Below are 115,343 nucleotides of genomic sequence, written 5' to 3' on the forward strand. Positions count from 1 at the left end.
CTGACCGCACTGCTCGATCCCGAGGCGCGGGCGATCGTCGAACCGATCCTCGCCAAATACGGCGCACCAGGCATGTGCAACCCCGCCGACTGTGATCCGCGCACCTCGGGCACGCCGAGCCAGGAGCAGATCGACGCCGACGACCGCACCGTCGGACAACGCAACCACGACGCGCTCATCGCCATCGGACGATCTGCCCTGGCCTCCGGGGAATTAGGCCAGCACAACGGATTGCCCGTCACCGTCATCGTCACCACCACCCTGCAAGACCTCGAATCCGCCCGGGGGTCCGGTGTCACCGGTGGCGGATCGCTGCTCCCGATGGCCGATGTGATCCGGATGGCCTCCCACGCGCACCACTACTTGGCGGTGTTCGACAAGCACACCAACGAAGCCCTCTACCTGGGCCGCACCAAGCGCCTCGCCTCGGTCGGGCAGCGGATCATGCTGCACGCCCGCGACCGCGGGTGCACCAAACCCGGCTGCACCGTCCCCGGCTACGGCACCCAGGTCCACCACACCAACGGCTGGGCCAAGAAAAACGGCCAAACCAACATCGACGAAGTGACCTTCGCCTGCGGCGGAGACAACCGCCTAGCCGAACAAGGCTGGACGGTTCAGATCCGTAGCGGCGTCGTCGAATGGATACCCCCACCACCCATCGACGTCGGACAAGCCCGCGTCAACTACCTCCACCACCCCGAACGACTCCTCGCCGAACCAGGCCCCTGACTGACCACGCGGGTTTTGGATTGGCTGTCCGCCAACCACTTTCGAGCGCGGTAGACGCCGCGCGGGGTGGAACGCTGGCCGGCACCGGCATCAGCCCACCTGGTGGCCCGCCTCCCGGGCTTCCTCGAGCAGGATCGGAACGGCCATCGTGGCGGCGTGGATACCGATCACGCTCGCAATCTCCATCACTTCGAGAACCTCGCCGGCCGTCGCGCCGTACCCGATCGCGTTCTCGATGTGCAGCTTGAGGCCGGGCACATACAGATGAGTGGCCGCGGTGTCGAAGGCGATGTAGACGAGCTCCTTGACCTTCGGCGACAGCGTTCCCGACTTCCACGGCACGCTCGAGAAGGCGGTGTAGGACTCGAACAAGTCGGGGTCCAATTCGAGCATCTCATCCCAAAATGCGTGCCAGTAACCACGATTCGCAGTGAACTCGGCCTTGATGCGTTCCTGATTGGCATCCAGCGGTGCGGGTCCGGTGCGCAGGCCCTTCTCGACGAGCACCTGCACCAGGATCGGCACCCCGATGTTCATCGCGTGAATGCCGAGGGTGGAGGTCAGCTCGATGACCTCCATGATCTCGGCCGGCGTCGCGCCCGCGGCGAACGCCGCCTGGATGTGTTGGCGCACACCGGGGGCGTACATGTGCGTCGCGGCCGCGTCGACCGCGATGAACACGAGCTCCTTCGTCTTGTCGTCGAGGTGGTTGTGTCCGTCCCGCCACGGCACCGACGAGAACCCCGTGTAGGCCTCGAGGAAGTCCGCGTCGAGGAGAAGAATGCTCTCCCACAGGTCGCTCCACGTACCGCGGATGCGGACGAAGTCGTCCTTGACCTGCTGCTGGCGCGTCGTCAGTGACATATGTTGTCTCCTTGAGTCTTCGGGGGATTCTCAGTTGTCGGGAGTTGGAGAGGCCGAGGCAATCCACCTGGCGACCTCGGTGTGGTCGGCGGCCGGTTCCAGGTCCTCGGCGGCGCGGCTCCAGAGCTCGACGGCGCCGTCGCCGAGGGCTGGTTCGACGTTGACCGCTCGGGCCAGGTCGGTGGCGATCCTCATGTCCTTGAGCATGAGTCGCAGTCCAAAGCCGGAGTCGTAGCCACCGGGCAGGATGAAGTTTGGCCACTTGTTCTCAGTGGACCCGCTGCGCCCGCTCGACCCGTTGAACACCGACAGCATGACCTCGGGGTCCAGACCGAACCTCTCACCGGCGATCATCGCCTCGCTGGTCACCCATAGGTGGGTCGCCGACATGAGGTTGTTGAGAGCCTTCACGGCGTGACCGGCGCCGACGTCACCGCACCGGACGGGCCGCCCGAGAAGGGCGAGCACCGGCTCGACCCGGTCGACCGTCTCACCGTTGCCGCCGACCATGATCGTCAATTTGCCTGCCTCCGCTCCGCGCACGCCACCCGAAACGGGTGCGTCGACGAGACGGACGCCGCGTTCGGCCAGCTCGGCAGCCAGTTCGCGCGTGCGCAACGGCTCCGAGGAGCTCATGTCGACCACGATGCTGTCGGGTGCGAGCGCCGACACCACGTCGGCGTCACGCAGGACCGCGGTGACGACGTTCGAATCGGGCAGCATGAGGATGACGACGTCGGCGACCGCGGCCTCACCTGCCGAGTGCACCGCTGTGCCGCCCGCCTCGGCGAGTTGGGCGAGCGCCTCCTCGGACAGGTCGAATCCGAGCACGCGATGTCCAGCGGCGACCAGTAGTCGCGCCATCGGACTGCCCATCTTGCCGAGCCCGATGAAGCCGATCGTCGGAATCGGCTCTGGAGAGTCAGACGACGCGACGTCAGACATCGACGCCCATCTCCTTCAACACCCGCTCCGCGACTCGGAACGATTCGAGCGCCGCGGGCGCACCGACGTAGACCGCGGCCTGGATGAGCACCTCTTGAATCTGAGTCGGCGTGACACCGTTGTTCATCGCTCCACGGACGTGCACCCCGAGTTCGTGCGAGCGGTTCAGTGCGGTCAGCATGGCGAGGTTCAACATCGAACGAGTCTGTCGGTCAAGGCCTTCGCGTGACCAGACTTCGCCCCAGCAATACTCGGTCACCAATTCCTGTATCGGACGGGAGAACTCGCTGACCGCGTCGAGCGACCTCTGCACGTGCGCCTCGCCGAGTACCTCCTTGCGAATCGCGAGCCCGCGTTCGTAGCTCTCCTCGTGCGTGCCGCCGATGGTCATCGTTCGTTCTCCTCGGTAAGGGGTGCCGCTGCGTATTCGTCGTCGGTGACCGGTATTTCCCAGGCCGTCACGCCAAGTGAGATCGCGGTGTGCACCATGAAGCTGTCGGGTGCGGCGCCATGCCAGTGCCGCTCGCCGGGAGGCGCCCATACGGTGTCACCGGCACGCAGAACGTGCACTGGCCCACCCTCGGACTGAATGAGACCGCGTCCGGCCAGAACCTGGAGGATCTGACCGGATTCGTGTGAGTGCCAATGGGTCCGGGCTCCTGGCGTGAAGTCGACGGTGTTGATCGTCACGCCGTCAGTCGCCGGCATCGTCAGGTAGGGATAGGCCGTGCCGGTGAATTGGGAGCCTGACTTTCCCGCGGTCCCGGCTTGTGATCGCGCTGGTGTGATGATCATGAAGCGTCCCCCTTTGGGTCGTGCAGTCGAATTCCGCCCGAGACGTCGCCGATTGCGTCGACGACGGTGTTGCTGATCTCGTCGGCGTAGCCAAGCTGTCGGGCAAGACCGAAGGCGGCCACGGGCCCCGGTGCGCTGAGGCTCGCGACGCCGAGCGTTGCCACCAGTTCGAGATAGAGCGTGACGTCCTTGAGCATGAGGGTGTTGGTCAGGCCGCCCTTGAGGTAGTCGCCCTCGATGATCTTCGGGAAGCGGTTCGTGCTCGCGAAACTCGTACCCGAGCTGGCGTTGACGACGTCGAGCACGGTCTTGAGGTCCAGGCCGGCCTTCTTCGCCGCGACCATGACCTCCGCCGTCGCCGACAGCGTGACGGCGTTGAGGAAGTTGTTCAGCAGCTTCACCGTGTGTCCCGCGCCGCTCTCCCCGCAGTGAAAGACCTTGTCGGCGAAGTGGTCCAGCGCAGGACGGGCGACCTCCAACGCGGCGACGTCACCGCCGACCATGAGGGTGAGCGTGCCCTTCTCGGCAGCCGCAGCGCCACCGGAGATACCCGCGTCGAGGTAGCTTGCGCCCCGCGAGGCGACGTCCGCCGCGATGTTTCGGGTCGACTCGGGTGCCGACGTCGACAGGTCGACGATGACCTGCCCCGGTCGCACGTTCTGCAGGAACGCGGGATCGGAGTACACGACGGTCTCGACCACCTTGCTGTCGGGCAGCGAGAGAAGCACCACGTCGGTTTCGGCGACGACCGCGGCCGCGGTGGCCGCTGCGGTGGCTCCAAGCTCTGCGGCGGTGCCCTCGCGGGCGTCGAAACCCAGCACGTCGACTCCGGCGCGTACCAGACACGCCGTCATGCGGCCGCCCATGTTTCCCAGGCCGATGAACCCAATCCTCGGTGCCGTCATCGGTCCCACTCCTTCGAATACAGGGCGTCGTCCACCGCGCCCGCGTCCCAAGCTCCGGCACCGCCGGATGGCCGCACCGTGTTCACGATCGAAGCTCCGCCGTCGACCGAGATGACCTCCCCGGTCATGTACGCCGCGTCCTCGCTCAGGACGAACGACACGACACTGGCAATCTCGGCGGCCCTGCCCTCCCTGCGCAGCGGCGTCGTCGATGCGCGTTTCACCATGTCGTTCTTTCCGCCAGAGGTCGAGGCAGCCGCAGCGAACAGCTCGGTCGGAACGATCCCTGGCGCGACACCGTTGACGCGGATGCCGAGTGGTCCGCCGTAGACGGCGGCCGCATGAATGAGGCCCACGACGGCGTGCTTAGAGGTCTGATAGGGCAAGAGGTCAGCCGAACCAGTGTGTCCCGCAATGGATGCCGTCACCGCAATCGCTCCGCGGGTGTGGTGCTGGCGGAACAGGCGGAATGCGGCGCGAAGCCCAAGGAACTGTCCTCGGACGTTGACGGCCATCACGCGTTCGAAGTCGTCGAGCGTGAGGTCGGGCAGTTCGGCAAAACTGCCGAAGATGCCGGCGTTGAGGTGATGCAGGTCGATTCGTCCGAACGTCTCCATGCCCGCCGCGATGTACGCGTCGACGCCCGCTTCCTCGGAGACGTCCGCACGAACGAAGACGGAATCGGTTGGCAGCGAGGCAACCAGCGCTTCGGCGGCGTCGCCGTTGACGTCGACCGCGATGACGTGGGCCCCGTCGTCGGCCAAGCGTTCGGCCGAGGCGCGTCCGAGTCCAGATGCTGCGCCCGTGACGACGGCGACGCGACCGGCGAATCGCCCCGGCGTGGCACTCTGCGGCGTCACGCGAGTGATCCGATCGTGGCGGCGATTCCCGCGAGTTCGCCATCGGTGACGGGCGTGAATCGCGACAGCGTGCTCGGGTCGTGGCCGGACACCAGGTGAGCCACCCGGCCGGACGACACGAGCTCGGTGATCGTGTCGAATCCGGTGTACATCGCGGGAAGGTCGGCGACGAACGCGAAGGGCATGTCCGCCTCGAGCTCCTCGTAGTAGTGCATGGAGTCCGAGGCCAGGAGGACGGTGCCCTCGTCCGTGTCGACCAGCACGACGCTCAGTCCTGGTGTGTGCCCGCCTAACTCGAGCACGGTGACGCCCGGCGCCAACTCGAGTGAATCCTGGTAGGTGCGCACGCGGCCTTCCTCGTCTGCGGCGACGAGGGATGCGATCTCGTCGTCCTCGACCGAGTAGTGGAACTGTTTGCGAGTGGCGAGCGGGCCGGTCCAGAAGTCGAGCTCACGTTTGGCGATCACCAGCGTCGACGTGGGAAAGAGACCGAGGTTGCCGATGTGGTCGTAGTGCGCGTGCGTGACGATGACGTCCGGCGCAGCGTCAGGGCGCACCCCGAGCGCCGCGTAGGCGCGGGCGGGATCAATCCCGAAGGTGCGGTTGCGAACTTCTCCGCCATGCTTGGAGAAGCCGGTGTCCACGATGATCGTGCGATCGGCGTTCTGCAGCACCCAGAAGAAGTAGTCCATGCCGATCGGGTCGTCGCGTTCGCCGTAGACGTGGTGGTTCAGGTACACGTCCGACTTGCGGGTGGTCCGCTCGCCGTACTTGACGATCGTGACTCGGTAGTTGGCAGAGGTCATTGCACGTCTCCCTTCGATCCGATCAGGTTGGCGGGCAGTGTGTTTGCGCCGTCACCGGCAGTCTGATCGGCTGGCTGGTCGTCGGTCGAGATGTCCCGACCCGCCGTTTCGGGAAGCCATTTGAGGATGACGACCAGCGCGAGCGCCGCGACCAACACGAGATATCCGGCGGGTGCGACGGAACTGCCCGTGGCTCCGGCGATCCACGCGCCGATGAACGGGCCGGGTCCGGCGATGAAGGCCAACGCAAAGTTGAAACCCAGTGCGCTACTCGAGGCGCGGGTCGAGGCCGGGAACAGCTCGACGAGCATGACGACCGTCGTCACGCTGACGAGACACTGGGCGACGCTCAGGATGCTGATTCCGGCGACGACGGCGAGGCTCTGACCGCCCGACATCATCGCGAAGACAGGGAACGGCAGCACGACGTATCCGATCGTGCCGATGATGTTGAGCTTGCGGCGGCCGTATCGGTCCGAGAGCGCACCCGCAACGGGGCACAGGACCATGTAGATGGTCAGCCCGATCGCGGCGAGGCCCAGTGCCGCGCCTCGGTCGAGTTTCACGGTCGAGATCAGGTAGTTGACGACATATGTTGCGAGGTAATAGAACCCGAGCCCTTGCACCGCCGCGATGGCGAGGGTCAGGAGGATGGGCCTGAGATTCTGTCGAAAGCCACGGAATGCGGAGGGCCGATCTGTTACCCGAACGGCCTGTTGCGCCTTGACCTTTTCGAAGACCGGGGTCTCCGAGAGACGCGACCTGATGTACAGGCCGACGAGAGCCAGCGGCGCTGCCAAGAGGAACGGCACGCGCCATCCCCAGCTGAGAACCTGTTCTTCGGACAACACGCTGTTGAGAAGCAAGGCGAAGAGGCTGCCGACGATCGTCGCGAGCGCGGCGGTGCCCGACACGACGCTCGCGAAGATGCCGCGACGATTGGCAGGCGTCGACTCGACCAGGAACGCGGCGGAACCCGTCCACTCGCCTCCCGCCGACAATCCTTGGACGCATCGCAGCAGCACCAGGAGACACGGCGCGGCGATGCCGATGCTCGCGAAGTCGGGAAGTGCGCCGATCAGCGTCGTCGCGACACCCATCGCCACCACGGAGACGGACAGTTGCACGCGGCGGCCGTACTTGTCGCCGATCGGGCCGAGCACGAATCCGCCGAGCGGTCGCATGACGAAGCCGACCGCGAACACCGCCAGTGACGACAGCAGCGCGACGAACGGTGACGTGTCCGGTGGGAAGAACAGCGTGCCGATGATGGCGGCGAAGAACCCGTACACCGCGAAGTCGAACCACTCCATGAAGTTCCCGATGCCGACGGCGATCGCAATGCGGGTGCGACTCGACGGCGCCCCGGTCGTCGTTGCGTTCACTTCAGCGACCTCCTCGTGGCCCATCTCCAGTGATGAGCTGCGTCACCCAAACTACCCCAAGATTGTATGACAGTCATTCAATTCATTCGAAGATGCGGAAGGCCTGGAAGTGCCAGCCACGCGGGACCGGCCATTCGTCAGACGACGTTGTCCTTGAGGCTCGACAGTGCGGTACGAGCTGCCGTGCGAATGTGTGCGGCCATCAACTCGGAGGCTCGCGTCGCATCCCGGCCGGCGATGGCCGCGACGATCGCCCTCAGCTCAGCGATGACGTCATGGGCGCGGCCCGGCTCGGCGAGCGAGGTCGCGCGCAGTACCTGGACCCGCGCCTGGATGGCCTCGAGTAGCTGCTGCACGGCATTCGTGGCAGCTCCGGCGATGAGCACGACGTAGAACTCGTTCTTCGCCGCGAGTATCTCGCGTACCTCGGCACCGGATTCCACGACCGCGGCGAACTGCTCGACCGCCCGCGCGAGCTGCGCCACTTGGTCGTCGCCGGCCCGCTCGACGAACCGTTGCACGACGAGCGACTCGAGCGAAGCGCGCACCTCGTATAGATCCACCGCGTCGTCCAGCGACGGCACGGTCACGATCGCGCCTCGCTGGGGGACGACTGTCACCAGCCCTTCGGAGGCGAGTTCGCGCAGCGCTTCGCGGACGGTGGTGCGCGAAACACCGAGGCTTTCGATGAGCTCGCGCTCGACCAACCGCTGGCCTGGCACGAGATGAAAGTCGATGATCGCCTGCCGCAGCGTCGCTATGACCTGTTCGCGCAGGGGCGCGGCGGTGCGACCGATCGGGGTGGCCGACCAGGACGCGGCGAGCGAGTTGCCAGACATGGGGTTCAGACTATGCGCCGGTCGCGGTCCTGGTGACGTGTGAGCGACTCAGGCCAGCACGTTCGCGACGGCGGCGGCACGACCCGGAGCGGCCGGATATAGGTCCCTGACTCGGGCGTCGTGTCCAGGTATCACCGTGGCACCCGTCTCGGCGGCGAGGCGGTTGATGAAGGCAAGGCCCTGCTTCATCTCGTCGAGATCGGTGAAGGCGAAGAAGGGCCACTCGTTGTCGATCTGTTCGTAGAAGTGCGCGGCGTCGACGGCGAGGATCAGACCTCCGTCTGCCGTCTCGACGCGGACGAGCAGTTCCCCGGGACAATGCCCGCCTATCGGATAGACCGTGATGCCAGGAAAGGCCTCCGTCTCCTCGGAGATCAAGCGCAGCCTTCCCTCGTCGCGCGCCTTGCGCACGGGTTCGAGGTTCTCGGCAGTGGTGAACTCGCCTTCCAACGCGTCGGCGTCCCACTTACCGAACCAGTAGTCGTATTCGCGCTGACCCGAGACGACCTGAGCGTTCGGGAACAGACGAAGCTCGCCGATGTGGTCGTAGTGGAAGTGGGACGTGATGACCATGTCGACCGTCGCCGGATCGACGCCGACGAGATCGAGGCCGACGGCGGGCGGCGTCACGCTGATTTCGCCGAGCCAGTCCCGAGCCGGAATGTCATAGCCCGTGTCGACGAGGATCGTCTTGTCTCCAGCCCTGAGCACCCAGAAGTTGTAATCCATGTTCAGGTCGCCGTCGGGCTGGTCGTACTGGGCGTAGTCGTTGAAGACGTCGCTGCGGCGGACTACCCGCTCGCCGTACTTGACTTGCCAGACGCTGATCGGATCCGAGCCTACATTCACGAAAACTCCCTCGCCTCTTCTGGTTTCACCGAGCGGCACGCTCTCCAACGGGACGTCGCAACCCGACTATATGACCGTCATACAAAATGCTGCAAGGGATTGGGTGTTACCCAAATTGGCTGTTGACAAGACTGCCGACGACGAGTTTCAATCACTCATATTGTCATACGATCCGACAATCCAGGACGAGTGGATGAGGTTCCGCTCGCCTCACGAGCGTCGCTCTCGTCCCGCCGCGACCCTGATGTCACGACGCGCCCCTAGGCGACCAACCTCGAAAGGAACGCTCCATGGGACGACTCGACGACAAGGTTGCACTCATCACCGGCGCCTCGCGGGGGCAAGGCCGCGAGATGGCCGAACTCTTCGTCCGCGAAAACGCCACGGCCGTGTACTCGGCCGACGTCCTGGACGCCGCCGACGCGGACACCAGCGAGGTCACCTTCCTCACCATGGACGTGACCAAATCCGACCAGTGGAAGACGGTGGTCGGCCAAATCGTCGCCGAGCACGGCCGGATCGACATCCTGATCAACAACGCGGCGATCTGTCTGTACGAGCCGATCCTCGATACGACCGACGAGATCTACGACCGCGTCCTCGACGTCGACCTCAAGAGCATCTTCTACGGCATGAAGACTGTTCTGCCGCACATGGTTTCGGCGAAGAAGGGATCGATCGTCAACGTGTCGTCGATCTGGGGACTCGCCGGAGTCCCCAATTCGTACGCCTACCAGGCGGCCAAGGGCGCAATCCTGAACGTGAGCAAGAACGTTGCCGCGACGCACGGCCCGGACGGGGTGCGCTGCAACTCGCTGCACCCGGGCTACATCCTGTCCCCGATGAACGAGCACCAGGCACCCGAGATCAACGCCGCGCTGATCGCCGGCACCGTGTTGGGCCGCCCGGGCAATGCTATCGAAACCGCCTACGCCGCACTCTTTCTCGCCAGTGACGAAGCCAGCTACGTCACCGGCACGTCGCTGGTGGTCGACGGCGGCTACCTCGCCCCGTAGGGGGCGCTACTCAACGCCCGCGTCACGGTCTCGACCCAGACGTGCGGGTCGGTGGCCCACAGGTTGTGGTCGGCGCCCGAAAGTTCCTCGAACCTGCCGGCGGGCACCAGGGCCGCGAGTTGTCGCAACGGCCACGACGGGCGAATGTCGTTCTCCGCGGCGATGAACGACATGGGAACGATGGAATCGGCGAGGCGCCGAAACAGGTCGGGCTGGTGGATCCACTGCACGAACGAGTCGTTGAGTGCGGCGTGAACAGCTGGCACCCAGTCGATCACGATGTCGTCCTCGAGATGCCGCGCCGCTTCGTACACCTGCGACCACGTGCGGTCCTTGTGCAATCCATGGCCGGCGATCCCGACCACCAATTTCACCCGGTCGGGATGCTCCAGCGCATACCGCACCGCGAGGTCCGATCCCCAGGAGTGGCCGAGGACGCTCCAATCGTCAACTCCTGCATGCCTTCGCACCGCCTCGAGGTCGGCGACGGCCTGACCGAGGTCGTGTGGCCCACCCTCGGAGCGTCCTACTCCCCGTGGCTCCGGGTACCACGCCCGCATCCCCCGCGGCGCGAGATCGTCGTGCTCGAGGTAGTGGACACACCCGGGGCCACCGGAGAGCACAACGACGTCAGGACCGACCCCGGTGAGGCCAACGTGCAGCAAGGTTCCGTCGTCGGCCGGGACCGTCGTCGACCGCATGTCACGTGCCCCCACCCGCCGAGTCGCCTTGCCTAAGTCTCATCGATGGTAGCGAGAGTGGACGGATGCAGCGGGTGCGACTGCAGCGAGGCTCTTCGCGGGCCGGAGGCATTCGCCGACCCGAGGCGCCGCGAGGTGGCTAGTCGTAGATCACGTCGAGTCCGCGGCGCCTCAGATCGGCGAGGCCGTCTCGCATGGCTTGGAGTTGCTCCCCGGTGTGGCCCTGCCACTCGGTCAGTTCGCCAACGATCCGCACGGGTTCGCGGGTGCGGTAGGAGAGCGTCGGATTGCCCGGCAACTTCTTGTCGGTCACGTTCGGGTCGTCCTCGACGGCGCCTTCGGGTTCCACGAGGTAGATCCGACCCCTGCCGTCGCCCTTGGCGAACTCCGCTCCCCACACCGCGGCATCCAGCGTCTTGGTCACGTACACGTGGTTCATGACGCGCCCCTCCTCGTAGTTGGAGTAGCGCCCCGGCACCAGCAGATCACCGATCTCGAGGGCTGCCTTGGTGCCGTGCAGGAACGCACCAGACTCATGTCGTTCAAAGGGTTTTGGTGAACTCGGCATGACGACTCCCCGCTCTCGACGACGTTGCGGCGAGATTCTGCCGCCTCGTGGGGGTCTTGCCGCAAGCCCCCTACCCCGCCTTATAGTGAAAGGGGCAAGGCCAACGCACTACATGATGGTTGTGTTGCCGCCATTGCGTTTTGCATCGAACATCGCGCGGTCGGCGGACGCGATGCAGCCGTCGATCAGCGCGAGGCAATTCGCCCCTGGCTCGGCGAAAGTGGCCAGGCTGATGCTCGTCACCCCGACGCTGGCGGTGATCTCTTGCGGGGCAGGTGCGGCGATGGCTTCCCTGATCCGGTCGAAGTCCCACCGGTCCTCGACGCCAGGGTCGGCGAGGTCGACGACGACGAATTCTTCGCCACCCACGCGGGCGACCAGGGCGCTACCGGGGACCGCCGACTTGATTCGTCGCGCACTGCGAATCAGGACCTCGTCACCGACGAGGTGGCCAAAGGTGTCGTTGACGTCCTTGAAGCGGTCCAGGTCGACGACCACTACGACCACCTCGGTGCACGCCGGCGGGGTGTTGCGCAGCAGATCCTCGAGGTGAAGGGACAGCCCGCGCCGGTTGAGCAGACCGGTCAGCGGGTCGGTGACCGACTCGTGCGCGTCCTTCCGCATCGCCCAGATTCCCAGTTGGACGCCCAGCGGGCTGAAGACCACCGGCGTGATCGCGGCGACCGTACTCAAGGTGAACGACACGGTGGGGAAGGCGGTGTTTTCGCTGATCTGCATCGCGAACACCGCGGACGACAGGATGACCCAGAGCGCGTGCCCGGCAAGGACCTTTGGTCCGTCGAAGAACATCAGGTACACCGAGATCATCGCGAACGCGTTGAACCCGAACAGACCCGTCAGCCAGCTCGCGTCGACCTGCACCATCGCGGCTATCCCGATGTCCGCCGACACGGCAAATGCCAGCGAGGTCGCGCGCGACGGCCATGGTCGGAAGCACCAACACAGTCCCCAGCCAATTTGCAAGAGCCCGAACAACGCCACGACGATGTGAGAGGCGAGGGTCCCGACGAACGGCAGGATCACCGTCAGCGTGACGATGCCGTGCATGCCGGTGCCGAACCCGATCAGCGTCTGAATGGCACGCGCCATCGAACGCTTGCCGAAGTACTCGACCTGAGCGGTGTAGTCCACCGGCTCGCGCCACCATTGCCGGACGAAACCGTTGAATGCCTCGACGCTCTTCGAATACACCAGCAACCGCATACTCACCATGGCTACCCCCGCGTTGGCCGGTTTACGGCCGCCCGTCCAGCGGCGCAGCAGTCAGCAGGTAAAGGGTAGTCGGTCAACCCGATGCGCGCGGTGCCCCGGCGACGGCGATGGGTGCCACACTGCATGCCACCTCGTATCGGTCGTCGCGCCGCGGATATCTGCCCCGTTGCTCGACTGCTCTCGTGCCCGTGCGCAACTCGATTAGACGCCGAAGTGGACCGCACGGGAAGCGCTGGCCGGTCTTCTGGAAGGGGTTGCGCAGCGCGCGCACACCACCAGTCCGCCACTTCGGCGGCGCTCGGTCGTCGACCTCCTGCGTCGCGACTTCACAGACGGGTTGATCTCGTCGCGCCGACTGCCCTAGAGCCCAATCGAGATTGGTGACGGTGGTGCGCCGTCGCGCAAGAGCGGCCCCAAAAGATCCGGCAGGGCCCTCGGCGAGAACCTCACCCCGACGCCGCGCGCCGCCTCGATCTCACCCAGTGTCCACCACTGCAGGTGAACGATGCCCTCCCGTTCGGGATGACCCGCGGCTCCCGCGGCGACACCACTGGCCGGCTCGAAGTGGTTGACGCGGAGCAGGAAGTAGTGGTTGACCACACCCTGGTAGCCGTTGGCGCGCATCTCGGGGAACACGGCGGTCTGTACCCAAACCAGCTGCGGGACATGGCTATCGGTGACAACCAGCCCGGTCTCCTCGTGCAGCTCGCGCGCCAACGCCTCGAGGTGGCTCTCACCCGCCTCCACCCCTCCGCCCGGTCCGACCCACACGGTTGCCGTGGACCCAATCCGATGCTCGGCCAAGAGAATCCGTCCACCGGCCAGCACGAGGCCGCGGCAGGACTGACGAAACGGCAAGTCGGACATCGACGACGACGTTAGCGGGTCAGGATTCGTCCGACCCCGGGCCATGCACGCTACCGTCGGCCGCCGGCTTCGCCCTGGCCGAGGATCGCGGCGATGGCCGCCGAGCGCGGAGCGAAGACGTCGAGAAGCCCGACGGCGCGAAGTGCCGGTGCCAGGGCTCGAAGCTGACGTTCGAGTGGTTCGCGGTTGACGTCGTCAGGCTCGAGCAGCGCGAGCTTCTTGGCGTTGGCGACGAACGCGGCCACGGTGCCCTTGCGGACGTCGAGTCCGTCGACCGTCGTCACCTCCACACCGTCGGCGAGCACGTCCTCTGGACGGATGGGGGTGGTGTCACTCATGTCGCCTCCTCGTCATATGTGTGCATCTTGCACGCATACCAAGTTAGCGCTGATGCGTGCAGAAGTCACGTAAAATTCGGGTGGTGACCGCCGCTTCACCCGGGGACCGGGTTGCCGACCAGCTGGGCCGACTGTTGCTCCGCAGCACCCGGCAGCACCTCTACCAGCGCCTCGTCGACGGCGTCGACGGACTGGACGTGACGACGTACCCCGTGCTGTCCGGATTGGGGCGTCTCGGCCCGACGACCGCCACCCATCTCGCCTCCGTCATCGGGGTGGACCGCTCCGCCACCACCCGCTACGCCAGCAAGCTGGAAGCCAGTGGATTGGTTCATCGCACGGTCGACCCCGGCGACGCCCGCGCCACTCGACTTGCACTGACACGGGCCGGCACGACCGCCCTCGTGGCCACGCGACGTGCGCTGAGTTCGGCAATGGACGACGTCTTGTCCGGGTGGCCAGCCGCGGAGGCGGCGGCCTTCGCGGCAGCACTCGAGCGGTTCACCGAAGGCCTCGAAGACATGTCGGACGCCGCCGACCGTTAACCCACGCAACACCGGCCCGACACCACGCCCCCGACCGCAGTTGGCCGTCGCGTCGCCGAGACGCCGCATGCTGGCCCGCATGGCCCCTACCGAGCACCGACAGATTGGCCGTCGCTCCATCCTGCGCGCCTCGTTGGCCGGCGCACTGATAGTGCCCGCAACCGCGGCCCTGCAGGCCTGCGGCGCCGCGGGCACCGGCGGGCCCCCGACGAGCACCGGCCTGATCGCCAATCGTCCGCGACTCACCCACGGCGTCGCCAGCGGTGATCCACGTACCGACGGCGCACTGGTGTGGGCCCGCTCCGACTCCCCCGCCCGCATGATCGTCGAAACCTCTGCCACGGAGTCGTTTTCGAATCCGGTCCGCATCGACGGACCTCGGTTGACCCCGGCGTCCGACGGCACCGGGCGCATCCGCGTCACCGGCCTCGAGCCGGGGCAGACGGTGCACTATCGGGTGACCCTGGAGGGCGAGGACGGAGCTAGGTCGGAGCCCGCGGTCGGCGTCTTCACAACCGTTGCGACACAGCCACGAAACGTCAAATTCGTCTGGTCGGGCGACGTCGTCGGCCAGGGGTGGGGAATCAGCAGGCAGGGCGGCATGGCGATCTTCGGCGCCATGGCCGACCGGCAACCAGACTTCTTCGTCCACTCCGGTGACGCGATCTATGCCGACGGTCCGGTGCCGGAGACGCAGAAGCAGAACGACGGCGGCACGTACGCGAGCGTCACGGCGCCGGCCAAGGACCACGTGGCTCAGACGCTCGACGACTTCCGCGGCAACTACGCCTACAACCTCACCGACGACCACTACCGCCGATTCAACGCCTCAGTCCCCCAACTGATTCAGTGGGACGACCACGAAGTGCTCAACAACTGGTTCCCCGGCGAGTCGCTCGCCGGGCAGGACCGCAAGGGCTACACCACCGTCGACGTGAACGAGCTGGCCGGCTACGCGGCTCAGGCGTGGCGTGAGTGGCAGCCCGTCGAACCGTCGGAGGCCGTCGACGGTCGACTGCACCGCAAGATCGCCTACGGGCCCTTGCTCGACGTCTTCGTCCTGGACATGCGCTCCTACAAGGATCCGAATCCAAACGCGTGGGGGCAATCCGACGACGACGGAATCCTTGGGCGCGAACAGACTCGGTGGTTGATCGACGGCTTGAAGAACTCGACGGCAGTCTGGAAGGTCGTCGCCAACGACCTACCGATCAGCATCGTGGTACCGGATGCGGCGTCGAACCCGGTCGGCGGTCCGCCGTCCATGGAGGCGGTCGCGCAGGGTGAGAACGGGCGCCCGCTGGGCCGTGAGATCGCGTTCTCGCGGATTCTGTCCGAGACCAAAGAGGTCCGAAACATCGTGTATCTCACGGCCGACGTGCACTACACCGCAGCGATCTCGTATCACCCGGAGCACGCCGGCTTCACCGACTTCACGCCGTTCTGGGAGTTCGTCTCCGGGCCGCTGAACGCTGGCGCGTTTCCGGAGAGCCCGCTCGACGGCACCTTCGGCGCACGCTACGAGTTCGTCCATGCCCCCAAGGAGAAGAACGTCTCCCCTGCCGAGGGCTACCAACACTTCGGCGAAGTAAGCATCGCTTCGGACTCAAGGGCGCTGACGGTCACGCTGTGCGACGCGTCGGGAAAGTCGTTGTACGCCAAGACGTTGCCGCCTGCGTAGCGTCCGTCACGCCCGCGCGAGGCGGGTCCGCGTGGTGTCGTCCAACGGTGTGTAGATGACGAGTTGTAGGTCCGGATGGTCCGACGCGCGTAGTTGATGGTGCTCGAGATGCAGGGTTCCAACGGTCGGATGATGAAAGGTGCGCTCGCGCGAGACGAATCCGGCGACCGGATGTCCGTCCCATCCCGCACGGAATTCGGCGCTGGCCTCGCGCAGTCGCGTGACGACGTCTTGGATGTGGGAGTCGGTCAGTCGGGACGCCGTCTCGGCGCGGAACTCTGCGAGGAATCGTTGACTGGTGACCTCCCAGTCGTCGAGGAGGTCGCGCACCGCGGGATCGGTGAACACCAACCAGAGGAGGTTGCGCTGGCCGGGTTCGGTGCGCGCCACGTTGGGATACAGAGCGGCATATGCGGCGTTCCACCCGGCGATGGACCAGTCGGCGGAGAGCGCGTAGGCGGGCCGGTCACCGAGTTCGTCGAGCAACCGCTGAATGTGCGGCGGCGCTGGCGTGACGGCGATCGGCGCCGACGGTACGGGCGCGGCGTACCCGGCCAGTCCGAGCAGGTACTCGTGTTCGGCGCCGCTGAGGCGCAGTGTCTGGGCGACGGCGTCGAGCACCTGGCGGGATGGCGTGATCGCCCTGCCCTGTTCGAGCCACGTGTACCAGGTGACACTCACGCCGCAGAGGTACGACACCTCCTCGCGGCGGAGGCCGTTCACGCGGCCCCGAGGCAGCGGCGGCAGGTTGTGGGCGGCACGGGGCATTTGTTCACGTCGAGATCGCAGGAACGCGCCCATCTCGGACCGACGTTCGGGCTCGCCACTCACGGTGTCGATGCTAGTGCTCTCACTACTAGTAGTAGAGCCGTCTTCTCGAGGAGCCCGTGGTCGGGGAGGGTCGAGACATGCCAGAGCTTCGATCCAGAACCGTCACCCACGGCCGCAACGCCGCTGGCGCTCGCGCGCTGCTCATGGCCGCCGGGGTCGCCCGCGAAGACTTTGGAAAACCAATAGTCGCGATCGCCAACAGTTTCACCGAGTTCGTCCCCGGCCACACCCACCTGCAGCCGGTGGGGCGCATCGTCTCCGAGGCGGTTCGGGAGGCCGGCGGGATTCCACGCGAGTTCAACACGATCGCCGTCGACGACGGCATCGCCATGGGACACGCAGGAATGTTCTATTCGCTGCCGTCCCGAGAGCTCATCGCCGATTCGGTCGAGTACATGGTGGAGGCTCATTGCGCTGACGCGTTGGTGTGTATCTCCAACTGCGACAAGATCACTCCTGGCATGCTGATGGCGGCGCTGCGGCTCGACATTCCGACGGTATTCGTCTCGGGCGGACCGATGGAGGGCGGGCGGGCAACCCTGGTCGACGGCACGGTCCGGGCCGGACTCCACCTCATCGACTCCATGAGCGGCGCCGCGGACACCGCGGTGAGCGACGCCGATCTGGCACGAGTCGAAGACGCGGCCTGCCCGACCTGCGGATCGTGTTCCGGCATGTTCACCGCCAATTCGATGAATTGTCTGGTCGAAGCGCTAGGGCTTGCCCTGCCGGGGAACGGCTCGACGCTGGCCACTCACACTGCGCGGCGCGGTCTCTACGAGCGAACCGGCGCTCTGGTGGTCGAGATCGCGCACCGGTGGTACGACAACGACGACGAAGGGGTGCTACCCCGACGGGTGGCGAGCCGCGCCGCGTTCGCCAATGCGATGGCGACGGACGTCGCAATGGGTGGGTCCACCAACACGGTGCTCCATCTCCTCGCTGCGGCGCAGGAGGCCGAGCTCGACTTCACCCTCGACGACGTCGACGCGATTGCCCGCCGCGTGCCGTGCCTGTGCAAGGTCGCGCCGAACGGGGTCCACCTCATGGAGGACGTGCACCGCGCCGGCGGAATCCCCGCACTGCTCGGGGAATTGAGCCGCGGCGGCGTCCTCGACCAGAACGTCCACTCCGTGCATGCACCCAACCTCGTCGAATGGCTCGACCGCTGGGACATCCGCGGAGCCGAGCCGTCCGCCGACGCCGTCGAACTGTTCGGCGCCGCGCCGGGTGGTCAACGCTCGGCGACGGCGTTCTCACAGTCGAACCGATGGGAGTCGCCGGACCGCGACAGCAGCGGTGGCTGCATCCGCGACGTCGCTCACGCCTACTCGGTCGACGGCGGCCTTGCGGTGCTGCGCGGCAATCTCGCAGAAGACGGTTGCGTGCTCAAGACCGCGGGGATCGATCCGACCATGCAGCACTTCACGGGTCCTGCGGTCGTCGTCGAGTCACAGGAGGAAGCGGTCGACGCCATTCTGGGTGGCCGCATCACGGCCGGAGACGTCCTGGTGGTGCGCTTCGAGGGACCCCGAGGCGGCCCGGGAATGCAGGAGATGTTGCACCCGACGTCCTTTCTCAAGGGTCGTGGCCTTGGCCGGGTATGCGCACTGGTGACCGACGGTCGCTTCTCCGGCGGGAGCTCGGGGCTCGCGATCGGACACGTGTCACCCGAGGCGGCCGCCGGTGGCGTGATTGCCCTGGTCGAGGACGGCGATCTCATCGAGGTCGACGTGGTGGCTCGTCGCATCGAACTGCTAGTGCCGAAGGAGGTCTTGGACGCCCGCCACGAGCGGCGTCTCGACCATGGCGGTTATCGGCCGGCGTCGCGGAAGCGCAAGGTGTCCAGCGCTCTTCGGGCATATGCGGCCATGGCGACGTCCGCCGATCGTGGCGCAGTCAGGGACGTGTCGTCGTTCAGTTGACGCACGGGGCAGGCGCGCGCGGCGCCGGGACCCTCGCGAGGCCGGGCAGCGGACCGAACGCCCTGGCGACGAGCGGACTGACCGCGGACAGGACGGTCATGACGAGCGACACCGCGACCGCGCCGCGAGGGCCGTACGCGTCGGTGGCGACGCCTGCGACGGCAGTGCCGATGGAACCCCCGACGATCGCCGCGCTGCTGAGCCAGCCGAATGCCTCGGTGGCCATGTGCTGACCGACTTCTCGAGACACCATCAGGTACAGCGCAGACATCGCCGGAGCGAATCCGACGCCCGAGACGAACAGGGCCGCGAATTGCAGTGGCAGACCGTCGGCGACGCCGTAGAGGCCGACTCCGACGCCGACGGTCGACAGCGCCGCGACGACACCGGACAGGCCGAGGCGCCGATGCCCGAACACCAAGCCGCCCAGCAGCGAACCGACACTTGCCGAGGCGATCGCCGCTCCCGCGGTGACGCCGTCCTTGCCCAACGCGGCGATGATGCCGACCTCCAGCGCGGTGAAGGACCCCACCAGGACGAGGCTGGACACCATCGCCAGGATCACCGCCCTGTGCAGTAGGACGCGACCAAACCTGTTCTCGTTCACCGCCTTCTCCGGGTGCAGGCGGCGCGAGCCGAGGAGGAACCAGACGGTCCCGACCAGGGTGACGGCCGCGCACAGGATCAACGGGAACATCGTGGAGATCGACGACGCCAGCACGGTGGCCGCGACGGGGCCGATGACCCAGATCAGCTCCTGCGCCGTGGTGTCGAGCGCGAACAGAGTGCGGACTTCGTCCTCGGGAACCATCCGGGGATACAGGGCCCGCACGACCGGCATCAGCGGGGGAATGGAGGCGCCCGCAATCACGCCGAGCGCCGTCAACGTCCACGCGGACGAGCCGGCGAAGGCCAGCCACAGGGTGCTGATGGCGTTGACAACCGCCGCCGTCACGAGGGTGCGCGCCACCCCGACTCGGCCGGCGAGCCGCGAGGTCAGCGGCATCGCGGCGGACTCGCCAGCGCCGACCGCCGCGACCACGACGCCCGCCAGAGCGTAGGAGCCCGTCAGCCGGTGCACGTGCATGAGGATCGCCAGAGACAGGATGCCCAACGGCAGGCGCGCGAAGAGCTGCGAAGCCGTCACGTTCACCACGCCGGGCACCCGCAACAGGTTCCGGTAGGCGCCCATCGTCCCGTTCCTCCACTCCGTACCCATGCCAAGCCACGGGACTACACCGTCCAGACGGTACACTTCGGGGCGGTCGTCGTAAACTGAGTTCGTGACCTCTTCCCGGGACCGCATCCTGGACGCGTATGCGGACCTCCTCATCACCGAGGGTGAGCGTCAAGCCACGCTGGAAGCGGTGGCCGCCAAGGCCGACGTGTCCAAGGGCGGGTTGCTCTATCACTTTCCGTCCAAAGATCAACTCGCCGTGGGGCTTTGCGACCAATTGGCGATCCTCGCCGCGAAGGATGCCGAGGCAATGCGCGCCTCGGACGAGGGCCCGGCCCGCTACTACGTCCGCTCGTCGCAGTACGCGAACACCCCCCTGGACCGAACCCTGGTGGCGGTCTCCCGGTTGCGCCAGTCCGGCGACGGCCGGGCACGGGCGGCAATCGAAGAAGCCTCCGACAATTGGCTGGCCATCTTGCACGACGCGCTCGGCGACCTCGACGTCGCACGTGCGGTGAAGCTGATCGGTGACGGCCTCTACTACAACGCCCTCAACCGTGCCCTCGGCGGGCATCCCCCGACGTCGGAGGCGGACCAGGGCCTGCTCGACGTGGTCGACCGCATCACCAAGACGGCCAAGCCTGCTGGCCGCTGACCGGCGGTCAACTCACGCGCACGCCCGTCACCCGGTCGAACAGGTGAATCGCGGGTCCGTCGGCCGTGATGTGCACGGTGTCGCCCGTCCCGACCCGTTCGCGGTTGCCGATGCGGGCGATGACGTCGGCGTCGCCGCCCTCGACGCGCGCCGTGCCGTACAGGTATGCGTCGGCGCCCAGGGTCTCGACCACCCCGACGGTGACGGGGATGCCGTCGCCGGGGGTCGTCAGTCGCCAGCCCTCCGGACGCACTCCGACCACGACCGGGCCGTCGTGGCCACCGGAGGGCGCTAACGCCATCGCGTGTCCGCACACCGTCACGGAGGAACCGTCGACGTCCGCGTCGAAGAACTTCATCGCAGGCGAGCCGATGAAACCGGCGACGAAGACGTTCGCGGGACGATCGTAGAGTTCCATCGGGGCGCCAACCTGTTGCAGTACTCCGTCTTTCATGACACCGACGCGATCGCCCATCGTCATCGCCTCGGTCTGGTCGTGGGTGACGTAGACGGTGGTGACGCCGAGGTCGCGTTGCAGCTTGGCGACGTCGGTGCGGGTCTGCACGCGCATCTTGGCGTCCAGGTTGGACAACGGCTCGTCCATGCAGAAGACCTGCGGATTGCGAACGATGGCCCGACCCATCGCGACCCGCTGCCGTTGACCACCCGACAACGCCTTTGGCTTGCGGTCGAGGTAGTCGGTGAGCCCCAGCGTCTGTGCGGCCGCAGCCACCCGGCGCTTGCGTTCGTCGCGGGACATGCCGGCGTTCTTGAGGCAGAACTCCATGTTCCCGCCCACGGTCATGTGGGGGTACAGCGCGTAGTTCTGGAACACCATCGCAATGTCGCGGTCCTTGGGCGCCGTCGTCGAGATGTCCCGATCACCAAGGTAAATGGAGCCGGCGGTGAGCTCTTCGAGGCCGGCCAACATCCGCAGCGTCGTCGACTTGCCGCAGCCGGACGGGCCGACCAGCACCATGAACTCGCCATCGGCGATCTCCAGGTCCATGCCGGCCACCGCCGCCGCCGGCGCGTTGGGATACCAGTGCTGGGCCTTCTCGAATCGGATCGCGGCCATGGGTGCTCCTGTGAGTCGTGGTGGTGGGGACGCGGTCAGCGTGACGAGATGCCGCCGACCATGCCGTTGATGAAGCGCTTCTGCAGCGCGAAGAAGAGCACGGCGATGGGCAGTGCGACCATCACCCCGGCCGCGGCCAGCAGTGAGTAGTCGGTCAGGTGTTGCCCCTGGAACAGCGCCAATCCCAGTGGGGCGGTGCGCCGACTGTCCGAGACCACCATCACCAGGGGCAGCAGGAATTCGTTCCAGGTCCACATCGTGATGACGACGGCCATCGTCATCATGGGCGCCAGGGACGGTGGGACGACGACCCTCCACAGCACCCGCAGGTCACTGCAGCCGTCGAGGCGCGCGGCCTCGATGATCTCGCCGGGGAACCCCCGAAACTGGTTGCGCATCCAGAACACGGCGAAGGCCAGCGACTGCGCGGTCTGCGGCAGGATCAGCGCCCAGTAGGTGTCGGTGAGTCCGATCGTCCGCAGGTTGAAGTACAGCGGGATGATGAAGGCCTCCGTCGGCAGCGTCAGCCCGACGAGAAGCAGATAGAACAGCACCGAAGAGCCGCGAAAGTGCATGCGGGCGAACGCAAATCCGGCGAGTGTCGCCAGGACGACGCTCAAGATGACCACCGCGGCGGTGACGAGCACGCTCGACAGCAGGTAGCCGCTGAAGTTGCCGCGACTCCACGCAGCCCCGTAGTTGCCCAGGTCGACGGAGTCCGGGATCGAGAACCCGCCGGAGTTCTGGCTGGCCGGGGTCACCGACGACAACAGCACCCCCAGCAACGGAACCACCGCGAACAGTGCGAAGACGGCCAGGATCAGCTGGTTGACGACCCTCTCGGTGCGGGACGGGTTCATTCGGACTCCCGCGAGGCGATGCGACTGATCGACACCGTCAGCAGCACGATCACGACCGTCAGGACGACGGCGATCGCCGACGCCAGCCCGACCTGACCGGTGTTGAACGCACGGTTGTAGGCCTCGAAGGCCGGAACGGACGTGGCGTTGCCCGGCCCACCGCGCGTGGTGATGAAGACCAGGTCGAAGGTCTTCAGCGCGGACACCACCGTCAGCGTCAACGCGACGGCGATCTGACCACGCAGCGACGGCAGGGTGATCGCGATGAATTCCCTTGCCCGGCCGGCTCCGTCGAGGCGCGCGGCCTCGAAGAGCTCGGGGGCGATGTTGCCGATGCCGGACAGGAAGAGCACCAGGCACAGACCGATGTTGAGCCACGTGCCGACCAAGCCGATCGCGACGAGGGCGAAGGTGTGGTCGCCCAGCCACACGCGACTGAGCGAGTCGAGTCCGACCAGGCGCAGGGTCTGGTTGAGCAACCCGTCCTGGGAGTAGATCGAGATCCAGATGGTCGCGATCACCACGGTCGCGATGACCTGCGGCAGGAACAGCACCGTCCGAAAGAACGACATGGATCTCATCGCGTGCGCCCGAGAGATCAGCGCACTGAGGAACAGCCCGATCAAAACCGGTGCGGCAGCGTAGAACAGCATCAACACCCCGGCGTGCAGGAAGGAGTCCCGAAGGCGCTCGTCGGTGAACACCGCCACGTAGTTCGACAACCCGGCGGCGGTGGACCTGCCCATGCCGTCCCAGTCATAGAACGAGTACTGCACGGTCTGCACCACCGGAGCACCCAGGAAGGCCGCGAAGACCAGGAATGCGGGCGCCACGTACAGATACGCCTTCTTGGAGTGGCGGACCGGGCGCCTCCGAGTAGCGGCCACCGCCTCGCCCTCACTCGGCCCGGTGACCGCCCGCTGCTCGGGTTGATGCAGCGTCACGGGCTACTTCTTGCCCGCCAGGAAGGCCGCGTAGTCCTTCTGCAGGGTGTCGACGAACTGTTGCGGGTCGGACTGGCCGCCGATGAGTTCCTGCATCCCGGCGGTGATGGTGTCGTAGAAGGTGGGGGTGGAGTAATCCAGATACGGCACTTCGCCGTTGGCCTTTTGGACGTCGCGGTACTGGGTCGCGATGTCGGCGGCGACGGTGCCCGGCTGTGGCTGGTAGTCCGCAGGCAGCACGGTGGGCAGGTTGCCGGTGTCCAGGAGCGTCTGGGCGGCCTTGGCGTTGGTGATGAAGTCCACGTAGGCGGCGGCGACGTCGGGGTGTGCCGACTTCGACGTGATCGCCCACGCCAGTCCCTGACCACCGGTGGTCGCCGGCTGGCCGTCGGTTGAGGTCAGCGTCGTGAAGCCGGCGTTCGGACCGAGGTCGTCCTGCATCGTCTGCTGCAACCAGGTGCCGGTCAAGGTGAACAGGGCTCCACCCTTGCCGAATCCCGCGACGGCGTCGTCGCGGGACACCCCGTTGGTGCCAGGAGTGAGATACCCCTGCTTGCTCCAGTCGGCGACTTGTTGGGCTGCCTTCAACGACGGCTCGTCGGTCCATGCCCCGCCCTGGCCGCTGACCAGTTCGTTGACCGCGGGAGCGCCGGCCAGAGCGGCCTGGACCACGCCGAACATGTGGATTCCCGGGCTCTTGTCGAGGTTGCCGAAGGCCATCGGCAAAATGCCCTTGGCCTTGGCCGCCGCCATCGCAGAGTTCAAGTCCGAGAGGGTCTTTGGCGCCTGCAGCCCGAGCGAGGAGAGCAGCTGCCGGTTGTAGTAGATGCCGACCACCTCGCCGGTCTGGGACACCCCGAACAGCGTGTCGCCCTGCCACGTCTTGCCGTCGCTGGAGAAGCTGTTCTGCTTGAGCAGCGCCTCCGGGTAGTAGCCGTCCCAGCCGTAGAGCTTGGCGTAGTCGTTCATCGGGCGCAGCATCCCGGCGGCGACGAAGGCGCCCATGTCTGGGTACCCCTGGTTGGCCTGCACGACGTCGGGCGGGGTGTTGCTCGACAAGGCCAGCTTCAGGGTGGTCTTCAGATCGCTGAACGACTCCACGGTCCGCTTGATGGTGACGTTCGGATACTTCTCGTGGAATTGCGCGTTCAGCTGGTCTTGGGCCTTGGAGATGCCGCCGTCGGTGTTCTGGTCCCAGACGGTCAGCGTCACCGGACCCGCGGACGAGATGTCCTTGGACGCCTCGTTGGTCGGGGACGGAGCCGCCGTGTCGCCGGAAGGCCCTGGGGCGCAGGCAGACAACGACAACGCCACGCCGGCCGCGGCGACGGCGGCGCCGAGTCGGAACAGTCGGTTTCTCATCATGACGTCAGTGCTCCTGGGGTTGCGGGGACGGGGTTTTCAGAGCGTTGTTCGGCCCACTGCCGGACCGAGGCCCAGCCGGGGTCGGAATGGTGGTCGGCGAGCAGCTGCGCGATCTCGACGGGGTGGGGTGCGCTGCGTGCTCCGCCGGCGCTGCGCACCGAGCAGGTGGCGCAGACGCTGGCCAGCCTCAGCCGGTCATGCAGCTCCCACTCCCATGCCGTGGCAGCCATGAAGGCCGCGGCGAACGCGTCCCCGGCGCCCGTGGGGTCGACCGCGTCCACCGCGATCGCAGGCACGTGCAGCCGGGCAGATCCCCGCGCAGCCACCGCACCGCGTGGGCCGAGGGTCACGACGGCCGTGTCGACCACCCGGGCCAAGACGTCGAGAGCGGCGTCCACCGTGCCGGCTCGGGTGTACTGGACCGCTTCGTGATCGTTGACGATGAGGACGTCCACGCCTTCGAGATGGTCCAGGAGGGTCTCCGACCACTGCCCAGAGGGATCCCATCCGACCCCGCCGACGATCGTGGTTCCGTTGGCGCGCAGCCGTGTTGCCTGAGCGGGGACGGGACCGCGGCCGAGGCCGACATGGGCAACTCGCACCGGGGTGGACGCCGGCCACGGCGGTAGTTCCCCGGAGTGTTCGTAGGTGACGAACGAGCGCTCGTGGCCGTCGGTGATCGCCACGGAGATCGGGATCTGGTAGTCCGCCCGCTCTACGGCGAAGCGCAGATCCAGGTCGGGCTCGGCCTTCAGACTCCGCGCGACGATGCACCCGATGGGGTCGTCCCCCAGTTCGGCGACCAACGCGGTGCGAGCCCCGAGCCGCGCGGAAGCGACCGCGCGGTTGGCGGCACCTCCGGGTGAGATCGCGAATCCGTCGGCGTACACCTCGGCGCCCGGTTCGGGCGCGTGCACTCCGGTGAAGACCAGGTCGGCGAAGACCCGGCCCGCCACTAGGACGTCGATGTCACGATCGGTCACTCCCGGCTACCTCCACCGTCTGACGTAGTTTGACGTTCTGCGCGTGCTCATCTTGCATTCACTGCGTGACGATAGCGTTGCGGTGGTGAATGCGCCGGATATCCGAGATATTTGGACCAAAGTCCATCAGAGTCACGCATAGTCGGTCAGGTGGTGGGTACGATTCCCCGCATGTTCCTCGCCGAGCGCCATGAACGGATACTCGCTGCGCTCAGCAGCGGGGGGCAGTCGGTCGTGCAACTTGCCGGGGCACTGGGTGTCAGCGAATCCACCATCCGCCGCGATCTGGACGTGCTGGCCAAGGGCGGCCGGCTCGAACGCCTCTACGGCGGAGCGATGCTCACCCAGGGCAGCCGTGCCAACATCACCGACTCAGGCGGGGTCGAGGATCCCTTCGTCTCCGAGACCCGCGCCGACTACGAGCTGCGCCAGCGAATGGCGGTCGAGGCCGCCCGGCTCGTCGGTGACGGCGACGTCGTCGTGCTCGACATCGGGTCGAGCACTCCGCTGGTCGCACGGGAACTCCGAGGCCGCCCCGTCACCATCATCACGTCCAATCTGGCGGTGCTCGACGAGGTCCGCAGTGACGACGCGGTCGAGCTGGTGCTGCTGGGCGGTGTGCTGCGCCGCAACCAGCAGTCACTGGTGGGGCCACTGGCCGAACAGGTCCTCGGCCAGCTCAGCGCCGACGTGATGTTTCTGAGCTGCACCGGCGTTCGCGGCGGTCGTGTGTTGGACAACATGGCGGTCGAGGCCCCCATCAAACACGCGATGATCGCCGCTTCCCATCGCATCGTGCTGCTGGCAAGCGAACTGAAGTTCCCCGGCTCGGGGGCGCTACGGCTGTGCTCCCTCGACGAGGTCGACGTGCTCATCACCACCCCCGGCACCCCGGAGGAAGAAATCTCAAAGCGCCGCGAAGGCGGCGGAAAGGTCATCGTCGCATGAAGCTCGTGATCCTCGGTGGCGGCGGATTCCGCACCCCCTACGTCTGGCAAGCCCTCATCCGCGATCAGGGCTCGCCCCGCGTGACGGAGGTCGCCCTCTACGACGTCGACGAGTCGCGGCTGGCCACCATCACCGCCATCCTCGACCAGCTCGCCGACGGATTCGCCGACGTACCCACCCTGAGCACCCACACCAATCTCGAATCCGCCGTGGAGGGCGCCGACTTCGTGTTCGCCGCCGTCAGGGTCGGCGGGGTCGAGCAACGGTGCTGCGACGAGCACGTCGCACTCGACCTCAACGTGCTCGGCCAGGAGACCACGGGACCGGGCGGTGTCGCCTACGCCCTACGCACCCTGCCGGTGATGCTCGAGATCGCCGAGACCATCCGCCGGGTGGCCCCGAAGGCCTACTTCCTGAACTTCACCAATCCGGCGGGCATCATCACCGAAGCGCTGCAGAGCGTGCTGGGCGACCGGGCGCTCGGAATCTGCGACACCCCATCGGGTTTGGGGCGACGCGTGGCCGGCGTCCTCGGCTACGACCACACCCGCATCCAGATGGACTACGTGGGCCTCAACCACCTGGGGTGGATGCGGCGGGTCCTGGTCGACGGCGTCGACGTCCTGCCCGCGCTGCTTGCCGACGATCGGCGCCTGGCTCGGATGGAGGAGACCCAGGTGTTCGGCGCCGAGTGGCTCCGCACCCTCGGATTGATCCCCAACGAGTACCTGTATTACTACTACTTCAACCGCGACGCCGTGCGGCGCATTCTCGAATCTCCGCAGACGAGAGGCGATTTCCTGTTGGAGACTCAGGGCCGGTTCTTCGACGACGCCGCCGCCGAACCCCACCTCGCGGCCAAGCTGTGGACGGGTGCGGTCGACGAGCGTGGCGCCAGTTACATGGCGGAGGCCAAGGGCGGCGTGCAGGGCGCGCCCACCGTCGAGCGGGATCGCGAAACCGATCCCGCGCATCTGGGTTACGCCGGGGTGGCCCTTGGTGTGATGACGGCGATCAGCCGTGACGAGAGGCGCACGATGATCCTCAACGTGCGCAACCGCGGCACCATCGCCGGCCTGCCGGACGACGCGGTGGTCGAGGTGCCGACCATGGTCGACGCCAACGGCGTGCACCCCCTGACGCTGGAGACCCAGCCGGACCTCCATCAGCTGGGTTTGATGCAGCAAGTCAAAGCCGTTGAACGCCATGCCATCTCCGCGGCCACGACGGGGTCGGTCTCGGAAGCGCTTCAGGCGTTTGCACTGCACCCACTCGTCGACTCGGTCACCGTCGCGCGGGAACTGCTCGCCGGTTACCTCGCGGCCAATCCGGACCTGGCACGGACGTTGCCGGTGACATAGCGGCGCGGTGCAGTCCCTCGCGGCTCTCGGCGCCGGAGCCTAGCGCGGCCCAGTCAGGTTGTGGGGCTCCAGGATCGTCGCGAGCTCCGAGGCCGTCAGCAGGCCGCGGTCCAACACGAGTGATGCGATGTCGGAGCCGGAGCTCAGCGCGTCGGCCGCCAACCGGGACGCCGCCTCGTAGCCGATGTAGGGGTTCAGCGCGGTCACCAAACCGATCGAGTGGTCGACCATGGCGCGCATGTGCGCGACGTTGGCGGTGATGTCCACGATGCAGCGCGTCCGCAAGGTGTCGCACGCGGCCGTCAGATGTGCCAGCGATTCGAACAGACTGTGCGCGATGATCGGCTCGAAGGCGTTGAGCTGCAACTGACCGGCCTCGGCGGCCATGCTGACCGCGATGTCGTTCCCGATCACCTCGTACGCAACCTGATTCACGACCTCGGGGATCACCGGGTTGACCTTGCCCGGCATGATGCTCGAACCCGCTTGCACGGGCGGCAAATTGATCTCACCGAGGCCGGCGCGTGGGCCGGACGACAGCAGCCGCAGGTCGTTGCAAATCTTCGACAGCTTGACCGCGGTGCGCTTCAGCACGCCGGACAGCTGGACGAAGGAGCCGACGTCCTGGGTGGCCTCGACGAGGTTCGACGCCGTCACCAACGGCAGTTCGGTGATGGCGCGCAGCTCCTCGCACACCGCCTCGGCGTAACCCCGGTGCGAATTCAGCCCGGTGCCGATCGCGGTGCCCCCGAGGTTGATCTCGGAGATCAGGAGGACGGCTTCAGCCAACCGGTCGCCGTCCTCGCCGATCATGACGGCGTAGCTGCCAAACTCCTGACCCAGCGTCATCGGCACCGCGTCCTGCAACTGCGTGCGCCCCATCTTCAGGTGCCCACCGAACTCGATTGCCTTGTCCGCGAACGCCGAGACCAGCTCCGTCATCGCCAGTCGTAGCCTGTGCACGGCGAATTGGAGCCCGACCTTGAGCGCCGTCGGGTACACGTCGTTGGTGCTCTGACCCAGGTTGACGTGCTCGAGTGGGTGCAGATGCCGATAGTCGCCGCGCCGATGACCCAGAAGTTCCAAACCACGATTGGCGATGACTTCGTTGGCGTTCATGTTGGTCGACGTGCCGGCACCACCTTGGATCACGTCGACGACGAACTGGTCGTGTAGCTTACCGGACTTGATCTCGTGGCACGCCGCGACGATCGCGTCGGTACGCTCGGTGCTGAGCAGACCGAGCCGATGATTGGCTTGCGCAGCAGCCAGTTTCACACACGCCAGCGCAACGATCAGTTCGGAGTACCGCGAGATCGGCATACCGGTGATCGGGAAGTTGAGGAGCGCACGCGCGGTGTGCACGCCGTAGTAGGCGGCCTCCGGCACGTCGTAGTCGCCGAGCAGGTCGTGCTCCACCCGCGTTTCGACACTCGTCACGGTCGAACTCCCTCTTCGGCATCGAGAAGTCGCCGACGCGTCTGGGGATCGGACGCCGCGTCGAGTAGGGTCAGGGCCAACGCACGTGCCCCGTCGACCGCAGCCCGGTCGGCGGCCGGCGAGATCGCCGCGGCGGCGAACTCGGGCTGGTGGTTGACGGCGGGCAACGAGTCGATGCCGATGTACGGGTGGATCGCGGCGATGCGTTGGGAAACGTTGCCCATGTCGGTAGAGGCCCGGTTCATGAGCGAGTCGGCACCCGAGCTGAAGCGCCTGCCAAGCTGCTCTGCACGCCGCACGTAGGCGTCGAGCAACCCGTCGTCGTTGCGAAACTCCGCATACGGCTTGCTCTCCGGGGTCACCGTCAACTCGCAGCCGGTGGCCCATGCGCCTGCCTCGAAGCAGCGGGTGACCCGTTGTTCGAGGGCGGCCAGTTCGGCGAGCGACCCGGCCCGCACGTACCAGCGCCCCTCGGTGCGCTGCGGGATGGCGTTGGGCGCCTCGCCCCCGTTGGTCATGACGCCGTGCACCCGGACGTCGTGCGGAAACTGTTGACGCAACATCCCGATGGCGACCTGGGCGATGGTGAACGCGTCGGCGGCGTTGATCCCGCGATCCGGGTAGGCGGCGGCGTGCGCGGACTTGCCGTCGTACTGAATGTGACTGTGTGACACGGCATATGGCTCGGCACGTGCGACGTCGACTGGACCGGGATGCACCATGGCGGCCGCGTGGACGCCTGCGAACCCGCCGCGGTCGAGCATTTCGATCTTCCCGCCGCCGCCCTCCTCGGCGGGCGTGCCGAACACCGAGAGCGTGATCCCGAGATCGTCGACGTGCGGCGCAAGGGCCAGCGCAGCACCGGTCGAGATCGCGGAGATGACGTTGTGTCCGCACGCATGTCCCATGCCCGGCAACGCGTCGTACTCGGCACACACCGCCAGGTGCAGCGGGCCGGTGCCACGGCGTGCCAGGAAGGCGGTCTCCAAACCGGTGAACCGCTCCTGCACGTCGAACCCGGCGTCGGCCAGCTCACCGGCGACGCGGGCACACGATCGCACTTCCTCCCAGGCGATCTCGGGGTGGGCGTGCAAGTCGTGCGACAGCCCGAGCAGCCGGTCGATCACCCGGTCGGCCGCCGACCGGACGGCGTCTTCGAGTTCGAGGCTCATAGGTCCCCCGGAACCCCGTATGTCGGTGCGGCAGTGGGGTCCAGCCCTCGAGTGCGGTAGTCGGCCTTCTGCGGTTGCCACACCGTCCACAGCCGGTGCAGCTCACCGATCGGGTCGTCGTGCCAGTCGACCCGCAGATCCGTGACGGGCCACGGCACGTCGTCGACCACCTGCAGTCCTGCGGAGTGCACGGGTCCTGCCTCGCCTCCGGCGCTCAGCGCGGCGGCGAGACCGTCGAGCAGACGCTGTTCGGTGGTGTTCGCTTCGGACCGCAGGTAGCCGTCCAGAAGCGCGGTGACGACAGCCTCGTCGGCGAGCATGTTGCCTGCCGCTGCGGCGTTTTCGGTGCCGACTTCGTGACGGATGCCCAGCGCCTTGGTGCCGGTGTGGATCGCGGTCCGACCGGACCCGTCGACGACGATCAGCTGGCGGTAGTCGGCATGCGGCTCCCCGGCGACGGTCGCCTTCAGCGCCTCGTCGGCGGCCGCTCCGCCAGCGAGTGCGTCCAGTGCGACGGTGCCGAGGTGCGGGTTGGTCACGTTCTGGCTCGCGACGGCGCCCACCCCGGCACGCAGGTGCACGCAGCGCGACGCGACGGCCGGACTGGACGAGCAGACGACCATCCCAAACGCCGAACCGTCGCGCACGACCAACGAGAACGTCACGACGTTCCCTGGCTGAGCACCGCGGTGGCATCGATCTCGACCAGCCACTCGGGCCGCGCCAGCGCCTGGACGACGAGGCCCGTCGACACCGGATAGACGCCCTTCAGCCAGCGACCCATCACCCGGTAGACCGGTTCGCGGTATCGAATGTCGACCAGGTAGACGGTCACCTTGACGATGTCGGCGAGGCTGCTGCCCGCCTCCTCGAGCAGCATGGCGATGTTGGCCATGGCCTTCTCTGCCTGAGCCTCGACGTCACCGACTCCCACCGATTCGCGGGTGTCGAGATCCTGACCGATCTGCCCGCGCAGGTAGACGACGTCGCCGGCAACCACTGCTTGGCACAGGTCGTTGGCGAGATTCTGCTCCGGGTAGGTGTCCTTCGTGTTGAAGGGCCGGATTCTGCGATGGGTCGCGCCTGCGGGTGTCTCGTCGGTCATCGACGGAACTCCTCTCTGGTTTGGTGGTGCCGTCACCGCTCTGCCAGTGCGGGCGCCTGGTAGGCGAAATAGCTTCGTTGGATGGCGATTTGGTCGGCGAGGTACTTGGCGTCGTGCCAGACACCCCAGATGAAGCTCGATCCTCGACGGGACTGCCAGGGCAGGCCGAGGAAGTAGATTCCCGGCTCGGTCGAGACGCCACGTTGGTGCCGCGGTCTGCCGTTCTCGTCGAAGGCGTCGACCTGCAGCCACCCGTAGTCGAAGGCGAAACCGACGGCCCAGATGATCGACGTGATGCCGGCAGCGGCGAGGTCGACCGATCCGATGGGGTTGGTCATGCACTCCGGGTCTGGGCCGAAGACCCGCGCCTGCGGTTCCTCGGGGAGGTCGACGCCGTTGCGGACGATGTACGCATCCGCCTCGTCGAGCATCGAAAGGTAGTTGGCGTCACCGCGTTCGATGTTCTCGCACAGATCCGGCGCGAAGGCCATCACGCCATCCTCGTACGGGCCTGCCATGCCAAGCAGCGTGATCCCGCTGGCGGCCAGATCGCGGAAGTCGACGGTGTGTCCGCCGTGCGCACCGCTCACCGCGATGGTGACGTGCTCGGCACCACGCGGCGGCGCCGCCATGTCCCATTTGCCCAAAACGCCCAGCCACCAACAGAAGTCACGACCGCGGTAGCTGCGCGGTGGACGGTCGTGCGGTCCGACCGCCAGATGGACGTCACGGCCGGCTTGGCGCAGCTCGTCGGCGATCTGCACCCCCGACGATCCCGCCCCGATGACCAGTACGCCACCGTCGGGCAGCTGCTGCGGGTTGTGATAGTCGCTGGAGTGGATTTGATGCAGACCGGCGGTCTCGGGGACCAGGGGTGGGATGACCGGCTTCTGGAACGCTCCGGTGGCGGCGACGACGAATCGCGCGTCGACGCTCCCGTCGGAGGTCTCGACGCGAAAACCCGCTCGGCCATCCATCTTTCGTACCGAGTACACCTCGACGCCGGTACGGATCGGCGCATCCACCTTGTCGGCATACGCGACGAGGTAGTCGGCGACTTCCTCCTTGCCCGCGAAGGCGTCGGGCGCGACGTCGAACTCCAGCCCGGGGAAGCGGTCGTGCCACGCGGGGCCGTTGGCCACCAGCGAGTCCCAGCGCCACGACCGCCAGCGCTCGGCTACTCGATCACGCTCGACGACGAGGTGCGGAATGCCTTGCGCTCCGAGGTGTTCGCTCATTGCGATCCCCGCTTGTCCCGCCCCTACGACGAGAACCTCGACTTCTTGGCTCGACAACTTGACCTCCACGGATTCACTGATCGTGCTCGGCCTCCATGGTTCAGCCCACCGCCTACATCTGTACAGCGCGTAGATCCGATGTACGGCATCGGGGAAATCGATCCTCGCAGCTCACGACGCTAGACGCCGGGTGGTCCCGCGAAGAGGCTGCGGCAGAGTTCGGCGATGACGCTGGCGCGCCGGGTGGGCCGGGCAGCCACGGCGTCGAGCAGGACGACCGTGAGGCTCGGCGGGTCACCGCTGAGCGGGACCGCGGCGACGGCGTGGCCGTCGAGTGCCACCGGCACCGCGGCGTGCAGGTTGAGAACGCAGTAGGCCAAACCGCGGCCGACCAGCGCCCGACACGTCTCCACCGTCGTCGACCGGTAGCGGATGTTTGGCGTGACACCGGCTGCGGCGAACACACTTTGGAAGTAGTCGCGACTGTGCGGAAGGTCGAGCAGAACCATGGGATCGTCGGCCAGTTCGGCCAGGTCGACGCTCTCGCGCTTGGCGAAGCGATGGTCTCCGGCCACCAGCACGTACGGCGGCAGCATGAACAGCGGCCACCGCTTGAGGCGGGTGTCGGCGACAAGGTCGTAGCCGATGCCCAGCTCGAACGTGCCGTTGGCGACGCCCTCCGCGAGATCGGCGAGGTCGACTTCGGTGGTGTTCAGGTGGAGTTTCGGCAGCTTCTCGGCGGCCGCGGCCAAGAGTTCGGGCAGCAGATACGGGGCGACCACCTCGAAGCAACCGATCGACAGCGTTCCGCTGAGCGAGGTCCCCAAACCCTGTGCCACCGCCCGCAAATCGGCCGCGGAAGCCAGAAGTTGGCGACTGGCCACCAGCAGTTCCTTGCCGGCCGGCGTCAGGCTGATTCCCCTGGCGTGATGGCGTACGAGCAGTTGCACCGACAACGCGTTCTCCAGGTCGGCAAGAGCTGCGGACATCGCCGACTGCGACAGGTGTACCGATGCCGCTGCGCGGGTGACGCTGCCCGCCTCTGCGACGGCGACGAAGTATTCGAGTTGTCGCAGCGTGTAATCGGACACTTCGCGGCCTCCTGCATCAGGTAAACCGATCCTACGGTTCGGAAAGACCGGCTGTACAGCTGTACTGCTTCATTGCAGGGTGGAACCGACAACGCGGCCCTTCGGTCGCGGCGGCGAAGGAGACCACCAGATGACCACTGCAGCAGCCCAGCCCGCGACCCTGGCCGAGTGGACCCGCTCCGCCGCAGACGTGCGGCCACGCGACGGCATCTTCGTCGACGGCGAGTTTCGGCCCGCCGAGTCCGGCGCCACCTTCGACAGCGTCAACCCCGCCACGGGCACCGTGATCGCCGCCGTGGCGTCGGCTCAGGCCGCGGACGTCGACCTCGCGGTCACCTCGGCCCGCCACGCCTTCGACGACGGCGGGTGGTCGCGCAGTTCGATCAGTGAGCGCAAGGGAGTCCTGCTGCGCCTCGCGGCACTGATCGACGAGCACCGGGTTGAACTTGCGCTCCTCGATTCGATGGACATGGGCAAGCTGGTCTCCGAGGCCTTCACCGTCGACGTGCCATCGGCCGCAGGACTCTTCGCCTACTACGGCGAGGCCCTCGACAAGGTCAACGGCGAGATCGCACCCACCGAACCGGGGAATCTCGCGCTCGTCACCCGCGAGCCGCTCGGTGTCGTCGGCGCGGTGACCCCGTGGAACTTCCCGCTCGACCTCGCCGTGTGGAAGGTCGCGCCGGCGCTCGCCGCCGGAAACTCCGTGGTGCTCAAGCCTTCCGAACGCGCGCCGCTGTCCTCGCTGCGGCTGGCGGAACTGGCAGTCGAGGCCGGCCTTCCCAGCGGCGTGTTCAACGTCGTCCCCGGCCTTGGCCAGACCGCAGGCGCCGCGCTTGGCCTGCACCCCGACGTCGACGTCCTCGCGTTCACCGGATCGACCGCCACCGGCAAGCAGTTCCTGCGTTACGCCGCGGACTCCAACATGAAGCAGGTCTGGCTGGAATGCGGCGGCAAGAGTCCGAATCTGGTGTTCGCCGACGCCGACCTCGACGCAGCCGTCGAGAAGGCGCTCTTCGGCGCGTTCTACAACCAGGGCGCCGTGTGCTCGTCCAATTCCCGACTGCTGGTGCAGAAGTCGATCGCCGACGAGTTCGTCGCCGACCTCATCGCCCGCGCCGCCACGATGTCCCCGGGCAATCCGCTGGATCCGACGGCAGTGCAGGGCGCGATCGTGGACGCCGACCACACCGACCGCGTCCTCGGATTCGTCGACCGCGCCCGTGCCTACGCCGACGTCCGAGTTGGCGGGCAGCGGGTCGGCGACGGCTGCTTCGTCGAACCGACCGTCGTCACTGGCCTCGGCCCGACCGACGAACTGGTCACCGACGAAGTGTTCGGCCCGGTGCTCGCCGTGCAGACCTTCGACGACGAGGACCAGGCGATCCGGATGGCGAACGACAGCGCCTACGGCCTGGCCGCCTCGGTGTGGACCACCGACCTGCGCCGCGCACACACGGTCGCCGCCGCGCTGCGAGCCGGCACGGTGTCGGTCAACACCGTCGACGCGCTGAGCGCTCAGACGCCGTTCGGCGGCTTCAAGCAATCCGGGTTCGGCCGCGATCTGTCCCTGCACGCGCTGGACAAGTACACCGGACTCAAGACCACGTGGATCGCCTTCTAGGAGAGGGCGATCAGCCGGCCGGCGTCCTCGGCGATCAGGTCGCAGGCCCGCTCGGCGACGGTCATGATCGTTCCCACCGGGTTCACCGACGGGATGGTCGGGAAGATCGAGGCGTCGACGACCCGCAACCCCGCGACGCCACGCACGCGGAGTCGCGAATCCAGCACGGCCATCGGGTCGTCCGCAGCGCCCATCCGGCACGTCCCCGACACGTGGTAGACGGTCTGGTGCGTCGCACGCAGCGGTGCCGACAGTTCGTCGTCGGTGGTCAGGTGGGCGCCGGGGAAGACCTCCCGACCGATCCAGTCCGACATCGGCGACTGTGCGGCGATCCGCCGCGCCAGCCTGACGCCGGCGATCAGGGTCGCCTCGTCGACGCCGTCGGGATCGGTGAAGTAGCCGTAGTCGATGCTCGGCGCGGCAGCGGCGTCGTCGGTCGTGATCCAGACCCGCCCCCGGCTCTTGGGCTTCGCGACGTTGGGCGCGATCGACACGATGCGCTCCGGCAGTTCCGTCCCGTAGGTGACGGCATGGTCGGCGACGGCCTCGACGGGGAAGTGCATCAACACGTCGGGCCGTGCGGGGCCGTCGTCGTGCAGTCGAATGGCTGCCCCCGCGTCCCAGCCGGTGGCGCAGGTACTCGGGACCTCGCGCCGCGCCTCCCACACGATCAACCCCTCGGCGTGGTCCATCAGGTTCTCTCCGACACCCGGGCTGTCGACGACTACCTCGACGCCGGCATCGGCGAGAACCGTCGCCGGGCCAATACCGGACAACTGCAACAACTTCGGCGTGTCGACGGCTCCGCAGCACAGCACCGTCTCGCGGCCGGCCCGCAGCTCGGACTCCTCACCGTCGCCGTCACGCACCAGAACGCCGACCGCCCGTCCGTTCTCGACGAGCACCTTCACCGCCTGCAAGCCGTGCCGGACACGTAGGTTCGGGCGGGTGCGGATGGCGTCGTGCAGGTAGTGCACCGACGTCGAGGAACGCAGATGCGTCTCCGGGGTGTATCCGATCTCGAAGAAGCCGGCGCCCCTGCCGGTTTCGGCGAAGTCGGGATCGCTGTTCCAGGCGGTGCGCGCAGGCAGGTCGAGGGCCGCCCTCGCCGAGGTGACGACGTCGGCCACGTACGGGTTCTGGTCAACGGTCGACACCGGCGTGATGGGTGCCGCGATGCGCTCGTAGTACCGGTTCACCGTCGCCGCGTCCCAGCCGTCGGCGCCAAGGGCGGCCCATTCGTCGAGGTCGGCGGGCAACGGACGCCACGTGATCATGGTGTTCGCCGTCGAACAGCCGCCGAGAATGCGCATCCTGGCCTGCCTGATGTGCGAGTTGCCGCGCTGCTGGGCGATGCTGCGGTAGTCGAGGTCGTACTCACCCTCGAGCATCTCCGCCCACCGCCGAATGTCCAGTGCGCGTGGTTCGTCGGCGTCGGTGGGGCCCGGTTCGACGACGGTCACCGTCACGCCGGGATCCTCGGACAGCCGGGCGGCGACGATGCATCCGGCGGTGCCGCCGCCGACGATCAGGTAGTCCGCGTCCGTCACGCGACGGATTCCTGCTGGCGCACGAGGGGCGCCGTGGCGATGCGGGGCTTCATCAAGACGTAGTAGAGCGGGCAGATGACGGCCAAGCCGACGATCCAGGAGACGTCGACTCCGCCGATCGCGGAGGCGACGAAACCGGTGAACAGGGCCGTGGACAGGAAGGGGATCTGCACCAGGATTCCTGCGAAGTAGCAGCCGATGGCCACCCAGTTGAAGCGGCCGTACCGCCCGCCGTCGCGTTCGAACAACGCGTCGATGTCGTAGTCGCCGTGGCGCAGCAGGTAGTAGTCGACGAGGTTCACCGCAGTCCACGGGATGAGGACGCAAAGCAGCAGGGCCAAGAAGCTAGCGTAGTTGGCGAGGAAGTCGTCGGCACTGACCAGTGCGGGGATCAGGGCGATGACGAAGAGCACCACTGACACCACTGCGCGGCTTCCGGCTCCGGGGTGCCACTTCGGAAAGACGTTCTGGCCGACGGTGATCGTCGACAACGTGCCGCAGTAGAGGTTCATGGCGTTCGTCGCGGTGATGCCGATGGCGAAGATCGCGAAGACCCCCGTGCTGACACCGTGGGTCAACGCGGACAGGCCGTCCATGGTGTCGTCGTCCGGCAGCGCCGCGCCAACCAGCACACCGAGGAGCATGGGCAAGACCGAGCCGAGGACGCAGCCAGAGTAGGTGCCCCAGAACGCGGCCCGCTGGCCGGTGTCGCGCGGCATATACCTGGTGTAGTCGGAAACGTATGGTGCATAGGCGATCTGCCACAGGGCAGCCACCGACAAGGTCGCCATGAAGCCGGCCCACGAGAAGCCGTCGGTGTGCCACGTTCCGTCCGGCACGCCGTTGACTCCGACGATCCAGACGAACGCGACGAGTAGCGCGCCGCCAGCGACGATGGAAAGCACCGCGGTCACGCGGTGGATGAGCCGGTAGCCGACCATCGTTGCCACCACGCTGATCAGTCCGATGATGACGATGGACCAATTCGGCGGCAGCCCGGTGACCTTGGCCAGCGCCTGGCCGCCGAGCACGGCGTTGGACGCGAAGAAGCCCAGGTACATGAACACGACCAGCACGACGACGAGAAGGCTTCCGTAGGAGCCGAACTGGGCGCGGGTCTGCAGCATTTGCGGCACCCCCATTTGCGGACCCTGGGCGGCGTGCAGGGCCATCACGACGGCGCCGATCACGTTGCCGAGCACCACCGACAACGCGCCGGCCCACAGCGGCAGCCCGAACACGGTGGTGGCGAGCGCTCCGGTGATGATCGTCAACAACATGATGTTGGATCCGAACCACACGGTGAAGAGGTCGCGGGCTCGACCGTGACGTTCGTCTACCGGAATGTGCTCGATTGTCCTGCGCTCGACGGCGTCGGGGCTGGGGACGGGTGCAGTCATGGGTTCCGACTTTCGACGACGGCGGTTTTCGCGAGGTGGTGACCTCGATCACCCGAGTATTGATGGCCTGCTAGGACAGGTAAATCACAAAGAACCGGGCAATTGCATCGGTTTTTGAGATCTAGCAGGTCAGATGCCTGCTCGCCCCTGTTCGACGACCAGCGCGGACGGTTCCCGCGCCAACGGGCTCCGATCACTGCGCCGGACCTCCACCCGCAGCGGCTTGGCCGTCAGGTAGCCCACGATCCCCAACGCCGCCAGGGCTGCAAGGGTGCCAAGGGTGAAGAGCTCGAACACCCACATGCTGACGCCCCACGTCTCCTCGAAGTCGTAGTCGAGGCCGAACAGCCGGTCGAGCGTGCCGGGAAACACGGCCACCCAGCTGCCGAGCGCCACCCAGGCGAAGCACAGCGCACCCATGGCTCGGAACACGTTGTCCGAGACCGGCACCTTGAACGGCCGGACCACGTCGGGGAACGCCGTACGCAGACGCACCGCGGCAGGAATCGAGATCAGGTAGCTCAGGAGGAACGTCGACACCGAAATGGTCAGCACCACACCGAAGACCGCAGCGGCCGAACCTTGCACCGCCATCGCGGCCAGCATGAAGACCGTGCCGACCACACCGGACATCAGGTTGACGCGCAGCGGCGTCCCCAACTTCGGATGAAATCGGCCGAAGAACCCACCGAAGAACGCGCCGTCGGCTGCGGCCATCGCCTGCATCCGGTCGCTGATGATCATCCAGGCGGCACCTTGGGTCATCAACACCAGCGCGAAGACGATTCCGCTCACCGTCATCATGACCGGGGCGGCCGAGCCGTAGACGCCGAACACGGTGGCGACCGCCTCCATGAGACCGCCGATCCCGGTGATCTGGTCAGCCGGCACCACCAACAGGATGGCCGCGATCGGGAGCAGGTATGCGGCGGCCGCGATCGCCGAGGAGCGTGCAATGGCGATCGGCACGTCGCGCGCCGGCTTCTTCATCTCTTCGGCCGCACTGTTTCCCGACTCGAACCCGAGGTAGGAGAACAGCAGCAGCGGCGTCACGCCGAGAAGGCCGGCGAGCGTCGGAGAGAAGTCACCAGCGGTCAGGCCCGCGAACCCGTTGCGTGCGGCGTACATCCCCGCCGTCACGATGAAGATCACCAGGAACGAGATCTTCAGGATGGCGCCCACGTTCGGGATCCACTTGCCATGGCGCAGACTGACGACCGCTGCGAGCACCGTCATCCAGACGAACACGGTCTTGAAGAGGTAGTCGGTTGGCGATCCGTGCTCGAAGTGGACGACGTAGGTGCTGACCACCTCCGCAGCGATGAACGTGCAGGAGCCGCCCACCCATACGGGTTGCGTCACCCACGTCAACAACGAGGCCAACGCGGCGAGCGGTCGACCGAACGCGCGCCGCACCCAGACGTAGACGCCGCCCTCGTCGGTGAAGGTGCTGCCGATCTCGGCGAAGATCAGACCGTAGGGCAGCAGGAAGAAGACGGCGAGGACCAGCGCCCACGTGAACGTCTGCCCGCCGAAGCTCGACACCTGGCCGAGCACCTCGATCGACACCACGGCGGCGACGATGAGGAAGATGATGTCCAGTCGCCCGAGCGACTTTTGGAGATTCTTGGTCTCGCTGGCGGCACGAGCGGTGCGCTCGCCCGCCCCTACTTCAATTGAGTTGCCTGAGGCCATCTGTCGCGCCTTTGCTTGATTGGTCGGCGAGCGGTGCTGCTCCTGTGAGGTATGACACTGCGGGCAACACCGCGATCTGTAAAGGACGCTTTTCCTGATTAGAAGATCGGATATTCCGATACCGGTTGCAGCAGTGCATATTTGGCACCGGCCGCCCTAATGTACGACTTGAGTCCGTTGTTGAACAACACAATTCGCCCGCACCCAAGTCGGGTGCGGGCGAACGGTACGTGTCGGCTGGCTACAGCACGCGGTCGGCGAGTACCTCCAGGATCCGGCCGAGACGCCCCACCAGTTCGTCGATGTCCCTGCGGCTGAACACCAATGGCGGTGAGAACTGCACCAGCGGTGTGCCTTCGTGGTCTACCGCAGTGCGACAAAGGATTCCGGCGTCGAACAGCGCGGGCGCCAGGATGGTGTGGACGAAGTCATTCGCCGTCGTCGCCGCCGACCACGTGCACCGTTCCTTGTCGGTGACCAACTCCAACGAGTAGTGATAGCCGGCGCCACGGACGTCGCCAACGAGACGCTGGTCGAGCAACGTGTCCAGTTGGGCGCGGAAGTACGCCTCGTTGCGCTTGACGTTGCCGAGGACGTCTTCGCGCTCCATCACTGCGATGTTGGCCAGCCCCGCGGCACACGCCGCGGGATGTCCGCCAAAGGTCAAGCCGTGCAGATACATACCGTCGGGCCCATTGTTGACGGTGTCGAGGATCTCGCTCTTGGTGATCATGCCTCCCAGGGGTGCGTGTGCCGACGAGACGCCCTTGGCGAAGGTGATGATGTCGGGTCGTACGTTGAATCGCGTCGAACCGAACCACTCGCCGAGCCGGCCGAATCCGCAGATGACCTCGTCGGCCACCAGCACGATGCCGTGCCGGTCGCAGATCTCGCGCACCCCGTCGTGGAACCCCGCTGGTGGGACCAACGACCCACCGGCATTCTGCATCGGTTCGAGAAAGATGCCGGCGACGGTGTCAGGTCCTTCCTGCACGATCAGGGTCTCGATCTCGCGCAGGAGCGACTCGGTGAACTGCTTTTCGGTCTCGCCCGCGGGACGCTTGTAACGCTTGCAGTTGGTGATGTGCCGAGACCCGTACATCAGGGGCTCGAATTGCTTGCGCAGGTTGGTCATACCGTTCAGCGACAGGGCTCCGAACGAGGTTCCGTGATAGGCCGCGCGCCGCGAGATGAACTTGATCCGCGAGTGTTCGCCGCGCGCCTGGTGATACTGCCTGATCAGCTTGATGGCCGCCTCGTTGGACTCCCCTCCGCCGGAGGTGAAGTACACGCGGTCCAGACCGGGTGGCGCCAGTTCGGCGATCTTGGCGGCCAGCTTCACCGCCGGGGGATGTGCCACTCCCCAGTTGGTGTAGTAGGGCAGCTCGGCCATCTGATCGCGTACAGCGTCCCCGATCTCGCCGCCGAAGCTGTATCCGACGTTGACGCAGAACAATCCGGCGAGGGCGTCGATGTACTCGCGGCCCTCCGAATCCCAGAGCCGGCTGCCATCGCCGCGCACCATGACCGGCGGTGGAGCGTCGGTGTAGGCCGATCCCGGGGTGAAGCTCATGACGAGGTGGCGCTGGGCCAGCCGCCCGAGGTCGCTCGTTGATTCGTCGGTCGGAGCGGATGTTTCCGAACTCTCGATGGTGTCGGTCATGGGTGACGCTGTCCTCTCAGTTGGCGGGGGTGCGGTTCTTGCGGAGTTCGCGTGCGATGTCGTCGACGATCGCGGTTTGGTATTCGACGACGCGTGCCGTCGGCTGTTGCGCGACGAAGGTCTCCTCGAAGGGGTCGACGACGTCGGTGCGGATGCCCGAGAGCGTTTCGACGATTGCCAAACCGCAGAAGGGAACGGCGGATTCGGCGTAGCCGCCCTCGTGCACGACGACCAGCCGACCGCCGCACACTTCGTCGGCGACGTCTTTGACCATGCGGGTCATCTCACGAAAGGAGCCGGCGTGCAGCAGTTGTCGCGCGAGGGGGTCGACCGCGTTGGCGTCGAGGCCGCTGGCCACCACGATGAGATCGGGCCGGAAGTCCTCCAGAGCCGGAACCACGATCGTCCGCATGGCGTGCAGATAGGTGTCGTGACCGGAGCCCGGCGGCAGGGGCACGTTGAGGTTGAATCCCCTTCCGGGCCCGTCGCCGAGCTCGTCGACTGCTCCGGTGTCGACCGGAAAGCAGTTCTCCTGGTGCAGCGATATCGCGAGCACGTCGTCGCGCTGGTAGTAGATGTGTTGAGTTCCGTTGCCGTGGTGGACGTCCCAGTCGAGGATCGCCACCTTACCGAGACCGTGGCTCGCCTTCGCCGCTTCGATTGCGATGGGAATGTTGGCGAGTAGGCAGAATCCCATCCCGCTGTCGGGCAGGCAGTGGTGCCCGGGCGGGCGCGACAGCGAGTATGCGTTGCGCCGCACGCCCTCGAGCACGTCGACGACGGCCCTCTTGGCCAGTCCCGCCGACAGGGACGCGATGTCGAAGCCGCCACGAGAGAACAGCGCCTCGGGTCCGATCTCGCCGCCGCGACCCGCGCTGAGGGTTTGAAAGCGCTCGACGTAGTCGGCAGTGTGCACGCGCAGCAGGTCGTCGACGGTCGCAGGTTCGGCGCTGCTGACCGCGAGCTGGCTGGTCAGGCCGGACACGTCGAGGAGGGCCTTCAGTCGGCGCTTGGTCTCCGGCGACTCGGGATGCCCGCCGCCGGCAAGGGGTTGCAGCCAACCGCCGACGGGGAGGAAGAGAACGGCTTCACCCGTGCTGTGCCATAGACAGAGTTCGTCGTGATAGAAGCCCGTCCTGCCGCCGTCACATTCCATGGATTCCGTAGCCTCTCTCACATTCTCTGCGCTTGAACGCAAAGAATGCCCCTACATCGCGGCGCCGTCAAGGGGTGGCGGGAGCCGAGGGGTCGGCGACGCGGCGCGGCGACGCGACCAGCTCGTGGACTGACGCGCTGAACCAGCACGCGGAAAGCGGCGGCAGCTAGATGTCGGCGCGGGTAACCGAACGCGCGTAGGACCGCATCAGGCCGGCGGCCACCGACGGGTCCAGCGACGAGTTGCCGCCGTTCAGATGCATTCCGTACGCGTCTTCGAGTGCAACGAAGTTCTGCGCGATGGACAGCACCGGTTCGGTCAGCTCGAACGCCCCCGACGCGCTGCCCGCCTCGAGTACGGCGACGTAGAGCGACACTTCGCGGTCGAACAGCAGGGTCAGAAGCGTCCCGTGCGAAGGGTCACGACCTGCGTTGACGGCCAACTCGTACAGTGCCCGGTTCAGCATGTCGTCGTCACCGGCGGGCAGTCCCGATTCGATGAGGTTGACCAACCGGTCACGCGGATCGTCGAGCTTGCTGATGGCATCCAGCCGCTGCCAGTAGTACCGGTCCACGGCGTTGCGGTAGACCTCGTCGACGAGGTCCTCGATCTCCGGGTAGTAGTACGCCACCAGTCTCGGCGAGATCTCCGCGGCGGTGGCGATGTCCTTGACCCGCATGCCGCCGACCCCACGGTTGGCGATGACGTCGATCGCGGCCGAGACGAGTTGGTTGCGACGCGCATCCTGATTTCGCACCCGCGCCATGGCGACCCGCCTCTCCGATCGATCTCCGAGCGTACGGTACCGCCTGCGTCGGGCGGGGCCGCCGCGACTTATTAGTTACGATTCAGCGCAAGCAATCGCTCGCGATCAAATCGTCCGGTCAGCGCTGCGCGGGCCGCCTCGCCTCGATCCGGTAGACGCGCCGGGCGGTGGCCGTGCCTATCCCCTGGTTGCCGTGTGCACCACGAGGAAGACGGGTTCGACGAACCGTCCGCTGGGTTCGATCGCGAGCAAGGCCGCGGCGACGTCCTGCTCGAAGGCCGCTCGCCTCTCGCCGAGCAGTCGGCGAAGCGGCAGCGAGGTGGAGTAGAGATACCCGATGATCCGGTCGACCGTCCACTCGCGCGTGAACTCGTGAATCACCCGGTGCACGTTGGGAAATGGGGAGCGGGACATTATCGACTCGTGCGACTCGCCCGAGGACGCTGGGCTCGGGCTGGGTAACGCGTCGGGCGGCAAGAAGCGGGACTGGAGGTCCTCGACGGCCCGCTGCCACGCCGTCGTCGGTCGGACGAGGCAGCTGTCGTTGGCCATCACGACTCCACCGTCTGCGTCGACCATGCCGTCGAGGGCCGTCAGGACTCGTTCACGGTTCATCCAGTGAAATGACCGCCCCATGGTGACCAGGTTGAAACGTCCAAACTCACCGGGGAGGTCCTCTGAGCTTCCCTGCGCCCAAGCCACATTGGTGACGTTCGACTCGCGAGCGCGGTTGGCGGCTTCGACGAGCATCTCGGGCTCGGGGTCCACACCAAGCGCTTCGGTGACGTTTCGTGCGAGCGGGACGGTCAGCTGACCGGTGCCGCAGCCGAGGTCCAGTAGTCGCCCGGTGCCGTCGAGTCGGAACCGCGCGACGACGTCGGCGAAGAACACGTCCGGGTAGCCGGGGCGGTATCGCGCGTAATGCCAAGCGGTTCCGGCGAACAGACCATCACCGGAGCTGCCAGGTGGTTCCGCCATAGCCGTCTCCTGCGCTCGCCGGTCGAGTCGCCCTCCATGGTGCCCGCTCGGACCGCCGCGCGGGCCGTCGCCGAACTTAGTCAGTCGACATTGTCGTATGACCATGTCGTATGTACGGTGGGTTCCACCACCCCGACCCACCCGAGGACGTCCGCCATGACCACTGCCAATGCCCCGTCGATGCAGGCGATCCCCGAGCGCGCCGCCCTGCCCTTCGTCGGCCACGCGCTCGGCATCCCCGCCGGCGCCGACGGACTGCTGCATCTGATGGCCGAGGCGAAGGAGCTCGGGCCGCTGTTCAAGCTGCGCATCTTCGGCACCGAGGTCACCATCGTCTCCGGCCTGGACCTGGTCACCGAACTGTCCGACGAGCGCCGATTCCGGAAGAACGTGCACGCCGACTTGGTCTATCTACGCCGGATCGGCGCCGACGGACTGTTCACAGCCTTCAACGACGAACCCAACTGGGCCAAGGCTCACGACATCCTGATGCCGGCGTTCTCCCTGTCCGCCATGCGCGGCTACCACACCACGATGCTGCGGGTCGCAAGGAGCCTGCTGGCCAAGTGGGATCGCGCCGGCGACCAGCCGGTGGACGTGGTCGCCGACATGACGCGGCTGACGTTCGACACCATCGGCCTCTGCGGGTTCCGGCACGACTTCGACTCGTTCGGCCGCGAGGAGCCGCACCCGTTCGTGGGAGCCATGGGGCGTGCGCTGGCATTCGCTCAGGCCACGGGCGAGTCGATCCCGGGCACGGAGGTGCTCAGGTGGCGGCGGGCTCGCCAGTTCGACGAGGACGTCCGTTCGATGAACGCCCTAGTGGACGACGTGGTCATGCGGCGCAGGGCCTTGGGCGACACCGGAATGGACGACCTGTTGGGCCGGATGCTCCACACCCCGGATGCCCGAACCGGCGAACCGCTCGACGACGTCAACATCCGGCACCAGGTCATCACCTTCCTCATCGCCGGGCACGAAACCACCAGCGGCGCAATGTCGTTCGCGCTGTACTACCTGACGAAGCATCCAGCCGCGCTGGCCCGTGCACGTGCCGAGGTGGACTCGATGTGGGGTAGCGTGGACGACCCTGGACCGCGGTACGAGGACGTCGGCAAGCTGACCTACATCCGGCAGGTGCTCAACGAGAGCCTGCGCCTGTGGCCGACGGCTCCGTCCTACGCGGTGGAGCCTCGGGAGGACACCGTCATCGGCGGCAAGTACGCGGTCGGCAAGGGCGAGACCCTGATGGTGCTCACGCCGGCGCTCCACCGCGACCCCGCCTGGGGCGACAACGTCGAGTCCTTCGACCCCGACCGCTTCACCACCCGCCGCGAGGAGTCGCGGCCTGCCCACCTGTTCAAGCCCTTCGGCACCGGCGAACGGGCCTGCATCGGACGCCAATTCGCCCTGCACGAGGCAACTCTGGTGCTCGGCCTGCTGGTACACCGCTACCGGCTCAACGATCACGCGAACTACCAACTGAAGCTCAAGCAGACCCTCACCATCAAGCCTGACGGATTCACGGTGGGCATCGCACGTCGTACCGACGACGAGCGTGCGGCACCGATCGCCGTGGTCGACCCCATGCGGCGGCACCGCGACGTCGCCCGCCGTCCCGCCTCCGGCACGGCACTGACCGTCTTGCACGGCTCCAACCTGGGCACCTGCGTAGGCATTGCCCGCGACCTCGCCGACGGCGGCAGCGACCTCGGCTTCACCACCGCCGTCGCGTCCCTAGACGAAGCCGTAGGCGCGCTATCCGCCGACGGCGGCGTCGTCGTGATCGTCGCCGCGTCCTACAACGGGCGCCCCACCGACGACGCGGCCGCGTTCGTCGACTGGCTCGAGCGCCTGGTGCCCGGCTCGCTGCAGGGCGTGCGGTACGCCGTGCTCGGCATCGGGGACCGCAACTGGGCCGGCACGTATCAGCGCATTCCCACGCTGATCGACGAGCGCCTGGCCGCGGCCGGCGCCGCCCCCGTGGTGGCTCGCGGCGCGGCAGACGCCTCCGCCGACCTGACGGGCGTCGTAGACCGATGGACTGCGGGGCTGTGGGACGCGCTCATCGAACCGAACGCCGGTGGCCCCGCCAACTCGGAAACGATTGCAGCCGAACACCAATCGCTCTACGAAGTGTTGGACGCCGCCGACTCGGCAACCGGGCAACTGGCGGCCCGTCACGGCGTGCGACCGATGCAGGTGTTGGAGGCGCGCGAGCTGGTCGACGTCACCCATCCTCTCGGCAGGTCGAAGCGGTTCCTAAAGCTACGGCTGCCCGACGGCGTCGGTTACCGCACCGGCGACCACCTCGCCGTGCTCCCCCGCAATCCCGACTCCCTCGTCGCACGCGTCGCCGACCGGTTCGACCTCGACCTGGACCGCACCGTCACGATCCGGGTACGACGCCAGAGCCGCAACGCGTTGCCCGTTGACCGTCCGTTGACCCTGCGCCACTTGCTGACCGAGTTCGTCGAATTACAGGATCCCGCAACTCGACAGCAGGTGGCGACGCTGGCGGCCCACATCCCATGCCCACCCGAAGGACGCCCGCTTTCTGACCTAGCGTCCGCACCGCAAGCGGACTTCGACGAGCAGGTGACCCAGCCCCGGCGAAGTGTCCTCGACCTGATGGAGCGCCACCCCGCGTGCGCGTTGCCCTTCGAGGAGTTCCTCGAGGTGCTGCCAGTACTGCGACCGCGGCACTACTCCATCTCCTCGTCGTCGGAGACCACGCCCGGCGAGGTGGACGTCATGGTGTCGCTGCTGACCGCCCCGCATCGCCGCGGCGACGGCATGTACACCGGCATCGCGTCGCACCACCTGCAGACGGCCGAGGCCGGTGACGTCGTCCAGGCCAGGGTGCTGCCGTGCTGCGACGCGTTCCGGCTGCCGTCTGATGCCTCGATTCCCGTCATCGCGGTCAGCGCAGGCACCGGACTGGCGCCATTTCGTGGTGCCATCCTCGATCGGCTCCACCATCAGGTAGTCGGAACACTATTGTGCTACTTCGGATGTGACGCACCAGAGGTCGACTTCCTGCACCGGGCGGAGCTCGAGGCGGCGCACGCGGCGGGGGTCGTCGACTTGCGACCGGCCTTCATGCACTCCCCCCGGGACGGTGTCCGGTTCGTGCAGGACCGCATCGAACGAGAATCCGACGAGGTGTGGGCGGTCCTGCAGGGCGGCGGGCGCGTCTACGTCTGCGGCGACGGCCGCCGCATGGCGCCGGCGGTCCGTGCCGCCGTCATCTCGGTGTACCGCAAGCACACCGACGCGGGAGTCGGGGAGGCCGCCGCGTGGCTGGACTCGCTCGTCAAGTCTCAGCGCTACGTCGAAGACGTCTGGGCCGGGTAGCCAGCCGGATCGTTAGGATCAACTCATGGCACATGTCCCGGTGACCGAGCGTCGCCCCCAATTGATACGGGCGGCAATCGATCTCATGACCAGGGAAGGTGTAGCCGCCGCCAGCACCCGTGCCATCGCCGCCGAACTAGGGGTTGCCCAGGCCACCGTGCACTACACGTTCGGCAACAAGGAGGAGCTCTACCACGCGGTCATGGAGCAGCTCACCGAGCAGCTGGTCGCCCAAGTCGAGCAGGCCGCACCACAGGACCCGGACTTCGACCGGGCGCTGGGCACCCTCGCCTCGGCGCTCTGGCAGACGGTCCGCGAACAGCCGACCAGTCATCAGCTCCTCAGCGAGCTCACCATGTACGCACTGCGCACCCCTCGCCTCGGCACCGTCGTCCAGGACCACTACACCGGCGTACTCGCCGTGACATCACGGCTGATCGAGGAGGCTGCGGCACGAGCCGACCGCCAGCTCGCTCAGCCCGCCGACGCCATCGCCCGCTTCTTCCACGCCGGCTTCGACGGCCTCACCGTCCAGCACCTCGTCCATCCCGACGACGCCGCCGAGGCCTCTTGCCTCCGGGCGTTGGTCGCCGCCACGGCTGCTCTGGCGGCTGGCGACTGACCGTCGCGGCGACAACCCGCTAGCAGCGTCAATACGCCGGAACAGTGGCAACACCGAAACCGACTGGCGCAGTTAGTCGTTCGCATCGGCAGTGGCCAGTTCTCACCGGACCGTCTCGAACACCGCCGCCAACCCCTGGCCACCGCCGATGCACATGGTCTCGAGAACGAACCGCGCGTCGCGGCGTCGCGCTTCGAACGCCGCGGTCGCCAGAATGCGGGCGCCGGTGGCCCCGATGGGGTGACCGAGAGAGATTCCCGAGCCGTTCGGGTTGACGCGATCGTCGAGCGGGTCGACCTTCCACTCCGACAACACCGCGAGTGCTTGGGCGGCGAACGCCTCGTTGAGTTCGATCAGGTCGACGTCGTCGAGGGTGAGCCCGGCCCGATCGAGGGCGGCGGCCGAAGCACTCACCGGGCCGATGCCCATGACGTCGGGTGCGCAGCCGGTGACGGCCCACGACCGCAGCGCCAGCATCGGGGTCAGACCTCGTTTGTCGGCTTCGGCGCGGGTGGTGACGATGCAGATTGCGGCGCCGTCGTTTTGGCCGGAGGCGTTTCCGGCGGTCACCGTCGACTGGTCGTCGACCTTGATGCGCATGGGGCGCAGCGCGGCCAAACGTTCGACGGTGATGTCGGCTCGCGGATGCTCGTCGCGGTCGACGACGGTGTCGGGTCTGCCCCGCGTCCCTGGAACGGTGACGGGGACGAGTTCGTCGGCGAACCGTCCCGCCTCGTGGGCGGCGACGGCGCGGCGGTGCGAGCGGACCGAAAGCTCGTCCTGCTCCTCCCTGGTGATGCCGTACTGGCGGCGCAGGTTCTCGGCGGTCTCGATCATCCCGCCGGGGACGGGATATGTCGTGCCACCAGCTGTTTCGCGGGCCCGGTCGAGACGATCCAGCAGAGCGATGCCGCCCTGGCGGACGCCGCTGCGCAGCCCGAGGGCGTAGTGCTCGACGTTGGACATCGATTCAGCACCGCCTGCCACCACGACGCGAGCCGCGCCGGTGGCGACCTGCCCCGCGGCGTACAGCACCGCCTGCAGGCCCGAGCCGCAGCGGCGGTCGATTTGCAGACCGGGCACGCCGGTGCCGAGTCCCGCATCCAGCGCCGCGATTCGTCCGATGGCCGGCGCTTCGCCGTTGGGGTAGCCGTTGCCGAGAACAACGTCGTCGACGTCACCCTCCCCCAGGCCGGAGCGGGCGACGAGCGCCTTGAGCGCGATCGTGGCCAGCTCGGCGGCGGACAGCGAGGCGAGGACGCCGCCCATTCGGCCGACCGGTGTGCGTAGCGGATGGCAGATCACGACGTCGGTCATCGCTCCACCGTAGGACTCCGATTGGACGGTGTGAAATACATAGAAGTGGTCGATTGAGACCCTAGAGCTCCCAATGTCCTACCGGCCGGTCTGGAATAGGCCGGCTACGACCGGCGTTGCCGCAACGGGGCTGTCACCAACTCGCGGAGGCGATGCATGAAGATCGGAATCATCGGCGCAGGACAGATTGGCGGCACGTTGACACGCCGCTTGCGCGAACTGGGACACGAGGTTGCCGTCTCGAATTCACGGTCGCCGGAGACACTCGCAGAGCTCGCGGCCGAAACCGGCGCGACCGCGGTGTGGGCTCGGGACGCCGCGACCGACGCGGATCTCGTCATCGTGAGCATCCCCCAGAAGAACGTGCCCGACCTCGCCGACGGAATCGTCGACGCCCGCACGCCGGGCGCCCCGGTGATCGAGACCAACAACTACTACCCCCAGCAACGCGACGGTCAGATCGCGGCGATCGAGGACGGCCAGGTCGAGAGCGCGTGGGTCGCGGAGCAGATCGGCGCACCGGTGTACAAGGTATTCAACGGAATTTGGTGGAAGCACCTGCTCGAGAACGGAAAACCGAGCGATGCGGCGAACCGCATCGCGCTGCCCGTGGCAGGTCAGGACGGTCCCGGCCGTGAACTGGTGCACGGGGTCGTCGACCAACTTGGGTTCGAACCGGTTGACGCAGGGCCGATATCCGAGTCCTGGCGGCAGCAGCCCGGAACTCCGGTGTACGGCAAGGACTTCGACGCCGACCGCACGCGTGGGGCACTCCGCGCGGCCACCCGCGAGCGGACGCCCGAGTGGTCCGCACGCACCGACGGGTCACCCGAGTAGGCGGCTCCGGCTATCCGCTTGCGACCGTCGGCGCGTCCGGCACTGCGCCTGCGACGCCTCGGACGTCCTTGCGGCGCGGGCGGTTCGGGATGTCCAGCGGCCACCAGAACCACCGACCGAGGATCGCCGCGATCGACGGCGTCATCAGGGACCGCACGATCAGGGTGTCGAACAGCAACCCGAGTCCGATCGTCGATCCTGCTTGCCCGATGTGGCGCAGGTCGCTGGCCAGCATCGATGCCATCGTGAAGGCGAAGACCAACCCGGCGGCGGTCACCACGCTTCCGGTGCTGCCCATCGTCCGGATGATGCCGGTCTTGATTCCCGCCCCCACCTCCTCCTTGAACCGTGACACCAGGAGCAGGTTGTAGTCCGAGCCCACCGCCAACAGGATGATCACCGAAAAGGCGAGCACGATCCAGTGCATGTCCATGCCGATGATGCGCTCCCAGATCAGCACCGACAACCCGAACGACGCACCGAGCGACACCACGATGGTGCCGACGATCACCAAGGACGCCACCAAGGCGCGGGTGATGAGCAGCATGACCAGGAAGATGAGCACGATCGCGGCGAAGGCGGCGATCATCAGGTCATACTTGGCGCCACTCTGGATGTCCCGGTAGGTGGCCGCCGTACCGGTGAGCGAGACCTTCGCTTCGGCCAGCAGGGTCCCCTTGATCGCTTCGTGGGCGGCGATGATCTCGTCGTCCACCACCGAAATGCCTTCCTCGGTCGCCGGATCCACGTCATGGGTGATGATCAGACGCGCCGCCTTGCCGTCCGGGGAGAGGAACAGCTTCAGCCCGCGTTGAAAATCCGCGTTCTGGAACACTTCTGGTGGAAGGTAGAAGTAGTCGGCGCTCTTGGAGGCGTCGAAGGCCTGTCCCATCGCGGTTGCGGTGTCGGTCAGCTGTTGCATTTGGTCGAACAATCCGGCGAACGTGGTGTGGATGGCCTGCAGGGTCTGCTGCATGGTGGTGGCGGTGGCGATGATGGGCGGCAGCTGCGCGGCCAGCTGCGGGGTGAGTGCGTCGATGTCGCCGAAGTCCTTGATAAGGGCTCCCATGTCGTCGCTGAATCCGTCGACGCCGTCGACGGCGTCGAACGCCGACCGGGCTCCCCAGCACACCGGGATGTTGAAACAGTTGGGCTCCCAGTAGAAGTAATTGCGCAGTGGACGCACCGCGTCGTCGAAGTCGGCGAGGTGGTTGCGCATCTGGTCCACGGAGTCCTTCATTGCGGACATGTCGGTGACCGTGCGACCGGTGGCGTCGGAGAACCGGGTCATCATCGTGTGCATGGTTTGCATTGACGTGATCATGGTGCCGAGGTCGGTGGCCATCGTGTCCATGTCGTCGATCCGGGTCTTCAGGAACTGAAGGTTCTGGGTGATCGGCACCGACTGCATGCTCACCTGATACGGAATGGAGCTGTGTGCGATCGGGGATCCCAGCGGCCGGGTGATGCTCTGTACCATGGCGATTCCGCGAATCTCGAACAGCTTCTTGGCGATCTTGTCCAACACGATCATGTCGCTGGGGTTGCGCATGTCATGGTCGGATTCGACCATCATGATGTCGGGATTGAGCCGTGCCGCGCTGAAGTGCTTCTCGGCTGCGTTGTATCCCTCGTTGGAGGGCACCGTCTCGGGAATGTAGTGGCGGTCCTCGTAACTCGTCGTATAGCCGGGAACCGCAAGGATTCCCAGGACGGCAATGGCAGTCGCCACGGCCAAGATGGGAACGGGCCAGCGGACCGTCGCCGTTCCGATGCGACGCCAGCCCCTGGTCTTCATCGCGCGTTTGGGTTCGAGCAGCCCGAACCTGCTCGCCACGGCAAGGATCGCCGGTCCCACTGTCATCGCTGCGGCGACGACGACGACCACGCCGACCGCCGACGGGATGGCCAGCGATTTGAAGTAGGTCAACCGGGTCAGTCGCAGGCACAGCACCGCGCCGGCAATGGTCAACCCGGAACCCAGGATGACGTGTGCCACGCCGCGAAATGCGCTGTAGTACGCCGTCTCTGGGTCTTCGCCCGACTGTCGCGCCTCGTGGTAACGCCCGATGAGGAAGATGGCGTAGTCGGTTCCGGCGGCGATTGCCAACGCGGTGAGCAGGCTGACCGCGAAGGTGGAGAAGTCGAGGAGCTTGGCGTGGCCCAGCAGCGCGACCACGCCGCGCGCAGTGCCCATCTCGACGCCGACCATCGCGAGGATGAGCAGCACCGTGCTGATCGAGCGGTACACGATCAGCAACATGATGGTGATCACGGCCATCGTGACAGCCATCATCATCACCATGCTCTTGTCACCGGCAAGGGCGGTGTCGGTGGTCAGTGGTGCCGGCCCGGTCACGTAGGCCCGCACCCCCGGGGGCGCCGCGGTGCGGTCCACGATGTCGCGCACCGACTCGACCGAGGCGTTGCCCTGGGTGCTGCCCTGGTCACCTGCCAGGTTTAGTTGCACGTACGCGGCCTTGCCGTCGCTGCTCTGCACGCCGGCCGCGGTGACCAGGTCACCCCAGAAGTTCTGGATGTGTTCGACGTGGACGGTGTCCATCTGCAGCTTGTCGACCAGGGTGTCGTAATAGCGGTGAGCCGCGTCGCCCAGCGGTTGGTCGCCGACCAGCACGACCATGGCCACGCTGTCGGAGGTGAATTCGCCGAACTTCTTGCCCATCGCCTTGGCCGCCTCGACCGCGGGGGCATCCGGCGGAGACGACGACACCGCATTCTGCTGCCCCACCACCTCGATCTGGGGTACCAGCAGGTTCAGGGCGGCTGTCACCGCCACCCAAGCGAGAATGATCGGGATCGCTGCCACCCGGATGACCCGGGCAGTGCGCGACTGGCCACCGTGGGTGCTCATGCGGACTTGTCCAAGCAGAATGCCTGCGCATCGCGCCCGGATGCGTGCTGTTCGGCGGTGACCTTGCCGTTGACCAGAATCCGGCAGCCCAGTGTCCAGACGTCTGCCTGGGCAACGAGGTTCGCGAACACACCGGGATCAGTGGTGGTCACCGACACCGACCACGGCAACTCGGTGAAGCTCGCCTCGCGAGTCCGCCCGTCTACGTCGAGGTAACTCACCGAACCAGAGGCTCCCGGTGGACCGACGACCTCGTAGGTCACCGTCTTACGGTTGAACGCCACGATGACGTCCGTCCCTGCCTCACCGGCCGACGCCGGCAGATCCGATCCGAAGAACCCACGCAGGCGCGAGACCACGACACCGGCGACCATGACGGCCACCACGACGATCAGCACTACCCAAAACCGTTTGATCACGGCGGTTATCGATTTCATCACTGCTTTCCGATGTATAGGCGCGGCGGACGACCCGGACCCGGGACCCCCGCCACGTATGCGGCATCCGGCGACAGGCCGACAGAGGATTTATACCATACGGGGTATGGTATAAATGACCCCATGGAGAAGAACGAGCCGATCACCGCGCACCACAGCGCTGACATCAACGCCACCCTCAACCGCCTCCGCCGTGCACACGGTCAGCTGGCCGGGGTGATCGCCATGATCGAGCAGGGTCGCAACTGCCAAGACGTCGTCACCCAGCTCGCGGCGGTGTCCAAGGCGCTCGACCGGGCGGGATTCAAGATCATCGCCACCGGCTTGCGCGATTGCCTCGACCAGCCGAACGTCGGCGCGGCCGGCGCTCCGGCGATGACCATCGAACAGTTGGAGAAGTTGTTCCTCAGTTTGGCGTGACGCCCAACCCGGAAGCGCTACGAAAGGACGTACGACAATGACCGAATTTCACGACGAGACGGATCCCCGAACCGCGTCAGTGACCATATGGCTCGACCCGGTGTGCCCCTTCTCCTGGAACACCGCCCGCTGGCTCGTCAAGGCAAGTGACGCAGTCGGTTTCGAGATCGACTGGCAGCTGGCGAGCCTGGCGATCCTCAACGAGGGCCGGGAGCTTCCACCGCAACAGCAGGCGCGCATGTCCGACTCACGCCGCATCGGCAGGCTAATGGCCGCCGTCCGCCGCGAGACAGGATCGGCAGGCCTGTCCGCAGGCTACTTCACCTTCGGTGAGCACTACTTCGACCAGTCGCCCGGGGTCGTCGATGACGACCTGGTCACGAAGGTGCTCACCAGTGCCAACGCCGGTGGCGTTTCCGCTTCCGCGCTGACGGACTCGTCCCTCGACGAGCTGGTGGCGACGTCCCACGCCTGCGGACAGACCGCCCTCGGCGAGACCGGCGGTAGTCCCATCGTGTCCGTCGGCGGACATGCCTTCTTCGGACCGGTGCTGACCTCCGTCCCCACCGACGATCAGACTGCGCCGCTGTTCACAGCCCTCGCGACGCTGGCGGCTACCAGCTCGTTCACCCAACTGCAGCGCCCTCGCCCGGCTCACGACTAGAGGACCAGCCATGTGTCACGCAGTGAAATGCCGCACCTGCGGAAAGACCACCTGGTCGGGATGTGGCCGCCACGTCGACGCGGTGAAACGGGGGGTGGCCGCCGCCCAGTGGTGCGGCGGTCACCCCGAGACCCAAGCTTCGACACCCCGCCGAAGTCCATTCTGGAAGAGAAGGTAGGAACATGACGAGCAACAAGCAACTGGTCATCCTCGGCGCCGGCATCGGCGGCCTCAGCGTCCTCAAGGAACTCGCCGCCACCGGCATCTCGATGGCCGACGTCGACGTCACGATCGTCGACGAGGACTTCTCCCACTTCCTCGGTTTCACGCTGCCGTGGGTGATGCGCGGATGGCGCGAAGAAGACAGCATCCCCATTCGGCCGAATGCCGAAGCCCTGCAAGGCATTCACACCGTGGCCGGGTCCGTTCAGCGCGTCGATGCCGAACAGCGCACCGTCACGCTCGCGGATTCGACCGTCATCTCCTTCGACGCCCTGGTCATCGCCACCGGCGCACGCAACGCCGTCGACGCGGTCCCCGGGCTGCAACGGGCCGTCGACGGTGGAACGGCCGTGCACTACTACAGCGCTGCAGCCGCCGCAGACGCCCACCGCGCACTGACCAGTTTCACCGGCGGGAAGCTGATGTTCCTCGTCACGTCGGCACCCTACCGGTGCCCGGTCGCCCCGTACGAAGGCGCACTGCTTGCCGCAGACCTGCTGCAGGACAACGGTTCCCGTTCGGCGACGACTATCGACGTCTACAGTCCGGAGAAGCAGCCGATGCCATCGGCCGGCCCCTACGCGGGTCAGGAGCTCATCACCATGCTCGCCGGCAACGGCATCGAGTTCCACGGCGAGAGCAGTGTGGAGAAGGTCGACGGCGATCGTCGACGCGTCGAATTCGCCGACGGCTCGGTGGCCGACTTCGACCTCCTCGTCTTCGTCCCGCCGCACCGGCCCGCCGTCACCCTCGACGGAGAGGGCTGGATCACCGTCGACGCCGCCACCATGCAGACTGCGCACCAAGGGATCTTCGCGATCGGCGACGCGACGACCGTGACGTCCCCCTCCGGGCGCCCTCTTCCCAAAGCCGCGATCTTCGCCAAGAACGGTGCGGCCGCGGCAGCGCAGAACGTCTTGCTGTACCTCGGCAAGACCGACCACGCGAATCCCCTCTCCGGTGAGGGCTACTGCTTCATCGACACCGGATCGCACACCTCGGCCCAAGGCAAGGGCGACTTCTTCGGTCTCCCCCACCCAGCGATCCACCTCACCGCACCCTCGGCCGAACTCCATCACGACAAGCAGCAGGAAGAAGACGATTGGCGGGCACTCTGGGAGGCGGAGTCGGTCGCCGCGAACTGAGCGTCCCGCCACACCCGCTACCTTCGTAGTGTGTGGGCACGCTTTCGAGACGGGGCGCGATGACGCACGCGGACGTTCTGGTGGTGGGTAGCGGGCCGGCAGGCCTTGCCCTCGCCGGGGCGTGCGGGCGACTCGGATTGACGACCGAATTGGTGGACCCCGCCCCGAATCGGCCGTGGACGGCGACCTACGGCATGTGGAGCGGTGAACTTCCCGCCGACATTCCGACGTCGGTGGTCGCGGCGCGCGCCGCCGGTCGTGCGATCGCCGTATCGGAGCACCAATTGGGTTGGGAATACGCCGTTCTCGACGTTCCTGCGCTGCAAGCGCACCTTGCCGACGGCCTGACCGACGTACGCGTTCACGCCGGGCGTGTAGTCGGGTCTCCTGAGGCTGGCGTCGTCGACTTGGCGGACGGGTCGCAGCTGCGAGCCTCGGTCGTCGTCGACGCCGGGGGTGGAGCGCGGCCGTTGGATCGGATCAGGCCGCGCCGACCGGCTGCTGCCCAGACCGCCTACGGACTGGTCGTCGACGAGGACGCCGCCGCGCCGCTCGTGACGCCCGGCGACGCCTTGTTCATGGACTGGCGCGCCGATCATGGCGAGACGGGCTGGCCGACGTTCCTCTACGTCATCCCGCTCGGCGGTGGCCAGGTACTGGTCGAGGAGACCTCACTGGCGCGCCGGCCCGGTCTACCGCTGTCCACCTTGCGGCGGCGACTGCACGCCCGGCTGGCCCACCACGGTGTCCGGCCACCGAATGACGCTCGCAGCGAACGGGTCTCGTTTCGGGTGGATCACCCGCGGCACCGCGGGTCCGGCGTGCTCGGCTTCGGTGCGGCCGCACCGCTCATCCATCCCGCGACGGGGTTCAGCCTGGCCAGCACCCTGCGACTCGCACCGCAGGTCGCCTCAGCACTCGCCACGCACCTGCCGGCCGACCCCGGCGCGGCCCTGGCGGCCGCGCAGAAGACCGTGTGGCCGCTCGACGCCCGTGTGGTGCACCACGTCCGGCGGATCGGCTTGGAGTCGTTGCTGCGGATGCCACCCACCGACGTCCCGGCCTTCTTCGAGCAGTTCTTCGCGCTTCCCGAGCCGCACCGCTGGACGTACCTCACCGCCCGGGACGACGTCTCCGGCATCGTCGCGGCGATGAACTGCCTCTTCCGGACCTCGGGTGGGCGGCTGCGTCGTCACCTCGTCACCTCGGCCCTGCGTCCCGCGGTGGCGAGCAACGAGCCAGCTACTCGAACATCTTGCCCGGGTTGAGGATTCCCGCAGGGTCGAGGGCTTCCTTGATGGCGCAGTGCAGTGCCATCACCGTCGGCGACAGTTCGTTGACCAGGCCGCCGCGCTTGAGCAAGCCGACGCCGTGCTCACCGGTGATGGTGCCGCCGAGGTCCAGCGCGGCATCGAGAATGCCGTCGAACGCGGCGTGAATTCGTCGCCACTGGTCGGCGTCGTCGTCGGGAGGTCCGATGATCAAGGGGTGCAGGTTGCCGTCGCCGGCGTGCGCGATGTTCGCGATGTGCACGTCGTGTTGACGCGCCAGCGCCTCGATGCGGGCCAGCATCTCCGGCACGTTCTCCTTGGGCACGCAGACGTCTTCGGTGATGACCGGCCCCAGCCGCTCGAGCGCCGGGTACGCCAGGCGACGGGCCGCGAACAAGGCCTCGCCCTCGGCGGCGTCGGTGGACCGTTCGGCCCAGTTGGCGCCGCTGGTGCGGAAGAGCTCGACGATCTCGTCGGCGAGTGCGGTGCCGGTGGGCTCCGGGTCGTCCACCCTGGCGAGCAACAGCACGTCGCCCGCGTCGGTCAGACCCATCTGCTTCCAATCGTCAACGGCGCGTAGGCAATATCGATCCATCAGCTCCAACGCCGAGGGGGTGATGCTCGCCGCGCCGACCGCGCGCACCGCGACGCCTGCGGCAACCAGCGACGGGAAGAAGCCCGCCACGGTGATCGGCGCGCTTGGCAAGCTGCGGAGGCGAACCGTGATCTCGGTGACGATGCCAAGGGTTCCCTCGGACCCGACGAGCAGGCCGACGAGGTCGTAGCCCGCGACACCCTTGGCGGTTCGGCGCCCGATGCGCACCACCTCCGCCGACCCGGTCACCACCTCGAGCTGGAGGACGTACTCGCGGGTGACGCCGTACTTGACGCAACACAGTCCGCCTGCGTTGGTGGCGACGTTGCCGCCCAGCGTCGACCACGGAGAACTCGCCGGATCGGGCGGATACCACAACCCGTGCTCCGCCACCGCGGCTCGAAGATCGTCGTTGACCACACCCGGCTGAACCACCGCCAGCCGTTCCAACGGGTTGATCTCGAGGATCTCCGACATCGCCTCCAAGGAGAGCACCACGCAACCGTCGACGGCGTTGGCGCCACCGGACAACCCGGTGCCCGCTCCGCGTGCCACCACGGGGGTGCGGTGCCGCAGACAGATCTCGACCACCTGGCGCACCTCTTCGGTGCTGCGGGCACGCACGACGGCTGCCGGCTCTCCGACCGGAGCCCCCGCCGCCTGATCCCGGCTGAGACTGCGGGCCACGTCGGCGTCGACGACCACTCGTCCGTGCGGGAGTGCGGCCTGAAGGTCTCCGACGAGCGTGTCGGCGGCGCTCATCAGTGGCTGAGCCGGTGGTGTCATGCGGTGACCTCCAGTGCCTCGGGGCGCGTGGTGAAAAGGCTAGTCCCGACGTCAGCGCGGCAGGCTGCGGCCCAGCCGACCACGCGCGCTCAGCGGGTACCCGCGTCGCAGCCTGCCGAGCGCACCGCCGACGGACCGCGCGACCGACGCTCCGACCAACAAGCCGACAGCGATCGCGCAGACCACCGTCACGACCCCGAACGCGTTCGCCCCACCACCGTCGGGGTCGGTGACCAGCGCTGTGGTTGACAGCAGCCCGAGACTGCCGGGGACCAGCAGCCAGAACGCCGGAAGCATCACCACCAGTCGCGGCAGATTCGGACGGACGGCCTCGACGAGCGAGGAACCAAGGGTGGCGGCGACGGCCCCGAGAAAGCTGCCGACCGCGGCGCCGCCAACGTGCTGCCCGAAGCTCTGGGCGGCGAAGGCGAGGATCAGGACCACGGTGATCCAGGGCAGCAGCCGCACCGGGGGGCTTTCCAAGACCCCGATGCCGACACTGATCAGGATCAGCCCAACCGGGGCGGCCCACCAGCCGAGTGTCTCGACACGCAGATTGGTCAATTCGGCTGCCGGCAAGGTGATTACGTGACTTGCCGCGACGATGCCGAGGGTGAACAACAGCAGCTGTACCAGTCCGAAGGTCAACCGCGACGTTCCGGCCACCATGTCGCCCGCGGCCAGTTCGGACATCGCCGTGACGATCAACGCGCCGGGCAGCAGCACGGCCAACGGCGGCAGCAGCGTGCGCAGCGGTCCGTCCAACAAGTCGGCGTTGGCGGCGGCGAAGACCCCGCACGCCAAGAGAAAGGCCGCCAGCATCGGCAGAAGCGTGGCGACCAAGGCGAAGCGCTGCCCCAGCCGGAAGAGTGCCACCACCACGACCGCGCCCACGGCAGCGAAGGCGACGTTGGCGCCGCCGGGTTGGAGGATCAGCGCGATGCCCGTGGCGATCGCGATCCAGCCGAGGTTGGCCATCCACTCCGGATAGCGGGGTGGGCGATGGCGCAGGTCGCGCAGCTGTTCGGTGGCCTCGGACACCGTGAGGGCGGACTGCGCCAGCCGATGGCGGATCGTCCGTACCTCGGCGGCCTGGTCGAGTCGTAGCCCGCCCTGGACCGACTCGAACGTCGAGGGAAGGCCGCTGGCCAGGTTCAGGAACACCCCGGTCGGCGAGGCCGCGATCTGGACGTCCGGGAAGCCGAGTGAGGTGCTCACCTCGGCCAGCTCGTCCTCCACGTCGCTGACCGGCTGCCCCGTGGCCACCATCGCGGCGCCCAACTGGGCCAACAGGGCGCGGACGGCGTCGTCGTCTTCGGACACGCAGTCACTCTGCCAGGTGGGGCAAGCGTCTCCGGCTACGTGAGCACGGCGGTCCGCGCCGCGTTCACCGCCACGGCGTCGGTGATGGTCGGCAAGGACACCTGCAGGCTGGACACCGTCAGGGCCCCGAAGGCGCCGAAGTTCTCGTAGTTCGCCGTCGACGCGACCAACTGCAGCGTGAGGGTTTGACCGGGTCGCAAGGTCTGCGCCACCGGTTCCAGCGAGATGCTGATCGTGCGCGTCTTGCCGTCAAGCGTCACGGGAATGGGCGTCGCCTGGTTGCCGAGAACCGCGCCGGTCGAGTCGTCGACCAGTTGGGCGAAGACGTGCCGACTGGTCCCCGTGCCGGAGTACGTCAGGGTCACTTGCGGTGCTCCCACCACGTACGTCGTCGTCGTGACCGTGGGAATGGCGAGGTTGAAGGCGTTGGCCGCCTTGGTCGCTCCGATCGGCAGGACACCGAACAGCGGCCCCGAACCGAAGATCAACGGCACCAGCGGCAGCACACCGGCTCGGCCGCTGGCGGCGACGATCGGCACGCCCGCGGCCGTCGGACCGGGATTCGACGAGTAGTACTGCCCGCGTTGGTCGACCCATTCGAACGTCGGCCCGGTCGACACGTCTTGCCCCTTCACGTAGCGCGCCAGCCAGTTCAGCGTCGCGTCGGTGACCACCTGACCGTCGGTGGGGTCGAACAGATTGTTCGTGCAGAGTCCGTGTCCGCCGCAGAACCACAGCGTCTTGGTGGGCACGCCTGCGGCAAGCGCCGCCGCGTTGGCCTGCGCCTCCTGCAGTGAGAACAGGGTGTCGACGGTGCCCTGGATGATCAGCGTCGGCGCGGTGACGCTGCCCAGCAGCGCGGCAGGTCCGCGTTCGGCGAGCAGGGCCTGCTGCGCGGCGGTGAGCACCCCGGTCAGCGCGCCCTGGACGGACGCGGGGTAGATCGCGGGATTGGGGCGCGCGCCGGTGAGCAGGAGCGCGGCGGTAAGCAGGGTGCCCCAGCCGCTCTTGAACGCCGCACTCTTGTACAGCGAGGTGTTCAGCGTGTTCCAGGAGATGCTGGGCACGATCGCGTCGACCCGGTGGTCGGTGGCGGCGGTGACCCACTGGATGCCGCCACCGTAGGACGCGCCGACCATGCCGAACCGCGGATCGCCTGGCGAGTCGAGCTGCGCCTCGGGTTGGGTGGCCAACCAGCTGACGATGGCCGACACGTCCCTCGCCTCGTAGTCCGCGGAGTCGAGCTGAAGGACGCCGCCCGAGCGGTACTCGCCGCGCGGATCCCAGGTGACCACGTTGTATCCGGCGTGACGCAGCGTGCCGACGCCCACCGCGCCGAGCGCGTCGGTCAGGATGCCGTCCAACGGCGTGACCTCGAGACTCGTCGAGCCGGGCATCCCGAGTCCGGGTCCTTCGAGGATGGTCGGCGCGACCGTCCCGGCCCGCAGTCCGCTCGCGGGCATGAAGTGGACGTAGATCTTCGTGCCGTCGAACGACGTGATCATCACGTCGCGCGACACCGGTGCGCCGGGGGCGCCGGGTTGTACCGGGTAGCCGATGAACGGATGGATGACGTCGCCGACGATCGGGACCATGTGGATGGCGGCGACGATCGGCGTCACGAACACCGGCCCGATCACCGGAACCCGCTGCAACCACGCCAGCGGTGGCGTCTGGATCACGGCCACCGGGGGCGCGGCTGCGGTGACGGCGGCGGCCAGTTTCGGAGTGACCCCGGCATCGGACGACACGGCGGGCGTCGCCGGCACCAACGTCTCCTTGCGCGCCGCCGCGGCCACCGTCCACGAGACCGGCGAGTCCGGGGGTGAGGACGGTGACCCGCCTGAGTGGGGACCGGTCGGGTCGACGACGGCCGCGGGCACGGCGGTGACGGCGTCGTGCGTCACCGGGGTCGGGGTCGGAGCGGTCTTGGCCGCCTCCGGGGTCGTGGCCTGCGGGGATTCGACGATCGTGGGGCTGGAGGCGACGTCGGCCTCGGAGGCCGTTACGGGTTTGGCCGGTTCCGTGTCCTTGGCAGGTGCGGCAGTGTTCGAGGACGGCTCGGTGTCGGGCTTCGCCGTCGCGGCCGCGGACCCGACGGGCGTCGACCGGGAACCACGGTGCGGCTTGCCCGTGATCGTGACCGTGCGGGGGGGCTTCCCAGTTGAAACCTTCGTCGGAGTGCCCGCGTCCTCGTGCGCACCCACCGAACTCGTTGCCTGACCAGGCGACGAGCCCGACGCCGACTTCGCCGACTCGGCCGACTCAGATGACGATGACGATGACGACGAGGTGGACTGTCCGGTCGTGTCAGCCGAGGCGACGCCGCACCCCAATCCGATGACCGCGCCAATTCCCAACGCCGCGGCCAAGCCACCGATCCGACCTACGTGTGCTGATGCCCCCATGCGCCGACTGAACCCCGTTCGCGACCGATGTCGATGAGACGTGCGTCCCGACCGCGACGCTAGCGGTCTACGTCCTTTCGTGACGCTGCTTCCGTGAAGAAAGCCGTCGCGGTGAATTGGGCTCTTGGCGAGCCGCTTTGACGCCGCAATCTGACAGCGGACTCACAGCGCTCGATCCGACGAAGGCCGTCTTCGCTCTACCCGGGCAGCCAAGAATCAATCGTTGACGCGAGGATGCGCGTGGGCGCGAGGCGTCGATCTGGGTCGACGGCGGCGGCGATGCCCCCGAGGCGACTCCGTTGACTCTGATCAAGCCCGCCCGGATCGGAGGCGCGGCCGTCGGCGAAGGGCGCCGAGGAACGACCGAGGTCGGCTGTGGCGGCCGTGCCACGCAGGCGGGCCAACCCGTCCTCGACACGGGTGCGGGCGGCATCGTCGGCGGCGTCGCCCACCGCGTGCAAAAGGAGGGGGCCAGGCACCGCGGTCAACGCCCCGTCGCGGGTGGGTGCGGCGTTGTCCAGGTTGCGCAGTTCGACCATCGCCAGCGGTGAGTCCTCCCCTGCGGCGGCACTCAGCATTTCACCAGCCGTGCCGAACCCGTCCTGCCCCAGCCACCTACCCATTCCCAGTGCGGCAACGGGATTGGGCGGGTCGAGGTGAATCTGCGCGAGTCGTGCCGCGTCGGCGGGTGCCCAGCTGCTGTCCACGGCGGGTTGCGGCGCCGCGCGCAGGGCCTCCAACAGGGGACGTGCCGCCTCCGCACCCTCTGGCGACGCAAAGGACAGGTGCACGATCGGAATCCCCTGCAGCGCAGGCGGGAAGGCGGGGGCACCCGGTGGCGTGTGAAGCACGCTGAGGCTGGTCGACAGCGCGTCACCGATCTGCGCCATGGCATTCGCCCACGCCTCGGCGACCGATTCGAGCGCATCGACGCTCCACAACTGGTATCCGGCCCAGAGCTGGCGCAGCTCAACCAATTCCACGGTCAGGGCGGTGGCCACGCCGACCCCGCCGCCACCCCGAAACGCCCACAACGCCTCACGGTCGACGACGTCGTCGGCGTCCTGGGTCGCCCGCCGCGTCTGCCCGTTTCCGTCGACGTAGTCGACTGCCAGCAGTGCCGAACTCGCCATGCCGTGGGGACGGGTCAGGTACCCCACTCCGCCCCCGAACGTATAGCCGGCGACGGCGACGGTGGGCGAGGAGCCGGCCAGTCCGAGCAACCCGTCGCGCTCGGCCACCGCGTTCACCGCCGACCACGTCGCACCGGCACCCACGCGGGCTACGCGTCCCGCCGCGTCCACGTCGACCGAGTTCAATCCGGACGTGTCCACCAGCAGGTGCTCTGCGCCGATCGGCGCCCCGGCGCCGTGTCCGCTGGCCTGAACTGCGACCCGCAGGTCGTGCTTGGCGGCCCACCGGACGGCGTCGCCGACGTCGTCGGCGCTGCGGACCTGCGCCACCTTGGCTGGCCGCTGTACCACCGTGGCGTTGTGGGGGGTCGTCGCGGCCCGATAGGCAGCACTGTCGGGCGGGGACAGGAGATCGTCTCGCATGTCGGTCATTCCGTTCTGTGGGTTTCCGAGGCGCTCAGGAAAGAAGGAGGAGCGCCGTGGTGACGAGCATGACCGCGGCGGTGGCGCCGTGCACGCCGTAGGCGGTCGACTTGGCTCCGCCGCTGCGAAGCACGATGGCGGCGTCGACGAGCGGAATGATGGTTGCCGCCAGGATGATCCAGCCGAGGAGGTGGGTGGTACCCGCAATCATCACGACGATCACCAGGAGTCCCGAGGCGATGTCGCGGATGCCCTTGACGCTCAAGTAGGCGCGGGTTTCCGGTTGGTCGGCGTCGGCGAGCACGCCGTAGCCGGCGACCGCCACGCGTGGCGCCACCAGGAAGCGGGCACCGATGAAGATGATTGCGGCGGCGATGACGCCGGCGAGCACGTAGCCGATGGTGGCGGTGATGGTCATGGTGAACGCTCCTTGGTTGGTCAGTGAACGGGTGAAAACGGCGTCGGCTCAAGCAGAGTCGTCTGAACCTCGACGACGTCGTCGATGTCGAAGCCGGCCATGTCGGCGGCGAACTCCGGGCTGGCCATGATCAGCCGGGTGATCTCGTCGGGGTCGGCGCCCGGCGGGTAGCCGATCAACGCGACGAGTCGATTCCCCTGGCCGCCTGATTCGGTCCACACCCCGTGCGCGGTCACCCCGAACGTGGCGAAGGTGGAGAGGTGACGAGCCCAGTGCGTGGTCGCGTATTCCCGAAGGGCTTCGGGGGACCGCAGGGTGTAAGTCCTGAGCTGGAGCATCGTCGCCTCCTGGTGAGTGGAACCCGGAGGGTGAACGCCCTCAGGTGTTAGCAACGCTAGCTTCGCGGCGAACACCTGTCAATAGCATTGCTAGCACTTCTAGCCATGATACTTTGAGCCATGGCAATCGAAGATCGTCGAGAGCGGGAACGGGCCGCCCGCCGCGACTTGATCGTCGCCACGGCCCGCAAGCTGGCCGAGGCCGAGGGCTGGGAAGCCGTGACCACGCGACGCCTGTCCACCGAGATCGAGTACAGCCAGCCCGTTCTGTACAAGCACTTCGCCGGCATGGAGCAGATCGCCGCAGCCGTCGCAATCGACGGTTTCGGCGAGCTCGCCGACGCCCTGAGGGCAGCCAACTCCGGTGCCGGTGCGGCGGGCGACGCGCTCGGTCGAGTCGCGCAGGCGTATCTCGACTTCAGCAGGGATCACCCGGCGGTGTACGACGCGATGTTCTTGCGGGCGACCACTTTGCAATTCGCCACCGACGAAACCCCGCCCCAGTTGAGCGCGGCGTTCGCCGTGCTGAGCGATGCGGTCGGTGACGCCGCGGGCGGTCGGGATGCCCACACGCTGACCGAGGTTTTCTGGGCCGCGTTGCACGGCTTGGCCATCCTCACCCGTACGGGACGGTTGCGTCCCGGCTACGAGGCGGAGCGACTGCAACTACTCGTCGACCGGTTCACGCGAGCGTGACGGTGCGCCGGCGCCTCGGTGCCGGATCGCGCGGAGTTGGCGCCCGAAGCCGTCCTTATAGACTTTGCCGATGACGAGAACCGACCCGGTCGACGAGCACCGCGACACGGGCGATCCCGCGCCGGTCGAGCGTGAGGTTCCGAGCGACACGCCCACAGGTGTCGACCTCGAGAAGGTCATCGCCAAACGGGTTCGTGCGCTTCGCCGTTCGACCGGACTGTCGGTGGGCGACATGGCCGTCAAGGTCGGGATCTCGAAGGCCATGCTGTCCAAGATCGAGAATGCGCAGACGTCTTGCAGCCTCAACACCCTGGCACGGTTGGCCGCCGGTCTCGACGTCCCCGTCACGTCGCTGTTCCGTGGCGCCGACACCGAACGTGAAGCCGTGTTCGTCGAATCCGGTCACGGCGCGGTAATCGTCGGACGGGGTACACGCATCGGGCATCACTACGAACTGCTCGGCGCCCTTCGGGGACAACACAAACGACTCGAGCCGGTCCTCGTCACCTTGACGAATGCGAGCGAGGTGTTCCCGCTCTTCCAGCACGCCGGCACCGAGATGCTCTACATGCTCGAGGGCGTGATGGTCTACGGCCACGGCGAGTCCGAGTACACGCTGCGGCCGGGCGATTCACTGCTGCTCGACGGCGAGGGGCTGCACGGCCCGCACGAGTTGGTGCGCTTGCCCATCCGATTCCTGGCCATCACCGCCTATCCAGACGACTCGGACTCTTGACCGACGGGAACGCCCGAACGGCCCTGATCCGACGGTCCGATCGTCGGCGCGTTCCCTGGAAGAACGGCGCCGGCGCCACCGAGGTGATCGCCACCGGCGACGGAGACTCACCGGCCTGGCGGGTCAGCGTGGCCGACATCGGGCCGGGGCGGACGACGTTCTCGTCGTTCCCGGGCGTGAATCGCGTCTTCACCGTGATCGGCGACCACGGTGTGGCCCTCGAATGGGACCGCCGTACCGTCGATCTCGCCCCCCTCCACCCCTTCGGATTCGACGGCGAGCTCGGGCCGGATTGCGTTGCAGCAGGCCCGACGAAAGCGTTCAACGTGATGGTCGAATCCGCGACGACCGCCGCGCACGTCGCGCCGCACCACCTCTCCCACTCCGGCGTGCTCACCGACCCCGATGCGGAGACCGTGATCTACGTCCACCGCGGCAGCGTCGCCTCAGGCGACCACGTCGCCACGGCCGGCGATTGCTTGTTCGTCGCCCGGCAGTCCGTCGAGGCAACCGGCACCGCGACCATTCTGGTGGCCACGATGAGACCGCTGGCGGTCGACCAGCACGTGTAGTGCCGGGAAACGCTCGATACCACCGAGATACCCCTCGCTAGTCCAGCGACTCGATTGCGCCGACGTGCGCACCCCTGGGTCTAATGCTAGATTACAGTGACTCCTGTAAGGAAACATACGACCCACGAGGATCTTCACGTGCCGGACACCACCAGCTTCTTGATCGTCGGCGGCGGTCTCGAGGGACTTGCCATCGCCTACTCGCTCGCTGAACGCGGTGAAACCGACGTCCTCGTACTCGAGCGCGACACCCTGTGCTCGGGCATGACCGCCAAGTCCAGCGGGGTCGTCCGCTGCCACTACGGCACGCCGTCGCTGGCCGCGATGTCCTGGTACGGCATCGACGTATTCACCCGCGCCACAGAGCTCTTCGGCGACGACATGTCGTTTCGCCAATGCGGCTACGTGGTCGGCGTCGCCGAGAACAACGTCAAGCCGCTCGAGGCAAACATCGCGATGATGCAGGGCCTGGGCATCGCCACCGAATTCATCGACCATGACACCATGGCCGACCTGTGGCCGGGACTGCACCTCGACGACTTCGCCCTCTTCGCCTACGAACCGCTCGGTGGACGCGGCGAGGCGTACATGTCGGGCATGGCCTACGCGGCGACGGCACGCAAGATGGGCGTCACCATCCGCCAGGGCACGAAGGTCACCGAACTGCTGACCGACAGCCAGGGCTCGGTGTACGGAGTGACGGTGGCCGACGGTTCACGGATTCACGCCGACCACGTCATCCTCGCCAACGGCCCCTGGGCACCCACGCTCGCCGCCAGCGTCGGCGTCGACCTGGACGTCAAGGCGCAGCGGGCCCAGCTGGTGCTGGTCGACCAGGGCGTCCCCACTCCCGAAGTGCCCGTCCTGTCCGATCTCGCCGGTCTGCAGTACATCTGCCGCGAACCCAACGGCGAACTGCTGGTGGGCAATTCAGACCACCAGACCCCGCAGTACGTCGACCCTGACAAGTACGTCAACCGGGCCGACGACTCGGCGGTCGAGAAGAACATCGTCAAGCTCGGCCATCGACTTCCCGACATGCCTGACCCGCGCATCACCAGCTCGTACGTCGGCGCCTACGACGTCACTCCCGACTACAACCCCATCATCGGCCCGTCGCCAGTCGACGGGTTGTTCCTCGCGACCGGATTCTCCGGCCACGGATTCAAGATCGCTCCCGCGGTGGGCAAGCTCGTCGCCGACCTGCTACTCGACGGCAAGACCTCCTTGCCAAACGTCAACGCCGACGACTTCCGATACTCGCGATTCGCCGAAGGCGACTTGCTGTTCAGCCTCCATCCCTACGAGGGCGCAGGAGAAATGCGATGACCCGAGCCGAAATCGACCTCCACGACATCGAAACCAACGAGGTGACAACCTCTTTGGCGTCCCCCTCCGAGGACACCACGCGGGCGCCCACCCTGTCGGAGGTGGCGCACGCCAGTGGCACCACTTTCATCCTCGCCCTCTTCGTGACCCTGTCCGGGAAGCCGTGCGCCAAGCTCGTCCCGATCCAAGCGGTCGAACAGCTCGAAGTCGACGGCGTCGGATTCGCGGGCTACGCCGCGGGCCACATGGGGCAGGAGCCGAAGGACTCCGATCTGGTGGCGAGGGCCGACGTCACGTCGTTCACCCCCATCCCGTTCATCAAGCCAGGTCTCGCGATCGTGCACTGCGACCCGCACGTGGACGGCAAGCCGTGGCCGTTCGCGCCGCGAATCATCCTGCGGGAGCAGTTGCGCAAGGCCGCCGAACTGGGTTTCACGGTCAACGTCGGCGCCGAGATCGAGTACTTCCTGGTCAACCGCGTCAACGGGGAACTCGTCACCGCCGACCGCAGTGACACCAGCGCCACCCCCTGTTACGACGCGCGGGACGTCACCCGCATGTACGACCACCTCACCGAGATCTCCTCGGCGATGAACGCGCTCGGCTGGGGCAACTACGCCAACGACCACGAAGACGGCAACGGACAATTCGAGCAGAACTTCGACTACGCCGACGCCATGACGACCGCGGACCGGGTCATCACGTTGCGGTATCTGCTGTCGGTCGTCGCCGAGAAGCGCGGCATGCAGGCGACGTTCATGCCGAAGCCCTTCACCACTCGCACCGGCAGCGGGCTGCACATGCATCTGTCCCTCTGGGACGACGCGGGCGCCGTCTTCCCCGATTCCGACGACGAGCTCGGGCTCGGGCTGTCGCGGACCGCATACGCCTTCGTGGCGGGAATCCTGGAGCACGCCTGCGCACTGCAGGGGCTGATCGCACCAACGGTGAACTCCTACAAGCGAACCGGTGCCACCGCGACGACCAGCGGGGCGACCTGGTCGCCGCGATACGCCACCTACGGGGGCAACGACCGCACGCACTACCTCCGGGTGCCCGACAAGAATCGCGTCGAACTGCGTGGCGGTGACGGATCCGCGAACCCGTACCTTGCCGCAGCGGGCGCCATCGCCGCGGGACTCGACGGGGTGCGCCGCGATCTGCACCCCGGCAAGCCGGGCACCGGCGACTCCCCAAGCGAGATGCTGCCCATGACGCTGCTGCATGCGATGGACGCCTTCGAGGCCGACTCGGTGTTGACCGACGCCCTTGACGTCGCCGGTCCCGGCGTGGCCGAGTACTTCGCCAAGTGCAAACGCCAGGAGTTCTTCGACTGGCACAACACGGTCTCCTCCTGGGAGATCGACCGCTACCTCACCTCTTTCTGACCCACTACAACTCTTCGAGGAGGCATTCCATGTGTGGAATCGTCGGTCTTCATCTGCGTGACGCCACGCTCCATCCGCAGCTGGGTGCCCTGCTGTCCGGAATGCTTGACGCGATGTGCGACCGGGGCCCCGACTCGGCCGGCATGGCCGTCTACGGTGACCCCATCTGGTCCCCGGAGGGCGAGTCGACCGTGTCGCTTCTCGACTCCCCCATCCCCGCAACCGAACTCGCACAACAGCTCGGCACCCTGCTGTCGGCGCCGGTGACCGGACACGACCTGGACCCGACCATCGTGGTGCACGCCCCCGTGGCGACCGACGTGCTGACCGCCGCCGTCCGCTCCGCGGTTCCCACCGCCCGGATCATTGGCTTCGGCGACCATCTGACGGTCCTCAAGGGGATGGGCAACCCAACCGAGCTCGCGGACCGCTTCGGCCTGCGTTCCGCCAGCGGATGGCAGGGCGTCGCCCACACCCGGATGGCCACCGAATCCGCCGTCACCGCCGAGGGTTCGCACCCGTTCGCCGTTGGTCCGGATCAGTGCCTGGTGCACAACGGGTCGTTCTCCAACCACATGTCGATCAAGCACGAGCTCGAACGGTCTGGTGTCAGCTTCGACAGCGAGAACGACACCGAGGTGGGCGCCCGATACGTCGCCAAGCAACTCGCCGAGGGGGTCGACCTGGAGAAGGCCCTGCTGATGCTCAACGAGACCTTCGACGGCTTCTACACCCTGCTGGTCTCCACCAGCGACTCCTTCGCCGTGGTCCGCGACGCCATCGCGTGCAAGCCGGCGATCATCGCCGAAACCGACCGCTGGGTCGCGATGGCGTCGGAATACCGCGCCCTGGCGAAACTCCCAGGCATCGACACCGCCCGAATCTTCGAACCCGAGCCAGAAGAGGTCTACGTATGGCACCGACAGTGACCACCAGCACGCCCGCGAACGGAGTGGTCGACCTCCGAGCGTCGAGCACCCGCGAGGTCAACGAATTGCTCAGCTCGCCCGGCGCCCCGGCGACGCTCACCATCACCCACCCCGAGGGTGCGCACGCGCTCGCGTGCGGTCTCGACGCCGATCTGGACGTCACCATCGACGGTCACGTCGGCTACTACTGCGCGGGCATGAATCAGAAGGCCACCGTCACCATCGCCGGCAACGCGGGCGTCGGTGTTGCGGAGAACATGATGTCGGGACGAGTACACGTCAAGGGTGACGCGTCGCAGTCGGCGGGCGCCACCGCCCACGGCGGTCTCCTCGTCATCGACGGCAACGCGGCGGCGCGCTGTGGCATCTCCATGAAGGGCGTCGACGTCGTCGTCGGCGGCGACATCGGCCACATGAGTGCATTCATGGGCCAGGCCGGGCGGCTCGTCGTGTGCGGCAATGCCGGTGAAGCACTGGGTGATTCGATCTACGAGGCCCGCTTGTACGTCCGGGGCACCGTCGCGTCACTTGGTGCGGACTGCGTCAAGAAGGAGATGCGCGACGAGCATCTCGCCGAGCTGAAGGAGTTGCTCGACGCGGCAGGCATGTCGCACGACCCCAGCGAGTTCACCCGCTACGGCTCCGCCCGCCAGCTCTACAACTTCCACGTCGACAACGCCAGCGCGTACTAGGAGAGCCAGGTCATGACGACACCCATCCACTCAACGCGGCTGCGCGAATCCGCAACCTTCGACCGCAGCGTCATCGCCGAGATTCAACGCGCCGCCGAAACCGGCATCTACGACATCCGCGGCTGGGGCGCCAAGCGGGCACTCCCGCACTTCGACGACCTCCTGTTCCTCGGGGCGTCGGTGTCGCGCTACCCCCTTGAGGGCTACCGCGAGAAGTGCGACACCGACGTCGTACTCGGCGACACGCACGCGAAGTTCCCTCTGCACCTGGACATCCCGATCACCATCGCGGGGATGAGCTTCGGTGCACTGTCCGGCCAGGCGAAGGAAGCCCTCGGACGCGGTGCCAGCGAGGTCGGCACCTCCACGACGACCGGTGACGGCGGGATGACGCCGGAGGAGCGCGGGCAGTCCAAGAACCTCGTCTACCAGTATCTGCCGTCGCGGTACGGGATGAACCCCGTCGACCTTCGGAAGGCCGATGCGATCGAGATCGTCCTCGGCCAGGGCGCCAAGCCCGGTGGTGGTGGAATGTTGTTGGGGCAGAAGATCACCGAACGTGTCGCGGGGATGCGGACGCTGCCGATGGGCGTCGACCAGCGCAGCGCCTGCCGTCACCCCGACTGGACCGGACCCGACGACCTCGCCATCAAGATCCTCGAGCTGCGCGAGATCACCAACTGGGAGAAGCCGATCTACGTCAAGGTCGGCGCGACGCGCACCTACTACGACGTCAAACTCGCGGTGAAGGCCGGTGCCGACGTGGTCGTCGTCGACGGCATGCAGGGCGGGACCGCGGCCACCCAGGAAGTGTTCATCGAGCACGTCGGCATCCCGACGCTCGCCGCCATCCCGCAGGCCGTGCAGGCGTTGCAGGAGATGGGCGTGCACCGCTCCGTGCAGTTGATCGTCTCGGGCGGTATCCGCAGCGGCGCCGACGTCGCCAAGGCGATGGCCCTGGGTGCAGACGCCGTCGCGATCGGCACTGCGGCCCTGATTGCGCTGGGCGACAACAGCCCTCGGTACGCGAGGGAGTACGAGGAGCTGGGCTCGGCGGCCGGCTACTACGACGACTTCCAGGCCGGACGGGACCCTGCCGGAATCACCACCCAGGATCCGGAACTCGCCAAGAACCTCGACCCCGTCGAAGGTGGACGCCGGTTGGCCAACTACCTGCGCGTGCTGACAATGGAGGCCCAGACGTTGGCACGGGCATGCGGCAAGTCGCACCTGCGCAACCTAGAACCCGAGGATCTGGTCGCCCTGACAGTCGAGGCGTCGGCGATGGCCCGAGTTCCGCTGGCCGGAACCAACTGGATCCCCGGCCGGTACTGACCCGTGAGCTCGTTCAACGGCCTCTGGGCCAGCATCCTCGACGTCGGCCAGCATCACTCGACCCGCGGATATCGCCGATTCGCCTGGGGCGATGCCGATCTGACACTGCGCGAGTGGTTTCGATCGAACGCCGCGAGCCGCGGCATGGACGTCGAGGAGGACCGCAACGGCAACCTGTGGGCGTGGTGGATGCCCGTCGGCTGGACCGGCGACCCGAAGGGGGCCTTCGTCACCGGCTCGCATCTGGACTCCGTGCCGGACGGCGGTGCGTTCGACGGCCCGCTGGGCGTCGTGTCGGCCTTCGCCGCCGTCGACCTCCTGCGTGAGCGCGGAGTCGAACCCACGATTCCGATTGCGGTGGCGGCGTTCTCGGACGAGGAGGGCGCGCGGTTCGGTGTCGCCTGCGTCGGAAGCCAGTTGACGACGGGAGCCCTGTCACCGGAACGCGCCCTCGGGTTGCGGGACGTCGACGGGGTCACCCTGGCCGAGGCGATGACGAAGGCTGGTCGCGCACCTCGGCACGTCGGCGCCGACACCACCCTCACCGACCGGGTCGGCGTGTACGTCGAGTTGCACGTCGAGCAGGGACGAGCGCTCGACCTGGTCGACGCACCGCTGGCCGTCGCGTCGTCCATCTGGCCGCACGGGCGGTGGGAGTTCACCTTCACCGGCGAGGCGAACCACGCGGGCGCGACCCGGCTGGTGGACCGTCGAGACCCCATGCTGCCCTTCGCGTCGTCGGTACACAGCGCCCGTTCGGCGGCGGCGCTGCACGATGCGGTCGCCACGTTCGGCAAGGTGCGGGTACTTCCGAACGGCGCCAACGCGATTCCCTCGATGGTGAAGGCTTGGCTCGACGCGCGGGCCGCCGACCAACAGACGCTGGACTCACTGGTCGCTCACATCGAGTCCGAAGCCCGGAAGCACTGCGCGACCGACCGCGTCGACCTCGACGTGCTCGTCGAATCCGTGACACCCATCGTCGAGTTCCCGTCGGGGCCCCGGGCGAGGCTGGTGCGGTCCCTGGCACACCTCGGTGACATCCCGACGTTGCCAACGGCGGCAGGTCACGATGCGGGGATCCTCTCCGCCAAGGTGCCGACGGCGATGATGTTCGTCCGCAACCCGACCGGGATCTCCCACTCCCCCGACGAGTACGCCGAGCCGGACGACTGCAACGTCGGCGCCCAGGCGCTTGCCGACGTCATGGCGGACTGGGTGACTACCTGAGCAAACACCGTCCGCTCCGGTGTCGTCGGCCTCGCCAGCGTGTTGGCCCGAGCAGCTGATTAGGCTGGGGTGACCGGTGGTCGCAGCGTCGCCTCCCTGGTTCAAGATCGGCTCGGAGGAGACCCATGCACTTGCGGCTACCGAAATCGACGACGACGCGAATGGCCGTCCTCTGCGCGGCAGCGCTGCTGGTCAGCAGTTGCGAGGCGCAGGTCTGGGGCTCACCACCGGCCACGCAAAACACCCCTCAGGCGCCGGCCGTGACCCCGCAGGCCTCGCTTCCCGTACCCCCCGAGGCCCCACCCGGGCCGCCGACGGCGACGCTGGACGGTCTCGACGTACGCATCCGCCAAGCCACCGCCGACGCCGCCAAGTCGGGTGCCGACATCGAGGCCGTGGTGCTGGACCGCGACACCGGCCAGCTCGTCTCCAACGGATCCAACCAGCCGTTCCCGATTGCGTCGGTGGTCAAGCTGTTCATCGCCGACGATCTGCTGCTGCAGGAATCGGAAGGCAAGACGACGCTGTCGGCCGCCGACCGCAAGTCACTCGACGTGATGTTGCGCTCCTCCGACGACAGTGCGGCCCAGATGTTTTGGGACCGCAGCGGCCAGAATGCGATCATCGCGCGCGTCAAGGCCCGGTACGGGTTGGCCAGCACCACGGCCCCCTACAACGGACACTGGGACGTCACGCAGAGCACCGCAGCCGATCTCGTCCGCTACTACGACATGCTGCTGAACGGCACCGGTGGACTGCCACCCGCGCAAGCCAACGTCATCATGACCAACCTTGCGCAATCCACGCCGACGGGCACCGACGGCTACCCGCAACGGTTCGGCATCCCCGAGGGGCTGTACGCCGAGGTCGTCGCGGTCAAGCAGGGATGGTTCTGCTGCTGGAGCGGCGCCAACCAACTGCACGTGTCCACCGGTGTGATCGGCCCCGACCGCCGGTACGTGATGGCGATCAGCTCCCTGGACCCCGTCAGCGCCGCTGCCGCCCGCGAGACCATGACCCAAGCCGTCAAGACGATGTTCCCTGGCGGCAAGATCTAGCTCGCGCGGGCGCCCGCCTCGCGGTCGAGCGGGTGGCACTTTGGCGGGATCTGCCACTGTCGTGTCGCAAATCCGCTTGTACGAGGCGAGTGCCTATGCGAAGACTGATCAAGTGAAACTCGTAGTTCCAGACCGCCTCGCCGCCATCGCGGCCGTAGTCACAGTTCTTCTGTGGGCTTCGTCGTTCGTCGTCATCCGCTTCTCCGGTTCCGAATTCAGCCCAGGAGCAATGGCATTCATCCGGCTGAGCGTTGGCACCATCGTCCTGACGGCAGTAGCCGTGATCTATCGGCCCCCGCTGCCGCGCGGACGTGGCTTGGCGCTCGTCATCGGCTACGGCCTCCTGTGGTTTGGCGTCTACACCGTCGTGCTGAATTGGGCCGAACAACATCTTGACGCCGGGACGGCGGCCCTGCTGGTCAACTTCGCGCCGATCCTCGTCGCCGTGTTCGCGGGACTGTTCCTCGGGGAAGGGTTCCCCCGGCCGCTGGTGGTGGGCATGGTGATCGCGTTCGGCGGAGTGGTGCTGATTGCGCTCGGCGGCTCCGGTGTCGGCGTCAACGATCGCCTCGGCGTCATGCTGGGACTGCTGGCCGCGGCCCTGTACGCCGCAGGTGTGCTGCTACAGAAGGTCGCCCTGCGGACCGTCAACGCCATCGCCGCGACGTGGGTCGGATGTGCGGTCGGCATGGTGGCCACCGCGCCGTTCGCCCTGAGGGCCGTCGACGAGATTGGCACGGCTCCGCCGACAGCTCTGGCCGGAGTGGTCTTCCTCGGCGTCGGCCCGACTGCGATCGCCTTCCTCACCTGGGCGTACGCGCTGAACCGTACGGATGCGGGCACCATGGCGGCCACCACGTTGGCGGTGCCGGCCATTGCCATCCTCATGTCGTGGACGTTTCTCGGTGAAGTGCCGACGGTCCTCGGCTTCGTGGGCGGCGCACTGGCGCTCGGCGGTGTCGTGATCAGCCGTCGCCGAAGCTCGCGCCCCGAACCGCTGCCGACGGAATTGGCTAGCGCTCCTCGGTCGTCGTGAACTCTGTTTCGGCTTCGCGTCGCGTTGATCGCGAACCGGACACGGCAAGCCGCAGGTCCCAGGAAATTGGGGTCGACGTTGTTAACGTCGCCCGGTGCAGGACTCGCCGGACTTCACCGACCTGCGGCCGTCGCGCCCCGTTTCCCGGCGTGATGCGCTGCGCTATGCCGCCGCGGCGTCGGCGCTGGCCGGATTCGGTGCCGCCTCGGCAGGTGCAGGCGCACCCACGGCGTCGGCCGCCGCCCCCACCCTGATCGACTTCGCCATGCGTCAAATTGCGGCCCAGGACATCCGTGCCGCGGGCCACTCCGGGGTCATCAACTACGTCTCGACGTCGCGGCCCGGCTCGTCCTTCGGGGCGAAGCCCATCACCCTGCCGTACGCCCGGCAACTGACCGCCGCTGGACTGGTCATCGTCAGCAACTACCAGTACGGCAAGCCAGGCGGGACCGCACCGTCGGACTTCACCCGCGGGCAAGCCGGCGGCGTCGCCGACGCCCGCACCGCCTGGCAGCTGCACACCGCCGCAGGTGGCGGCCAGAGCGCGCCGGTCTTCTTCAGCGTCGACGACGACATCGACCGCGAGACATGGAACAACCTGGCGCTCCCCTGGTTTCGCGGAATCAACTCCGTCATCGGCGTGCAACGCACCGGCATCTACGGCGGTATCCGACCCTGCCAGTGGGCCGCCGCCGACGGCGTGATCGGGCGATCGCAATCGCCGGGCCACGTCTGGGCGTGGCAGACGCGGTCGTGGTCGCAGGGACAGATCTTTCCCGCCGCCGTTCTCTACCAGCGGATCGTGAGCACCGCGTCGAACCCGGGACCGGTGGTCGGCGGGCTCGAAGTGGATGTCAACGACGTGCTGGCCCAGGATTGCGGCCAGTGGAACATGCATCCGTGAGACGCACAGCTGACGAGACTTGGCACTAGCGGCCTGGGCCGCTACGTGAGTGCCATGCCGGGGATGCGTGCCCGGATGGCGTCAAGGTCGGCCTCGTCGGAGACACCTTGAAAGTCGTGTCGCGGGGTGTAAGGAGCTTGTAGGGAACGGATTTCGTCGTCGGTCAGCTGGATTTCCAAGGAGGCGATCGCCTCGTCGACGTGACCGACTGAGCCGGCGCCAACCAGTGGCGCGGTCACCACCGGCTGACGATGCAGCCACGCCAACGCCACCGTCGCCCGGGACACCCCGCGCGTACCGGCGATCGATCCGACCGCGTCGACGATCGCCCGGTTGGAGTCCTCGTCCGCCGAGTACAGCGCGTCGGCGAACGCGCCGTCGGATTGCGCCCGCGTCGTGGCCTTCGCCTCGCCCCAACCGCGCGCCAAGCGTCCGCGGGCCAGCGGACTCCACACGATCGTCCCGACTCCCTCGTCCAGGCAGAGCGGGATCATCTCTCGCTCTTCCTCGCGGGCCAGCAGGTTGTAGTGGTCTTGCATGGTGACGAAGCGGGCCCAACCGTGTTGGTCCTGCAGGTGCAGCGCCTTGGCGAACTCCCAGGCGGGCATCGACGACGCCCCGAGGTAACGGACCTTCCCGACCCTGACCAATTCGTCGAGGGCCTGCAGGGTTTCCTCCAACGGTGTCGCATGGTCGTTGCGGTGAATTTGATAGAGGTCGACGTAGTCGGTGCCCAGCCGGCGCAGCGAGTGGTCGATCTCGGTCATGATCGCCTTGCGGGACAGTCCTCGACCGTTGGGTCCGGGGCGCATCGGGTGGCGCAGCTTGGTCGCTATCACCACGTCGTCGCGGTCGGCGAAGTCCTTGAGCGCGCGACCGAGGATTTCCTCGCTGGAGCCGTTGGAGTACATGTTCGCGGTGTCGAAGAAGTTGATCCCCGCGTCGAGGGCGTACTTGATCAGCGGGCGGGCGTCGTCCTCGGCCAGCGACCACACCGGGTGCCCGCGGTCGGGTTCGCCGTAGGTCATGGCGCCGATCGCGACGGGTGACACGTCCAGGCCTGTGGTGCCGAGCTTGCGGTATCGCACGAGAGGTCCTTCAATGAGTAGTGGAGATGTCTCCGTTTCACCGTAACGGAGGGTTCTCCACTTATCAACGGGAGGGAATGTGTCCGAGATCCGCCGTGCCGACGCACAGCGCAACAAGGCGCGGATTCTGGACGTGGCGTTGTCGGCGTTCGCCGAGGATCCCCAGGTGTCCTTGAACGCGATCGCCAAACTTGCCGGGGTGGGGCCCGGCACGTTGTATCGACACTTCCCCACCCGCGAGGCGTTACTGCTCGAGGTGTACCAGCAGCACATCGAGTCGCTCGGCGAATCGGTTCAGCTCGTGCTCGACAGGACCCCGCCCCTGGAAGCCTTCCGCATCTGGGCACGCCAACTCGCGGAACTGGTCCGCATCAAGCACGGCCTCGGCGAAGCACTGGAAACCGCTCCCGCCCAAGCGATCATCAACGCCACCTACGCTCCGGTCACCAACGCCATCCAAGAACTCCTCGACGCGGCCGAGGCCGCCGGCGACGTTCGCCCCGGCGTCGATGCCAGGGACGTGCTTCTGCTGCTTGGCGCACTGTGGCGGGTGCCCCCCGGCGCGGGCGGGCTGCGGCAAGCCGACCGCATTCTGGACATGATCGTCGATTCGCTTGTGCCGTAACGATTGACGGCCCGCGATCAGCCGTCGTGATCGAGGCCGGCGAGATCGAAATACTGGACGCCATGGCCGTCGATGCAAAGGCAAGTCTCGCTGGACCGCCCCGCGCCTTCGCGTTGTAGGGCGAATCGCCTTGTTGGTCCGGCAGGGTCAGTTGATGATCTCGCCTCGCCCGTCGGCGCGGATCGCGGACAGTCGATCCCTCCACAGTTGCAAGTCGTCCGGACTGAGCCGCCTCCAGTCGGCAACTTCGCGCACCACGCGAAGCGGCGCCCGACTACGAAAGGACCGCGTCGGGTTGCCCGGGAACTTCTTGTCCGTGACATTCGGATCGTCCTCGAACGGCCCAGTGGGCACGACCTCGTAGACACGAGGTGTCGAGCCGTCGAGCGCGGCGACCTCCGCCGCCAACCCGGCCCCGTCGCGCAACGCGGTGAAGTAGACGTGGTTCATGACGACCTCGGGCCGGTAGTTCGAAGTGAACCCCGCCGTCAGGTGGTCACCGGGGCGTAGCTCAGCCTTGGTGCCGTGAAAGAACGGCCCGCCATCCGGTACGTCACTCACGCCGCCCCGAGCGCGTCGACGACCGCCGCGCCAAGGGCCCCAGTGGTGGCGGTGCCGCCCATGTCCGGGGTGAGAGTGTCACCGCCATGGGCCAGCACCGTTTCGATCGCGGCGAGGACCGCGGCGGCGGCCTCGGGCTCGCCGAGGTGCTCGAGCATCATCGATGCGCACCAGATCTGGCCAATGGGATTGGCGACTCCCTTGCCGGCGATGTCGGGGGCGGATCCGTGCACGGGTTCGAACAGGCTGGGGAACAGGCGTTCTGGGTTGATGTTGGCGCTCGGGGCGATGCCGATGGTGCCGGTGCACGCTGGCCCGAGGTCGGACAGTATGTCGCCGAACAGGTTTGAGGCCACGACGACATCGAACCAGTCGGGGTGCATGACGAAGTTGGCCGTGAGGATGTCGATGTGGTACTTGTCCACGTCGACGCCCGGGTAGTTGGCGGCCATCGCCTGTACGCGTTCATCCCAGTACGGCATGGAGATGGAGATCCCGTTGCTCTTCGTCGCCGAGGTGAGGTGCTTCTTGGGGCGGGTCGCGGCCAGATCGAAGGCAAACTTGAGGATTCTGTCGACACCGGTGCGGGTCATGATCGTTTCCTGCATGACGATCTCGCGATCGGTGCCCTCGAACATCTTCCCGCCGACGCTGGAGTACTCGCCTTCGGTGTTCTCCCGCACGACGTAGAAGTCGACGTCGCCAGGTTCGCGGCCGGCCAGCGGGCTGCGCACGCCCGGCATCAACCGCACTGGCCGAAGATTGACGTACTGGTCGAAGGCGCGCCGAAACTGCAGCAAGCTGCCCCACAGGGAGACGTGGTCGGGCACCACCTCTGGCCAACCTACGGCGCCGAAGTAGATCGCGTCGAAGTCCTTGAGCTCGTCGAACCAGTTGTCGGGCAGCATCTTTCCGTGCTTGACGTAGTAGTCGGCGCTGGAGTGGTCGAAGTGCTCGAAGTCGACCTTGAAGTCGAATGCCGCCGCGGCCGCGTCGAGCACCCGCAGACCCTCGGGCACGACTTCGGTGCCGATGCCGTCACCGGGGATGACGGCGATGCGATGGGTGTTGGTCATGACGAATCGTTTCCCTTCAATCACGCGGTGTCGAAGGCGGCGAGAATGCGCGCGTGCGCCCCACCCCCGACGTAAGCCCGAGTGGCCCCTTGCCCAACTGCGCCACACGCCCAGCGTAACCAAGCAGGTTCCTACGAGACAGCGCGGAACCCCGACCACCTCGTCGACCTTCTGGAGGCGGTGTTCGCCGCCATCTCCGACACACCACTGAGCTGAACGGGGGTTTCATAACGATCCATACAAAATGGTGCGGTGATGCATTCGGTGTGATTACATATCGATCGTCACAAAACAACGGCTACGGGTGGAGGGACGATGGTCATCAAGTACGCGATCATCGGTGCGGGCGCGATCGGATCGGCGTTGGGTCGCCAATTCACCCGCGCGGGAATCGACGTAGCCGTGGCGACCTCGAGGGGCCCCGCAGGGGCGACGTCACTACGGGAAAGGCTTGGACCTCAAATCATCCCGACGGAAGTACGGGACGCGCTGGCGGCAGAAGTGGTCGCCTTGGCCGTTCCCTTCGATTCGGTACGGGGACTCGTCGAACAGGTTCCCGACTGGAACCGGCGAATCATCGTCGATGCAACCAACGCCATCGACTCCCGCGACTTCTCCCCCGCCGATCTCGGCGGACGCGAGTCCTCGGACGTCGTCGCCGAATGGGCGAGGAACGCGCGCGTCGTGAAGGCATTCGGAAGCACTTGGGCCAAGGTGTTGGCTCGCCAACCGGATACCGGAGACGGCGGACGCCGCGTCACCTTCATCTCTGGCAACGATCCCGCGGCCAACGCCGAAGTCGCCGCTCTGGCAGCACAGTTCGGCTTCGAACCAATCGATCTGGGCCGCAACGACGCCGGCGGCCGACTGCAGTCCTTTGGCGGGCCGCTGACCGGTCACAGCTTCGTCTCCCAGCCCATCGCCGGGGACAGCCCACCGGAAATGGATCTCGTCGAGCGGGGCGGGCCAACGGCAACCAGCTGATCCCGCCATAGAATCTTCGACATGGCACGACCGCGCGAGTTCGACCGGACCCGTGCTTTGCAGTGCGCGATGCTTGCCTTCTGGGAATGCGGCGGATACGACCAGACCTCGGTCAGCCAGCTCACCGAAGCCATGGGGATCTCGTCACCCAGCCTGTACGCCGCGTTCGGCAGCAAGCGTGACCTCTTCGACGAGGCCGTCGAACTCTACGCACAACGGCCCGGCACACCCCTCACCCTCGCCCTGACCGAGCCCACCGCCTACCAGTTCGCCGGCCGCCTGCTCGACGCGGCAATCGTCGACTGCACCAAGAGGGGGCAACCCAAGGGATGCCTGGTGAACACCGACCCCCTCTTGGTCGACCGGCGCGACAACGGTCGCACGGTGATCGCCAAGCGCCTCGCCCGAGCCGTCGACGAGGGCGACCTCCCGGCGTCCGCTGATCCAGAGACGCTCGCCGAATACCTGATCATCGTCGTCAACGGACTCTCCGCCCGCGCCCGCGACGGTGTAACACGCCGCGAACTGCAGGCCGTCGCGGCAAACGTCATGGCGGCTTGGCCGCGAGCCTGACGGCGAAGTCCGGTCTCGACTGTGTGGGCTTTCGTTGGAAATGCACAATCGGCCGAAGGAAGTCCACACAGTCGGCGATCCGTCTGGCACCAGGGTCATGTGCACGGCGATCCCTCCCCGCGCCGGATAGCAAATCGCGCACCGGCCCAGGCCACTAGTCGCACTCGTCGCGGCGAAGCGCTTCCTACAGAAGCGCTTTGGTGATGCGGGCTCGCAGTCGGTCAACCTGAGCCGCGGCCGGCCATGTCGCGGGCGACGGCCGACCCCACAGCAGCAAATCCAGCGCCATCGGATCAGAACTGATCCGGGCGTCTGCCAAGGCCCGGGCGTGCGTCGGAGTGACGACATGCCTGCCGTCGCCGAGGTCCACCAGCCAGGCGACCTCACCGCAATCGAGCAGTACGTTGCCGGCCGATCCCACCGCGCGGTCGTCCTCCGCGACGTCCGGGTCGCCCGCCATCCACGTCAGCACCTCGTTCACCCCGTCGACCGCAAGTGCGTCCACGACCGGACTGATCGCCATTCCGGCGGTCAGCTCGGCGTCGACGCGGTGCACCAACGCCTCGTGAGCCATCCGCCGAGCCCACGCCCCCGCCGTGGACTCACCCGCGCCCTCCATCCACGTCCACGCCGCGTCGTCGGGAGCCATACCCGCCAACACATCTGCAAGATCGGCGACCAACTCGTCATGTCGCTCAAGTGCCTCTGGATACGGCGCGCCGCCAGCGGCGTCGACCTCGCGGCCCGGCACCGCCTTGCCAGCTCGCAGCACCGCCGACTTATGGGCGTACACCTGCGCGACATGCCGCACCAGGTCCAGTGCGGTCCAGTCCGGGCAGGACGGCACCCGCGAGTCAAAAGCGCAGTTGCGCAGAGCCGCTGAGAAACTAGCTGCCTGCTCCTGCAGAGCGTCGACGTATTCGTGGTGGCTGAGCCAGCTCGACTTCTCGGTATTCGGTGATCGCGACACCATGCCCTCCGATAGTAGGCAGGCCCGGACTTCCCTGCTTGCAATCACGGTGTGCGCGGTTTCGTGTGCACTGAATGGCCCACGGCCTTAGCGTGTCGTCGTGGACTGGCAATTCGACGCCCAGATGTTTCAGTGGCGCGGCCCCGCGCCGTACTTCTTCGTTGCCACCCCTACGCACGTCAACGACTTCCTGCACGCTCACCACGGCGAGCTGACCTACGGCTGGGGAGTCATCCCCGCCCAGGTACGCATCGGGGACACCGTGGTGACGACATCGCTGATACCCAGGGACGGCGTGTATTTGGTGCCGCTCAAGGTTGCGTTACGTCGCGCCGAAGGCGTCGACGACGGCGATGTCGTACGAGTTGGGCTGCGCGTCGGCACGCAGAACACCGAAGGTTCAGGAGACACAGCTAAACCGACCACCTTCGTCGTCGACGCGCGGGTGGCCGTCGACCTCGCCACCGCGGGCGCGACCATTCCGCCCGAGCACAGCTTGACGGCGCCCACGCTGCTGCGCTCGGAAGTTCTGGCCCTGGTGTACGAGTCGGTGCACCGTGGCGAGATCGACGAAAGGGCGGGCCGGAAGATCCTGGACGACATCCGTGGGCTGCGGATCCGGTTCCTCGGCGACCGATCGCTGGAGGACCACGCGTGGCGGCTGGCCGTCCAGATGAACTGGCCTGACGTCCACCAGGCCCAGTACATCGCACTCACCCAGTTACAAGCCGACGCGTTGGTCACCGCCGACGACGAACTCTCCTCGGCAGCAACATCATTCGTCACCGTTGCCACCCCCGCCGACATTCTGCGGCCCTAGAGATCACCGCCCCGTCGCGACGCCACTCGACGATCAAGGTGCGGCGCCGCCGTCGGCCGGGTCGAACTGCAGAGCGTCGACGAACCGGGCGATGTCGCGTCGCCGGGAGTCCGCCGGCCACACCACCCAGGTGCGCCGAATCAGCGGATGACCGGCCAGCGGGTACCAGCTCACCTCGTCGGGCATGGGCTGCGACCAGTGCGGCGGAGCCAAGGCGAACGCGCGGCCAGAGGTGACCGCCGCCAACTTCACCTCGGCGATCAGGTGCTCCCCGGCCGGTGCATCCGCCCCGGGGTTCAGCCCGTGGCTGCGCAAGATCGCGGTGAGCTCGTCGAACCACGCCGGGCTGCCGGAGCGCGGGAATCCCACCCACTCCAGGCCGGCGAGTGCATCCAGTCGCACACCGCGACCGGTGAGCAGCGGCTCGGCGCTGCTGCGGGCCAACAACACTCCCAACCGTTCCTCGGCGGCCAGGGTCGCGTCGAGGTCGGTGCCGGTGGGCCGCTCTCGCACCAGTCCGACGTCGAGTTCGCCCACGCGGAGGGCGTCGAGTTGGGCGGCGGTCGACGCGTGCCGGGCCTGTACGCGGGTCTCGGGATGCGCGGCGCCCAGTGTGGCCAGCGGTCCGGGCAGCAGGTCGGGCGGCAACTCCAGGGGTATTCCGAGGCGCAGAACGTCCCCGGGCGGCTCGTGGCGGTTGAGCGCGGCCAGCGCTTGGTCGTACCGGGCCAGTACGGCACGCGATTCGGTGAGCAGAGTGTTGCCGGCGTCGGTCAGCGTGATGCCGGTGCGGTGCCGCACCAGCAGGTCCAATCCGAGTCGACGTTCCAAGGCGACCATCGCCTGCGACAGTGCGGGCTGGCTGATGTGCAGGCGACGCGCAGCCGCGGTAACGCTGCCTTCCTCCACCACCGCAATGAACATGCGCATCTCTCGGAGTTCCACCCGACCATCACACCACCTGCGGCCATAAGCGTGTCCTATGCCGACCGTCGAGGTCGGTATGCGCCGGCACGGGCCTTTTGCCGCCCGGCGGCGTTGAGTCAGGCGTGTCGAAGGGAAACACGATGAGCAACAGCACGATCACGACCGGGTCGGCCAATTGGTTGGCCGCGGTCGACGACAGTTCGCACCGCCTCCTGGCGCTCGTGGCGGACATGGGCAACGCGGAGCTCGCCGCTCCGTCGTACGCCGCGGGATGGAGCGTCGCGCAGGTGCTGTCACACCTCGGCAGCGCCGCCGAGATCGGAACCGTCCTGCTGCGACGTGCCGTCGACGGCGATGCGTCCGCGCCGACACCTGCCGACACGGAGCCCGTGTGGGAACGGTGGAATGCCATGGCTCCCATGGAGCAACTCGCGCAGTGGGTCGACGCCGACGCCACCCACCGACGGGCGTTGCGAGCCGCCGCCGAGCTCCCAGTCCGGGTTCCCTACTTCGCCGGCCTACTGACTGTTCAGGAGTACGCCGGATACCGGCTCTCCGAGCAGTCCGTGCACGGGTGGGACGTCGCGGTCGCGGTGGACCTCCGGGCCGCCATCGCCCCGACGGAGGTGAGGCTGCTGTGGGAGCGGCTGGATCTCGTCGCCACCCGATTCCGGGCCCCCGACGTTCTGGCACGCCTGACGCCCTGCCAGGTCGAGCTGCGGACCGCCTCCCCCGACGGCGTGTACTGCCTCACCCTCGGGGCCGAGTTGCACCTGTTGGCCTGCGAGCCTGCCGAGCCGTCGACCACCGTACGCGGCAGTGCGGAGGCGGTCCTGCGCCTCGTGTACGGACGACTGCGCGACGTCGACGACGTCACGGCGGAGGGCGCACTGCCCCTCGACGACCTGCAGGCCTTGTTTCCTGGTTACTAAGCCCATTCGTTTCAACCACTTTCACAAAGGGAGCACCACCCCATGTCCACCCCCTCTTACTTCACTCGCTACGAGAACCTCGCCTTCGACCGCACCGACGACGGCGTCCTGACGATGCGGTTCCACACCAACGGCGGACCGGTCACCTTCACGGGACAGACGCACGAAGACCTACCCAAGGCCCTCGAGGACATCGCCCTAGACACCGACAACCGGGCGATGATCCTGACCGGCACCGGCGACGCGTTCATGGACAGCATCGACGGCGACAGCCTTGGCGAAATATTCAAACCCCTTGTCTGGGAAAAGATCCGCCGCGAGGGGCTGGCCGTGTTGCAGCGCCTGGCGAGCCTGCCGATCCCGGTGGTCGGCGTTGCCAACGGTCCCGCGACGGTGCACTCGGAATACCTGTTGCTGACCGACATTCACGTTGCCTCCGACCGCGCGACATACGGAGACTTCCCGCATCCCGCCTTCGGCATCACCGCCGGCGACGGACTGCAGGTGGTCTGGGAGGAGATCGCCGGTACCGCCCGCGCGAAGTGGCTGCTGTGGACCGGTGAGACGATCGACGCCGCCACCGCCGAACGATGGGGTGTGGTCAACGAAGTCGTCGAGCACGACCGGGCGTATGACCGCGGACTGGAGCTTGCCCGCACCCTGGCAGCCAAGCCGGCGCTGTACCGGTCGTTGCAGAAGCAGACGCTCAACCAGCACCTCCTGCGCCGGATCGTGGAGGGCGTGCCGTTCGGCATGGCCCTGGAAGGCCTGACCGCCGCCGACCTCGCCTACCGCCAGTGAGCGAGTCAACCGGCAGGCGAATCGTCATCACGGGCGCCTCCAAGGGAATTGGGCTGGAACTGTCGAGACTGCTCGCCGACGTCGGGCACCATCCGGTCGGTATCGCCCGCACCGCGCCGGCGGAGTTTCCCGGCACGTTCGTCGCCGCCGACCTGGCCGACCGTCAGCAGACCGCCGACGCGCTCACCGAGATCCTCGACGCAGGTCCGGTCGACGCCCTGGTGAACAACGTCGGGTTGGTACGTCCGGCCAGGCTGGGCATGGTCGACCTCGACGACCTCTCCGCGGTGTTCGACGTCAACGTGCGCGTGGCCGTCCAGTCGGTGCAGGCCGTCCTGCCAGGGATGCTGGCCAAGGGCTGGGGTCGCATCGTCAACATCACCAGTCTGGTGACCGTCGGGATGACGGAACGCACGGCCTATGGATCCGCCAAGGCTGCGCTCGAATTCTGCACCCGCGCTTGGGCCGCCGAACTCGCCGAGACCGGGGTGACGGTGAACGCGGTGGCCCCCGGGCCCACCGAAACCGAACTGTTCCGCGCCAACAACGCGCCCGGATCCGACGGTGAGGCACGCTACCTCGACGCAGTACCCATGCGCCGGTTCGGCACGCCCCGCGAGATCTCGGCGGCGGCGGCGTTCCTGCTGTCCGACGACGCCGCCTTCATCACCGGGCACGTCCTGCGCGCCGACGGCGGCGGATCGATCGGGGGTGCCCGACCATGATTGACGTCGAACTCAGCGTTGGTCTACCCCCGACCTCCAAGGTCCCGGAGCTCTTTGCATACGCCGAGACCCTCGGCTACACGCAGGGTTACGTATTCGACACGGCGTTCCAGGGGAGCGCTTCATGGCGGCGGCCCGCCTGGCGTGACGCCTTCTCTCAGGCCACCACGTGGGGCTGGTCGTCCTCGCCTTCACAATCACGCCACCGCAGCGGCAGCCTGTCCTGCCCGACGCGGCGGGCGACGTAGGAGACCGTCGACAGTGCCAGCACGCACAGCGCGATCACGGTGTTGCGGATCGAACCGTAGCCGGAACTTGGTCATTGGTCGAAGGCATCCTCGGTGAATTGCACGCCCTCGTGGCGCGCTCGGTTGACGACGGACCGGAAGACGTCCGGTCTCGTGTAGTGACCGGTGGGATCGAAGTTCAGCCGTTCGGCGAAGACCCGGTCGAGATCCAGGTCGGCGACGATCACGCCCTCCTCCCCCGCCACCGGGGGGATCAGCCACTTACCGTCGGGCCCGGCGATGGCGCTGCCGCCATCGAACACCACCGTGTCCGAGGCCTCGCACAGTTGCTTGGCCAGCGGGAAGTCACTGGGGATGGAGTCTGCGGTGATGATTCCGGATGCGGCGACACTGAAGACTCGGCCCTCGGCGGCGACGAACCGGGTGATGTCGCCGGTGAGCGTGCTCGAGCCTGGCCACGCCGCGACGTGCACGGTCTCCCCCTGCGCGTACAGCGCGGTGCGCGCCTGAGGCATCCAGTTCTCCCAGCAGTTCAAACTGCCCACGACGGCGTTGCCGACGGGATGCGTGACCAGGCCGGCGCCGTCGCCCTGTCCCCACAACAGCCGTTCGTCGTAGGTGGGCACCAACTTTCGGTGATGCCCGACGAGTCCGTATCGAGGATCGATGGTCAGCAGCGTGCACCAGGCCGTGCCACGGCCCGCCGAGCGGCCACGTTCGGTCACTCCGACGATCATCGTGATTCCGAGGTCGGCGGCAACCGACTCCATCTCCCGTTGCTCTTTGCCCCCTACTTCAATGGCCGCATCAAGATAGTAGGCGTAGCAGTCTTTTTGGTCTGGATCGTCGAACGAGGCGCCTTGGGTGCGGGACGGCCAGAAGGGATAGCCCGACAAGTAGGTCTCCGGGTAGGCGACGAGGGTGGCACCCTCGGCTGCGGCGACTTGCGCGGCGTCGGCGATTCGGGTCAACCGTGCTTCGGGTTTGAGCCACGGCCCGCCCAACTGCGCTGCGGCCACCGTGATCGAGTGCGGTCCCAGATCCGGTTCGCGTCGCTCTGCAATGACTTTCAGCGTCATGACGCCTCGACCTTCGAATGCCCGTCGTCTGTCAATAGACTTCGAAGTATTCGCGGTGTTCCCAGTCGGTGACATGCGCGTTGAAGCGCGAGATCTCCTTCTGCTTCACGGTGGTGAGGTAGTTGACGAAGGCATCACCAAGTTCGCGACGCATGATGTCACTCTCGGTGAAATGGCGGAGGGCTTCTTCCAGCGTGCTCGGTATCAGCGGGACGTCCGCGGTGTAGGCCTCGTCGGCCGATGGCCCGGGGTTGAGCTTGCGCGCAATGCCGTCGCGGCCGCTGATCAACTGTGAGGCCATGTAGAGATATGGATTCGCCGTGGGCTCGCCGATCCTGTTCTCTAGGTGCGTCGACCCGTCACCGCGGGCCCCTGAGACGCGGATCATCGCACCGCGATTCTCTTCGGCCCAGGCAATGCGATCGGGCGCAAAGGAATTGGCGATGTACCGCTTGTAGCCGTTGATGGTGGGCGTGGTGAGTACCGAGCTGGCCTTGGCATGCTGAAGCAACCCGGCCATGTAATGCATTGCGGTGTCGGAGAGAAGCTTGCCATCCTTGCCGGGAAATACGTTCGGCGAGCCTGCGTCGCCCAGCGACTGATGCAAGTGCCACCCGCTGGACACGATGTTGGGGAACGCCGGACGCGACATGAAGGTGGCGTGATAGCCGTGGCGACGACAGATTTGCTTGATCGCGCTGCGGATGAGCAGCACGTTGTCAGCGGTCTGGGTACCACTGAGCGGATCGAAGGACATCTCCACCTGCCCGGGCCCCCACTCGTCCTCTACGGTGGCCAACGGCATTCCCAGCGCAACGATTTCATCGCGCAGCACCGACAGGATGGCGTCGGCCTCGTCCCCCCGATTCTCGGTGAGGTACTGGTACCCATGCGAGAGCGCCGTCACCTCTGGTGGTGCAGGGGGCCATCCGGAATCGGCGAAACTCAGCTTGGGGTCCACCAGACGCGTGATGTAGAACTCGAGTTCAGCGCCTGTGGTGAAGCTGAACCCCTCCGACTCCAGCTTCGCCAACTGCGCCTTCAGGACGCCACGGGTGTCGAAGGGAACCCGTTCCCCATTGCGGTAGTACATCTCGGACAGCACCCAGCCGGTCCGGTCCACCCAGGGCAGCACGCGGAACGTCGTCGGGTCAGGCACCAGAACCGCGTCCGGAAGCCCGGTGAGCCGAGCATCGCCGAAACCGTGGGCCTCGAATGGAGGAACAGCGGGGTTGTTCGTCGTGTCGAAGATCAAGGTCGCCGTTTGAAAGTCCTTGCCCTCCTTCAACGCCGACCGAAAGGCGTCGATCTCGAGGGTCTTGCCGCGCAGGATGCCGTGCTGGTCACCCCAGCTGACGCGTACCTGACGGAGGTCCAGCTCCTCGAGACGCGAGAGCAAACGCGCCCCTGCCTCTTGCTGTTCTTGAGACCACAAACCGTTCGCGGCGATGAATGCTGAGCCCATGTGACGCCTCTCCAAGTGTTCAGGTGCTCTGATGTCGAGTCTCGGACCCGGCGCACGGTGTGCAGGTGATCAGATCACCTGAAATGTAACAGCATCCCGAGCACCCGGCACTTCGAATGCGGGATCACGTTCTACGGAGCCGAACCCTTGTCCCGCTCAGCGCCTGATGAGCCGATCGGTGGTGCCGACGAGGTGGGCCAGCATTCGGTCCGCCGCCTGGGTCGCTTCGTGCGCACGAATGGCCTCGACGATGCCCCGGTGGTCTGCAAGCGACTGCGCCGGCTGCCCGGGTCTGGTCAAGGATGTCTCAGAGGTCCGGTCAAGTGCGGGTTTCATTCCCTTGAGCAGGCGCAGGAGCAAGGGATTGTGCGCGGCCGCGGCCACACCGAGGTGAAATCGTCGGTCTCCGTCCAGTCCCGCTGAACCCGAGTCGATTTCGGCACTCATCTGCTTGAGGGCCGCGTCCAGCTCGCGCAGATCGGTCTTCGTGGCGTGCACCGCTGCCAATCTCGCGCACTGGGTTTCCAGCGCCTGTCGCGTCTCCCAGATATAGGGATGGTCGACATGGGTCTCGACGAGCTCGGCCGCCAGCGAAGCGATGATGTTCTCGGGCCGCTGCAGCAGATAGATACCGTCCCCGTGTCGAACTTCGACGATGCCCTGAGCACGTAGGGCGGTGATCGCTTCCCGGACCGAGGAGCGTCCGACCTGTAATTCAGATGCCAGATCGCGGACGTTGGACAGCTTGTCGCCGGGTTGCATTCCGCTGGTGTCGATGAATTCGCGGAGACGATCCGCCACCTGCTCGTATAGCGGTCGCCGGTCCACCTGCCCCATCTGGCCTGCCATCGAGCCCCCCGTCACCTGTTGACCTGGTCGTCAGATCAGTCTGACAGACGGTGCTCCAGCCAGCTGCACTCACCGTGGTGCGCTGGGCACGCGATTGACAGGACATCGACAGCGTTGCGTCCATGGCGGTGACATCCGCCGGATCTACCGTGCGGACAGCGCGCGACGCGGCACGCACGAACGTAGACGGGAAGTTCGATGACGCAATCGACCACGCGACCAGGCGACGTCGTACACCCGACCGACGTCTCGGCTGCCTCAGAGCGGCCGGTACCACCGACGACCCGGTGGCAGCGCCTCGAGGACGAATGGACGCGACGACTGCAACCCGGCGAGCGGTCCACGCTCATCGCTTGGGCCTCCTTCACGGCGACCTTCGCCGGGGTGCGCGCCCTGACACACTGGATCCACGATGGGCACGGTCCGGCCAGTGGTGGAATGTCGTTGGGCGGACATCACTTTCATCACTACAACCTCGGAATTGCGGGCCTCGCCGGCATTGGCGCGGTGTCGCTGCGCGGCCGCGAGCGGCATCGGCGCCACCCGCTGACCGCGGTCACCTACGGCTCGGCCGTGGCGCTGATCGTCGACGAGCTGGCCCTGCTCATCGACCTGGAGGACGTCTACTGGTCCCGTCAGGGCCGCACCAGCGTCGACGCCGCCGTCACCCTGACCGCCGCGGGCGCCACCTTCGCCGTCGGACTGCCGTTCTGGCCGCATGCCCGCCGCGCGCTGCGACACCGATGAGCGGGAGACGTCACGAGCGTCGTGGGCCGGCCGTCGCCAGGTGCAGGTTCCAGACGATTGCCGGTTCGACCGGCAGCACCCGCAGGTCGTCTCATCGTGCGGCTTCCGTCGCCGGCATCAGAGTGATGCCCAACCGGTGTCGCACCAGACCAGCCGCAGTGCGGTAGTCATTGACCTCGTAGGGCAACGCTGGGTCGACCCCGGCGTCGGCGTACCGGTCGGTGCTGCGCGCGCTCTACCTGTCGATGGCCGCCCAAGCCGTCGTGCTGGCGATCTTCGTCGCCGCGTCTCACCGCACGTAGACGGCACTCCCGGTGCTGTTCCTCATCGGGGCGACCAGCGCCGCGTTCACGCCCGCACTCCAGACGGGGCTGATGGACGTCGCCGCCGACGCCCGGACGCTCGCCGGCGCACTCACCCATTGCGCTGTCGAGATCGGCAACGCCGCGGGCGCCTGGCTTGGGAGCCATGCTGGCAACTGCGTCGCTAATCGTGTTCACCGCTTCGGTTTTCGTCCGGGACTAACGAGGGTTGCGCCCCGTCCCCGGATCCGCAGACCGTCGAGGAGGACGTCGATCAGCCGGTTGGCGAGCTCGCGCTGCCCCGGAGACGACGCTCGCTCGCGGTCGCGTTTCCATCCGGTTAACAGGCTCGACAGCTCTTGTTCTATTTCGGACGTCCGTCTACTGTTCCGAAGAAGCGTGCGATCCAGGTCATCGAGGAGCCGGAACGCATGGGGCCAACCCGGCACGAAACCCTGCGAGATCCCCTGGGAGAACTCGAATGTCAGCACACGCACCGGACGCTGCAGACACGGCTTCTGCGGCGCCGCAGTCCGCCAGCGGGCCGACTCAATTCAAGGCGAACCTCGGCACCGGCCGAGTCGCGCTGCTCGTCATCGCCTGCGCCGCGCCCCTCGGGTCGGTCATCGGCAACACGCCGCTCGGCTTCACCCTGGGCAACGGCGCAGGCCTGCCCATCATCTTCCTGGTGGCCGGTCTGGTCCTGGCCTGTTTCGCGGCCGGCTACGTCGCCATCAACCGAGCCGTCCCCGGTGGCGGCGGATTCGCCCGCTACGTGCATGCCGGGTTCGGACCCGGGGCCGGCCTTGGCGCGGCCTATGCGACAACCCTGGCGTACGGGTCGGGAACGATCGCCATCACCGCCGCCGCGGGATACTTCGCCGACGTCATCGCTGCGGGCCACGGACTGCACCTGCCCTGGTGGCTGTACTCGATCGTGGCAATGGTCATCGTCGGCACGATTGGTCGCTACGCCGCCGACCTGAGCGCAAAGGTCCTGCTGGTGATGATCGTTGCGGAGTTCGCGATGCTCATCGTGCTCGACATCCTGATCCTCTCGCACAGCGGACTGTCGGCTCTCCCCCTGGACGTGTTCTCCCCCAAGCAGGTGTTCTCCGGCAGCGTCGGGCCCGCCCTGATGATCGCCTTCACCTCCTTCATCGGCATCGAATCCGCGGTCATCTACGCCAACGAGGCGCGCAACCCCGGCAAGACGGTGCCCCGCGCGATCTATCTCTGCGTCGGCGTCATCTCGGTGTTCTACTTCCTCACGGTCTGGCTCATCGTCGGCTCGGTCGGCGTCGACCAGATCGTGCCCGTCACCGAGAAGGCGCAGGGCGACCTGCTGTTCACCCTCTCGGGCGAGCAGGGCGGAACCGTGCTGACCACGCTGATGCAGATCTTCTTCCTCACCAGCGTCCTGGCGTCCCTGGTGGCCCTGCACAACGCGACGACGCGGTACCTGCAGACCATGGGCACGCAGGGCACGATGCCGAAGTTCCTGGGCACCCTGCATGCGAAGTATCAGGGCCCGGCCCGGGCCAGCGAGGCTCTGTCGGTCCTGACGGCCGTGCTGGTCGCCGTATTCGTGATCATCGGCGCCGATCCCTACCTCGGCGTCTACACCAGCCTGGGTGGCCTGTTCACCGTCGGCATCGTCGCGATGCAGGGCGCGGTCGCCGTCACCGTGGTGGTGTTCTTCCGCAAGCGCAAGGATCGCCGACTGTGGAAGACGTTGGTAGCGCCTGCCATTGGGGCCGTTGGACTGCTGACGGCCACTGGTTTGATCATCGCCAACTATTCGGTGCTGACCGGCACCGAGGACACCCTGCCCAATCTGCTGCCCTGGACCATTCCGTTGGCATTCGTGATCGGCCTCGTCGTGTACCACCGTCGCCGCGACGTCGTCGTCGACTTCGATCCCGTACCCGCGCCCATGGATCGAGCCCAGGCGTGAGCACCGTGGCGGTCATCGGGCCGCATCTCGTCGACGTACTTGGCCGCCCGGTGTCGGAGATTCCCCCGGGACAGGGCAGCATCGTCCTCGACGAAATTCGAGTCACGGTGGCCGGAACCGGCGGCGGCGCAGCCGTCGACCTGGCGAAGCTCGGCATGTCGGTCTCGTCCTTCGGCGCCATCGGCGACGACGTCCTCGGCCGACTCCTGATCACCCAGCTCCAAGAGCACGGGGTGGACACCGCAGGGCTGGTGACGCGTCGCGGGGAGAAGACGGCGGCCACCATCCTGCCGATCCGGCCCAACGGCGAACGGCCCGCGCTGCACGTCCCGGGCACGATGGCGTCCCTGAAAGCCGCCGACGTCGACGGTGCGGCATTGCTCGGAGCCGACGCCGTGCTCTTCGGAGGTCCCGAAACGACTCCGTCACTGATGAATTCGGACGGAATCGCTCTCCTTGGCGCGGTCCACGCAGCCGGCGTCCCCATCTTCGTCGACCTGCTCTACCCCGGAAGGCCCGAGACGCTCGAACTGCTGACCCCGTTGTTGCCGCTGATCGACTGGTTCCTGCCCAACGACCAGCAGCTGCGCGGACTGAGCGGAGTCGAAGACCTCGACGCCGCGGCGCGGATACTGCTCGAGCGTGGGGTTGGTGCCGTCGCCGTCACCGTCGGCGAACAGGGCGCCCTCCTGATACGCCCCGACGTCGAACCCGTGTCGGTTCCCGCGCTACCCACGACCGTCGTCGACACCACCGGATGCGGAGACTCGTTCAACGCGGGCATGATCGCGGGACTCCTGTCCGGATGCACCCCGGAGGACGCCGCCCTCATCGGCTGCGCCTGCGGTGCGCAGGTGGCCTCCGGACTCGGCTCCGACGCAGGCATCGTCGACCTCGCCGGCGTGCTGGCGTTGATCACCGACTTCGACCCCGAGTCGGGCCGCCGCATCGAGGGTCTCGTCGCCACCCGAACGAACGTCGCGCTCGACGCGTGATCCAGATCCATTGCTTCAGAGGAGAAACCCCGTGACCACGCACATCGACGTCACCACCGACCGGCGGCAGCGCAGCGCCGACACCGAGCTGCGCCGCCGCGCCAAGGCCGTCGTGCCCAACGGAATGTACGGCCACCAGAACATGAACGCGCTGCCGGCGATCCCGCAGTACGTCGCACGGTCGCGGGGGGCACGCCTGTGGGACGTCGACGGCAACGAGTACGTCGACCTCATGTGCAGCTGGGGTCCGGTGATCCTCGGCCATGGCGACCCGGTCGTCGAGGAAGCCGCCGAACGGCAACGCCGACAGGGTGATTGCCTCAACGGACCCGCCCCGGTCATGGTGGAGCTGGCCGAGGCCATGGTCGCCACCGTCGCGGACGCCGACTGGGCGATGTTCGCCAAGAACGGCACCGACGCAACCACCATGTGCTGCACGATCGCGCGCGCCGCGACCGGCCGCACGAAGATCCTGGTCGCCGAGGGTGCCTACCACGGCGCCGCGCCTTGGTGCACCCCCTTCCCGGCGGGCGTCACCGCCGCGGACCGCGCCAACCTGCTGCAATTCCAGTTCAACGACATCGCGTCCATCCGTGCCGCCGCGGGCGAACACGCCGACGACGTCGCCGCGATCATCGTCAGCCCCTTCCGGCACGACGCAGGGTTCGATCAGGAGCTCGTCGACCCGACCTTCGCCCGCGACGTCCGGGCCTACTGCGATGAGATCGGTGCGGCGCTCATCCTCGACGACGTGCGCGCCGGCTTCCGCCTCCATCACGGCGGCAGCTGGGAACCCCTTGGCGTGCAAGTGGACATGACGCCGTGGAGCAAGTCGATCGCCAACGGGTACGCCCTCGCCGCGGTCACCGGCACCGACCGCTACCGCGACGCGGCCGGCGGCATCTTCGTGACCGGCTCGTTCTGGATGGGAGCCGTCGACATGGCCGCCGGTCTGGCCACGATCACCGAACTCGCCAGCCGTGACGCCGTGTCCCGGATGCGTGAGCTCGGCCAGCAGTTGCGCACCGGCATCCTCGACGGCGCCACCCGTTGGGGTTTCGACGTGCACTACACCGGACCCGCCCAAATGCCGAACCTGTTGTTCGCCAACGACTCCGACTACGCACTCTCCGTCGCGTTCAGCGCCGAGGCCCAGGCGCGCGGGGTCTACGTGCACCCCAAACACAACTGGTTCGTCTCCGCCGCCATGACCGACGCCGACCTGGACATGGCGCTCACCGGTCTCGACGGCGCCTTCGGTGCGCTTCGAGCCCGGTACCCGCAGCCATGACCGACCTGCACGGGTTGCGCGCCGACGTGGCGGAACGGTGCCGCGAATTGGCCACTCACGGTGTCGCATTGGCCGGTGCAGGCAACGTGAGCGTGCGGTCGAAGGACCACGTCCTGATCACCCGTGCGGGGATGCGGTTCGAGACCGCCGAGGCCGACGACGTCACCGTCGTCACCCTTGCCGGAGACGTCGTCGACGGTGCCAGGCCGTCCTCGGAGACCGGCCTCCACCTCGGGATCTACCACCGCTCGGTGGCCGGGGCCGTCGTCCACACCCACGGCCGCAGCTCGGTCGCGGTCGGCCTGGTGTGCGACGAGATGCCGTTGGTGCACTACAACCTGCTCCGGCTGGGCGGCCGCATCCCGACCATCCCGTATCTGCTGTTCGGATCCCACGAGCTGGCCGAAGCGGTGGGCACTGCCGTCGCCGGGGGTCACGGCACCGTCCTGATGCGCAACCACGGCGCGGTGAGCAGCGCACGAACGCTTGCCGAAGCCGTCGAGCACGCCTGCCTCACCGAATGGGTCTGCGACGTCTACCTGGCTGCCAGAAGCCTCGGCACGCCGGCGTTGCTCACCGACGGCGACCTCGCCGCGGTGGCCGAGCAGAGCAGCCGGCTGGCGTACGGTCACTGACTGCGCTTCGGCCCGGGTCTTACACTCGGTTCACAGCCGGAGAGCCGAGGGGACCTGATGCCGAAGATCGTCGATCACGACGAGCGTCGCGAAGAGATTCTGCAGGCTGCCATCCGGGTGATCGACAGCGTCGGCCTGGACAACACCACCACGCGGGCCATCGCCCTCGAGTCGGGCTACTCCAACGGCGTTCTGAGCCACTACTTCCAGGACAAGGACGACATCCTGCAGTCGATCCTGGTGAAGACCCACCGTGAGTTCTTGGACCGGGTCGAGCAGAGCATGCGCGGCAAGGACGAATTCGGCCGCCTGTGGGTGATGCTGATGCAGAATCTCCCCCTCGACGACGAACGCCGGGTCGAGACTCTGATGGAGATGACCTTCTGGCCTCGCGCAGTCTCCAGCCCCACCTCCCGTGAGTTTCAACGCGACGCCGCCAGCGACCTGCTGGGCCGGTTGCGCACTCTGGTCGCCGACGTCCGCGCAGCGGGACGGCTCGACAGCGACCTCACCGACGCCGACGTCGCCGAGTTGCTCATCGCCGTCATCGACGGGCTGTCGGTGCACGCCGAGTTGTATCCCAAGCGCCTGCCCGCCGCCTATCAGAGGAAGTTGATGCGAGCGCAGGTGGAAGCGCTCGGATTTCGGGTCGACGAGAAGGTGATCGGCGCCGCGCGGTGACGATCGCGGCGGTCAAGAGCCGTCGTCGCGGAGCCCGACGTCGGCAGGAGTCAACGCCCGCGCGACCGCCGACTTCCAGCCCGCGGCCTCACGCCTGCGGGTCCGCGAATCCATGTTGGGATACCACGCCGCCGCGATGTGCCGATTCGCCCGCAACGCAGCACGATCGGGCCAATAGCCGACCGCCAGCCCAGCCGAGTACGCCGCGCCCAACGACACCGTCTCCGAGACGAACGGGCGCACCACCGGGACGTTGAGGACGTCGGCGTTGTACTGCATCATCAGATGGTTCGAGGTCATCCCACCGTCGACGGCCAATCTCGCCAAGGGCACTCCGGATTCGAGCGTCATCGCGTTCACCACCTCCCACGTCTGCCAGACGGTGGCCTCCAGAACTGCCCGCGCGAGGTGACCCTTGGTGATGTAGGACGTCAATCCGACGACGATTCCTCGGGCCGCCGAATCCCAATGCGGGGCAAGCAGTCCGGAGAAAGCGGGGACGATGTAACAGCCACCGTTGTCGTCGACGGTACGGGCAAGCGTCTCGATCTGCGGCGCGGTGTCGATCACGCCCAGCTGGTCACGGAACCACTGCACCAGTGAGCCGGCCACGGCAATGGGTCCCTCCAGGGCATACATCGGCTTGGCTCCCGGTGCGGCGTATCCGACGGTCGACAACAGGCCGTTGGTGGATTCGACGATCGAGGTGCCGACATTCATGAGGAGAAACGCCCCAGTCCCGTACGTGCACTTGGCATCACTGGGTTCGAAGCACATCTGGCCGAACAGTGCCGCCTGTTGGTCACCGAGCGCGGCGGCGATCGGCACACCCGGCAGGACCACCGAGCAGTTGGCGTACACCTCGCAGTTGGTCACGATCCGCGGCATCATCGCCTCCGGAATGTCCAGTAAGGCCATCAGTTTCGGGCTCCACTCCAGCGTGCGCAGATCCATCAGCAGCGTCCTGCTCGCGTTGGTGACGTCCGTGACGTGGATGCCTCCCTTGGGACCTCCGGTGAGGTTCCAGATCAGCCACGACTCGAGAGTGCCGAACAGCACCTCGCCCTTGTGGGCGCGAGAATCCAGGCGGCGGACGTTGTCCAACAACCAGCGCAGGCGAGGCGCGGCGAAGTAGGAAGCCGGGTCGAGGCCCGCAATCCGACGAAAGTCCTCGGCGTGGGGTTCGATCTGGTCGACCACCGGACCGGTCCTGGTGTCCTGCCACGTGATCGCCGGCGCCACCGGCACACCCGTCCGGCGGTCCCACACCACCGTCGTCTCACGCTGATTGGCAATGCCGAGCGCGACGACATTGGACGTGTCCAGCCCCGCCGCCTTCAGCGCCTCGGGCACGACCCGACGCACGTTGCGCCACAGTTCGGCGGCGTCCTGTTCGACCCACCCCGGCTGTGGGAAGGATTGCCGTTGTTCGCGCTGCGCGATCGACAGCATCCGACCCCCGTGGTCGAACACCATGCAGCGCGCGGACGTCGTGCCCAGGTCGATTGCCGCCACCACGCGTTGGTTGGTCACCGGGCGGGCTCGAGTGCGTGCATTACCGACATGGCGGCGAGCCGCAGAGCGGCAAGTGGTTCCGGACGGGGCGTGCCGTCGGGCGCCAGCAAGCCTTCCGGCGGACCGTGCAACGCGAGTGCCGCCACGCTGGAGCGGCTGCCACCGTGCACCGCAACCGCCACGTCGGCCACGTCGGGATCGAACTCGCCGTCGCCGGTCGCGACTCCGGCAATTCGAATCTGCTCGATGACGGCGGCCAACCGACCACGATTGGTCGACGTTCGACGCGTGTAGCGATCCAACGGCAGATTGCGTAGAAGCCGTTCGCGCAGAGGCGAATACGCCAGGATCAGCTTGCCGCATCCGGTGGCGTGCAGAGGAAGCAGTTCTCCGACCCGCAAGGTTTGGGGCTTGTCGTCGGGACGGAACACATGGTGAACGACTTCGGCCTCCTGATCGTGAACGATCGTCATCAGCACTTCGAAGCCCGTGTCCGAGGCCAGCCCGTCGGCCCATGGCATGGCCGCAGAGCGCAGGTCGTTGCCGTCGAGTTCGACGACGTCATGCGAGGACATCCGCGACCCCAGGGAGTAGGCGCCCGTGTCCGGGTCCTGGTCCAGGTACTCCAAGGCGGTCAGGGTCTGCAGGATGCCGTGAACGGTCGTCTTCGACAGGTCCACCTCCTGGGCGATGTCGCGCAACTGCATCGACCTGTCGCTGCGCTCGACGAGATCGAGGATCACCGTGGCGCGTTCGAGCGCCTGTATCGGGCCTGGCATTCACAGCTCCTAACTGGCAGCCAGCTGTGACCCCGGCCGCATTGCCTCGTTCGACATTGTCGAACAACGTCGATTGATCTGGGTCACATTCCCTTCGTAGGTTCGCAACAGGTCACCGAGAGCGCCACCAGTTGGGCGCAGCGACAGGCACACGGAGGAAGCAGACATGAAGAAGGCCCACCCACTCATCGGTGAGTTGTCTGGTGAGTTACTCGGCACAGCAATCCTCGTCATGTTCGGTTGCGGCGTCGTCGCCCAGGTCGTGACGGGCGGATTCCCGAAGTCCCTCGCGTCCGGCGACCACAACTCGATCGCGTTCGGTTGGGGCCTCGGCGTCACGATGGCAGTCTTCGTCGCCGGCCGGATCAGCGGGGCTCACCTCAACCCCGCGGTGACGATCGCGCTCGCGGCGTTCCGGGGATTCGATCGGCGCAAGATCCTGCCGTTCATCGGGGCGCAGTTCGTCGGCGCCCTCGTCGGCGCGCTCATCGTCCGGTTCGTCTACGCCGACCAGATCGCCAACGTCGACCCGACCCACACCAAGGCGACCCAGGGCATCTTCTCGACGTCGCCGGGTGAAGGCGTGTCGATCATGACCGCGTTCGCCGACCAGGTGGTGGGTACCGCACTGCTGGTGATGGTGATCTTCGCCCTCACCAGCGCCGTGAACGACCCCCCGCTGGCGAACACCGCGCCACTGATCATCGGTCTGCTGGTGGTCGCGATCGGCATGGCGTGGGGCACGAACGCCGGCTACGCGATCAACCCGGCGCGCGACTTCGGTCCCCGTGTGGCGTCATGGATCACCGGCTACCAGGACGCGATGTTCTCGGCCAACGGACCCGAACTGTACTTCTGGCTCCCGATCGTCGCGCCCATCGTCGGCGGACTGATCGGCGGTGCCCTCTTCGTCTTCGGCATCGAACGATTCCTGCCAGCTGCGGAAGCGCTTCCGCACGAGGTCGGCGTCGCCGAAGCCCGCTAAGCGTCGAACCCTTCCCATACCAAGGAGACTCACCATGCCCGACTTCATCGGATCCGTCGACCAAGGAACCACCAGCACCCGCTTCATGGTCTTCGACCACGGCGGCAACGTCGTCGCCCAACATCAGCTCGAACACGAACAACTCCTGCCTCAGGCGGGGTGGGTGGAACACAATCCCGTCGAGATCTGGGAACGCACGTCGTCGGTCATCCAGACCGCCCTCGGAAAGGCCGGTCTGGTCAGCAGCGACCTGGCCGCCATGGGCATCACCAACCAACGCGAGACCACGGTGGTCTGGAACAGGCGGACCGGGCGGCCGTACTACAACGCGATCGTCTGGCAGGACACCCGCACCGACCGGATCGCCAGCAGGCTCGAGGCCGCAGGCCACGGAGAAACGCTGCGCCACAAGGCTGGTCTGCCACCGGCGACCTACTTCTCCGGCGGCAAGATCCAGTGGATCCTCGAAAACGTCGATGGCGTGCGCGCCGCCGCCGAGAGCGGTGACGCCGTGTTCGGCAACACCGACAGCTGGCTGCTCTGGCACCTGACGGGAGGCGTCCGCGGGGGCGTTCACGTCACCGACGTGACCAACGCCAGCCGGACCATGCTGATGAATCTGGAGACCCTGGACTGGGACGACGAATTGTTGGCGCTGTTCGACATTCCCCGTCAGATGCTGCCGACGATCGTGCCCTCGTCGTCTCCGGAGCCCTACGGCCTGACGCTCCCAGGGGGACCGCTCGGCGGGGAGGTGCCGCTCACCGGTGCCCTCGGCGACCAGCAGGCCGCGACCGTCGGGCAGGTGTGCTTCGCCCCCGGCGAGGCCAAGAACACCTACGGCACGGGCAACTTCATGTTGCTCAACACCGGTACCGAGCTGGTGCGGTCCAAGGCGGGCCTGCTGAGCACCGTCGCCTACAAGTTCGGCGACGCCGACGCGGTGTACGCCCTCGAGGGCTCCATCGCCGTCACCGGCTCGGCGGTGCAGTGGCTGCGCGACCAGCTCGGAATCATCAGCGGCGCAGCCCAATCCGAGGTTCTCGCGCGCCAGGTGGAGGACAACGGCGGGGTCTACTTCGTCCCGGCGTTCTCGGGATTGTTTGCGCCACACTGGCGGTCGGATGCGCGAGGCGCGATCGTCGGCCTGTCGCGATTCAACACCAACGCCCACGTCGCCAGGGCGACGCTGGAGGCGATCTGCTACCAGAGCCGCGACGTGGTCGAGGCGATGGAGGCCGATTCCGGTGTCCACCTCGAAGTGCTCAAGGTCGACGGCGGCATCACGGCCAACGCGCTGTGCATGCAAATCCAGGCGGACGTCCTTGGCGTCGACGTGGTGAAGCCGGTGGTTGCCGAGACGACGGCCCTTGGTGCGGCGTACGCGGCCGGCCTCGCGGTTGGGTTCTGGAAGGACACCGACGAGTTGCGCAAGAACTGGCTGGAGGACAAGCGCTGGCAGCCGACCTGGTCGGACGAACAGCGCGCGACCGGCCATGCCCAGTGGACCAAGGCCGTTCAGCGCACGTTGGACTGGGTCGACGTCAGCTGATGATCGCCACGCCCATGTCAGTTCATCTGTACAACAACGATTTTCAACATAGAAAGAACAGGTAGCGGCCATGGAGGCATTCCCGCTCTCACCAGCCAACCGCGAAGCCGCCTTGGAGGACATGGCGGCTCAACCCCTGGACATCCTGATCATCGGCGGTGGCGTCGTCGGAGCAGGCGCGGCACTCGACGCGGCCACCCGCGGCCTGAGGGTCGGGCTGGTCGAAGCACGTGACCTCGCATCCGGCACGTCGAGCCGGTCCAGCAAGCTGATTCACGGAGGCTTGCGCTACCTGGAGATGCTGGACTTCGGCCTGGTGGCCGAGGCCTTGTCCGAACGTGGACTCATGCTGGAGAAGTTGGCCCCGCATCTGGTCAAGCCGGTGAAGTTCCTCTACCCGCTCAAGCATCGAGGTTGGGAGCGTTGGTATCTCGGCGCCGGACTCGCGCTGTACGACGCGATGTCGAAGGCCTCCGGGCACGGGGCCGGCGTCCCACTGCACCGCCACCTGACCCGCCGGGGCGCCCTGCGGACGGCGCCGTCGCTGAGCAAGGACTCACTGGTGGGAGCGGTCCAGTACTACGACGCGGTCGTGGACGACGCCCGGCACACCATGACCATCGCCCGTACCGCGGCGACCTACGGCGCCCGGATCGCGACGCGGACCCGCGTGGTCGACCTGATCCGCGATGGCGAGCGGGTCACCGGTGCCCGGGTGGTCGACCTCGAAGCCGACCGCACCTACACCGTGCGAGCACGGCAGGTCGTCAACGCCACCGGGGTGTGGACCGACGACACCCAGGGCCTGGCCAACGAGCGGGGCCAGTTCCACGTGCGGTCCAGCAAGGGCATCCACCTCGTCGTGCCGCGCGACCGGATCCGGTCCTCGTCGGGGATCATCCTGCGGACCGAGAAGTCGGTGTTGTTCGTCATCCCCTGGGGCCGCCACTGGATCATCGGCACCACGGACACGGATTGGTCGCTCGACAAGGCGCACCCGGCAGCGAGCCAGAAGGACATCCGCTATCTGCTGGACGAGGTCAACTCCGTGCTGCGGGTCCCGCTCACCGAGGCCGACGTCGAGGGGGTCTACGCCGGCTTGCGCCCGTTGCTGGCCGGCGAAAGCGCCGACACGTCTGCGCTGTCCCGCGAACACGCTGTCGCACACAGCGTCCCGGGCCTGGTGGTGATCGCGGGCGGCAAGTACACGACCTATCGGGTGATGGCCAAGGACGCCGTCGACGAGGCGGTCCACGGCCTTGGCGAGAACTTCGACCGTCGAGTCCCGCCGTCCATCACCGAGGACGTGCCACTGCTGGGCGCCGAGGGCTACCGCGCGATGTGGAACGCGCGAAATCAACTCGCCGCCGAATCCGGACTCGACGAGTTCCGCATCACCCACCTGTTGAACCGGTACGGGTCGATGGTCGGCGACGTCCTCGCGCTCATCCGCGACGATCCCGCGTTGGGCGTTCCGTTGGCCGCCGCCGACGACTATCTACGGGCCGAGGTGGTGTTCGGCACCACCCACGAAGGTGCGCTGCATCTGGACGACGTGTTGTGCCGCCGAACCCGGATCTCGATCGAGACCTTCGACCGTGGCACCGACTCGTGCAAGGAAGTCGCCGACCTCATGGGGCCGCTACTCGGATGGTCTCCCGAGCAACGGGAACGGGAGGTCGCGCACTACCTCGCGCGGGTCGCCGCAGAGCGAGAGAGCCAGACGATGCCCGACGACGAGACCGCCGACGGTGCACGGCTGGGAGCTGCCGACATCGTGCCGGTCAGCTGAGGCGCCCGCGGCGCGCCACCACCGGCCAATGCCGCGGCTCGGGAAGTAGCGCTACCCCGCTCTCGCCCCGTCGACGTGTTCGGGGTAGATCATCGACTCCGGCGGGTTGCTGGTGCGCCGAGCCAGTGGGTAGTAGATCGCGGCAGTGACGACCAACCCCACGATCCAGGAGACGTCGGCGCCGCCAAGCAACCCGGTGACGGGTCCGGTGTACAGCGCCTGCGCGAGAAACGGAATCTGCGCCACGATGCCGATGACGTAGCAGCCCAACGCCGTTGCGTTCCATCGGCCGTACCGACCACCGGGACTGTAGAGCGCCGGGACGTCGACGCGTTCCCGGGAAATCAGGTAGTAGTCGATGAGGTTGATGGCGCTCCACGGGGTGAAGACCATCAGCAACGTGAGGATGAAGTTCTTGAAGTTGGCCAGGAAGTCGGCGCTGGCCGCGAGTGCGATCAGGACCGACACTGCGGTGAACCCGACGATGTAGGCGGCGCGGGCGGTCGAGGAGACGCGGGTCTGACCGTTGAACGCGGTCACCGTGGTGAGGATCGACATGAATCCGCCGTAGGCGTTCAGGCAGTTGATCGTCAGCTTTCCGATCACGATCACCAGGTAGATGAGCACCGCGACGAAGGCAGGCCCGGCCAGACCACCGACGAAACCCACCTGGTCGTCGAGGAAGGCGTCCCCGGCGACGGCGGCTACCAGCGCCCCGAAGGCCATCGACCACGACGACCCGATGACGGTTCCGGCCAGCGTGGACCAGAAGGTGGCGCGACCACTGGTTGTACGAGGCAGGTAGCGGGAGTAGTCCGCGACGTAGGGCCCGAAGGTCAACTGCCAACCCGCCCCGAGCGAAATGGCGAGGAGGAAGGTGGCGAAGTCGAATGGCTTGACGCCGATGACCGACGCGACGTCGTAGTCGGCGAACAGCCGGATCGCCAGGTAGGTGAAGCCGATGACGCCGACGACGGAGGCGACCCGTCCGACGGTGTGGATCAGTCGGTATCCGGTCACCGCAACCACTGCGGTGAGTACGCCGAACACGACGATGCCGACCACCACGTTGTCGGAGTGCAGGATGTGTCCGATCGCTTGACCGGCCAGCACGGTCCCGGTTGCGGCGAAGCCCAAGTACATCAGGACGACGAGCAGCAGTGGCACGACGGCGCCGAACACTCCGAATTGCGCGCGGCTGGAGATCATTTGCGGCAGTCCGAGTCGCGGACCCTGGGCGGAGTGCAACGCCATCACGATTCCACCCAGCACGTTGCCGATGAGCAGTCCGACGATTGCCCAGAGCGCGTCCGCGCCGAACACGACGGCCAGCGCACCGTCGACGATGGCGGTGATCTGCATGTTGGCGCCGAACCACAGGGTGAACTGGTTGCGTGGCGTTCCGTGGCGCTCGTCGTCGGGGATGACTTCGATCGTGCGACGTTCGATCGCGAGAGCGGAATCCGTTGCGGGACGGTCGTTCATGGGCGCTCCTCCTCCGTGCAGTTCAGGACTCAGGTCTTCTGAGGAGCGTGCGCTAGCCGTAGCCACACCGTTTCGCACGTCCGCTTGGCGAAGTCCAGATCGTTGACCGGGTCGGTGGACGCTCGATAGAAGCTGCGCTCGATCATCCAGCACAGTGCACGCCCCAGCGCCGCAGCATCACCGGGTCCTTCGCCGGCGGGAACGCCGCCGCGGATGAGGACGGCGGCGATCGCATCCGCGAACACGTCGGCTGCGCCCGTCCACAACTGGTCGATTTCGGGCACGGTGGACCCGAGATCCACTGCTGCGCGCATCACCAGTCCGTGCTCGCGCCACAACTGAGCGGTGCGTTCCAATGCGGTGGCGATGACCTCATCGACGGGTGCGGTGTCGGCGGCAGCGGCCCCCGACTTCTCCTGCAGGAACTGCACCGTCCGTGTGACCAACGCGATGAGCACGTCCTGCTTGGAGGCGAAGTAGAAGTACAACGCCCCACGGGTGATCCCGGCCGCTGCGGCGATGTCCCCGACCGTCATGGCCGCATAGCCGCGCGTCGCCAACAGCTCCTCCGCAGCGTTCAGGATGTCACGCTCTCGAAGGTCGCCCTTGCGTTCGGCCGGCGCCGCGCGCCGAGACGCCCAAGACTTGGTCACCGTCACAATCTTAATTCAGCGCCGTTAGTTCGTAGCCAACTGCGCACCCTCCGCGAAATCAGTGCTGCGCGAAAGTGTTTCCCAGCGGCGGATGTCGTCGTCCACCGCCGCCCGCGCAGCCCCGATGAACCTCAGCGCATCCGACCCCAGGACCAGGTGTGCCGGGGGATCGCTTTCCGCCACGATGGCCAGAACCGCTTCGGCCGCCTTGGCAGGGTTGCCGAGTTGATTGCCGCTGGCCTTCACGCGAGCGGCGCGAATGGGGTCGAACAGTTCGTCGTAGTCGGCGATGGTGCGCTCGGCACGTGTCATCGAGCGGCCGGCCCAGTCGGTGCGGAACGAACCCGGCTCGATGGCCGTGACGTGGATGCCGAACGACGCGACTTCCTTGCCCAGGCTCTCCAGCAGACCCTCCACGGCAAACTTGCTTGCGCAATACGCCGACATCCCGGGAACTGCCATCAAGCCTCCCATTGACGTGACCGCCATGAGATGCCCCTTGCGACGCTGCCGCATGTAGGGCAACGCCGCCTTCAAGGTCGCGACGACCCCAAAGACGTTGGTGGCGAACTGTGCTCGCACTTCCGACAACGGGGTCTCTTCGAATGTGCCCTCTACGCCGTAGCCTGCGTTTGCGATCACCACGTCGACGGCCCCGACGGTCGATTCGACGTCGGCCACCGTACTGACGACTGCGGCGTCGTCGGTCACGTCGAGGATGCGGCCGTGGGCTCGGCCCGGCGACAGGGATTCGAACACCGCGACGTCCTCGGGCCTGCGCACAGTGCCCACCACCCGATGCCCCGCTTCCAGCGCGCCGACGGCAAATGCGCGGCCCAGACCGCTACTGACGCCGGTGATCAGGAATGTCTTCATGGTTGCCTCCAGAGCTTGTTGGCCATCGCGGCCCGTCACTACTCGACACAGTGTCGACTAATATTCGACAAGGTGTCAAGTATTCCGACGCGCGGGCCTGACCGCGTTCTCGACGGGAAGTGCCGGCGGGGAATCGCGTAGGAGACATCCATACAAGCCACTGAACTCCCGCGTCCGACAGCACCCGCGCCGCTTACCGGTAGCGGCGCGGCACGGTCCACGGTTGGCCGAACACCTCGTTGAACGACTCAGGGTCGAATGGGCTGTCGCCCCCGGCGGGGAAGCTGGTGAGCTCGCCGAACACGATGCGCCCGTCGACGTCGTACAGGTCGACGCGCACGAAGTCGGTCTCGGCGCCGAGCCGTTCGGCCAGGGCGATCATCTCGCCCAGGCAAATGGGCGTCGCCGGTTCTGGGTCCGCCCACGGTGGTCCGGCGCGGAGCGGCAGGTGTTGCCAATCCAGCCGAAAGAAGTCCTGCGTGCGCCGACCGAACCGCCCCGAATCCACCTGCACGAAGGCGCACTTCCCACCGAAGACGAAGAACTTGTAGTCGTCGGGAATCGCGCCGTCGGCGGTGGCCAGCATCTCTTCGACGATGATCCGCCGCGGTATTCGCCCGTACACCCACTCCCGGTTCGGCCCCTGTCCGTAGAGCTGGGCTACCCAGCTCCGAGCGATCCGCACGACGTCGGCTCTTGGCGCGAACTCGGCCGCAACGTGCGTGTACACCCAGCTCCCCTCCTCCGAGGGCAGACGCGCCTCCAGGGGAGCTCGGCTGGAGACGACGATGGCCGCTCCGCTGCCGTGCGTCGGCTTGACGACGTAACTGTCGGGCAGGCTCACGTCGAACAGAGCCGTGGGGTCGTCGACGATCGCGTAGGCGCGCGGAAGATACTGCTGCCCAATCACTTCGGCGACGTAGTCGCGGACCGCCGCCTTGTCGGCGAACGTGACGACGAGGTCACGATGGTCGCGTAGCATCTTGTAGCGAACCTTCTCGCGGAACGTGCGTGGGTTCCTCGTACGCCAGAGCCGCACTGCGCGCACCAGGCGGCTCCGCTCGCGCCAGCGGACGCCGCCTGTCATGCGCCCAGACTAAACCGGCCAAACCAGGCGTCAGCTCTCCGGCAACGCGGCGAAGCGCTTCTTGACGTCGTTGTACCAGCCCAGTGACTTCATCGGGTGGCGCCAGCGGCCCTTCATGTCCTCGCGGGCGGGTACGTGGGCGCCGTCGCCCGCCTTCACCAGTTCCTTCAGGTGTCGGTCTTGGGCGTTGATGATGTCGTCGGCACTGTCACCGCGGTGCGCGAGGCTGCAGGGGCCACCGAGGTCATGGCACGTCATGGACTTCACGAGGTTCCTTCCGTGTTGGTCACACCGGGCGATCCGGGTGCGTCAAAGTGGTGACGCATCCGACGACGAAAGTGTGACCGCCATGGTGAGCGACGATCAGCTGCGCGAGGGCTTCCAGGCCGAGCGGCCTCGCCTGGAGCGCATCGCCGCGCGGATCTTGGGTGACGTCCACGCGGCCGAGGACATCGTGCAGCAGGCGTGGCTGAGGTTGAACGCCACCGACGAGACCATCGACAACCTGCCGGGCTGGCTGACGACGGTGACCTCGCGACTGTGCCTGGACCGGCTACGGGTACGTACGCCGGAGCCGACGGAATCGATCGACGTCGCGACGACCGAACCGGACCCCGCCGACGACGTGGTGCTCGCCGACACCGTCGGCATCGCGCTGCAGGTGGTGCTCGACCGGCTCACGCCCGCCGAACGGGTGGCCTTCGTGCTGCACGACAGCTTCGCCGTCGACTTCGAGGTGATCGCCTCGATGCTCGACACGACGGCGGTCGCGGCGCGCAAGCTTGCTTCTCGGGCGCGCGCCAAGGTGCGCCCCGCCGCGCCAAAGGATGCCCTCGCCGACTGGGAGATCGTGGACGCCTTCATGGCCGCGGCCCGCGAAGGCGACTTCGCCCGGCTGCTGGAACTGCTGGCCCCCGACGTGCTGGTATCCGCCGACGCGGCCGCCAGCGCGCTCGGCACGCCAACCCATCTGCGGGGCGCCGACGAGGTGGCCACCTTCTTCAACGGCGCTGCCGCGGCAGCCTTTCCGGTGTTCGTCGACGATCGCCCCGGTGCGGCGTGGATTCATCGCGGCGAGGTGAAGGTCGCCTTCGACTTCACCGTCGAGTCCGGGCAGGTGCGGCGGCTACGGTTTCGCGCCGACAGCGACGTGTTGGCCCGCGTACGACGTCGCGAGGGCGCGACTGAGCGAAGATGAGCGTGCGTTCATCGTGGACGTCATGACGACCGCGGCCGGACGCGACAGGGCACCCCGTTGACGACGTGCGTGCTGCTCGGAACATCCACGACGCCAACGGGATTGAGCACGTTGGCGTTGACACCGGGGTGCGCGTTGGCCACCGCAAGCATGGTTCCTGGCCTCCCGTGCCCCCATCCGTGCGGCAGGGAAACCACTCCGGGCATCATCTCGGCACTTACCTGCACCGTCACGTCCACCGACCCGGCATCGGTCTCCACCGTCGCCGTCGTCGCGTCGGACAGACCCAACATTCGAGCGTCGTCGGGGTGCACGAGCAACGTGCACCGTTCCCTGCCGCGCATGAGGGCAGGCACGTTGTGCATCCAGGAGTTGTTCGATCGCAAGTGACGTCTGCTGGTGAGCACCAGCGACGGCGATTCCCGATCCAACCGCGCGGCGAGCCTGGGAACGTCGTCGACGATCTGCGGATGGATCAACTCGATGCAACCCGACGGTGTCGTCACGACGTCGTCGAGGCGTCCCTCTTCCAAGTCGGCCAGGAACAGACCGTTGGGATGCCGTTTGACCTCGGCGAGGGTCAGCCCGCCGGGTCGGGATCCCAGGTCGTCGCCCCATGGCCCTAGCCGAATGCCCAAGTCGACCAGGCGTTCCGGGCCCCTCCCCTCGAGACTGGCAAAGGCGAGCGCGGAGTCGCGACCGCTGAGCGGGGTTCCCTCCGTCGCGCATGCGGTGGCGACTAGCCCTTGGACGTACAGGTCGTCCATGGCGGCGACGTCGACGTCGGGCACGGGCGTTCCCAACGCGGCGCCCGCCAAGCGCAGTAGCAGCTCCCACTCGCCCGGGCGATCCGACCGGTCGGCGAACACCGGCTCCGACCACTTCACGCAGGACGCGGTGGCGTACATCCAGTACAGGTCGTCGGCATGCGCCCGTTCCAGCGGGGACAGGCCGGGCAGGATGACGTCGGCGTGCCGGGTCGTCTCGTTGAGCCAGTTGTCAACGCAGATCATGGCTTCCAGTCGAGGGAGTGCCTCGTCCAACCGCCGCGACCCCGGCGCCGAGACGACGGGGTTGCCCGCCACGGAAATCAGCGCACGGATCTGCCCGTCGCCGGGCGTGTCGATCTCCTCGGCCAGGCAGCCGACCGGAAATTGACCGAGCACCTCTGGCGCTCCGCTCACTCGGCTGAAGAAGCGACCGAACTCCCACCGATCTGCCGTCTGGTCGGGGGGCTTCATGAACATCGGCGACCACACGGCGGGCTTGGTGAAGAGCGCCCCTCCGAGGCGGTCGACCGAGCCAAGCGCGACGTTCAACACGAAGACGAGCCACGTCGCCAAGGTCCCAAACTCCTGGGTGCACAACCCAATCCGGCTGTACAGGACCGGCCTGTCGGCAGTCGCCAGTTCTGCGACAAGGCTGCGGATGGTCTCCGCCTCGACGCCGGTGGCCGCACTGACCCGCTCTGGAGTGAAGGGCTCGGAAAGCGCGATTGCCTCCTCGAGCCCCAGCACCTTGTCTCGCAGGTGTGGCGCTTCGGAGATCGCCCCGTCCTCGACGAGGGCCCTGAGCATCGCGAACAACAGCAACGCGTCGGTACCCGGACGGATCGGCACCCACGCCGACGCGCGCGACGCCGTCTCGGTGCGTCGGGGATCCACCACGACGACCTTGCCGCCGCGGCGACGGATGGCGGCCAAACTGCCCACCACGTCTGGAGTGGACAGCATGGAACCTTGGGAGACGGCCGGGTTCGCCCCCAGCACCACCAAGTAGTCGGTCCGGCTCAGATCCGGAATCGGTGCGTTCCACATCCCGCCGAACAGCAGCGAGCTCACCACGTTGAGTGGCCACTGGTCGACCGTTCCTGGCGAGTAGTAGGCCGGCATTCCGGCGGCGCCGGCCATGCCGACCAGTGCGCCGATGTAGGTGGCGAGGCCGAGGTTGTGCGCCACCGGGTTACCGACGTACACGGTCATCGCGCGAGCCCCGTGTTCTGCGAGAACGGGACGCAGGACACGCTCCACTTCCTCGAAGGCTTCCGGCCAGTCGACTTCGCGGAACGATCCGTCCGCCGTACGCACCATGGGCTTTCGCAGGCGGTCCGGGTCGTCGTGCAGGTGACCGAGTGTCGTGCCCTTCGGGCAGATGTGTCCGCGGGACCACACGTCCTCGGCGTTCCCGCGGACGTCGACGGTGGTGCCACGCTCGACCCGTATCCGCAGACCGCACATGGCCTCGCACAAGGGACACGTCAGCGTGTGTTCGGAGAATCCGCCGGAATCATCGCTGGACACTTGTCCAGTCTAGCTGTGAAGCGCTGGCGCCGAGGCGGATTCGTCGACCTTCTCCAGCCGCACCGCGACGCCGTTCAGCACCGACATTCCCGCCAGGCGTTCGAGATCCTCGCTGCGGCTCGACGTCAGATCGTTGACGTTCGCACCCCCAGCCGCGTTGGCCCGCAGCCATCCTCCGTCGTGACCCCAGCCATGCGGGACCGCGACGGTGCCAGGACCCACCTCGTCGGTGATGCTGACCTCGGTGTCGATGGTCCCCGACGGCGACACGATACGAACCCTGCCTCCGTCGACGAGGCCAGCGTCGGCCGCGTCCGTCGGGTTGACCCGGGCACGGTGTCGCCGCGGCGTCGTTCCCCTCATCAACGTTTCGCTGTTGTGCATCCACGAGTTGTGTGACCGGAGTTCGCGCAGGCCGATCATCATCAGCGGGAAGGCCGCGTCGTCGGGATGCCGATCGCCGAGTTGGCTCATTTCGACAAGAATCTCATTGGGCGCCAGATGAACTCGCTTGTCCGGGTGCTGGACCATCTCGCGTAGGATCCCGGTCGGCGCGTGTTCCGCCAGCACCACACCATGCGGCAGTGCGCGCAACCGCCGTGCGTTGAGCCCTCCGCGGCGCAACCCGAACCGGTCACCGTAGGGCCCGAGACGCAGGAGCATCTCGAAGATGGCGCGGGGTGTCAGGCGTGCCGGCGCGACGCGTTCGAGGAACACGAAGATCGAGTTGAACCGGCCCAGCGGCCCTTGCGCCAGCAGCGACATACCCATCAAGCGGGCGATGTCGTCGTAGACCCGCCATTCCTCTCGCGCCTGACCGTAGGGCGCGACGACCGCTTCGGTCGACTGCATGTAGACCGTCGGTGACGCCGCGGCGAAACCCCATTGCAGGTCTCGTCTTTCGAGGAACGTCGTGGCCGGGAGGACGTAGTCCGCGTGTCGATTCGTCTCGTTGACGTAGAGGTCCATGGAGACGAACAGATCCAACGTCGGCAGCGCGTCCGCCAGGGCCTTGCCGTTGGGAACCGACAGGACGGGGTTGCCCGCAGTGCTGATCAGCGCCCGGATCCGACCGGGCCCCGCAGTGGTCATCTCCTCGGCCATGATCGCCGCAGGGAAGGTGCCCATGACGTCGGGATGATTGCCGACGCGGGAGCGGACCTGGTCGTAGCTCAGGGCTCCCGCCCGTTCGCCGAACTCTTCGAGCGGGACGACGCCGCGGCCGAAAAGGGTTCCACCGGGGCGGTCGAGGTTTCCGGTGACCACCGACAGTGCGTCGAGCAGGAAACAGACCAGGGTGGCGTGTCGCCCCAAGCACGCGCCAGTGCGACCGTACGCGGCTGCCGACGGCGCCGAGGCGAAGTCTCGCGCCAGGCCGCGGACGACGCTGGCAGCCACACCCGTTCTCTTCGCCGTGCGCTCCGGCGGGAATTCGGCTGCCGCAGCGCGCAACTGGGCCACCCCGGTCGTCTGTCGTGCGATCGCGACGTCGTCGGTCAACCCCTCCTCGAAGAGGACGTTCAACATCGACAGCAGCAGCCAGGCGTCGGTGTCGGGCCGCACGGCAACGTGCTCGTAGCTACGCGCGGTCTCGGTGCGTCGGGGGTCGACCACCACCACTCGTCCGCCGCGCGCGACGATGCCCGCGAGGTCGTCCTTGATGCGCGGACTTCGCAACGCGCTGGCGTGCGAGACAAGTGGATTGGCCCCCAGCATCAGCAGGAAGTCGGTCCGGGGAAGATCGGGGAATGGCAGTTGACTGATGGTGCCGTACAGCAGCCGGCTCGCGACGAACCGGCTGCTGATGTCCTGGGAGCCAGGCGAATACTGGTGTGGCGAGTTCAGTCGCTTCATGAACAACCCGTGCCACAGACTGGTCGCGTAGCCGAACGCCGCCGGGTTGCCGAGGTAGTGGGCGACGGCGCCGCCGCCATGGTGGTCCACGATGCGACGCAGCCGCGCCGAGATGTCGGCCAGCGCGTCATCCCAACCGACTTCGTCGAACCCTCCGTCCGGGCGCCGGCGCAGCGGAGTCAGCACTCGGTCGGGGTCGTTCTGCACGTCCGCCATGGCGATGCCCTTGGGACAGACACGGCCGCGGGACAACGGGTTGTCGTCGTCGGGCCGCAACTTCACCAGGCGTCCGTCCTCTACGGTGGCGATGACGCCGCACAGGGCCTCGCAGATCCGGCAGTACGTCACGTGCTGTTCGGTCGTCATCGCCGATTCCTCGTCCCTGTTGCCACCCACTGAAGGTAAGGCTTCGGCACCGTCCCGGAGATGGAATGCGGATGCGGCTAGGGCTTCCGTTTGTCGGCGATCGCAGCGGTGGGGGTCCGCGACTTGGGGCCTGGGCAAAGCCGCTGGACACCTCCACGGAACTTGGGTGGTGAGTCCGGCTCCCAGATTGACCACGGGGCCAGTTCAACGGCGGCGTGGATGCCTGAATTCGGTACAGTCGAAATCGTTATGGCAATCAAGCGCGGTGTTCGAGGAGTGGCGCTGATGCTCGTCGTCTTGGTGGTGAGCACCGCCCTCGGATCAGCTACTGCCATGGCGGCCGAACTGAGTGACTATCGCTGGGAGAGTCGTCCGCTACTGGTGTTCGCGCCGAAGGCCAGCGATCCCCGACTCGTCGAGACGCTGAACCGGATCGAGGCCACTCGATGCGACTTCACCGGTCGTGACATGGTGCTCGGAGTGGTGGTCGCCGAGGGCGACAGCACCCTCGACGGTCACGCCGTCAAGGCCGACGAGTCACGGCGGCTGACGGACCAGTTTGCAATCGGAGACAACGCGTTCAGCGTCGTGCTGATCGGCAAGGACGGCGGCGAGAAGTTCCGCGTCGACGAGGTTCCCGATCTTCAGAGGATCTACGCCGTGGTCGACGGCATGCCCATGAGAAGCCGTGAGATGGGTGCCGATCCCGGTTCGTGTTGACGGCGAGGTGTGACATTCAGCCGCTTCCGAGCCCATAGCGCTGGTCTTCTCGTTCACGTCGGATCACCCGAACGGTCCCGCCGTCGGGCGAGGAGCGGGTTCCAGATCTGGTTGACCGACGGATGCGGCGCGACGACGTGACGGAGTGTCTCGATCGGTACCTTCGCGACGACGGCGAGGGTGGCCGCTTGGGCGAGTTCCGCGAACTCGGGTCCGACGAAGGTGGCGCCGAGCAGGGTGTCCGTGTCGGCGTCGATGACCAGTTTCGCCCAGCCGTCGAAGCCGTCGCGAAAGATGGCGAGGTCGGGTACGGCTTCCGGGTAGCGCGCGGTGGCCGTCGTGACGGTGAATCCGTCTGCGCGAGCCTCGCTTTCGGTTCGGCCCACTTCGACGACTTGAGGGTCGGTGTAGACGACCTGTGGG

The 115,343-nt window shown here is 67.1% G+C and carries 109 protein-coding genes and 1 pseudogene (1 of these 110 running past the window's edge); 47 read left to right on the forward strand and 63 right to left on the reverse strand.

The annotated features are described in order from the left end of the window. A partial coding sequence (locus B1790_RS00205) for an HNH endonuclease signature motif containing protein (RefSeq protein ID WP_142270937.1) occupies positions 1-732 on the forward strand: 732 nt, incomplete at its 5' end. Between the two features lie 90 nt (positions 733-822). Here B1790_RS00205 and B1790_RS34930 read toward each other — a convergent pair. The 10 genes from B1790_RS34930 to B1790_RS00250 all read right to left on the reverse strand — a co-directional run bounded on the left by B1790_RS34930 (position 823) and on the right by B1790_RS00250 (position 8,980). Then, entirely contained in the window at positions 823-1,596 is a 774-nt protein-coding gene (locus B1790_RS34930) for a carboxymuconolactone decarboxylase family protein (protein ID WP_198951866.1), read from the reverse strand. A 30-nt stretch (positions 1,597-1,626) separates the two neighbouring features. Continuing rightward, positions 1,627-2,541 carry an NAD(P)-dependent oxidoreductase gene (locus B1790_RS34935; RefSeq protein ID WP_198951867.1) on the reverse strand — a complete coding sequence of 305 codons (915 nt, stop codon included), beginning with the start codon at positions 2,539-2,541 and terminating at the stop codon, positions 1,627-1,629. After that, the gene (locus tag B1790_RS00215; protein ID WP_079921124.1) at positions 2,534-2,932 is read right to left on the reverse strand and encodes a carboxymuconolactone decarboxylase family protein; all 399 of its coding nucleotides are present in this window, start codon (positions 2,930-2,932) and stop codon (positions 2,534-2,536) included. The genes B1790_RS34935 and B1790_RS00215 overlap by 8 nt, the downstream gene beginning before the upstream one ends. Beyond that, a complete protein-coding gene (locus B1790_RS00220; RefSeq protein ID WP_079921125.1) occupies positions 2,929-3,336 on the reverse strand; it encodes a cupin domain-containing protein in 408 nt (135 codons plus the stop codon). The genes B1790_RS00215 and B1790_RS00220 overlap by 4 nt, the downstream gene beginning before the upstream one ends. Next, positions 3,333-4,241, reverse strand: coding sequence for an NAD(P)-dependent oxidoreductase (locus B1790_RS00225; protein ID WP_079921298.1), 909 nt, complete (start codon positions 4,239-4,241; stop codon positions 3,333-3,335). Before B1790_RS00225 ends, B1790_RS00220 begins: the two co-directional genes overlap by 4 nt. Then, on the reverse strand, positions 4,238-5,101 hold the full coding sequence (locus B1790_RS00230) for an SDR family NAD(P)-dependent oxidoreductase (RefSeq protein ID WP_079921126.1): 864 nt from the start codon (positions 5,099-5,101) through the stop codon (positions 4,238-4,240). The genes B1790_RS00225 and B1790_RS00230 overlap by 4 nt, the downstream gene beginning before the upstream one ends. After that, positions 5,098-5,907: an N-acyl homoserine lactonase family protein gene (locus B1790_RS00235; RefSeq protein WP_079921127.1), complete on the reverse strand. Its 810-nt coding sequence runs from the start codon at positions 5,905-5,907 to the stop codon at positions 5,098-5,100. The genes B1790_RS00230 and B1790_RS00235 overlap by 4 nt, the downstream gene beginning before the upstream one ends. After that, positions 5,904-7,292: an MFS transporter gene (locus B1790_RS00240; RefSeq protein WP_233164855.1), complete on the reverse strand. Its 1,389-nt coding sequence runs from the start codon at positions 7,290-7,292 to the stop codon at positions 5,904-5,906. Before B1790_RS00240 ends, B1790_RS00235 begins: the two co-directional genes overlap by 4 nt. A 137-nt stretch (positions 7,293-7,429) precedes the next feature. After that, positions 7,430-8,131: a GntR family transcriptional regulator gene (locus tag B1790_RS00245; RefSeq protein ID WP_079921129.1), complete on the reverse strand. Its 702-nt coding sequence runs from the start codon at positions 8,129-8,131 to the stop codon at positions 7,430-7,432. Positions 8,132-8,179: 48 nt separating this feature from the next. Then, positions 8,180-8,980, reverse strand: a complete 801-nt coding sequence (locus B1790_RS00250) for an N-acyl homoserine lactonase family protein (RefSeq protein ID WP_079921130.1) — start codon at positions 8,978-8,980, stop codon at positions 8,180-8,182. A gap of 290 nt (positions 8,981-9,270) precedes the next feature. On the opposite strand from B1790_RS00250, the gene B1790_RS00255 reads away from it, so the two are divergent. Continuing rightward, positions 9,271-9,996, forward strand: a complete 726-nt coding sequence (locus B1790_RS00255; protein ID WP_079921131.1) for an SDR family NAD(P)-dependent oxidoreductase — start codon at positions 9,271-9,273, stop codon at positions 9,994-9,996. Here the strand turns inward: B1790_RS00255 and B1790_RS00260 are convergent. The 5 genes from B1790_RS00260 to B1790_RS00280 form a co-directional block, all read right to left on the reverse strand. Then, complete coding sequence (locus B1790_RS00260; RefSeq protein ID WP_233164856.1) at positions 9,981-10,712, reverse strand: alpha/beta fold hydrolase; 732 nt, start codon at positions 10,710-10,712, stop codon at positions 9,981-9,983. The two genes, B1790_RS00255 and B1790_RS00260, sit on opposite strands and share 16 nt — an antisense overlap. Positions 10,713-10,836: 124 nt before the next feature. After that, on the reverse strand, positions 10,837-11,265 hold the full coding sequence (gene arr / locus B1790_RS00265) for an NAD(+)--rifampin ADP-ribosyltransferase (protein WP_079921132.1): 429 nt from the start codon (positions 11,263-11,265) through the stop codon (positions 10,837-10,839). Positions 11,266-11,373: 108 nt separating this feature from the next. Beyond that, complete coding sequence (locus B1790_RS00270; RefSeq protein ID WP_233164857.1) at positions 11,374-12,498, reverse strand: GGDEF domain-containing protein; 1,125 nt, start codon at positions 12,496-12,498, stop codon at positions 11,374-11,376. 360 nt (positions 12,499-12,858) lie between these two features. Continuing rightward, positions 12,859-13,365, reverse strand: a complete 507-nt coding sequence (locus B1790_RS00275) for an NUDIX domain-containing protein (RefSeq protein ID WP_158083716.1) — start codon at positions 13,363-13,365, stop codon at positions 12,859-12,861. 50 nt (positions 13,366-13,415) lie between these two features. Continuing rightward, positions 13,416-13,703, reverse strand: coding sequence for a hypothetical protein (locus tag B1790_RS00280; protein ID WP_079921135.1), 288 nt, complete (start codon positions 13,701-13,703; stop codon positions 13,416-13,418). 83 nt (positions 13,704-13,786) lie between these two features. On the opposite strand from B1790_RS00280, the gene B1790_RS00285 reads away from it, so the two are divergent. Together B1790_RS00285 and B1790_RS00290 are read left to right on the forward strand one after the other, a co-directional pair. Beyond that, a complete protein-coding gene (locus B1790_RS00285) occupies positions 13,787-14,248 on the forward strand; it encodes a MarR family winged helix-turn-helix transcriptional regulator (RefSeq protein WP_079921136.1) in 462 nt (153 codons plus the stop codon). Positions 14,249-14,327: 79 nt separating this feature from the next. After that, positions 14,328-15,929, forward strand: a complete 1,602-nt coding sequence (locus B1790_RS00290) for an alkaline phosphatase (RefSeq protein ID WP_079921300.1) — start codon at positions 14,328-14,330, stop codon at positions 15,927-15,929. 6 nt (positions 15,930-15,935) lie between these two features. Here the strand turns inward: B1790_RS00290 and B1790_RS00295 are convergent, their stop codons facing one another. Further along, on the reverse strand, positions 15,936-16,760 hold the full coding sequence (locus B1790_RS00295; RefSeq protein WP_079921137.1) for a helix-turn-helix transcriptional regulator: 825 nt from the start codon (positions 16,758-16,760) through the stop codon (positions 15,936-15,938). Positions 16,761-16,837: 77 nt separating this feature from the next. On the opposite strand from B1790_RS00295, the gene ilvD reads away from it, so the two are divergent. After that, a complete protein-coding gene (ilvD, locus tag B1790_RS00300; RefSeq protein ID WP_079921138.1) occupies positions 16,838-18,685 on the forward strand; it encodes a dihydroxy-acid dehydratase in 1,848 nt (615 codons plus the stop codon). On the opposite strand, the gene B1790_RS00305 is transcribed toward ilvD, so the two are convergent. Then, complete coding sequence (locus B1790_RS00305) at positions 18,678-19,877, reverse strand: MFS transporter (RefSeq protein WP_079921139.1); 1,200 nt, start codon at positions 19,875-19,877, stop codon at positions 18,678-18,680. The genes ilvD and B1790_RS00305 overlap by 8 nt on opposite strands. A 91-nt stretch (positions 19,878-19,968) precedes the next feature. Here B1790_RS00305 and B1790_RS35585 point away from each other — a divergent pair, with 91 nt between their 5' ends. Next, complete coding sequence (locus B1790_RS35585) at positions 19,969-20,517, forward strand: TetR/AcrR family transcriptional regulator (RefSeq protein ID WP_079921140.1); 549 nt, start codon at positions 19,969-19,971, stop codon at positions 20,515-20,517. Positions 20,518-20,524: 7 nt separating this feature from the next. Here B1790_RS35585 and B1790_RS00315 read toward each other — a convergent pair whose 3' ends face one another. The 5 genes from B1790_RS00315 to B1790_RS00335 are packed head-to-tail and all read right to left on the reverse strand — an operon-like array spanning position 20,525 to position 25,747. Further along, entirely contained in the window at positions 20,525-21,595 is a 1,071-nt protein-coding gene (locus B1790_RS00315) for an ABC transporter ATP-binding protein (protein WP_079921141.1), read from the reverse strand. A gap of 35 nt (positions 21,596-21,630) precedes the next feature. Then, positions 21,631-22,455 carry a carbohydrate ABC transporter permease gene (locus B1790_RS00320; protein WP_079921142.1) on the reverse strand — a complete coding sequence of 275 codons (825 nt, stop codon included), beginning with the start codon at positions 22,453-22,455 and terminating at the stop codon, positions 21,631-21,633. After that, positions 22,452-23,399, reverse strand: coding sequence for a carbohydrate ABC transporter permease (locus tag B1790_RS00325; RefSeq protein WP_233164858.1), 948 nt, complete (start codon positions 23,397-23,399; stop codon positions 22,452-22,454). Before B1790_RS00325 ends, B1790_RS00320 begins: the two co-directional genes overlap by 4 nt. A 3-nt stretch (positions 23,400-23,402) precedes the next feature. Next, the gene (locus tag B1790_RS00330) at positions 23,403-24,764 is read right to left on the reverse strand and encodes an extracellular solute-binding protein (protein ID WP_079921143.1); all 1,362 of its coding nucleotides are present in this window, start codon (positions 24,762-24,764) and stop codon (positions 23,403-23,405) included. Further along, positions 24,761-25,747 carry a carbohydrate kinase family protein gene (locus B1790_RS00335; RefSeq protein ID WP_079921144.1) on the reverse strand — a complete coding sequence of 329 codons (987 nt, stop codon included), beginning with the start codon at positions 25,745-25,747 and terminating at the stop codon, positions 24,761-24,763. The genes B1790_RS00330 and B1790_RS00335 overlap by 4 nt, the downstream gene beginning before the upstream one ends. Before the next feature lie 171 nt (positions 25,748-25,918). On the opposite strand from B1790_RS00335, the gene B1790_RS00340 reads away from it, so the two are divergent. Both B1790_RS00340 and B1790_RS00345 read left to right on the forward strand, forming a co-directional pair. After that, positions 25,919-26,695, forward strand: a complete 777-nt coding sequence (locus B1790_RS00340; protein ID WP_079921145.1) for a DeoR/GlpR family DNA-binding transcription regulator — start codon at positions 25,919-25,921, stop codon at positions 26,693-26,695. Then, the gene (locus B1790_RS00345) at positions 26,692-28,056 is read left to right on the forward strand and encodes a 6-phospho-beta-glucosidase (protein ID WP_079921146.1); all 1,365 of its coding nucleotides are present in this window, start codon (positions 26,692-26,694) and stop codon (positions 28,054-28,056) included. The genes B1790_RS00340 and B1790_RS00345 overlap by 4 nt, the downstream gene beginning before the upstream one ends. A gap of 39 nt (positions 28,057-28,095) precedes the next feature. Here the strand turns inward: B1790_RS00345 and B1790_RS00350 are convergent, their stop codons facing one another. The 6 genes from B1790_RS00350 to B1790_RS00375 form a co-directional block, all read right to left on the reverse strand. Then, positions 28,096-29,496 carry an aspartate ammonia-lyase gene (locus tag B1790_RS00350; protein WP_079921147.1) on the reverse strand — a complete coding sequence of 467 codons (1,401 nt, stop codon included), beginning with the start codon at positions 29,494-29,496 and terminating at the stop codon, positions 28,096-28,098. Further along, positions 29,493-30,668: a M20 family metallopeptidase gene (locus B1790_RS00355; protein WP_079921148.1), complete on the reverse strand. Its 1,176-nt coding sequence runs from the start codon at positions 30,666-30,668 to the stop codon at positions 29,493-29,495. The genes B1790_RS00350 and B1790_RS00355 overlap by 4 nt, the downstream gene beginning before the upstream one ends. Continuing rightward, complete coding sequence (locus B1790_RS00360) at positions 30,665-31,333, reverse strand: DUF1028 domain-containing protein (RefSeq protein ID WP_079921149.1); 669 nt, start codon at positions 31,331-31,333, stop codon at positions 30,665-30,667. The genes B1790_RS00355 and B1790_RS00360 overlap by 4 nt, the downstream gene beginning before the upstream one ends. Next, positions 31,330-31,773, reverse strand: a complete 444-nt coding sequence (locus B1790_RS00365) for a RidA family protein (protein ID WP_079921150.1) — start codon at positions 31,771-31,773, stop codon at positions 31,330-31,332. Before B1790_RS00365 ends, B1790_RS00360 begins: the two co-directional genes overlap by 4 nt. A 32-nt stretch (positions 31,774-31,805) precedes the next feature. Continuing rightward, entirely contained in the window at positions 31,806-33,068 is a 1,263-nt protein-coding gene (locus B1790_RS00370) for an NAD(P)/FAD-dependent oxidoreductase (protein ID WP_079921302.1), read from the reverse strand. Positions 33,069-33,190: 122 nt separating this feature from the next. Further along, positions 33,191-34,102: a LysR family transcriptional regulator gene (locus B1790_RS00375; RefSeq protein WP_079921151.1), complete on the reverse strand. Its 912-nt coding sequence runs from the start codon at positions 34,100-34,102 to the stop codon at positions 33,191-33,193. Positions 34,103-34,232: 130 nt separating this feature from the next. Between B1790_RS00375 and B1790_RS00380 the strand changes: the two genes are divergently transcribed. Next, on the forward strand, positions 34,233-35,726 hold the full coding sequence (locus tag B1790_RS00380; protein WP_079921152.1) for an aldehyde dehydrogenase: 1,494 nt from the start codon (positions 34,233-34,235) through the stop codon (positions 35,724-35,726). Here the strand turns inward: B1790_RS00380 and B1790_RS00385 are convergent. The 7 genes from B1790_RS00385 to B1790_RS00415 form a co-directional block, all read right to left on the reverse strand. After that, positions 35,723-37,276, reverse strand: a complete 1,554-nt coding sequence (locus tag B1790_RS00385) for a GMC family oxidoreductase (RefSeq protein ID WP_079921153.1) — start codon at positions 37,274-37,276, stop codon at positions 35,723-35,725. The genes B1790_RS00380 and B1790_RS00385 overlap by 4 nt on opposite strands. Continuing rightward, on the reverse strand, positions 37,273-38,676 hold the full coding sequence (locus tag B1790_RS00390) for a cytosine permease (protein ID WP_079921154.1): 1,404 nt from the start codon (positions 38,674-38,676) through the stop codon (positions 37,273-37,275). The genes B1790_RS00385 and B1790_RS00390 overlap by 4 nt, the downstream gene beginning before the upstream one ends. A gap of 129 nt (positions 38,677-38,805) precedes the next feature. Next, positions 38,806-40,371, reverse strand: coding sequence for an APC family permease (locus B1790_RS00395; RefSeq protein ID WP_079921155.1), 1,566 nt, complete (start codon positions 40,369-40,371; stop codon positions 38,806-38,808). Between the two features lie 241 nt (positions 40,372-40,612). Next, positions 40,613-42,034: an aspartate aminotransferase family protein gene (locus tag B1790_RS00400; protein WP_079921156.1), complete on the reverse strand. Its 1,422-nt coding sequence runs from the start codon at positions 42,032-42,034 to the stop codon at positions 40,613-40,615. 16 nt (positions 42,035-42,050) lie between these two features. Further along, complete coding sequence (locus tag B1790_RS00405; RefSeq protein WP_198951868.1) at positions 42,051-43,211, reverse strand: class II histone deacetylase; 1,161 nt, start codon at positions 43,209-43,211, stop codon at positions 42,051-42,053. Between the two features lie 145 nt (positions 43,212-43,356). Then, entirely contained in the window at positions 43,357-43,956 is a 600-nt protein-coding gene (locus tag B1790_RS00410) for a TetR/AcrR family transcriptional regulator (protein WP_079921158.1), read from the reverse strand. 177 nt (positions 43,957-44,133) lie between these two features. Beyond that, positions 44,134-44,934: a class I SAM-dependent methyltransferase gene (locus tag B1790_RS00415; RefSeq protein ID WP_079921159.1), complete on the reverse strand. Its 801-nt coding sequence runs from the start codon at positions 44,932-44,934 to the stop codon at positions 44,134-44,136. Positions 44,935-45,090: 156 nt separating this feature from the next. Here B1790_RS00415 and B1790_RS00420 point away from each other — a divergent pair, with 156 nt between their 5' ends. Continuing rightward, on the forward strand, positions 45,091-48,291 hold the full coding sequence (locus B1790_RS00420; RefSeq protein WP_079921303.1) for a bifunctional cytochrome P450/NADPH--P450 reductase: 3,201 nt from the start codon (positions 45,091-45,093) through the stop codon (positions 48,289-48,291). A gap of 25 nt (positions 48,292-48,316) precedes the next feature. After that, positions 48,317-48,913: a TetR/AcrR family transcriptional regulator gene (locus B1790_RS00425; protein WP_079921160.1), complete on the forward strand. Its 597-nt coding sequence runs from the start codon at positions 48,317-48,319 to the stop codon at positions 48,911-48,913. Positions 48,914-49,015: 102 nt separating this feature from the next. On the opposite strand, the gene B1790_RS00430 is transcribed toward B1790_RS00425, so the two are convergent. After that, complete coding sequence (locus B1790_RS00430; protein ID WP_079921161.1) at positions 49,016-50,230, reverse strand: acetyl-CoA C-acetyltransferase; 1,215 nt, start codon at positions 50,228-50,230, stop codon at positions 49,016-49,018. Positions 50,231-50,383: 153 nt separating this feature from the next. Here B1790_RS00430 and B1790_RS00435 point away from each other — a divergent pair. Further along, positions 50,384-51,067 (forward strand): annotated as a pseudogene (locus B1790_RS00435) (NADPH-dependent F420 reductase); the annotation flags it as partial. 10 nt (positions 51,068-51,077) lie between these two features. Here B1790_RS00435 and B1790_RS00440 read toward each other — a convergent pair. Both B1790_RS00440 and B1790_RS00445 read right to left on the reverse strand, forming a co-directional pair. Beyond that, positions 51,078-53,939, reverse strand: coding sequence for an RND family transporter (locus tag B1790_RS00440; protein ID WP_079921163.1), 2,862 nt, complete (start codon positions 53,937-53,939; stop codon positions 51,078-51,080). After that, on the reverse strand, positions 53,936-54,376 hold the full coding sequence (locus B1790_RS00445; protein ID WP_079921164.1) for an MmpS family transport accessory protein: 441 nt from the start codon (positions 54,374-54,376) through the stop codon (positions 53,936-53,938). The genes B1790_RS00440 and B1790_RS00445 overlap by 4 nt, the downstream gene beginning before the upstream one ends. A gap of 123 nt (positions 54,377-54,499) precedes the next feature. Here B1790_RS00445 and B1790_RS00450 point away from each other — a divergent pair, with 123 nt between their 5' ends. The 4 genes from B1790_RS00450 (at position 54,500) to B1790_RS00465 (ending at position 58,095) form a co-directional block, all read left to right on the forward strand. Continuing rightward, the gene (locus tag B1790_RS00450; protein ID WP_079921165.1) at positions 54,500-54,796 is read left to right on the forward strand and encodes a metal-sensitive transcriptional regulator; all 297 of its coding nucleotides are present in this window, start codon (positions 54,500-54,502) and stop codon (positions 54,794-54,796) included. 37 nt (positions 54,797-54,833) lie between these two features. Beyond that, positions 54,834-55,460 (forward strand): hypothetical protein, encoded by a 627-nt coding sequence (locus tag B1790_RS00455; protein WP_079921166.1) that lies wholly within the window; start codon positions 54,834-54,836, stop codon positions 55,458-55,460. Between the two features lie 182 nt (positions 55,461-55,642). Continuing rightward, a complete protein-coding gene (locus B1790_RS00460) occupies positions 55,643-56,827 on the forward strand; it encodes an NAD(P)/FAD-dependent oxidoreductase (protein ID WP_079921167.1) in 1,185 nt (394 codons plus the stop codon). Between the two features lie 59 nt (positions 56,828-56,886). Further along, positions 56,887-58,095, forward strand: coding sequence for a lycopene cyclase family protein (locus tag B1790_RS00465; RefSeq protein ID WP_079921168.1), 1,209 nt, complete (start codon positions 56,887-56,889; stop codon positions 58,093-58,095). On the opposite strand, the gene B1790_RS00470 is transcribed toward B1790_RS00465, so the two are convergent. The 3 genes from B1790_RS00470 to B1790_RS00480 are packed head-to-tail and all read right to left on the reverse strand — an operon-like array spanning position 58,070 to position 62,571. Then, the gene (locus B1790_RS00470; protein WP_233164859.1) at positions 58,070-59,479 is read right to left on the reverse strand and encodes an FAD-binding oxidoreductase; all 1,410 of its coding nucleotides are present in this window, start codon (positions 59,477-59,479) and stop codon (positions 58,070-58,072) included. The genes B1790_RS00465 and B1790_RS00470 overlap by 26 nt on opposite strands. A 51-nt stretch (positions 59,480-59,530) precedes the next feature. Continuing rightward, positions 59,531-60,802, reverse strand: coding sequence for a threonine/serine exporter ThrE family protein (locus tag B1790_RS00475; protein ID WP_233164860.1), 1,272 nt, complete (start codon positions 60,800-60,802; stop codon positions 59,531-59,533). Between the two features lie 35 nt (positions 60,803-60,837). After that, positions 60,838-62,571, reverse strand: a complete 1,734-nt coding sequence (locus tag B1790_RS00480) for a CocE/NonD family hydrolase (RefSeq protein ID WP_233164861.1) — start codon at positions 62,569-62,571, stop codon at positions 60,838-60,840. On the opposite strand from B1790_RS00480, the gene B1790_RS35140 reads away from it, so the two are divergent. Then, positions 62,531-63,025: a hypothetical protein gene (locus tag B1790_RS35140; RefSeq protein WP_233164862.1), complete on the forward strand. Its 495-nt coding sequence runs from the start codon at positions 62,531-62,533 to the stop codon at positions 63,023-63,025. The genes B1790_RS00480 and B1790_RS35140 overlap by 41 nt on opposite strands. A 382-nt stretch (positions 63,026-63,407) precedes the next feature. Here the strand turns inward: B1790_RS35140 and B1790_RS00485 are convergent, their stop codons facing one another. The 3 genes from B1790_RS00485 to B1790_RS00495 are packed head-to-tail and all read right to left on the reverse strand — an operon-like array spanning position 63,408 to position 65,522. Further along, positions 63,408-64,766, reverse strand: coding sequence for an FAD-binding oxidoreductase (locus B1790_RS00485; protein ID WP_158083717.1), 1,359 nt, complete (start codon positions 64,764-64,766; stop codon positions 63,408-63,410). 34 nt (positions 64,767-64,800) lie between these two features. Then, positions 64,801-65,184, reverse strand: a complete 384-nt coding sequence (locus B1790_RS00490) for a DUF4267 domain-containing protein (RefSeq protein WP_079921172.1) — start codon at positions 65,182-65,184, stop codon at positions 64,801-64,803. Between the two features lie 20 nt (positions 65,185-65,204). After that, entirely contained in the window at positions 65,205-65,522 is a 318-nt protein-coding gene (locus B1790_RS00495; protein WP_079921173.1) for an NIPSNAP family protein, read from the reverse strand. A gap of 120 nt (positions 65,523-65,642) precedes the next feature. On the opposite strand from B1790_RS00495, the gene B1790_RS00500 reads away from it, so the two are divergent. The 12 genes from B1790_RS00500 to B1790_RS00555 all read left to right on the forward strand — a co-directional run bounded on the left by B1790_RS00500 (position 65,643) and on the right by B1790_RS00555 (position 77,427). Beyond that, on the forward strand, positions 65,643-66,218 hold the full coding sequence (locus B1790_RS00500) for a TetR/AcrR family transcriptional regulator (RefSeq protein WP_079921174.1): 576 nt from the start codon (positions 65,643-65,645) through the stop codon (positions 66,216-66,218). A gap of 70 nt (positions 66,219-66,288) precedes the next feature. Further along, positions 66,289-66,954: an XRE family transcriptional regulator gene (locus B1790_RS00505; protein ID WP_079921175.1), complete on the forward strand. Its 666-nt coding sequence runs from the start codon at positions 66,289-66,291 to the stop codon at positions 66,952-66,954. Next, positions 66,951-67,526 (forward strand): HutD family protein, encoded by a 576-nt coding sequence (locus B1790_RS00510; RefSeq protein ID WP_158083718.1) that lies wholly within the window; start codon positions 66,951-66,953, stop codon positions 67,524-67,526. The genes B1790_RS00505 and B1790_RS00510 overlap by 4 nt, the downstream gene beginning before the upstream one ends. A 138-nt stretch (positions 67,527-67,664) precedes the next feature. Continuing rightward, a complete protein-coding gene (locus B1790_RS00515; RefSeq protein WP_079921177.1) occupies positions 67,665-68,855 on the forward strand; it encodes an FAD-binding oxidoreductase in 1,191 nt (396 codons plus the stop codon). After that, positions 68,852-70,243: a type III glutamate--ammonia ligase gene (gene glnT, locus B1790_RS00520; RefSeq protein ID WP_079921178.1), complete on the forward strand. Its 1,392-nt coding sequence runs from the start codon at positions 68,852-68,854 to the stop codon at positions 70,241-70,243. Before B1790_RS00515 ends, glnT begins: the two co-directional genes overlap by 4 nt. Before the next feature lie 29 nt (positions 70,244-70,272). Next, positions 70,273-71,172 carry a glutamine amidotransferase family protein gene (locus B1790_RS00525; protein ID WP_079921179.1) on the forward strand — a complete coding sequence of 300 codons (900 nt, stop codon included), beginning with the start codon at positions 70,273-70,275 and terminating at the stop codon, positions 71,170-71,172. Then, positions 71,157-71,864 (forward strand): protein glxC, encoded by a 708-nt coding sequence (locus B1790_RS00530; protein ID WP_079921180.1) that lies wholly within the window; start codon positions 71,157-71,159, stop codon positions 71,862-71,864. The genes B1790_RS00525 and B1790_RS00530 overlap by 16 nt, the downstream gene beginning before the upstream one ends. 12 nt (positions 71,865-71,876) lie before the next feature. After that, entirely contained in the window at positions 71,877-73,199 is a 1,323-nt protein-coding gene (locus B1790_RS00535; protein WP_079921181.1) for an FMN-binding glutamate synthase family protein, read from the forward strand. A 3-nt stretch (positions 73,200-73,202) separates the two neighbouring features. Continuing rightward, positions 73,203-74,429 carry an allantoate amidohydrolase gene (locus B1790_RS00540; protein ID WP_079921182.1) on the forward strand — a complete coding sequence of 409 codons (1,227 nt, stop codon included), beginning with the start codon at positions 73,203-73,205 and terminating at the stop codon, positions 74,427-74,429. 125 nt (positions 74,430-74,554) lie between these two features. Then, positions 74,555-75,487 carry a serine hydrolase gene (locus B1790_RS00545; RefSeq protein WP_079921183.1) on the forward strand — a complete coding sequence of 311 codons (933 nt, stop codon included), beginning with the start codon at positions 74,555-74,557 and terminating at the stop codon, positions 75,485-75,487. A gap of 112 nt (positions 75,488-75,599) precedes the next feature. Then, positions 75,600-76,523, forward strand: coding sequence for a DMT family transporter (locus B1790_RS00550; RefSeq protein ID WP_079921305.1), 924 nt, complete (start codon positions 75,600-75,602; stop codon positions 76,521-76,523). Between the two features lie 94 nt (positions 76,524-76,617). Further along, complete coding sequence (locus tag B1790_RS00555) at positions 76,618-77,427, forward strand: DUF1906 domain-containing protein (RefSeq protein WP_079921184.1); 810 nt, start codon at positions 76,618-76,620, stop codon at positions 77,425-77,427. A gap of 41 nt (positions 77,428-77,468) precedes the next feature. Here B1790_RS00555 and B1790_RS00560 read toward each other — a convergent pair whose 3' ends face one another. Next, positions 77,469-78,515: an aldo/keto reductase gene (locus tag B1790_RS00560; RefSeq protein WP_079921185.1), complete on the reverse strand. Its 1,047-nt coding sequence runs from the start codon at positions 78,513-78,515 to the stop codon at positions 77,469-77,471. Between the two features lie 79 nt (positions 78,516-78,594). Between B1790_RS00560 and B1790_RS00565 the strand changes: the two genes are divergently transcribed. Next, the gene (locus B1790_RS00565) at positions 78,595-79,140 is read left to right on the forward strand and encodes a TetR/AcrR family transcriptional regulator (protein WP_079921186.1); all 546 of its coding nucleotides are present in this window, start codon (positions 78,595-78,597) and stop codon (positions 79,138-79,140) included. 147 nt (positions 79,141-79,287) lie between these two features. Here B1790_RS00565 and arr (B1790_RS00570) read toward each other — a convergent pair whose 3' ends face one another. Further along, the gene (arr, locus tag B1790_RS00570; RefSeq protein WP_079921187.1) at positions 79,288-79,701 is read right to left on the reverse strand and encodes an NAD(+)--rifampin ADP-ribosyltransferase; all 414 of its coding nucleotides are present in this window, start codon (positions 79,699-79,701) and stop codon (positions 79,288-79,290) included. Further along, entirely contained in the window at positions 79,698-80,777 is a 1,080-nt protein-coding gene (locus tag B1790_RS00575; RefSeq protein WP_079921188.1) for a tartrate dehydrogenase, read from the reverse strand. The genes arr (B1790_RS00570) and B1790_RS00575 overlap by 4 nt, the downstream gene beginning before the upstream one ends. 315 nt (positions 80,778-81,092) lie before the next feature. Between B1790_RS00575 and B1790_RS00580 the strand changes: the two genes are divergently transcribed. Together B1790_RS00580 and B1790_RS00585 are read left to right on the forward strand one after the other, a co-directional pair. Further along, positions 81,093-81,761, forward strand: a complete 669-nt coding sequence (locus B1790_RS00580; RefSeq protein ID WP_079921189.1) for an NADPH-dependent F420 reductase — start codon at positions 81,093-81,095, stop codon at positions 81,759-81,761. A gap of 21 nt (positions 81,762-81,782) precedes the next feature. Then, positions 81,783-82,334 carry a TetR/AcrR family transcriptional regulator gene (locus tag B1790_RS00585; protein ID WP_079921190.1) on the forward strand — a complete coding sequence of 184 codons (552 nt, stop codon included), beginning with the start codon at positions 81,783-81,785 and terminating at the stop codon, positions 82,332-82,334. 184 nt (positions 82,335-82,518) lie between these two features. Here B1790_RS00585 and B1790_RS00590 read toward each other — a convergent pair whose 3' ends face one another. Then, positions 82,519-83,307 (reverse strand): maleylpyruvate isomerase N-terminal domain-containing protein, encoded by a 789-nt coding sequence (locus tag B1790_RS00590; RefSeq protein WP_079921191.1) that lies wholly within the window; start codon positions 83,305-83,307, stop codon positions 82,519-82,521. Positions 83,308-83,404: 97 nt separating this feature from the next. Here B1790_RS00590 and B1790_RS00595 point away from each other — a divergent pair, with 97 nt between their 5' ends. After that, on the forward strand, positions 83,405-84,124 hold the full coding sequence (locus B1790_RS00595; protein WP_079921192.1) for a DUF1905 domain-containing protein: 720 nt from the start codon (positions 83,405-83,407) through the stop codon (positions 84,122-84,124). A 33-nt stretch (positions 84,125-84,157) separates the two neighbouring features. Here the strand turns inward: B1790_RS00595 and B1790_RS00600 are convergent, their stop codons facing one another. Continuing rightward, positions 84,158-85,069 carry a LysR family transcriptional regulator gene (locus B1790_RS00600; RefSeq protein ID WP_198951869.1) on the reverse strand — a complete coding sequence of 304 codons (912 nt, stop codon included), beginning with the start codon at positions 85,067-85,069 and terminating at the stop codon, positions 84,158-84,160. Between the two features lie 122 nt (positions 85,070-85,191). Here B1790_RS00600 and B1790_RS00605 point away from each other — a divergent pair, with 122 nt between their 5' ends. From B1790_RS00605 to B1790_RS00615, 3 genes are read left to right on the forward strand one after another with little or no spacing between them, the layout of a single operon-like run. Next, positions 85,192-85,983: a maleylpyruvate isomerase family mycothiol-dependent enzyme gene (locus B1790_RS00605; protein ID WP_079921193.1), complete on the forward strand. Its 792-nt coding sequence runs from the start codon at positions 85,192-85,194 to the stop codon at positions 85,981-85,983. A 42-nt stretch (positions 85,984-86,025) separates the two neighbouring features. Next, positions 86,026-86,784 (forward strand): enoyl-CoA hydratase/isomerase family protein, encoded by a 759-nt coding sequence (locus B1790_RS00610; protein ID WP_079921194.1) that lies wholly within the window; start codon positions 86,026-86,028, stop codon positions 86,782-86,784. Positions 86,785-86,804: 20 nt separating this feature from the next. After that, positions 86,805-87,509 carry an SDR family oxidoreductase gene (locus B1790_RS00615; protein ID WP_198951874.1) on the forward strand — a complete coding sequence of 235 codons (705 nt, stop codon included), beginning with the start codon at positions 86,805-86,807 and terminating at the stop codon, positions 87,507-87,509. 157 nt (positions 87,510-87,666) lie between these two features. On the opposite strand, the gene B1790_RS35590 is transcribed toward B1790_RS00615, so the two are convergent. The 4 genes from B1790_RS35590 to B1790_RS00630 form a co-directional block, all read right to left on the reverse strand. Continuing rightward, the gene (locus tag B1790_RS35590) at positions 87,667-87,795 is read right to left on the reverse strand and encodes a hypothetical protein (RefSeq protein WP_255407233.1); all 129 of its coding nucleotides are present in this window, start codon (positions 87,793-87,795) and stop codon (positions 87,667-87,669) included. A 33-nt stretch (positions 87,796-87,828) separates the two neighbouring features. Continuing rightward, on the reverse strand, positions 87,829-88,836 hold the full coding sequence (locus B1790_RS00620) for a carbon-nitrogen hydrolase family protein (RefSeq protein ID WP_079921196.1): 1,008 nt from the start codon (positions 88,834-88,836) through the stop codon (positions 87,829-87,831). A 31-nt stretch (positions 88,837-88,867) separates the two neighbouring features. Further along, positions 88,868-90,301 carry a glutamine synthetase family protein gene (locus tag B1790_RS00625; RefSeq protein ID WP_079921197.1) on the reverse strand — a complete coding sequence of 478 codons (1,434 nt, stop codon included), beginning with the start codon at positions 90,299-90,301 and terminating at the stop codon, positions 88,868-88,870. A gap of 156 nt (positions 90,302-90,457) precedes the next feature. Next, positions 90,458-91,150, reverse strand: coding sequence for a FadR/GntR family transcriptional regulator (locus tag B1790_RS00630; RefSeq protein WP_079921198.1), 693 nt, complete (start codon positions 91,148-91,150; stop codon positions 90,458-90,460). 198 nt (positions 91,151-91,348) lie between these two features. Here B1790_RS00630 and B1790_RS00635 point away from each other — a divergent pair, with 198 nt between their 5' ends. The 6 genes from B1790_RS00635 (at position 91,349) to B1790_RS00660 (ending at position 97,758) form a co-directional block, all read left to right on the forward strand. Next, positions 91,349-91,897: a hypothetical protein gene (locus B1790_RS00635; protein ID WP_233164863.1), complete on the forward strand. Its 549-nt coding sequence runs from the start codon at positions 91,349-91,351 to the stop codon at positions 91,895-91,897. A 783-nt stretch (positions 91,898-92,680) separates the two neighbouring features. Then, positions 92,681-94,156: an APC family permease gene (locus tag B1790_RS00640; protein ID WP_079921199.1), complete on the forward strand. Its 1,476-nt coding sequence runs from the start codon at positions 92,681-92,683 to the stop codon at positions 94,154-94,156. Continuing rightward, a complete protein-coding gene (locus tag B1790_RS00645; protein WP_158083719.1) occupies positions 94,153-95,151 on the forward strand; it encodes a carbohydrate kinase family protein in 999 nt (332 codons plus the stop codon). The genes B1790_RS00640 and B1790_RS00645 overlap by 4 nt, the downstream gene beginning before the upstream one ends. 31 nt (positions 95,152-95,182) lie before the next feature. After that, positions 95,183-96,442 (forward strand): aminotransferase class III-fold pyridoxal phosphate-dependent enzyme, encoded by a 1,260-nt coding sequence (locus B1790_RS00650; protein ID WP_233164864.1) that lies wholly within the window; start codon positions 95,183-95,185, stop codon positions 96,440-96,442. After that, positions 96,439-97,077: a class II aldolase/adducin family protein gene (locus tag B1790_RS00655; RefSeq protein ID WP_079921200.1), complete on the forward strand. Its 639-nt coding sequence runs from the start codon at positions 96,439-96,441 to the stop codon at positions 97,075-97,077. The genes B1790_RS00650 and B1790_RS00655 overlap by 4 nt, the downstream gene beginning before the upstream one ends. Before the next feature lie 57 nt (positions 97,078-97,134). Next, positions 97,135-97,758 carry a TetR/AcrR family transcriptional regulator gene (locus tag B1790_RS00660; protein ID WP_079921201.1) on the forward strand — a complete coding sequence of 208 codons (624 nt, stop codon included), beginning with the start codon at positions 97,135-97,137 and terminating at the stop codon, positions 97,756-97,758. 12 nt (positions 97,759-97,770) lie between these two features. Here B1790_RS00660 and glpK (B1790_RS00665) read toward each other — a convergent pair whose 3' ends face one another. Then, a complete protein-coding gene (gene glpK / locus B1790_RS00665; RefSeq protein ID WP_079921202.1) occupies positions 97,771-99,291 on the reverse strand; it encodes a glycerol kinase GlpK in 1,521 nt (506 codons plus the stop codon). Further along, positions 99,288-100,052, reverse strand: a complete 765-nt coding sequence (locus B1790_RS00670; RefSeq protein ID WP_079921203.1) for an IclR family transcriptional regulator — start codon at positions 100,050-100,052, stop codon at positions 99,288-99,290. Before B1790_RS00670 ends, glpK (B1790_RS00665) begins: the two co-directional genes overlap by 4 nt. 166 nt (positions 100,053-100,218) lie before the next feature. Between B1790_RS00670 and B1790_RS00675 the strand changes: the two genes are divergently transcribed. The 3 genes from B1790_RS00675 (at position 100,219) to B1790_RS00685 (ending at position 104,381) form a co-directional block, all read left to right on the forward strand. Next, positions 100,219-101,037: an MIP/aquaporin family protein gene (locus B1790_RS00675; protein WP_079921204.1), complete on the forward strand. Its 819-nt coding sequence runs from the start codon at positions 100,219-100,221 to the stop codon at positions 101,035-101,037. 34 nt (positions 101,038-101,071) lie between these two features. Continuing rightward, entirely contained in the window at positions 101,072-102,589 is a 1,518-nt protein-coding gene (glpK, locus tag B1790_RS00680) for a glycerol kinase GlpK (protein ID WP_079921205.1), read from the forward strand. A gap of 70 nt (positions 102,590-102,659) precedes the next feature. After that, the gene (locus B1790_RS00685) at positions 102,660-104,381 is read left to right on the forward strand and encodes a glycerol-3-phosphate dehydrogenase/oxidase (RefSeq protein ID WP_079921206.1); all 1,722 of its coding nucleotides are present in this window, start codon (positions 102,660-102,662) and stop codon (positions 104,379-104,381) included. 51 nt (positions 104,382-104,432) lie between these two features. Here B1790_RS00685 and B1790_RS00690 read toward each other — a convergent pair whose 3' ends face one another. From B1790_RS00690 to B1790_RS00710, 5 genes are all read right to left on the reverse strand, one after another. Further along, positions 104,433-105,866: a cytosine permease gene (locus tag B1790_RS00690; protein WP_079921207.1), complete on the reverse strand. Its 1,434-nt coding sequence runs from the start codon at positions 105,864-105,866 to the stop codon at positions 104,433-104,435. 29 nt (positions 105,867-105,895) lie between these two features. Next, a complete protein-coding gene (locus B1790_RS00695) occupies positions 105,896-106,519 on the reverse strand; it encodes a TetR/AcrR family transcriptional regulator (RefSeq protein WP_079921310.1) in 624 nt (207 codons plus the stop codon). Between the two features lie 24 nt (positions 106,520-106,543). After that, the gene (locus B1790_RS00700; RefSeq protein WP_079921311.1) at positions 106,544-107,395 is read right to left on the reverse strand and encodes an oxidoreductase; all 852 of its coding nucleotides are present in this window, start codon (positions 107,393-107,395) and stop codon (positions 106,544-106,546) included. A 193-nt stretch (positions 107,396-107,588) separates the two neighbouring features. Continuing rightward, positions 107,589-108,482 carry an ATP-grasp fold amidoligase family protein gene (locus B1790_RS00705; protein WP_079921208.1) on the reverse strand — a complete coding sequence of 298 codons (894 nt, stop codon included), beginning with the start codon at positions 108,480-108,482 and terminating at the stop codon, positions 107,589-107,591. A 30-nt stretch (positions 108,483-108,512) separates the two neighbouring features. Continuing rightward, a complete protein-coding gene (locus B1790_RS00710; protein ID WP_233164873.1) occupies positions 108,513-108,740 on the reverse strand; it encodes a hypothetical protein in 228 nt (75 codons plus the stop codon). On the opposite strand from B1790_RS00710, the gene B1790_RS00715 reads away from it, so the two are divergent. After that, positions 108,739-109,680, forward strand: a complete 942-nt coding sequence (locus B1790_RS00715; RefSeq protein ID WP_233164865.1) for a sigma-70 family RNA polymerase sigma factor — start codon at positions 108,739-108,741, stop codon at positions 109,678-109,680. The genes B1790_RS00710 and B1790_RS00715 overlap by 2 nt on opposite strands. A 20-nt stretch (positions 109,681-109,700) precedes the next feature. On the opposite strand, the gene B1790_RS00720 is transcribed toward B1790_RS00715, so the two are convergent. After that, the gene (locus B1790_RS00720) at positions 109,701-111,980 is read right to left on the reverse strand and encodes a molybdopterin-dependent oxidoreductase (protein WP_079921211.1); all 2,280 of its coding nucleotides are present in this window, start codon (positions 111,978-111,980) and stop codon (positions 109,701-109,703) included. 9 nt (positions 111,981-111,989) lie between these two features. Further along, entirely contained in the window at positions 111,990-114,200 is a 2,211-nt protein-coding gene (locus tag B1790_RS00725; RefSeq protein WP_079921312.1) for a molybdopterin-dependent oxidoreductase, read from the reverse strand. A gap of 249 nt (positions 114,201-114,449) precedes the next feature. Here B1790_RS00725 and B1790_RS00730 point away from each other — a divergent pair, with 249 nt between their 5' ends. Further along, positions 114,450-114,920 carry a DUF4174 domain-containing protein gene (locus B1790_RS00730; RefSeq protein ID WP_079921212.1) on the forward strand — a complete coding sequence of 157 codons (471 nt, stop codon included), beginning with the start codon at positions 114,450-114,452 and terminating at the stop codon, positions 114,918-114,920. A 53-nt stretch (positions 114,921-114,973) separates the two neighbouring features. Here B1790_RS00730 and B1790_RS00735 read toward each other — a convergent pair whose 3' ends face one another. Next, positions 114,974-115,343 carry the end of an NAD(P)/FAD-dependent oxidoreductase gene (locus tag B1790_RS00735; protein ID WP_079921213.1) on the reverse strand. 1,073 nt of this gene lie beyond the right edge of the window, so 370 of the gene's 1,443 nt are visible here — the last part of the coding sequence; its start codon lies off the right edge, out of view — the gene reads right to left on this strand; its stop codon occupies positions 114,974-114,976.

Source organism: Mycobacterium sp. AT1, from assembly GCF_002043095.1.
Classification (GTDB): Bacteria; Actinomycetota; Actinomycetes; order Mycobacteriales; family Mycobacteriaceae; genus Mycobacterium.

Bases quoted from the DNA above. Each gene is read 5' to 3' on its own strand.
- B1790_RS00505 (WP_079921175.1), top strand. From the start codon at position 66,289: ATGACGAGAACCGACCCGGTCGACGAGCACCGCGACACGGGCGATCCC.
- glpK (WP_079921205.1), top strand. From the start codon at position 101,072: ATGCCCGACTTCATCGGATCCGTCGACCAAGGAACCACCAGCACCCGC.
- B1790_RS00420 (WP_079921303.1), top strand. From the start codon at position 45,091: ATGACCACTGCCAATGCCCCGTCGATGCAGGCGATCCCCGAGCGCGCC.
- B1790_RS00415 (WP_079921159.1), bottom strand. From the start codon at position 44,934: ATGGCGGAACCACCTGGCAGCTCCGGTGATGGTCTGTTCGCCGGAACC.
- B1790_RS00685 (WP_079921206.1), top strand. From the start codon at position 102,660: ATGGAGGCATTCCCGCTCTCACCAGCCAACCGCGAAGCCGCCTTGGAG.
- B1790_RS00725 (WP_079921312.1), bottom strand. From the start codon at position 114,200: ATGACGACCGAACAGCACGTGACGTACTGCCGGATCTGCGAGGCCCTG.
- B1790_RS00355 (WP_079921148.1), bottom strand. From the start codon at position 30,668: ATGAGCCTCGAACTCGAAGACGCCGTCCGGTCGGCGGCCGACCGGGTG.
- B1790_RS00605 (WP_079921193.1), top strand. From the start codon at position 85,192: ATGAGCAACAGCACGATCACGACCGGGTCGGCCAATTGGTTGGCCGCG.
- B1790_RS00390 (WP_079921154.1), bottom strand. From the start codon at position 38,676: ATGACTGCACCCGTCCCCAGCCCCGACGCCGTCGAGCGCAGGACAATC.
- B1790_RS00500 (WP_079921174.1), top strand. From the start codon at position 65,643: ATGGCAATCGAAGATCGTCGAGAGCGGGAACGGGCCGCCCGCCGCGAC.
- B1790_RS00705 (WP_079921208.1), bottom strand. From the start codon at position 108,482: ATGACAGGCGGCGTCCGCTGGCGCGAGCGGAGCCGCCTGGTGCGCGCA.
- B1790_RS00530 (WP_079921180.1), top strand. From the start codon at position 71,157: ATGGCACCGACAGTGACCACCAGCACGCCCGCGAACGGAGTGGTCGAC.
- B1790_RS00315 (WP_079921141.1), bottom strand. From the start codon at position 21,595: ATGGCCGCGATCCGATTCGAGAAGGCCCAGCACTGGTATCCCAACGCG.
- B1790_RS00655 (WP_079921200.1), top strand. From the start codon at position 96,439: ATGACCGACCTGCACGGGTTGCGCGCCGACGTGGCGGAACGGTGCCGC.
- B1790_RS00320 (WP_079921142.1), bottom strand. From the start codon at position 22,455: ATGAACCCGTCCCGCACCGAGAGGGTCGTCAACCAGCTGATCCTGGCC.
- B1790_RS00290 (WP_079921300.1), top strand. From the start codon at position 14,328: ATGGCCCCTACCGAGCACCGACAGATTGGCCGTCGCTCCATCCTGCGC.
- B1790_RS00440 (WP_079921163.1), bottom strand. From the start codon at position 53,939: ATGAGCACCCACGGTGGCCAGTCGCGCACTGCCCGGGTCATCCGGGTG.
- glnT (WP_079921178.1), top strand. From the start codon at position 68,852: ATGACCCGAGCCGAAATCGACCTCCACGACATCGAAACCAACGAGGTG.
- B1790_RS00465 (WP_079921168.1), top strand. From the start codon at position 56,887: ATGACGCACGCGGACGTTCTGGTGGTGGGTAGCGGGCCGGCAGGCCTT.
- B1790_RS00380 (WP_079921152.1), top strand. From the start codon at position 34,233: ATGACCACTGCAGCAGCCCAGCCCGCGACCCTGGCCGAGTGGACCCGC.
- B1790_RS00270 (WP_233164857.1), bottom strand. From the start codon at position 12,498: ATGGTGAGTATGCGGTTGCTGGTGTATTCGAAGAGCGTCGAGGCATTC.
- B1790_RS00330 (WP_079921143.1), bottom strand. From the start codon at position 24,764: ATGATGAGAAACCGACTGTTCCGACTCGGCGCCGCCGTCGCCGCGGCC.
- B1790_RS00235 (WP_079921127.1), bottom strand. From the start codon at position 5,907: ATGACCTCTGCCAACTACCGAGTCACGATCGTCAAGTACGGCGAGCGG.
- B1790_RS00450 (WP_079921165.1), top strand. From the start codon at position 54,500: ATGGAGAAGAACGAGCCGATCACCGCGCACCACAGCGCTGACATCAAC.
- B1790_RS00610 (WP_079921194.1), top strand. From the start codon at position 86,026: ATGTCCACCCCCTCTTACTTCACTCGCTACGAGAACCTCGCCTTCGAC.
- B1790_RS00470 (WP_233164859.1), bottom strand. From the start codon at position 59,479: ATGACACCACCGGCTCAGCCACTGATGAGCGCCGCCGACACGCTCGTC.
- B1790_RS00660 (WP_079921201.1), top strand. From the start codon at position 97,135: ATGCCGAAGATCGTCGATCACGACGAGCGTCGCGAAGAGATTCTGCAG.
- B1790_RS00535 (WP_079921181.1), top strand. From the start codon at position 71,877: ATGACGACACCCATCCACTCAACGCGGCTGCGCGAATCCGCAACCTTC.
- B1790_RS00225 (WP_079921298.1), bottom strand. From the start codon at position 4,241: ATGACGGCACCGAGGATTGGGTTCATCGGCCTGGGAAACATGGGCGGC.
- B1790_RS00690 (WP_079921207.1), bottom strand. From the start codon at position 105,866: ATGAACGACCGTCCCGCAACGGATTCCGCTCTCGCGATCGAACGTCGC.
- B1790_RS00730 (WP_079921212.1), top strand. From the start codon at position 114,450: ATGGCAATCAAGCGCGGTGTTCGAGGAGTGGCGCTGATGCTCGTCGTC.
- B1790_RS00575 (WP_079921188.1), bottom strand. From the start codon at position 80,777: ATGACCAACACCCATCGCATCGCCGTCATCCCCGGTGACGGCATCGGC.
- B1790_RS00590 (WP_079921191.1), bottom strand. From the start codon at position 83,307: ATGGTGTCGCGATCACCGAATACCGAGAAGTCGAGCTGGCTCAGCCAC.
- B1790_RS00585 (WP_079921190.1), top strand. From the start codon at position 81,783: ATGGCACGACCGCGCGAGTTCGACCGGACCCGTGCTTTGCAGTGCGCG.
- B1790_RS00580 (WP_079921189.1), top strand. From the start codon at position 81,093: ATGGTCATCAAGTACGCGATCATCGGTGCGGGCGCGATCGGATCGGCG.
- ilvD (WP_079921138.1), top strand. From the start codon at position 16,838: ATGCCAGAGCTTCGATCCAGAACCGTCACCCACGGCCGCAACGCCGCT.
- B1790_RS00340 (WP_079921145.1), top strand. From the start codon at position 25,919: ATGTTCCTCGCCGAGCGCCATGAACGGATACTCGCTGCGCTCAGCAGC.
- B1790_RS00455 (WP_079921166.1), top strand. From the start codon at position 54,834: ATGACCGAATTTCACGACGAGACGGATCCCCGAACCGCGTCAGTGACC.
- B1790_RS00485 (WP_158083717.1), bottom strand. From the start codon at position 64,766: ATGCGAGACGATCTCCTGTCCCCGCCCGACAGTGCTGCCTATCGGGCC.
- B1790_RS00255 (WP_079921131.1), top strand. From the start codon at position 9,271: ATGGGACGACTCGACGACAAGGTTGCACTCATCACCGGCGCCTCGCGG.
- B1790_RS00445 (WP_079921164.1), bottom strand. From the start codon at position 54,376: ATGAAATCGATAACCGCCGTGATCAAACGGTTTTGGGTAGTGCTGATC.
- B1790_RS00700 (WP_079921311.1), bottom strand. From the start codon at position 107,395: ATGAAGACATTCCTGATCACCGGCGTCAGTAGCGGTCTGGGCCGCGCA.
- B1790_RS00670 (WP_079921203.1), bottom strand. From the start codon at position 100,052: ATGCCAGGCCCGATACAGGCGCTCGAACGCGCCACGGTGATCCTCGAT.
- arr (WP_079921132.1), bottom strand. From the start codon at position 11,265: ATGCCGAGTTCACCAAAACCCTTTGAACGACATGAGTCTGGTGCGTTC.
- B1790_RS00280 (WP_079921135.1), bottom strand. From the start codon at position 13,703: ATGAGTGACACCACCCCCATCCGTCCAGAGGACGTGCTCGCCGACGGT.
- B1790_RS00395 (WP_079921155.1), bottom strand. From the start codon at position 40,371: ATGGCCTCAGGCAACTCAATTGAAGTAGGGGCGGGCGAGCGCACCGCT.
- B1790_RS34935 (WP_198951867.1), bottom strand. From the start codon at position 2,541: ATGTCTGACGTCGCGTCGTCTGACTCTCCAGAGCCGATTCCGACGATC.
- B1790_RS00675 (WP_079921204.1), top strand. From the start codon at position 100,219: ATGAAGAAGGCCCACCCACTCATCGGTGAGTTGTCTGGTGAGTTACTC.
- B1790_RS00345 (WP_079921146.1), top strand. From the start codon at position 26,692: ATGAAGCTCGTGATCCTCGGTGGCGGCGGATTCCGCACCCCCTACGTC.
- B1790_RS00525 (WP_079921179.1), top strand. From the start codon at position 70,273: ATGTGTGGAATCGTCGGTCTTCATCTGCGTGACGCCACGCTCCATCCG.
- B1790_RS00365 (WP_079921150.1), bottom strand. From the start codon at position 31,773: ATGACCGACGAGACACCCGCAGGCGCGACCCATCGCAGAATCCGGCCC.
- B1790_RS00710 (WP_233164873.1), bottom strand. From the start codon at position 108,740: ATGACGTGCCATGACCTCGGTGGCCCCTGCAGCCTCGCGCACCGCGGT.
- B1790_RS00635 (WP_233164863.1), top strand. From the start codon at position 91,349: ATGACGCAATCGACCACGCGACCAGGCGACGTCGTACACCCGACCGAC.
- B1790_RS00495 (WP_079921173.1), bottom strand. From the start codon at position 65,522: ATGCTCCAGCTCAGGACTTACACCCTGCGGTCCCCCGAAGCCCTTCGG.
- B1790_RS00430 (WP_079921161.1), bottom strand. From the start codon at position 50,230: ATGACCGACGTCGTGATCTGCCATCCGCTACGCACACCGGTCGGCCGA.
- B1790_RS34930 (WP_198951866.1), bottom strand. From the start codon at position 1,596: ATGTCACTGACGACGCGCCAGCAGCAGGTCAAGGACGACTTCGTCCGC.
- B1790_RS00305 (WP_079921139.1), bottom strand. From the start codon at position 19,877: ATGGGCGCCTACCGGAACCTGTTGCGGGTGCCCGGCGTGGTGAACGTG.
- B1790_RS00460 (WP_079921167.1), top strand. From the start codon at position 55,643: ATGACGAGCAACAAGCAACTGGTCATCCTCGGCGCCGGCATCGGCGGC.
- B1790_RS00640 (WP_079921199.1), top strand. From the start codon at position 92,681: ATGTCAGCACACGCACCGGACGCTGCAGACACGGCTTCTGCGGCGCCG.
- B1790_RS00620 (WP_079921196.1), bottom strand. From the start codon at position 88,836: ATGACGCTGAAAGTCATTGCAGAGCGACGCGAACCGGATCTGGGACCG.
- B1790_RS00220 (WP_079921125.1), bottom strand. From the start codon at position 3,336: ATGATCATCACACCAGCGCGATCACAAGCCGGGACCGCGGGAAAGTCA.
- B1790_RS00545 (WP_079921183.1), top strand. From the start codon at position 74,555: ATGCACTTGCGGCTACCGAAATCGACGACGACGCGAATGGCCGTCCTC.
- B1790_RS00490 (WP_079921172.1), bottom strand. From the start codon at position 65,184: ATGACCATCACCGCCACCATCGGCTACGTGCTCGCCGGCGTCATCGCC.
- B1790_RS00410 (WP_079921158.1), bottom strand. From the start codon at position 43,956: ATGGCGCGGGTGCGAAATCAGGATGCGCGTCGCAACCAACTCGTCTCG.
- B1790_RS00715 (WP_233164865.1), top strand. From the start codon at position 108,739: ATGGACTTCACGAGGTTCCTTCCGTGTTGGTCACACCGGGCGATCCGG.
- B1790_RS00275 (WP_158083716.1), bottom strand. From the start codon at position 13,365: ATGTCCGACTTGCCGTTTCGTCAGTCCTGCCGCGGCCTCGTGCTGGCC.
- B1790_RS00400 (WP_079921156.1), bottom strand. From the start codon at position 42,034: ATGACCGACACCATCGAGAGTTCGGAAACATCCGCTCCGACCGACGAA.
- B1790_RS00630 (WP_079921198.1), bottom strand. From the start codon at position 91,150: ATGGCAGGCCAGATGGGGCAGGTGGACCGGCGACCGCTATACGAGCAG.
- B1790_RS00625 (WP_079921197.1), bottom strand. From the start codon at position 90,301: ATGGGCTCAGCATTCATCGCCGCGAACGGTTTGTGGTCTCAAGAACAG.
- B1790_RS00245 (WP_079921129.1), bottom strand. From the start codon at position 8,131: ATGTCTGGCAACTCGCTCGCCGCGTCCTGGTCGGCCACCCCGATCGGT.
- B1790_RS00215 (WP_079921124.1), bottom strand. From the start codon at position 2,932: ATGACCATCGGCGGCACGCACGAGGAGAGCTACGAACGCGGGCTCGCG.
- B1790_RS00425 (WP_079921160.1), top strand. From the start codon at position 48,317: ATGGCACATGTCCCGGTGACCGAGCGTCGCCCCCAATTGATACGGGCG.